General features: G+C 41.1%; 93 protein-coding genes and 2 tRNA genes. 42 read left to right on the top strand and 53 right to left on the bottom strand.

Translation table 11 applies throughout. The features are described from left to right. The first annotated feature begins 535 nt into the window (after positions 1-535). Positions 536-1,729, top strand: a complete 1,194-nt coding sequence (locus PSH41_RS17955; protein WP_273589776.1) for a hypothetical protein — start codon at positions 536-538, stop codon at positions 1,727-1,729. Beyond that, the gene (locus tag PSH41_RS17950) at positions 1,729-2,193 is read left to right on the top strand and encodes a hypothetical protein (RefSeq protein WP_054983735.1); all 465 of its coding nucleotides are present in this window, start codon (positions 1,729-1,731) and stop codon (positions 2,191-2,193) included. Before PSH41_RS17955 ends, PSH41_RS17950 begins: the two co-directional genes overlap by 1 nt. A gap of 25 nt (positions 2,194-2,218) precedes the next feature. Here PSH41_RS17950 and PSH41_RS17945 read toward each other — a convergent pair whose 3' ends face one another. After that, entirely contained in the window at positions 2,219-4,306 is a 2,088-nt protein-coding gene (locus PSH41_RS17945) for a putative bifunctional diguanylate cyclase/phosphodiesterase (RefSeq protein ID WP_273589775.1), read from the bottom strand. Between the two features lie 260 nt (positions 4,307-4,566). On the opposite strand from PSH41_RS17945, the gene PSH41_RS17940 reads away from it, so the two are divergent. The 8 genes from PSH41_RS17940 (at position 4,567) to PSH41_RS17905 (ending at position 10,587) form a co-directional block, all read left to right on the top strand. Beyond that, positions 4,567-5,499: a hypothetical protein gene (locus tag PSH41_RS17940; protein WP_004589136.1), complete on the top strand. Its 933-nt coding sequence runs from the start codon at positions 4,567-4,569 to the stop codon at positions 5,497-5,499. Between the two features lie 22 nt (positions 5,500-5,521). Next, entirely contained in the window at positions 5,522-6,421 is a 900-nt protein-coding gene (locus tag PSH41_RS17935; RefSeq protein WP_004589137.1) for a DUF350 domain-containing protein, read from the top strand. Positions 6,422-6,424: 3 nt separating this feature from the next. Next, positions 6,425-8,146 (top strand): polyamine aminopropyltransferase, encoded by a 1,722-nt coding sequence (locus PSH41_RS17930; RefSeq protein ID WP_138580014.1) that lies wholly within the window; start codon positions 6,425-6,427, stop codon positions 8,144-8,146. Positions 8,147-8,226: 80 nt separating this feature from the next. Then, positions 8,227-8,640 (top strand): YjfI family protein, encoded by a 414-nt coding sequence (locus PSH41_RS17925; protein ID WP_004589139.1) that lies wholly within the window; start codon positions 8,227-8,229, stop codon positions 8,638-8,640. A 24-nt stretch (positions 8,641-8,664) separates the two neighbouring features. Beyond that, positions 8,665-9,357, top strand: coding sequence for a PspA/IM30 family protein (locus tag PSH41_RS17920; RefSeq protein ID WP_029772224.1), 693 nt, complete (start codon positions 8,665-8,667; stop codon positions 9,355-9,357). A 73-nt stretch (positions 9,358-9,430) separates the two neighbouring features. After that, positions 9,431-10,069, top strand: a complete 639-nt coding sequence (locus PSH41_RS17915) for a DUF4178 domain-containing protein (protein ID WP_273589773.1) — start codon at positions 9,431-9,433, stop codon at positions 10,067-10,069. Further along, positions 10,066-10,386, top strand: a complete 321-nt coding sequence (locus PSH41_RS17910; RefSeq protein WP_004589142.1) for a hypothetical protein — start codon at positions 10,066-10,068, stop codon at positions 10,384-10,386. The genes PSH41_RS17915 and PSH41_RS17910 overlap by 4 nt, the downstream gene beginning before the upstream one ends. A gap of 15 nt (positions 10,387-10,401) precedes the next feature. After that, on the top strand, positions 10,402-10,587 hold the full coding sequence (locus PSH41_RS17905; protein ID WP_024032117.1) for a hypothetical protein: 186 nt from the start codon (positions 10,402-10,404) through the stop codon (positions 10,585-10,587). 20 nt (positions 10,588-10,607) lie between these two features. On the opposite strand, the gene PSH41_RS17900 is transcribed toward PSH41_RS17905, so the two are convergent. The 5 genes from PSH41_RS17900 to PSH41_RS17880 all read right to left on the bottom strand — a co-directional run bounded on the left by PSH41_RS17900 (position 10,608) and on the right by PSH41_RS17880 (position 13,694). Beyond that, the gene (locus PSH41_RS17900; protein WP_273589772.1) at positions 10,608-11,012 is read right to left on the bottom strand and encodes a hypothetical protein; all 405 of its coding nucleotides are present in this window, start codon (positions 11,010-11,012) and stop codon (positions 10,608-10,610) included. Between the two features lie 10 nt (positions 11,013-11,022). Further along, the gene (locus tag PSH41_RS17895; RefSeq protein WP_273589771.1) at positions 11,023-11,547 is read right to left on the bottom strand and encodes a hypothetical protein; all 525 of its coding nucleotides are present in this window, start codon (positions 11,545-11,547) and stop codon (positions 11,023-11,025) included. 107 nt (positions 11,548-11,654) lie between these two features. Beyond that, positions 11,655-13,031: a class II fumarate hydratase gene (locus PSH41_RS17890; RefSeq protein ID WP_248452126.1), complete on the bottom strand. Its 1,377-nt coding sequence runs from the start codon at positions 13,029-13,031 to the stop codon at positions 11,655-11,657. Between the two features lie 10 nt (positions 13,032-13,041). Continuing rightward, the gene (locus tag PSH41_RS17885; RefSeq protein WP_004589147.1) at positions 13,042-13,407 is read right to left on the bottom strand and encodes a hypothetical protein; all 366 of its coding nucleotides are present in this window, start codon (positions 13,405-13,407) and stop codon (positions 13,042-13,044) included. Positions 13,408-13,508: 101 nt separating this feature from the next. Beyond that, positions 13,509-13,694, bottom strand: coding sequence for a hypothetical protein (locus PSH41_RS17880; RefSeq protein WP_004589148.1), 186 nt, complete (start codon positions 13,692-13,694; stop codon positions 13,509-13,511). Between the two features lie 200 nt (positions 13,695-13,894). Here PSH41_RS17880 and PSH41_RS17875 point away from each other — a divergent pair, with 200 nt between their 5' ends. Next, positions 13,895-14,485, top strand: coding sequence for a DUF938 domain-containing protein (locus tag PSH41_RS17875; protein WP_273589770.1), 591 nt, complete (start codon positions 13,895-13,897; stop codon positions 14,483-14,485). Here the strand turns inward: PSH41_RS17875 and PSH41_RS17870 are convergent. The 6 genes from PSH41_RS17870 to PSH41_RS17845 form a co-directional block, all read right to left on the bottom strand. Then, entirely contained in the window at positions 14,462-15,601 is a 1,140-nt protein-coding gene (locus PSH41_RS17870; RefSeq protein WP_273589769.1) for a GNAT family N-acetyltransferase, read from the bottom strand. The genes PSH41_RS17875 and PSH41_RS17870 overlap by 24 nt on opposite strands. Positions 15,602-15,687: 86 nt before the next feature. Further along, positions 15,688-18,408: an ATP-binding protein gene (locus PSH41_RS17865; RefSeq protein WP_273589768.1), complete on the bottom strand. Its 2,721-nt coding sequence runs from the start codon at positions 18,406-18,408 to the stop codon at positions 15,688-15,690. Positions 18,409-18,539: 131 nt separating this feature from the next. Further along, the gene (locus PSH41_RS17860) at positions 18,540-19,028 is read right to left on the bottom strand and encodes an RNA-binding protein (RefSeq protein ID WP_273589767.1); all 489 of its coding nucleotides are present in this window, start codon (positions 19,026-19,028) and stop codon (positions 18,540-18,542) included. Positions 19,029-19,304: 276 nt separating this feature from the next. Next, positions 19,305-19,397: transfer RNA gene (locus PSH41_RS17855), tRNA-Ser, on the bottom strand. Positions 19,398-19,450: 53 nt separating this feature from the next. Then, positions 19,451-19,541 (bottom strand) — tRNA-Ser (locus tag PSH41_RS17850). A gap of 221 nt (positions 19,542-19,762) precedes the next feature. After that, the gene (locus PSH41_RS17845; protein ID WP_004589025.1) at positions 19,763-19,903 is read right to left on the bottom strand and encodes a hypothetical protein; all 141 of its coding nucleotides are present in this window, start codon (positions 19,901-19,903) and stop codon (positions 19,763-19,765) included. Positions 19,904-20,230: 327 nt separating this feature from the next. Here PSH41_RS17845 and PSH41_RS17840 point away from each other — a divergent pair, with 327 nt between their 5' ends. Beyond that, the gene (locus PSH41_RS17840) at positions 20,231-21,103 is read left to right on the top strand and encodes a diacylglycerol/lipid kinase family protein (RefSeq protein WP_273589766.1); all 873 of its coding nucleotides are present in this window, start codon (positions 20,231-20,233) and stop codon (positions 21,101-21,103) included. A 36-nt stretch (positions 21,104-21,139) separates the two neighbouring features. Here the strand turns inward: PSH41_RS17840 and PSH41_RS17835 are convergent, their stop codons facing one another. Further along, positions 21,140-22,069, bottom strand: coding sequence for a DMT family transporter (locus PSH41_RS17835; RefSeq protein WP_273589765.1), 930 nt, complete (start codon positions 22,067-22,069; stop codon positions 21,140-21,142). 105 nt (positions 22,070-22,174) lie between these two features. Between PSH41_RS17835 and PSH41_RS17830 the strand changes: the two genes are divergently transcribed. Then, on the top strand, positions 22,175-23,617 hold the full coding sequence (locus PSH41_RS17830) for an aminotransferase-like domain-containing protein (RefSeq protein WP_273589764.1): 1,443 nt from the start codon (positions 22,175-22,177) through the stop codon (positions 23,615-23,617). A 58-nt stretch (positions 23,618-23,675) separates the two neighbouring features. On the opposite strand, the gene PSH41_RS17825 is transcribed toward PSH41_RS17830, so the two are convergent. Next, a complete protein-coding gene (locus tag PSH41_RS17825; protein WP_273589763.1) occupies positions 23,676-24,470 on the bottom strand; it encodes a YggN family protein in 795 nt (264 codons plus the stop codon). 381 nt (positions 24,471-24,851) lie between these two features. Here PSH41_RS17825 and PSH41_RS17820 point away from each other — a divergent pair, with 381 nt between their 5' ends. Further along, a complete protein-coding gene (locus tag PSH41_RS17820) occupies positions 24,852-25,037 on the top strand; it encodes a PA3496 family putative envelope integrity protein (protein ID WP_004589020.1) in 186 nt (61 codons plus the stop codon). Positions 25,038-25,148: 111 nt separating this feature from the next. Here the strand turns inward: PSH41_RS17820 and PSH41_RS17815 are convergent, their stop codons facing one another. The 3 genes from PSH41_RS17815 to PSH41_RS17805 all read right to left on the bottom strand — a co-directional run bounded on the left by PSH41_RS17815 (position 25,149) and on the right by PSH41_RS17805 (position 27,026). Further along, positions 25,149-25,640 (bottom strand): glutathione peroxidase, encoded by a 492-nt coding sequence (locus PSH41_RS17815; protein ID WP_096040934.1) that lies wholly within the window; start codon positions 25,638-25,640, stop codon positions 25,149-25,151. A gap of 385 nt (positions 25,641-26,025) precedes the next feature. After that, on the bottom strand, positions 26,026-26,325 hold the full coding sequence (locus PSH41_RS17810) for an AzlD domain-containing protein (RefSeq protein ID WP_273589762.1): 300 nt from the start codon (positions 26,323-26,325) through the stop codon (positions 26,026-26,028). Next, positions 26,322-27,026 carry an AzlC family ABC transporter permease gene (locus PSH41_RS17805; protein ID WP_273589761.1) on the bottom strand — a complete coding sequence of 235 codons (705 nt, stop codon included), beginning with the start codon at positions 27,024-27,026 and terminating at the stop codon, positions 26,322-26,324. The genes PSH41_RS17810 and PSH41_RS17805 overlap by 4 nt, the downstream gene beginning before the upstream one ends. Before the next feature lie 149 nt (positions 27,027-27,175). Here PSH41_RS17805 and PSH41_RS17800 point away from each other — a divergent pair, with 149 nt between their 5' ends. Then, entirely contained in the window at positions 27,176-27,838 is a 663-nt protein-coding gene (locus PSH41_RS17800) for a cytochrome b/b6 domain-containing protein (protein ID WP_138685494.1), read from the top strand. A gap of 63 nt (positions 27,839-27,901) precedes the next feature. Here PSH41_RS17800 and PSH41_RS17795 read toward each other — a convergent pair whose 3' ends face one another. Continuing rightward, the gene (locus PSH41_RS17795) at positions 27,902-28,354 is read right to left on the bottom strand and encodes a c-type cytochrome (RefSeq protein ID WP_273589760.1); all 453 of its coding nucleotides are present in this window, start codon (positions 28,352-28,354) and stop codon (positions 27,902-27,904) included. A 214-nt stretch (positions 28,355-28,568) separates the two neighbouring features. Here PSH41_RS17795 and PSH41_RS17790 point away from each other — a divergent pair, with 214 nt between their 5' ends. Then, the gene (locus PSH41_RS17790; RefSeq protein WP_273589759.1) at positions 28,569-30,902 is read left to right on the top strand and encodes a S8 family serine peptidase; all 2,334 of its coding nucleotides are present in this window, start codon (positions 28,569-28,571) and stop codon (positions 30,900-30,902) included. A gap of 11 nt (positions 30,903-30,913) precedes the next feature. Then, positions 30,914-31,447 (top strand): S8 family serine peptidase, encoded by a 534-nt coding sequence (locus PSH41_RS17785; RefSeq protein ID WP_024032099.1) that lies wholly within the window; start codon positions 30,914-30,916, stop codon positions 31,445-31,447. 50 nt (positions 31,448-31,497) lie between these two features. Here PSH41_RS17785 and PSH41_RS17780 read toward each other — a convergent pair whose 3' ends face one another. Continuing rightward, complete coding sequence (locus PSH41_RS17780) at positions 31,498-31,962, bottom strand: DUF2721 domain-containing protein (protein ID WP_004589012.1); 465 nt, start codon at positions 31,960-31,962, stop codon at positions 31,498-31,500. 238 nt (positions 31,963-32,200) lie between these two features. On the opposite strand from PSH41_RS17780, the gene PSH41_RS17775 reads away from it, so the two are divergent. Next, on the top strand, positions 32,201-35,908 hold the full coding sequence (locus PSH41_RS17775; protein ID WP_273589758.1) for a S8 family serine peptidase: 3,708 nt from the start codon (positions 32,201-32,203) through the stop codon (positions 35,906-35,908). A 133-nt stretch (positions 35,909-36,041) separates the two neighbouring features. After that, complete coding sequence (locus PSH41_RS17770; RefSeq protein ID WP_273589757.1) at positions 36,042-38,228, top strand: S9 family peptidase; 2,187 nt, start codon at positions 36,042-36,044, stop codon at positions 38,226-38,228. A 42-nt stretch (positions 38,229-38,270) separates the two neighbouring features. Here the strand turns inward: PSH41_RS17770 and PSH41_RS17765 are convergent, their stop codons facing one another. From PSH41_RS17765 to PSH41_RS17750, 4 genes are read right to left on the bottom strand one after another with little or no spacing between them, the layout of a single operon-like run. Next, positions 38,271-39,755 (bottom strand): sensor histidine kinase, encoded by a 1,485-nt coding sequence (locus tag PSH41_RS17765; protein WP_273589756.1) that lies wholly within the window; start codon positions 39,753-39,755, stop codon positions 38,271-38,273. Between the two features lie 10 nt (positions 39,756-39,765). Then, positions 39,766-40,491, bottom strand: coding sequence for a response regulator transcription factor (locus PSH41_RS17760; RefSeq protein WP_004589008.1), 726 nt, complete (start codon positions 40,489-40,491; stop codon positions 39,766-39,768). Between the two features lie 58 nt (positions 40,492-40,549). After that, on the bottom strand, positions 40,550-41,284 hold the full coding sequence (locus tag PSH41_RS17755; protein WP_273589755.1) for a spondin domain-containing protein: 735 nt from the start codon (positions 41,282-41,284) through the stop codon (positions 40,550-40,552). Positions 41,285-41,295: 11 nt separating this feature from the next. Beyond that, positions 41,296-41,997: a spondin domain-containing protein gene (locus PSH41_RS17750; RefSeq protein WP_024032094.1), complete on the bottom strand. Its 702-nt coding sequence runs from the start codon at positions 41,995-41,997 to the stop codon at positions 41,296-41,298. Between the two features lie 181 nt (positions 41,998-42,178). On the opposite strand from PSH41_RS17750, the gene PSH41_RS17745 reads away from it, so the two are divergent. Both PSH41_RS17745 and PSH41_RS17740 read left to right on the top strand, forming a co-directional pair. After that, positions 42,179-42,544, top strand: a complete 366-nt coding sequence (locus tag PSH41_RS17745; RefSeq protein ID WP_024032093.1) for a DUF4870 domain-containing protein — start codon at positions 42,179-42,181, stop codon at positions 42,542-42,544. A 55-nt stretch (positions 42,545-42,599) separates the two neighbouring features. Continuing rightward, a complete protein-coding gene (locus tag PSH41_RS17740) occupies positions 42,600-43,034 on the top strand; it encodes a YqaA family protein (RefSeq protein ID WP_024032092.1) in 435 nt (144 codons plus the stop codon). Positions 43,035-43,036: 2 nt separating this feature from the next. Here the strand turns inward: PSH41_RS17740 and folX are convergent, their stop codons facing one another. The 7 genes from folX to ycaO form a co-directional block, all read right to left on the bottom strand. Continuing rightward, complete coding sequence (folX, locus tag PSH41_RS17735; RefSeq protein ID WP_024032091.1) at positions 43,037-43,393, bottom strand: dihydroneopterin triphosphate 2'-epimerase; 357 nt, start codon at positions 43,391-43,393, stop codon at positions 43,037-43,039. A 2-nt stretch (positions 43,394-43,395) separates the two neighbouring features. After that, positions 43,396-43,950 (bottom strand): GTP cyclohydrolase I FolE, encoded by a 555-nt coding sequence (gene folE, locus PSH41_RS17730; protein WP_004589001.1) that lies wholly within the window; start codon positions 43,948-43,950, stop codon positions 43,396-43,398. Between the two features lie 24 nt (positions 43,951-43,974). Next, positions 43,975-44,694: a dihydromonapterin reductase gene (folM, locus tag PSH41_RS17725; protein ID WP_096040946.1), complete on the bottom strand. Its 720-nt coding sequence runs from the start codon at positions 44,692-44,694 to the stop codon at positions 43,975-43,977. 117 nt (positions 44,695-44,811) lie between these two features. Continuing rightward, a complete protein-coding gene (gene nadE / locus PSH41_RS17720; protein WP_055255384.1) occupies positions 44,812-45,648 on the bottom strand; it encodes an ammonia-dependent NAD(+) synthetase in 837 nt (278 codons plus the stop codon). Between the two features lie 69 nt (positions 45,649-45,717). Further along, complete coding sequence (locus PSH41_RS17715; RefSeq protein ID WP_273589754.1) at positions 45,718-46,344, bottom strand: YceH family protein; 627 nt, start codon at positions 46,342-46,344, stop codon at positions 45,718-45,720. A 41-nt stretch (positions 46,345-46,385) separates the two neighbouring features. Further along, positions 46,386-49,748, bottom strand: coding sequence for an ATP-binding protein (locus tag PSH41_RS17710; RefSeq protein ID WP_273589753.1), 3,363 nt, complete (start codon positions 49,746-49,748; stop codon positions 46,386-46,388). 114 nt (positions 49,749-49,862) lie between these two features. Then, complete coding sequence (ycaO, locus tag PSH41_RS17705) at positions 49,863-51,623, bottom strand: 30S ribosomal protein S12 methylthiotransferase accessory factor YcaO (protein ID WP_024032086.1); 1,761 nt, start codon at positions 51,621-51,623, stop codon at positions 49,863-49,865. 146 nt (positions 51,624-51,769) lie between these two features. Between ycaO and PSH41_RS17700 the strand changes: the two genes are divergently transcribed. From PSH41_RS17700 to PSH41_RS17685, 4 genes are all read left to right on the top strand, one after another. Further along, the gene (locus tag PSH41_RS17700; protein WP_273589752.1) at positions 51,770-54,055 is read left to right on the top strand and encodes a penicillin acylase family protein; all 2,286 of its coding nucleotides are present in this window, start codon (positions 51,770-51,772) and stop codon (positions 54,053-54,055) included. A 58-nt stretch (positions 54,056-54,113) separates the two neighbouring features. Further along, a complete protein-coding gene (locus tag PSH41_RS17695; protein ID WP_273589751.1) occupies positions 54,114-54,962 on the top strand; it encodes an MBL fold metallo-hydrolase in 849 nt (282 codons plus the stop codon). A gap of 88 nt (positions 54,963-55,050) precedes the next feature. Further along, a complete protein-coding gene (locus PSH41_RS17690; RefSeq protein WP_029773759.1) occupies positions 55,051-56,583 on the top strand; it encodes a bifunctional GNAT family N-acetyltransferase/carbon-nitrogen hydrolase family protein in 1,533 nt (510 codons plus the stop codon). Continuing rightward, on the top strand, positions 56,583-56,900 hold the full coding sequence (locus tag PSH41_RS17685) for a DMT family transporter (RefSeq protein ID WP_004588993.1): 318 nt from the start codon (positions 56,583-56,585) through the stop codon (positions 56,898-56,900). Before PSH41_RS17690 ends, PSH41_RS17685 begins: the two co-directional genes overlap by 1 nt. An 81-nt stretch (positions 56,901-56,981) precedes the next feature. On the opposite strand, the gene PSH41_RS17680 is transcribed toward PSH41_RS17685, so the two are convergent. Beyond that, positions 56,982-57,860, bottom strand: a complete 879-nt coding sequence (locus PSH41_RS17680) for a DMT family transporter (protein ID WP_273589750.1) — start codon at positions 57,858-57,860, stop codon at positions 56,982-56,984. A 254-nt stretch (positions 57,861-58,114) separates the two neighbouring features. Here PSH41_RS17680 and PSH41_RS17675 point away from each other — a divergent pair, with 254 nt between their 5' ends. After that, entirely contained in the window at positions 58,115-58,498 is a 384-nt protein-coding gene (locus PSH41_RS17675) for an MAPEG family protein (protein ID WP_248452098.1), read from the top strand. A 73-nt stretch (positions 58,499-58,571) separates the two neighbouring features. Here PSH41_RS17675 and PSH41_RS17670 read toward each other — a convergent pair whose 3' ends face one another. The 3 genes from PSH41_RS17670 to PSH41_RS17660 all read right to left on the bottom strand — a co-directional run bounded on the left by PSH41_RS17670 (position 58,572) and on the right by PSH41_RS17660 (position 60,962). Continuing rightward, positions 58,572-59,783 (bottom strand): M56 family metallopeptidase, encoded by a 1,212-nt coding sequence (locus tag PSH41_RS17670; RefSeq protein ID WP_273589749.1) that lies wholly within the window; start codon positions 59,781-59,783, stop codon positions 58,572-58,574. A 9-nt stretch (positions 59,784-59,792) separates the two neighbouring features. Continuing rightward, positions 59,793-60,167: a BlaI/MecI/CopY family transcriptional regulator gene (locus PSH41_RS17665; RefSeq protein ID WP_004588989.1), complete on the bottom strand. Its 375-nt coding sequence runs from the start codon at positions 60,165-60,167 to the stop codon at positions 59,793-59,795. A gap of 102 nt (positions 60,168-60,269) precedes the next feature. Next, complete coding sequence (locus PSH41_RS17660) at positions 60,270-60,962, bottom strand: pseudouridine synthase (RefSeq protein ID WP_273589748.1); 693 nt, start codon at positions 60,960-60,962, stop codon at positions 60,270-60,272. Positions 60,963-61,052: 90 nt separating this feature from the next. Between PSH41_RS17660 and PSH41_RS17655 the strand changes: the two genes are divergently transcribed. Both PSH41_RS17655 and PSH41_RS17650 read left to right on the top strand, forming a co-directional pair. Beyond that, positions 61,053-61,358, top strand: coding sequence for a DUF6482 family protein (locus PSH41_RS17655; protein ID WP_004588987.1), 306 nt, complete (start codon positions 61,053-61,055; stop codon positions 61,356-61,358). 41 nt (positions 61,359-61,399) lie between these two features. After that, entirely contained in the window at positions 61,400-61,807 is a 408-nt protein-coding gene (locus PSH41_RS17650) for a GNAT family N-acetyltransferase (RefSeq protein ID WP_273589747.1), read from the top strand. A gap of 15 nt (positions 61,808-61,822) precedes the next feature. Here the strand turns inward: PSH41_RS17650 and PSH41_RS17645 are convergent, their stop codons facing one another. From PSH41_RS17645 to lptM, 9 genes are all read right to left on the bottom strand, one after another. Continuing rightward, complete coding sequence (locus tag PSH41_RS17645) at positions 61,823-62,179, bottom strand: HopJ type III effector protein (RefSeq protein WP_029773753.1); 357 nt, start codon at positions 62,177-62,179, stop codon at positions 61,823-61,825. Between the two features lie 37 nt (positions 62,180-62,216). Continuing rightward, positions 62,217-63,518, bottom strand: coding sequence for a hypothetical protein (locus PSH41_RS17640; protein ID WP_273589746.1), 1,302 nt, complete (start codon positions 63,516-63,518; stop codon positions 62,217-62,219). A gap of 24 nt (positions 63,519-63,542) precedes the next feature. Continuing rightward, positions 63,543-64,643 carry a retroviral-like aspartic protease family protein gene (locus PSH41_RS17635; RefSeq protein WP_273589745.1) on the bottom strand — a complete coding sequence of 367 codons (1,101 nt, stop codon included), beginning with the start codon at positions 64,641-64,643 and terminating at the stop codon, positions 63,543-63,545. Between the two features lie 24 nt (positions 64,644-64,667). Beyond that, entirely contained in the window at positions 64,668-65,375 is a 708-nt protein-coding gene (locus PSH41_RS17630; RefSeq protein ID WP_004588983.1) for an HAD-IA family hydrolase, read from the bottom strand. Between the two features lie 10 nt (positions 65,376-65,385). Beyond that, complete coding sequence (locus tag PSH41_RS17625; protein WP_273589744.1) at positions 65,386-66,330, bottom strand: tyrosine recombinase XerC; 945 nt, start codon at positions 66,328-66,330, stop codon at positions 65,386-65,388. After that, complete coding sequence (locus tag PSH41_RS17620; protein WP_024032071.1) at positions 66,327-66,938, bottom strand: DUF484 family protein; 612 nt, start codon at positions 66,936-66,938, stop codon at positions 66,327-66,329. The genes PSH41_RS17625 and PSH41_RS17620 overlap by 4 nt, the downstream gene beginning before the upstream one ends. Further along, positions 66,935-67,765, bottom strand: a complete 831-nt coding sequence (gene dapF / locus PSH41_RS17615) for a diaminopimelate epimerase (RefSeq protein WP_004588980.1) — start codon at positions 67,763-67,765, stop codon at positions 66,935-66,937. The genes PSH41_RS17620 and dapF overlap by 4 nt, the downstream gene beginning before the upstream one ends. A 64-nt stretch (positions 67,766-67,829) precedes the next feature. Continuing rightward, positions 67,830-69,083: a diaminopimelate decarboxylase gene (gene lysA / locus PSH41_RS17610; RefSeq protein WP_029773748.1), complete on the bottom strand. Its 1,254-nt coding sequence runs from the start codon at positions 69,081-69,083 to the stop codon at positions 67,830-67,832. Next, positions 69,084-69,275, bottom strand: coding sequence for an LPS translocon maturation chaperone LptM (lptM, locus tag PSH41_RS17605; protein ID WP_004588978.1), 192 nt, complete (start codon positions 69,273-69,275; stop codon positions 69,084-69,086). A 148-nt stretch (positions 69,276-69,423) separates the two neighbouring features. On the opposite strand from lptM, the gene cyaY reads away from it, so the two are divergent. The 8 genes from cyaY to add all read left to right on the top strand — a co-directional run bounded on the left by cyaY (position 69,424) and on the right by add (position 79,147). Then, complete coding sequence (gene cyaY, locus PSH41_RS17600) at positions 69,424-69,747, top strand: iron donor protein CyaY (protein ID WP_004588977.1); 324 nt, start codon at positions 69,424-69,426, stop codon at positions 69,745-69,747. Next, positions 69,744-70,400: an alpha/beta hydrolase gene (locus tag PSH41_RS17595; protein ID WP_273589743.1), complete on the top strand. Its 657-nt coding sequence runs from the start codon at positions 69,744-69,746 to the stop codon at positions 70,398-70,400. The genes cyaY and PSH41_RS17595 overlap by 4 nt, the downstream gene beginning before the upstream one ends. A gap of 21 nt (positions 70,401-70,421) precedes the next feature. Next, positions 70,422-71,357 (top strand): DUF2914 domain-containing protein, encoded by a 936-nt coding sequence (locus PSH41_RS17590; protein WP_273589742.1) that lies wholly within the window; start codon positions 70,422-70,424, stop codon positions 71,355-71,357. 35 nt (positions 71,358-71,392) lie between these two features. Further along, positions 71,393-72,331 (top strand): hydroxymethylbilane synthase, encoded by a 939-nt coding sequence (hemC, locus tag PSH41_RS17585; protein ID WP_029773745.1) that lies wholly within the window; start codon positions 71,393-71,395, stop codon positions 72,329-72,331. Beyond that, complete coding sequence (locus PSH41_RS17580) at positions 72,332-74,164, top strand: uroporphyrinogen-III synthase (RefSeq protein WP_273589741.1); 1,833 nt, start codon at positions 72,332-72,334, stop codon at positions 74,162-74,164. After that, positions 74,161-75,270, top strand: coding sequence for a heme biosynthesis HemY N-terminal domain-containing protein (locus PSH41_RS17575; RefSeq protein ID WP_273589740.1), 1,110 nt, complete (start codon positions 74,161-74,163; stop codon positions 75,268-75,270). Before PSH41_RS17580 ends, PSH41_RS17575 begins: the two co-directional genes overlap by 4 nt. Positions 75,271-75,316: 46 nt before the next feature. Next, a complete protein-coding gene (locus PSH41_RS17570; RefSeq protein ID WP_273589739.1) occupies positions 75,317-78,007 on the top strand; it encodes a CHASE domain-containing protein in 2,691 nt (896 codons plus the stop codon). A 138-nt stretch (positions 78,008-78,145) separates the two neighbouring features. After that, positions 78,146-79,147 carry an adenosine deaminase gene (add, locus tag PSH41_RS17565; RefSeq protein ID WP_273589738.1) on the top strand — a complete coding sequence of 334 codons (1,002 nt, stop codon included), beginning with the start codon at positions 78,146-78,148 and terminating at the stop codon, positions 79,145-79,147. Between the two features lie 46 nt (positions 79,148-79,193). Here add and PSH41_RS17560 read toward each other — a convergent pair whose 3' ends face one another. From PSH41_RS17560 to PSH41_RS17545, 4 genes are all read right to left on the bottom strand, one after another. Next, positions 79,194-79,610: a CBS domain-containing protein gene (locus PSH41_RS17560; RefSeq protein ID WP_004588969.1), complete on the bottom strand. Its 417-nt coding sequence runs from the start codon at positions 79,608-79,610 to the stop codon at positions 79,194-79,196. 162 nt (positions 79,611-79,772) lie between these two features. Beyond that, a complete protein-coding gene (gene fre, locus PSH41_RS17555) occupies positions 79,773-80,486 on the bottom strand; it encodes an NAD(P)H-flavin reductase (RefSeq protein ID WP_004588968.1) in 714 nt (237 codons plus the stop codon). A gap of 103 nt (positions 80,487-80,589) precedes the next feature. Further along, positions 80,590-82,056 (bottom strand): 4-hydroxy-3-polyprenylbenzoate decarboxylase, encoded by a 1,467-nt coding sequence (gene ubiD, locus PSH41_RS17550; RefSeq protein ID WP_273589737.1) that lies wholly within the window; start codon positions 82,054-82,056, stop codon positions 80,590-80,592. A gap of 146 nt (positions 82,057-82,202) precedes the next feature. Beyond that, complete coding sequence (locus PSH41_RS17545; protein WP_024032060.1) at positions 82,203-82,496, bottom strand: MliC family protein; 294 nt, start codon at positions 82,494-82,496, stop codon at positions 82,203-82,205. A 133-nt stretch (positions 82,497-82,629) separates the two neighbouring features. Here PSH41_RS17545 and PSH41_RS17540 point away from each other — a divergent pair, with 133 nt between their 5' ends. Next, positions 82,630-83,541, top strand: a complete 912-nt coding sequence (locus PSH41_RS17540; RefSeq protein WP_273589736.1) for a DUF808 domain-containing protein — start codon at positions 82,630-82,632, stop codon at positions 83,539-83,541. Between the two features lie 115 nt (positions 83,542-83,656). Continuing rightward, positions 83,657-85,615, top strand: coding sequence for a S9 family peptidase (locus PSH41_RS17535; protein WP_273589735.1), 1,959 nt, complete (start codon positions 83,657-83,659; stop codon positions 85,613-85,615). A gap of 49 nt (positions 85,616-85,664) precedes the next feature. Here the strand turns inward: PSH41_RS17535 and PSH41_RS17530 are convergent, their stop codons facing one another. The 3 genes from PSH41_RS17530 to PSH41_RS17520 form a co-directional block, all read right to left on the bottom strand. Further along, a complete protein-coding gene (locus tag PSH41_RS17530) occupies positions 85,665-86,606 on the bottom strand; it encodes a tetratricopeptide repeat protein (RefSeq protein ID WP_273589734.1) in 942 nt (313 codons plus the stop codon). A 93-nt stretch (positions 86,607-86,699) separates the two neighbouring features. Next, a complete protein-coding gene (locus PSH41_RS17525; protein ID WP_273589733.1) occupies positions 86,700-88,100 on the bottom strand; it encodes a M20/M25/M40 family metallo-hydrolase in 1,401 nt (466 codons plus the stop codon). A gap of 150 nt (positions 88,101-88,250) precedes the next feature. Then, entirely contained in the window at positions 88,251-90,329 is a 2,079-nt protein-coding gene (locus PSH41_RS17520) for a TonB-dependent siderophore receptor (protein ID WP_096738906.1), read from the bottom strand. A gap of 206 nt (positions 90,330-90,535) precedes the next feature. On the opposite strand from PSH41_RS17520, the gene dbpA reads away from it, so the two are divergent. Next, positions 90,536-91,924 (top strand): ATP-dependent RNA helicase DbpA, encoded by a 1,389-nt coding sequence (dbpA, locus tag PSH41_RS17515; RefSeq protein WP_054983733.1) that lies wholly within the window; start codon positions 90,536-90,538, stop codon positions 91,922-91,924. Here the strand turns inward: dbpA and PSH41_RS17510 are convergent, their stop codons facing one another. Next, on the bottom strand, positions 91,925-92,488 hold the full coding sequence (locus PSH41_RS17510; protein WP_273589732.1) for a DNA-J related domain-containing protein: 564 nt from the start codon (positions 92,486-92,488) through the stop codon (positions 91,925-91,927). A gap of 75 nt (positions 92,489-92,563) precedes the next feature. Here PSH41_RS17510 and PSH41_RS17505 point away from each other — a divergent pair, with 75 nt between their 5' ends. Then, positions 92,564-95,377 (top strand): tetratricopeptide repeat-containing hybrid sensor histidine kinase/response regulator, encoded by a 2,814-nt coding sequence (locus PSH41_RS17505; RefSeq protein ID WP_064384577.1) that lies wholly within the window; start codon positions 92,564-92,566, stop codon positions 95,375-95,377. Positions 95,378-95,600: 223 nt separating this feature from the next. Here PSH41_RS17505 and rho read toward each other — a convergent pair whose 3' ends face one another. Next, positions 95,601-96,860: a transcription termination factor Rho gene (gene rho / locus PSH41_RS17500; protein WP_004588958.1), complete on the bottom strand. Its 1,260-nt coding sequence runs from the start codon at positions 96,858-96,860 to the stop codon at positions 95,601-95,603. Between the two features lie 182 nt (positions 96,861-97,042). After that, entirely contained in the window at positions 97,043-97,369 is a 327-nt protein-coding gene (trxA, locus tag PSH41_RS17495; protein ID WP_004588957.1) for a thioredoxin TrxA, read from the bottom strand. A 91-nt stretch (positions 97,370-97,460) separates the two neighbouring features. On the opposite strand from trxA, the gene rhlB reads away from it, so the two are divergent. After that, on the top strand, positions 97,461-98,738 hold the full coding sequence (gene rhlB, locus PSH41_RS17490) for an ATP-dependent RNA helicase RhlB (RefSeq protein ID WP_054983731.1): 1,278 nt from the start codon (positions 97,461-97,463) through the stop codon (positions 98,736-98,738). Between the two features lie 44 nt (positions 98,739-98,782). Beyond that, entirely contained in the window at positions 98,783-100,276 is a 1,494-nt protein-coding gene (gene gppA, locus PSH41_RS17485; protein ID WP_096040975.1) for a guanosine-5'-triphosphate,3'-diphosphate diphosphatase, read from the top strand. The last annotated feature ends 314 nt before the right edge of the window (positions 100,277-100,590 follow it).

Below are 100,590 nucleotides of genomic sequence, written 5' to 3'. Positions count from 1 at the left end.
AAGGCCGACCAGACACAATGATAATGTAGTATTTGCTATGTGACTCTCTACCGCTGTGGGCACTACGACATTGCCAAACTTCAAATACAAGAAAGCCCGACTCGAAAGAGCCGGGCTTTTTTACGTCTGCAGAAAAGTAAAAATACATTCCAGATATTATTCGCACAGTCTAGCACCACCGTAGCGTGGGTTGAGTATCACGAAACCCGCGGATAAAACACAACACAGAGCTCAAACTCTTTGTAGTAATACTAATACGCAATAATACTTAATCATTTAGCCTAGCCATCAACACGTTTTTCCACCCTCAAATAGATCACTTAATTAAGCGAATTGCTATTACAGTACAAGCAAGTCTCTTAACTTAACTAATCTATTAAGATGTATAAAAATAATAGCTTATAGTTCAGACTATTTTGATCCACACTCTTTAACTTTGACTATAGTTATACCTCATAATAATTATTCTGCAGAATTATAAAATGTCGTTACTTTTTAATATTCAGCGCTTTTTTATCTAGGTTGCTGAGTGTCTATGCGAAATAAAATATTTCAGATAATCGTTTTAATCGTGAGCCTACACCATTTACCGGCTAAATCGGATGAGTTTGATTTTTCAGGCTACGCACGTGTTATTGGTGGTTATTTAGATGAAAAAGATGTCGAATATAGAGGCTACGATGACAGTCTTAACTTTTCACCATCAAGTTTAATAGGTCTTCAAGCTGAGTATCAGTTTAATACAAACTGGTCAGTGACAGCACAAGGGTTATTTAGATCCGATAGCACAACGGTATCTGGTGAGAGTGGACTTGAATGGCTGTATTTAACTTATACGCCCACAACAAAGCTACAGATAAAAATCGGTAAGCTGCGAACCCCATTTTTTACAATGAGCGACTTCTCTGATGTAGGGTTTGCATACCCATGGATCAATCCGCCACAACAAGTATACGACACGTACTTATTTAAAACATTTAATGGTATTGATGCTATTTACAAATTTGGCTCAGATGACTTTGATATCAGTATTGAAGGGTACTATGGAGAAGAGTCGGGAAGTATTGGCATAGGCCCTTTTAAAACAGGTTTTGAGGTGGATAATTTAGTGGGTGTGATAGGGAAGTTGAATATTGAAAATATAGAATTTAGGGCTTCAAGGTATAACGGTAACATAGCGTTAGATCTTAAATCGATTAACCAACTACAAGATGTTTTAGAGAATTTTAATTTTAGCCAAAGTGCAGCATCGCTGAAAACGCAGGGCAGTGCGCATGCAGATCAATTTGGTGTTATTTATGATAATTTAGATTATTTTTTTAGAGGTGAATGGGTAAAGATTAAAACACAGTTAGATATAATTCCGATTATACAGAGCTATTACTTAACCGTAGGCTATAACGATGCACCTTTTACTTATCATTTAACCTTTGCAGACAGCGATGTAGAAATTAATGCCAATCAGAATGAAATCCCTATTGGTGCTAATGTAGAGCTTGATCAGCTGGCACAGGCTTATAACAGCGTGTTTGCAGAGTCTGCGCCCGACTCACTAAAAACATGGACACTCGGTATACGATGGGATGTGCTACCTAATCTGGCATTAAAGGCGGAAGTATCTGCTTTAGAGGGCGATGAGGTTAGTAATTCTTTTTTTGTGATCCCTGAGGATGTTAGCTTTAATAGAAAAACGAATCTTTACCTTATTGGCTTAGATTGGGTATTTTGATGATGTACTCTAAGTTAACTTACGTGATTAGACATATAATACTGCTGTGTATTTTTACTTGGTCATTATTGTTTATTAGCGTACAAGCCTACGCGGATAATAGCCACACCACTAAAGTGATCATTGTTGTTAATACGGCCAATAAAAACTTAGCTTTGAGTAAGCAGCAAATTCGCCATATTTATATGGGCGGCGCGATGAGTCGTCAATTTAAAGCAGTAAATTTACCCGCCGGAAACCCGTTACGAATCGACTTTAATACGAAATTGGTTGGTTTAACCGAATCGAGAATTCAGGCTTATTGGGCTCAGATGAGATTTACAGGGCGTAGCAAGCCACCTGTAGAATTTAGCTCGACTAAAGAAATTATTGCGTATTTATTGAAAGAAGAAAATGCAGTTGCTTATTTACCTGCTGATACAAAAATTCCGGACGAGCTAACTGTTGTAACGCTAACGCCTTAATTTATGGTTAACTAGTAGCGCTGACTTATTTTAAAATTAGCGCTTTAAATGCCTCTTTTGCTTGGGCTTTAGCTGCTGGAATGTGTGCTATGGCTACAGGCTTTGCAAAATAATACCCTTGCATTTCATCACTGCCATTTTTAATTAGGTAGTTAGCCTGGCAGGCTGTTTCTATACCCTCACTACATACTTTTAAACCTAGGCGTTTACTTAAATCGAGTATGGCCTTTAATACTGCCGCATCCTTTTCTGAGCTGTCAAATTGATTAACGAACATACGGTCAATTTTGATGGTATCGATATCTATTTTTGTAAGGTAGCTTAGCGATGAATAACCCGTTCCAAAATCATCAAGGGCTATAGACCCACCCATTTGTTTTATTTGGTTAAAGAATTCATTGGAGTTTTCAAAATTATCGAGATAGCTTGATTCGGTTATTTCAAACTGGATATTTGCAATGTCGACGTTGTATTTAACCAATTTATTTTTTACAACATCAATAAAGTGATTATCTTTAAGATCATGGCTCGATAGGTTTAAAGAAACGAGTACATGGTTACCTATAGTTTGCTTTAGTGTGGGTAAATCTTGAAATACCCTGGAGACAACCCACTGCGTGATTGCTTTTATTTTACCTGCTTGCTCTGCAATGGGTATAAATTCGCCTGGTGAAATGAAGCCAAGCTCTTCACTTTGCCATCTAATAAGGGCTTCAAGGCCATTAGCCTCACCATTGGCAGCTATTTTTAACTGATACACAACTTCAAACTCATTTTGCGCAATTGCATGACTAATTAAATTAGCCACTTGAGCCATTCGCTTGCTGTTTTCTAACATTTTTCTATGGAAAACAGTGTACGACCCTTTACCTTTTTCTTTTGAGGCATACATTGCGATGTCTGCATTACTAATTAACGTATTAATATCAAACTCGGCCTCTTTAGCGTGGGCAATACCAATACTTACCCCAGTAGGTATATCCCACTGGTTAATAGTAAAAGGCGTTTGCATTGAGCTGATAATTTGCTCCGCGATATTAATAACGTCGGTGTAATTATTTATATTACGCAGCATTATTAAAAACTCATCACCCCCTAAGCGTGCAATAACATCGTTTTCGCGTAAGTGCTTTTTAATATTACTAGCGACCGCCTTTAAAAGTAGGTCGCCCGTTTCATGGCCAAGTGTATCGTTAACACCTTTAAAGCTATCTACGTCAAAAAACATAATTGCTATATCTTGATGATTATTTTTACAGCGCGTTAATTCTTCTTTTAGTAAGCCCATAATAAACATGCGATTAGGTAAGCCAGTTAATATATCGAAGTTAGCTAAGTGCTCCATTGATTGCTTTTGCTTTAATAGTTGTGCGGTGTTTTTTTGATTAGTGAGCACTTGGGCATTAATAGTGTTAAGTAAGTTATTAATATCTTTGCCAAGTTGCGATACTTCGTCGTTGCCTGAGCCCTGGTATTGGAGTTGATAGTTAGTTGTTTTTTCTACTTTTTGTGTGAATTTAGAAAGTTTTAATAGCGGGCTTAATAAATGTTGGTATATCCAAAAAGAGATGAGGATGGTGATCACGATACTAAAAATAACGATAGGGGCTGCACTATAAAATAAGCTCGCTTTGCTTTCATTGAGGGGCTTATTAAAATCCTGAACAATTAATAGGTAGCCTATAGGGAGCTGCTCCTCACCAATTGTTTTTAAGGCAACTAAGCCTTGGTTAGTAACACTGACGGTACGGGGCAAACTTTGTGGTTTGATCCCTTGTAACTGTGGAGAAAAATCCTCGAACTTTAAGTAATTAGGGTGCACGTAGGACTGTATTAGCTGCCAATTACTATCAAATACATTTACAAACTTTATGTGCTCGTACCTATCTAACCCCAAAAGCTCAGTTGTAATAGAAAATAAATCTATCTCTTGCGACATAACACGTAACAAATTATCTGAAATATTTGATGACATAGCATCGAGGTTTTCTTCAACTGATTGGCGGTATAAATCCTCGTGCTCATTAATAGCTAAATAAAAAACAAAGCTAGCGCTTAGTACAATTAAACAAGTCGTAATAATAATAAATTTGTTACGAATACTATGAAACATTTAGCCAAATCCCTTCTTACTGTCATGCTCTTTCACTAAAAGAGTTATTACTTATTGTTGTTATTTATTAATAGAAGGCTTACGCGTAGCGCTGATGTTACTTACTAAATTTGTAAGTAAAAGAATGTGTTTAAATTCATAGAGTAACTATAGCTGGTTATTTTATTTTAGGCAGACTTACTTTGTTGCAATTTCATTCTTGGCTTAATAAGTGACCTGTGTAAGACTAATGCGGTTATTTATTAAATCAGGTGACATGAATGTCGAATATAAAAGCTTGGAAACTTATGAGCCTGTTTTGTTTGTTTGCAGTGCTTATGGGTTGTCAATCTAAAGAAGAGCAACTACAACAAACAATTCAAGAGTCTATTAAAAAGGCAGATGTTGAGCTTGCACAGCTTGGTACCGCGCTTGATAATGGAACTATACGTAATGCTGTATTGCTTAAAGAATATGGCAAACTCCTTAAACAGCAACAGCCAGAACTTAGTCAGGTTGTTGATGTAATTACCCTTGATGCTACAAGGCAGGGTGCCCTTTACAGTGGTTTAACACAACGACTTAAAGATATTAAAGGCACTTATTTAATCCCTCCTTACGAAGATACGCTACACAGTATTGATTTACTGCGTGAGGCGGCTAAGCCTACGCTGTTTTCTGATGCGTTAACTGACCCGATTAATATGCTAGCGGATATGTCTAAGGGCAGCCTTGCGCGCGTTGGTGCTATTAGTAAAGAAGCGGAGGGCGCAGGCGAGGGTAATCAATTGGTGGGCAACCCTAATTACGGTAACTGGCAAACTAATAGTAATGGTATTAGCTTTTGGCAGTGGTATGGCATGTACCGTATTTTAGGCGATGTATTTGACCGTGTTGAATACGGACGTTGGAGCAGCCGCCGTAAATATAGCTATTACAACGATTACGGCCGCTATCGTTACTCAAGCCCTAAACAAATTAAAACGCAAAGTGCTTTAGAAACGCGTACGCGTCAATCGTACCAACGCCAAGGCAAACAGTTTACTAGCCCTTATGCGAGCAAAAAAACGGGTGCCTCGGGTTTAAGCCGCAGTAGTTATACACCGCCTAAAAGCCGCAGTAGTTACTCGCGTTCGAGTAGTTATAGCAACAGCTCTGGATCGGTACGCAATAGCGGTAGCAGAACCTCTCGTGGCGTGAGCCGTGGTAAGTAAAGAATAAGTTGGAGTTAGAAATATGTACGAATTTAATGGAATAACTACGTGGTCGCTACAAGCTTTGGCGATTGATTTTGCAATTATCGTGTTGTTATTTGTAAGCCTAAAATACATTAAGGGCTGGGTTTCAAACCTTCATGCAAATGACGAAATAACAGAACGCGATAACTTTGCTTTTGGTATTAGCTTTGCGGCAGGCTTAGTTGCACTTGCCATTGTATTAACGGGTGTGAGTAGTGGCGCCTTTGCTGCGTCGTTACAACAAGAAGCCCTGCAAATGCTAGGCTATGGTGTATTAGCCATTGTACTGATTAAATTAGGCCACTTTTTTCAAGATAAGGTCGCGCTTCGCAAAGTCAGCCTGCACGACGAAATTGTAAAAGGTAACGTAACGGCCTCTATTATCGACTTTGGTCATGTAGTGAGTGTGGCTATTGTGATTCGCTCTGCACTTTTATGGGTAGCAACAGAGGGTTGGCACGGGCTGCCTATCGTTATTGCTGCCTTTATTATTGGCAGTGTTGCACTACTGCTTGTAAGCCAATACCGCGTACAATTATTTAAGCGTACCAATAAAAGCGGTGATTGTTTACAACAAGCCATTATTGATGGCAATTTAGCTGTAGGTATACGCTACGCAGGCTTTTTAGTAGGAAGTGCCTTAGCTATTACTGCGGCATCAGGTATTGCACCGTATGCGGCCGATAACATTAATGCTAGCCTGCTTTATTGGGCTATTAGCGCGATTGTAAGTTTAGTGGCATTCATCATTTTGCATTTAATCACCATCAAAATAATTTTATCAGGTTGTGATATTTCAGATGAAGTTAACCGTCAGAAAAATGTAGGTGTAGGTGCTATTTCTGCTGCAGTGTCGTTTGCTGTCGGTATTACTATGGCTACCTTACTAGGCGCATAATCAGTGTCATCAACTACAACTAGCCCAAGTAAATCACGTTTACTTGGGCACGATATTTTACTAATAACTGTTATGGCCGTACTCGCTGGGTGCGGCCTTATTTATGAATACTTACTTTCGCATTACGCAGGGCGGGTACTGGGCTCTGTAGAGAGTGCTATCTATGCCATGATTGGCACAATGATAGTTGCCATGGGCTTAGGCGCATTTTTAGCCCGTTGGTTTAAAGATGCCTTTACCGCCTTTGCTTGGCTTGAAAGTATTATTGCCCTGGTTGGCATGGGCTGTATTTTGGCAATAGCCGGTGTAATTGCTGTAAGTTATTCACTTCCTCATTTGTTTTCTAGTATTTTTAATTTACCTCCAGATGTTGTGCTCAATGGCTATGTATTTCAAAAGCTGCAAGAGTGGTCACGCTTTTTACCTTATGTGTTTGGTTTAGTACTGGGTTTATTTATTGGTATGGAAATACCGCTTATTGCACGTATTCGCCAACATGTGTACGGGCGTTTTTTAGAAAACAATGCAGGCACTATTTATGGTGCCGATTATATTGGCGCGGGTATTGGTGCGGCTATTTGGGTAAGCATTATGCTGGCGATGCCTATAATGCAAGCTGCAGCGTGGACAGCTCTTTTTAATATACTGGCAGGGCTCGCCTTTTTATGGCGCTACCATGCTCATGTGCGCTTTGCTAAGGCACTTCTAGTTTGCCATATAGTGTTACTGGCACTGTTTGGGTTTATTTTAGTGATGGGAAGTAGCTGGATGAACAGCTTAAGTAATGTACTTTATAAAGATAAAGTTATTTACTCACAAGCAACTAAATACCAGCATGTAGTATTAACCGAGCGCTTAAGTAAAAACCAGCCAGCGCCTATTACCGACTTGTATTTGAATGGGCGTTTACAGTTCTCGAGTATTGATGAGCAAATATATCATTCAATGCTGGTGTATCCGGCAATGCTCGCATCAAACCGGCACGATAGCGTATTAATTATTGGTGGTGGCGACGGGCTTGCCCTTAGAGATGTTTTAAAGTGGCCAGTGAACGACGTAACGTTAATTGATTTAGATGCACAGCTGCTTAATTTATTTGGCCATAAAGACGGTGATTTTACAGCGCCTGAGTCTATAAGTAAGCGGTTATTAGCGCTAAATAAGCAATCGATGTTAGACCCGCGCGCCAATATTATTGTGGGAGATGCGTTTTTAGAGGTTGAAAGGCTCCTTGATCAAGGTAAGCAATTTGACACTATTTTAATTGACTTACCGGACCCTAATCATCCCGATTTAAACAAAATGTACAGCGACTATTTTTATAACCATGTACGTCAATTGTTAGCTCCCGATGGCGCAATGGCTGTGCAGTCTACCTCGCCTTATCATGCCAAAAAAGCATTTTTAAGTATTGCTAAAACGGTAAAAGCGGCGGGTTTTGATTATGTTGAGCAGTACCAGCAAAATATTCCTTCGTTTGGGCAATGGGGGTGGACAATAGCCACTAAAATGGGTCAACCAGCCAGTGGGCGAATTAAAAATATAAGCGCTATGCCGGTGCCATCAAGGTGGGTAAGTAAAGAATATTTATTAGCCAGCTTTGTATTTCCTAACCAGTATTTTGAACAAGTTAAAAGTATTGAGGTCAATAGGTTAGGTTCGGGCCAGCTATATGATTACTACCGTAATGCGTGGCAGATAGAAAGCGAATTGTATAAAAATTAATAAAACATGGTTGACATAATATGTCGGCCGTGCGAATCTTAACTCAGACATAATATGTCAAACAGCAAAAAGGCAGAGACATGGAATTAAATGAACTTTCAATAAAATTAGCTTCTTTTGAAACAGAAGGCGCTAACTTTGAGTCTTTCTTGATTGCCAACCCTGGTGAGCAAGATGTTTTACAAGTCATAGTTGATGGAAACGATGAGCTTCCAATTTTTGTTACGCAAACACAAGAGCAGTTGTTATGTATTAGCTACTTGTTTGGCGAAGATGAAGTAAAAAGTGAATTACGCAACGAGTTAAACGAAACACTACTACGTTTAAACGTGCCAATTCCACTGAGTGCATTTGCTAAAATCGATAACAAATACGCGATTTTTGGTGCACTGTCGGTAAATTCATCATTAGATGATATTACCCACGAACTAGTGACACTAGCTGACAACGCTATTGACGCACTAGAAGCCGTGACCTTGTATTTAAACGATTAGTAACTAGTTAGTGGAGTTAAGATTATGAGTATATTAAAAAAATTATTTACAGCAGTACGTGGCGGCGCGCGTGAAGCGGGCGAAGCAATTGTAGATGCAAACGGCATTCGTATTTTTGAACAAGAAATAGCAGATGCGCAAAATGCACTTAATCGTGCTAAAAAGAGCCTTACAGAAGTAATGGCTAAAGAAATGCAAACTAAGCGTAAAATTAGCGCAGTTGATGCATCAATTGCTGAGCACGAAGCATATGCAGGCCAAGCACTTGAAAAAGGTAACGAAGCCTTAGCATTAGAAATTGCCGAAAAAATTGGCGACTTTGAAGCTGAAAAAGCTGAAAACGAGCAAGTATTAGCAGGTTTTAGCAATCATATTGTAGCGCTTAAACAACAAGTTAAAGACGCTGAAAAGTCGATTAAAGAAAATCAACGTCAGCTTACTATGGTTAAAACCACAGAAAGCGTACAGCAAGCTACTATGGCTGTTAACAGCACGCTTAATACTAATAGCTCGTCTATGACATCGGCTCGTCAGTCGCTTGAGCGTATTAAACAGCGCCAGCAAGATCGTAGTGACCAGTTAGGCGCTGCTAAGCAACTTGAGTCAGATACAAATGGCGACGATTTAAAAGCAAAAATGGCTGAAGCCGGTATTGGCGATACAAGCCCAAAAAGTGCTGATATTTTAGCGCGCATTAAAGCCAAGCAAAACGGCTAATAGTTCGTACATTTATAATAAAAGGTAATTAAGCGTGGCTTAGTTACCTTTTTTGCTTAAGGGATGCCTCATTATGTTTAATTTTTTCAAATCTAAAAAAGAGCCAGAACGTCAGCTTAACCATGCAAGTGAGCTTAAAAAAGGTGACATGTTTAGCGTTATCGATTCATTTGCATATCCGTCGTGGTTAAAAGGGCAAACGCTGCGTGTTATTGATATTCAAACCTATCAATATCAGCACAGTAGTGATACTGAGTTTGTGCTTGAGACGAACAGCGGACAGGTGGTATTTTTACAAATTGAGCAAGATGATGGCGAGCAGTGGGCTAATTTTTCAATCAAAATTCAGCGTGACGACGTAGAGCAAATATTTGGGCTAGACGAATTTGCACGTATTTTTGATGAAGAGTCGTTAACCCATATACAGGTGCAAAATACGCCAGAGCAGTTTATGCAATTTTTAGCTAAAAGCTATCAGCAAGGTGAATCGCCTTATGTGTGCTATTTCCATAACAAAGATTTTCGTGGCCAGTCATTACCGCGCTATGAGCAAGAGGGTGGCGAACCTTGTGAAATGATTTGCTTAGCATCGCCAGACGAAGGGCATGGCTTAAATATTGAAATATGGGATGGCGGTGAGACCGAAGTGTCACTAACGCTAACACGCCCAATTACCGATATAGTCGACTTGTTTCCAGGAGATGCGAAGTGAGTGATGCTAAAGACAAGTGGTTACGTCAAGAGCAAGCCGTGCGTGCCACACAAATGGCATTTGATTTAAGCAGCGAAGTACAAAAGTCGATAAAAAAGCAGGCCATTGACCAAGAGCTTACGCCCTCAGATATGATCCGTAAAATTTTAGGCTTAGATGTGAAATCTAAAAAAACACGTCAGCGCCTATCGTTTAATTTAAACGATGATGAAATAGCCCAACTAGCAACGCGGTTTAATGTCCAAAGTGATGATAAGCGAGCCGTAAAGCAACAAGTAGCAGAGTTATTAATTGCTCATACTAAAAACACTAAGTAGTTAATTTAGATTTATATGAATATTATTTTAATTGCTTACTTAATTATTTTTGCTTTATTTGGCACAGCTGCAAGTTACTTTGTGCGATTTATTTATGCGTACTGGGTAAAAAAAGAAATGCCAATGAAATACATTGTTAAAGCAGGAATTAGTGTGGTGCTGGTGGTGGTTATTTCAGCGTTAATACCTTTTATAGGTTAACGCTGAAATTGGCGTTTGCGCTATTTTATATCAAATGCCTGGCATTGCTGATTAATACACAGGGTTTGTACCTCAAGTACCGGTGAGCAATCGGTTAAACCTTGCGCTTTGTTTTGCGCTTTTTGTTGTTGTGTAATTTTTTGGGCAACTTCTTCGGCGTGCTCTTGAGAGGTATTAAGCGTTGAATACACAACATACTTACTTGGCCCACCACATGCTCGTGCACCTAATTCGAGTACCTTACATTGAAAGCTCGCGGTGCAACTATTATCACTAACAATGTTATTAAGATCGTAGTTCAAGTCAGACAAATTCTGATTTTGCTCAGTACTTGATGATGTGCTTGCACAGCCGCTAAGTAATAGCATAGCGCTGGTGGCAACACTCACAATTGATAATTTAATTGCTGATGGTAAACAACTCATAACCTTGTCCTTAAAATACACTTACCGCTGAACCTTCAAGTTTAACACATTTATTTTCAACACACTGCGTGCTTGGCGAAGTTAAATGTTGGCACGTGCTCATCATTTCATTTTGTGTGTTGTAGGCTTTTTCAAGCGTTGTTATTTGCTTTGCAAGCGAACTGACTTGCCCCTCTTTAGCTGATTTTGTTGAGTAAACAACATAATCACTTGGTCCGCCGCAAGCTATGCTGCCTACAGGCATAACCTTACATTGTGCAGAGGTATCGCACTGTGTATTGGCAATTAACGTATTAAGCTCGCTTTTTGCGGCTTTAATGTCGTTAAGTGATACTTCTTTTAAAGCGGTTTTTATGGGTTGTGATGCATCAGTAGGGGTTTTGTGCTTGTTTTCACTGCTGGTTTGTTGAGGTACTTCTTTATGCGGTACTTCTTTAAGCTCGTTCACCGAGTTAGTTGGTGCATCTTGCGATGTTGTTTCGAGGCATGCAGTTAAACAAAGTGGTAAAAGTAGGGCTAACAGTGGAGTACGCATAACAAACCTTGATAGTGATGAATTATTCATCACTATCATACACGGTGCATTTTTAACGGCAATAAAAACTATATTATCAAGTAATTAAAGCCGTTTTAGATTTACCTTTATAAACCGCCTTGGGTAAGTTTAGTGGGGTTAAGCAGTGTTTCTAATTCACTGCGTGGAAGGTCGGTTTCTTGCTCTGCGACATCAATAATTGGGCGGGCTTCTTTGTAGGCTTGCTTAGCTATTTTGGCTGCTTTTTCGTAACCGATCACCGGATTAAGCGCAGTCACTAAAATAGGATTTTTGGCCAGTGCTTTATCAATATTGGGCTGGTTTACTTTAAAACTCGCAATGGCTTTATCTGCCAATGCTTGGGCGCTATTAGCAAGTAGCTCAATGCTTTGTAAAATATTGTGCGCAATAACAGGTAGCATTACGTTTAGCTCAAAATTACCCGCTTGGCCTGCCACAGTGATGGTTGCATCGTTACCTATAACTTGAGCGCTTACCATGGCTGCCGCTTCTGGGATCACCGGGTTTACTTTACCCGGCATAATCGACGAGCCTGGTTGCAGTGCTTCAAGCTCTATTTCGCCAAGCCCGGCAAGTGGGCCTGAGTTCATCCAGCGTAAGTCATTGGCTATTTTCATTTGTGCTACAGCGAGTACTTTTAACTGACCTGAGAGCGCTACAATGGCATCTTGCGAGCCAATATTGTAAAAAAAGTTACTGCTTGGCTTAAAGCTTATGCCCACATTTGCGCTTAAGTTTTTAGCAAACTTTGAGGCAAATTCGCCATCAGCATTAATGCCCGTGCCAACAGCTGTCCCGCCTTGGGCAAGCTCACATACTCGCTCTAAGCTATGGCGAATACCGGAGGCTGCATTATTTACTTGTGATTGCCAGGCGCTTAGCGTTTGCTCAAACGTAACGGGCATGGCATCCATTAAATGCGTACGGCCAGTTTTAACTATTTTGCCAACGTCTGCCTTTTTTTGCTCTAAACTCTGCGATAGTTTTTCAAGAGATGGCAGTAATTCATAAACCACGTTAATAGCACTACTTAGTGCAATGGCTGTAGGCACTACATCGTTAGAGCTTTGCCCCATATTTACATCATCGTTGGGGTGAACTGGCTCATTACCAATGCGGGTTGCAAGCGTTGCGATAACTTCATTAGCGTTCATGTTCGAGCTGGTGCCTGAGCCAGTTTGGAAAATATCAACCGGGAAGTGCTCGTAATGCTCGCCATCAATAATTTGTTGGCATGCTTGCTCAATAGCGTTGGCTTTACTTTTACTTAAGTGATTTAGCTCAAAGTTACTTTGTGCTGCAGCTTGCTTAATGTATGCAAGCGCTGTTACAAACTGTTTTGGCATAGTTAAACCGCTAATAGCAAAGTTGTTAACTGCACGCTGGGTTTGCGCTTGGTATAGCGCATCACTAGGGACCTGTAATTCACCCATGCTGTCGGATTCGGTTCTAAAATTGCTCATAAGTCGCTCCTTAAAAAGGGTTAAATTCGTGACTGAGTACGCGAGCTTCGCGCTCAAGTTTTAAAAATTTTTCAGTATCGTTATGTGCATAGTAAAAGCGTTTTAATGCCAATAAGGGTTTATATAATTGCTCAAGGCACTGCTTACGAATGGCATTGTGTATTAGAGGGTCGCACATTTTATTGATAATTTCATGGTGAGTGCGTAATAAATATAACTCTTGTAGTAAGGGGTTACGCTGTTTTTCAAAGCTTTTAGCAACGTTTAAAGCGGTTTCTATGTAGTGAGCTACCACCATAGGCGCATGTAAGCCCGGGCGTAAGCAGTTACAAGCAAGTTCATGATGATAAGGCTGTAATGCCTGAAAGGGAGACATAAAAAAACCGATTTAAGTTAACGATAATAGTTATCATTACATTTAATCGGTTTCAGTGTAAACAGTTATTATAAAAATTATTTGCAGCGTTTAATTGAGTATCAATTATAGCCAAGAATGAATATTTGGTCTGTTTCATGTTTTTTTAGCGCCTGTTGATTTTGGTTACAGTGAGAAAGTAAGTCGATTACAGTGGCTCTACTATCACAGGTGCTACTTGGTTTTTCGGTGCTTTTTTCTGTCACTGAGACCACAGCGTCTACAGCGGTGTAAGGGGGAGTATGCATAATTTTATCCTCGTATTTAATATTGGTAATACACCCTACTTAGGGTTGATTTAATTAAAGCATAATACATACCATCGCCTTATTTTTATTTTAGTGCCATGAATTAACTCACTTTTATAAATTATCTATAAAACTTTAATTGTTCAGTGCCATTTTTTTGCGTTAATGTTGTGCAATAAGTTTCAATATTGGTGCAGGTCATGATCAAACCTTTCTCACAAGCGTGTGAAAACAATAAGGGTCCTATTTTAGAAGTGCTTAAAACGGCTTTTAATAAGACAAAATCGGTACTCGAAGTAGGCTCGGGTACGGGGCAGCATAGTGTGTTTTTTGCTGAGCAATTACCGCATTTACAGTGGTATGCAAGTGATCGCCATATTAACCATGAGGGCATAAATTTATGGCATAAGGAGGCAAATTTAACTAATTTACACGGCCCTCTTGAGCTTGATTTAAATTATGCATGGCCGGTAAATAATGTAGATGCCATTTACACAGCAAATACGTTTCATATTGTAAGTTGGCAGTTGGTTGAGCAATTTTTTAAAGGGGTTACAACACACTTAGTAAGCCAAGGTGTAGTGTGTATTTATGGCCCTTTCAAATACCAAGGGCAGTTTACAAGTGCAAGTAATGAAGAGTTCGATCGCTTTTTAACACAGCGTGACCCATTTAGCGGTATTCGTGATTTTGAGGCCATAGAGCAATTAGCAAGGCATGCTGGCCTTACACTCATAAGTGATACAGCTATGCCAGCGAACAATCAGTTATTGGTTTTTAAACGGCAGTAAATCAGCGCACTGCGTTTTATAAATTGTCATATGCTGGCGTTCTCGCTTTAGGTAGTCGTTTATTGCTGCTCTGAAGTCGGGTTCAACAATATAGTGGCTAGAGTAGGTAAAAACAGGCTCAAACCCACGAGGTATTTTATGCTCACCTTGAGCGCCTGAGTGAAAGCAATGTAAGTTATGCTTAATCGCAAATTCAATCCCTTGGTAGTAACACAGCTCAAAATGAAGGGAGTCAATTTCTTCGCTAGCGCCCCAATAGCGGCCATACAAGGTGTTTTTACCTTGCAAGCTTAGCGTTGCTGCCACTATTTTGTTGTCTTTTTTGGCGAGCATAACAATTAGCTGATCGCCCATTAGCGCCTGTAATAAAGTAAAAAACTCAATATTTAAATACCCTAAATGCCCAGAACGTTTTAAATAAGTACGCTGATAAAACTCACAAAATAGCTGCATTGTTTCAGGGCTTAGGTGCGAGCCTTGCAGCCATTCAATGGTAATATTTTGCTGTGCTATTTTAGCTCGCTCTTTTTTTAGCGTTTTTCGTTTGCGTGCGGTGAGTGTATTTAAAAAATCGTCAAAGGTTTTAAAGCCTTTATTAAACCATTGAAACTGCACGCCTACGCGCTGCATTATATCGTCAGTACACAGGGCTTGAACTTGAACCTTTGGGCAAAAGTTAACATGCCAGCCAGACCAACCTTGCTCCACACTGGTTAAATTTAATTGCTTTTTTATGTACTCGTATACGCTTTGTGTATTCGTATGTGCAATGGCAATACGCTGGCCTTCAATAGGGCTAAAAGGTACACCGCTTAGCCATTTAGGGTAATAGGCTAATCCGTGTTGCTCGTAGGCTTCTGCCCATGCCCAATCAAAAACATACTCTCCGTAAGAGTGGCTTTTTAAATACCCAGGAGCGAGTGCGACTAGTTTATCAGCTTCATAAACAGCTAAGTGCTGAGGCTGCCAGCCTGTCTCTTTGTTCACACACTGGCTTTGCTCTAATGCATATAAAAATGCATGGCGGGTAAAAGGTTCATTACCGAATAAACGAGTCCATTCGTGTACGTCTATCTGGTTAATATCACTAAACCATTGGTGGGTAAAAGTGGCCATTACTGCTTACCTTGGGCTGCTTTATAGTGGGTGGTGGCGTTTTAAACTAAGTTAACACAAGTGCATTTATTTAGCGCATTATTGTATTAGGGCTCTTCAATTTCGGCGTATTGGGCTAAGCACGCGGTTAGCTTAACCAGTTCTAGCGGTTTTGCAAGATGCTGATTAAAACCAACAGCTTGAGCGTGGGCTTTATCCTCAGGCATAACATCGGCGGTCAGCGCAATAATGGGCAGCTCTACCTCACTCTTAAATTGCCTAATTAGGGCGGTGGCTCTGTAACCATCCATTATTGGCATTTGGCAGTCCATTAAAATTAAGTCAAAGTGCTGCTCTTTTGCTATATCTACTGCCGCTTCGCCATTTTCGACAATATGGGCAACAATACCTAATGAGCCTAGCATGGCTTTAATTACCATTTGGTTTACGGGGTTATCTTCTGCTACTAGCACTTTTAAGGCCGCCAATTTAGTACCCGAGTATACAAGCTCGGCTTGCTCTTGTACTGGGCTGGTGCGAAGCTCAACGTCAAATTTAAACGTAGAGCCAACGTTTGGTTCGCTCTGTAATGTGACGTTACCGCCCATTAATTTACTGAGCTCTTTTACGACTGTTAAGCCCAGGCCTGTGCCACCGTATCGCCTTGATGTTGAGTCGTCGGCTTGGGTAAAGGCACTAAATAGCTTGGACTGCTGGGTAGGCTCTATGCCAATACCCGTATCTATAACGGTTACTGTTATTTTAACTTTGTCAGTACTGATAAACTCTCCGCCAAAGTCTACATTTACTTTGCCTTGCTCTGTAAATTTTATCGCGTTGCTGCAAAGGTTCAGCACTACTTGCTCAAAGCGTAAAGGGTCGCCTACATACCAAGTATCTACCGGAAGATGACTGCTAACCTGCCAGCCAATGCCTTTATTGGCTGCACTGGCTTCAAACATTGTGTTAATACGCTTTATAATTGCATGAAGGTCAAACGCTGTGCTTTCTAGCTTAAGCTTATGTGATTCAATTTTTGAAATATCAAGTATGTCGTTAATCAGGTTTAGTAAGCTTTTAGATGAAGAGTTTATTTTGTCTAAGTAACCAATAAGAGTGTGTGCGTTGTCTTCTTTGCGCGCTAATGATGAAAAGCCAATCACAGCATTTAATGGTGTGCGTATTTCATGGCTCATATTGGCTAAAAATCGGCTTTTAGCCTGATTAGCTAAGTCAGATTGCTTTTTAGCTTGCGCAAGCGAATGGGTGCGCTCTGCGACTTTTCGGGTAAGGGCAATTTGTTGCTGATTAAAAAGCAGTAAAACAATTAAAATTAAAGCGCATACCACCAATTGTAAGGCCATTAAAAACAGTGTTAATTGGTTATTATGGGGGGCAAGGTATTTTTCTTTTAAGGCTAAATGTGCATTCCATGTTTGCCCACCAAAGCTGAGCTTTAGTTTCATAACACGGCTGCCCTGAGCGATATTTAAACTTTTGCCGTAGTTACTATAAAATGCGGGCTTATTTACATCTTCATAGAGCGCAATAGAAAACATCTCTGATTGTTGCTCGTTAATCGCTTGCTCAATAATATTACGCACTAAAAACACACCTGTTGCGTACCCCTTTATAATAGCTTTTTGCTGTTGTTGTTCGTACACGGGGGCAAATAGCAGATAGGCAGGCTCAGGCTCAGCTGTTTGCACTAACTGAATAATTTTAGTGCTGACTGGCTGATACCTAATTGCAGGGTTTACTAGCGATGCTTTTCTGTCTGGGTTTGAGTACACATTAAAACCAACCGCTTTTTGGTTGCCATTAAAAGGGGCAATGTATTTAACGATGACCATAGGATCGTCTGGCTCAAGGGGCTCGCCGACAATTTCAAAGTCTAGATGGTATATATCGGCAACTTCTTGGGTAAACGAAGCTCGCTCACTTTGCGCTATTTTTTGATTCCACGAAAGCGCTTTAATAAACGAATGCTGCGTCAGTAACTCGCTGGCGTAGGCGTAAAAGTCTTGTTGGTTTAAATCTGGGTTAGATTGTACTTGGCTGGCTAAGCTTTGCACCGCTATTAAACTTTGGTTGATGTAGCGATATAAGCTATTTTCAATAATGTGAGCTTCTCGCTCGGCGACTTTAACGGTATTTTGTCTGTTTTCTTGGTTATAAAGCTGAGTAGTTACTGCAACAGATACAAATAAAATACTACATACCGCTAACGTAGGCAGCGGCGATATAGGCCTATTTTGCCCCTTAAACTGAGTAAGCACCAATAGCAGAGGAGTGGCAATAATTACGCCTAATGAGTCTCCTAGCCACCAAAATAACACATTTTGCCAATGATCTTTAATATCGTATGCGGAGTTAAATTGGCTCAGCGCAAAAACCCCAAAATTTGCTGAAATTAAACTAACCGCAATGCCCACAACAAAAATAAAATAAATGATACTTGCGCGTTTTTTAAAATACAGCGGGTGTCCAAGCCAATATTTAAGTAAACCAGCCCCCACCATTGCCTGCAATACAATGCCAATAGCAATATACATGGCTTGGCTGAAGGTATTGCCAACTAACACCATATCGTGAGCTGTGCTGTCAAAAATATTAAAGTTAAAAGCAAAGGCTGCTATAAAAAGCGCTGGAATGAAGCGCCACCACCACATATAGCATCCAACTAAGGCAATGCCTGCAGGCAACCATACCGGGATAATTTGAGTATTAAAGGCGAGTTTAGTGAGTGAAATACCAATTAAAAAGTACGCTAATGAAAAAATTATGTAAAAGATAACTGAATGATATTTTGAGTTAAAATTTTTCACATAGCTCCCTGACTTTTTAAAAGTACTTAATTTTAAATATCAGTATAGCGAACAGTATGTTATTTGCGGTATTTTTTAATATATGTTGTAAAAGTGTACCTTGCGCAACCTGTAAACTGCTTATTTAGCAGTTAAGGTTGTTTGCTCAGCTGCTGTTTTTGCTGCTGTAAAATAGAGATTTGTTGCTCTACAGCGCTAATTAATGCGTTATAGCGGTTTTGAATCGCTGAAGTTTTAGTGGCTATCGCATCGGCTATTGATTCGGCGCCCATTCTATTAGCTTGATCTTGAGTAACATAGCTGGCTTGTTGTTTGGCGTCGGCTAAGTCTTCTTTATAGTTTTTGATAGTAAGCTGGTGGCGTTTAATTTCACGATCAATTTTTTTAATCTCAATGTAGTTATCTACAGAGGCACCGGGCATTGCGGGTGAGTTTGCATTATTGCCGTACTTATCGGCAACTAGTGGCTGTTTTAGCTTAATAACTTCTACATTGTCAGCACAGGGTGTTTGGCTAAATGTAGCGACTCCTTTAATTGTGCATTTATAAACCGTAATGTCTTGGGCTGCGTGTGTACTTAAAGCCACAAGGCCTATTAAAGGTGCAATTAAACGAAACATAATTAAACTTACGTTAGTGGAGTTGTTATTAATAATGCCGTAACTACCCAGTGTATTCAATGTGTTTTGATTCACCTATTTTAATAAGAAATGGTGGAGAAGGAGGGATTAGCTTAATTACATCCATGTAATTAATTGCTTCGCAACGCCTGCGGCGGCTTAAAGTGTTCCAGACATTTTATCGAACCCTAGCGAGGATTCTCACCCTACTTGGATACATTGGCTGTTAAATTTCAGGCACAAAAAAACCGCAACTAAGCGGTTTTTAATAAGAAATGGTGGAGAAGGAGGGATTCGAACCCTCGATAGAGCTACAAACTCTATACTCCCTTAGCAGGGGAGCTCCTTCGGCCACTCGGACACCTCTCCAACGCATAACAGATTGTATTAACGGTAGTTTATTCATACCATTAATTAAATAGTGGTGGAGAGATAGGGATTTGAACCCTAGATAGGCTACAAACCTATGCCGGTTTTCAAGACCGGTGCATTCGACCACTCTGCCATCTCTCCGTGACGCAGAATAATACTTAGGTGATACCGTCGTGTAAATAGCAAATAAACTGTTTGCTTAAAAAGTAGGCGTAATTACGTTTTTTTTTTGTAAATAGAGGGAAATTAGAAGGATTTAAACTAAAAATTAAAGGGTGGCAGCAAACTAAGGGAGCTAAAGAAGCGCTTTCAATAGTGGTTAGTTGTTTACTGCCCCTGCTTAATAATCATCACAAGATTGATTATTTGTATTGCGCGGCGCTGTTTAATGCTAACTTTTTGCCCATACGGTTTAATTTAGCAAGCATTTTAGCTTTACGGTTAGTTGGTTTTACGCCAACGTGGGCTGCTGCATTTTGGTTTAGGGTGTTTATTGGGTTCATGTCTTTGCTCCAAGGTGTATGTGTTTAAATCGCGAGCATTTTGACTCTTTTTTGTTTAAAAATACAACAATATAAACTAAGGCTTGGCTATTAGTTATTTTTATCTGAATTTGCATTGTTTTGTTTTTAATTAAAACTACTAAGTGCCCATTTTGCATAGTTATTTAACCAGGGGAAAAAGCTTTTAATTTGTTTTATAAGTGTTTTTTGTGTTTTTTAATATTTTTAGTAAATTTTTACGCACTTTTATGATTAATTATTCAGATAAATTAATTTTAACTTAATTCTTATTTATGCTGGCGTACTGGCTAATAGGAGGTAAATTACTTGCAGTTGTTAATAATAGTTAAACCGAGCGTAAAAAGTGTGGTGTTAGATCACCTCGATTGGCTTAAAAAAACATGCCAGAAGAAAAATATTCTCTATATTACGGTTAAAACGACAGGCAATTTTGAGTACGACTTAGCAAACGTTAAATTGAATGCACAAGAAAGCCAAATAGCAGTGGCTATTGGTGGCGATGGCACGCTTAATTTGGCACTTAATGGCGTGATTAACAGTGCATGTAGTTTGGCAATATTACCTTGTGGTACGGGCAACGATTTTGCGCGTCGCTTTCATTGCACAGCTAAACAGTGGCAAAACGCTATTTTTAATGCCCCCACACACTTAATTGATGTAGGTAAAATTAATACTCGTTACTTTATTAATGTGGCTGGTGTTGGTTTTGATGCTCATGTAATTAAGCAGTTGGGTCATTTACAAAGCATGTCAGCTTGGCGCTATAAGTGGACGAGTTTTAAATCGCTCTTTACTTACAAAGCAAGCACACTAAATGGAGCATTTTTAAATAAGCAATGTAGCTATCAAAATTTAATAACTGTATTTGCGAACTCTCAGTATTTTGGTGGCGGCATTAAAATAGCCCCTAGGGCTAAAATTGATGATGGACTGCTTGATTGCTACCAAATGCAAGCGGGTAGGCTTGTTGATCATTTATATAGCTTTATTAAATTAATTTTTAAGCGCCACCATACTTTAAAAAAGCTTACTTATAGCCAACTCAAACAGGCGCGTATTAATACTAAAAACTTATTAATTGAGGCCGATGGCGAGCTAGTAGGTGTTACGCCCGCGGTTATTGCTATTCATGAGCAGGCTGTTAATTTTCATATACCAATAAAAAAGCGCCTACAGTAGGGTAGGCGCTTTTGTGTTAGTGCGTTAAAAACGCCTCTAACTGGGGACGGAGCCATTTTTAGCAACGCAGCGGCTTGCTAAAAAGGCGTTAATTCTTTTTGTGGGGGTAAGTACAATTGCATTACCCAGTAGTACTAAACTAAAGCCGGCAAAGGTGTTTGCATGCCATTCAAAGCCTTCAAAAAAGCTGCTTAATGCAACGGCCACTAACGGAAACAGCACTATGGCGTAGCTTGCTTTTTCGGGGCCAATGTTTTTTAACAAGGCAAAATAGCAGCCAAACGCAATCACAGTGCCAAAAACAGATAAATACAATAGCGACAACCAATAGCTGGTAGGGGCACTAAAACTGACCGTTATACCATTTATTAATACATAAACGGCTAAACCTACTGCGCTATATAACATGCCCCATGCGTTACCCTGCAGCACACCTATTTGACGATTAGAATTACGTACACTAATCATATTGCCCAATGAAGCCACAAAGGTACCCCCAAGGGCAAGTAGTAACCCGACCAACGCCCCATTACTCAAGTCGAATTGCTGTAAATGCGGCCAAAACAGACAAATAATACCCACCACGCCGATTAGCGCGCCGCAGTAAATACGTTTGGCAATGGGCTTTGCAAAAAATAAACGGGTGTTGACTATGTTCATTATTAGCAACATTGAAAATGCAATAGAGGCCATTGCCGATGAGAGGTAGTTTTGTGCCCAATACAAAAGCAAATAATTTAAGCCAAAGTTAGAAATGGCCAATAAAGCAAAAAAGCCATGATCGATTAACGAAAATCGCATATTAGGCTTTTTGTAGGCCACAAATAGCCACATACATGCAGCTGCTATGGCAAAGCGATAAAACAAAGAAAGCTCCACAGCAATATCGCCTAGCTGAAACGAAATCGCGAGCCACGTAGAGCCCCAAATTAACACTGTTGTGAGATATAGCGCTGCGCTTTTCATGGCAAACCTCTAAAAAACCGATTGAGTGGTTATTTTAGAGTCTATCTGTATACTTACCATATACAGAAAAGTATAAATGTAACCTATACAGATTTGAGGCGAGATATGCAGCCAGCTGCCAATAAGCAAAAAGCCGAGTTTTTATACCAACAAGTTATTGAACTAATTAAAGACATGCAAGCGCAAAAGGTGTTACTACCTGGGGAAAAGCTTCCTTCGCTTCGTAAAATGGCCAGTAACTTAAATATTAGCATTCCGACGGTTAAGCAAGCGTATCAAGCGTTAGAAGATCAAGGGTTAGTAGAGGCACGTGAAAAATCGGGCTACTTTTTAACGGTGCTTAATACAGTTTACAGTTTGCCAAAGCGTGTAAAACTAAGCCGTGAGCCTGTCACTGTAAATAAACAAGCATTAATAGAGCAGGTATACAGCGCTATTCATCAACCTAATATAATTGCCTTTGGTATTGCCAATCCCGTTGCTGCCGCGCCTACCGATAAAGCTTTAGCCCGTACCATGCGCCGGGTTATGACAATTGCTGGGGCGAGTGTTATTAATTATGGCCCTATTGATGGTTTTGCTGCGCTTAAAAAGCAATTAGTGCATAGATACTTAGGCTTTGGTATTGGTGTAAATATAGATGAACTGGTGATCACCAATGGCGCGCAAGAGGCGCTGGCTATCGCACTTAAGTGTGTTACTAAGCCCGGCGATGTGGTTGCAATTGAAACCCCCTGTTATCACGGCATTATTGAACTAATAGAGAGCTTAGGTTTAAAGGCGCTTGAAATTCCGCTATGCCCCGACAATGGTATTTGGCTTAACGACCTAGCTCAAGCGCTTGAGCAACATGATATAAAAGCATGCTTGTTTTCGACCGCCATAAATAACCCGGTTGGCAGCTTTATGAGCGATGAAAGCCGTAAGCAAATGGTGGGCTTAATAGAGTCACATAATGTTGTTCTTATAGAAGATGATGTGTACGGTGATCTGCACTTTACTGCCAAGCGTGGCACGCCCGCTTTAGCGTATTCAAAAAAGGGGCTTGTGATCAGTTGCGCCTCGTTTTCAAAAACGGCTGCGCCAAGTTATCGAGTTGGTTGGTTAATAGCAGGCAAGTTTGCTGGACAAGCGCGCCGGCATAAGCGTGCATTAAGTTGCTCTGCCTCACTTATAAATCAGTGGACGCTTTCTGAGTTTATAGCCAGTGGTGAATATGACCGTAATTTAAAAGTACTTAGGCAGCGCTTACGTAATAACAAAGAGCGCATGCGGTGGTGCTTATTAAACGCGATGCCTAAAAATACGCGTATTAGTGACCCTAAAGGTGGGTGTGTTATTTGGCTTGATTTAGGCCAAGGGGTAGACAGTCAAAAGTTATTTTTACTGGCGCTAGAAGCTGGTATTAGCATAACCCCTGGACTTATTTTTTCAGCAAGTAATAAGTATAAAAGCTGTATTAGGCTAAGTTATGGGGTGCAGTGGAGCGAAAAAATAGAGCAGGCTATTAGCACGTTAGGTGCGCTGGCTCACACGCTAAAAGAATAAAAAAGCAGCACCTAATATACAAGTGCTGCTAAAGGGATGTTAAATACGGTGCGGTGTATTAATTTTGTTTAATGGTAAATAACTCGTAGCCTTTTAGCTGCGGTAACTGCGCTACTAATTGCTCTTCTTGCTGTGCAATGTTGGCAAAGCTGTCGCATAAAGAGTTGGCACGCTTTTCAAGCGAACTGGCATGCAGCTCTACTTTTTCTTCTATTTGCGCGCCCATATTTTCCATGCGTTGCTCAAATGCATCCATATCTCCACCCGAACCAAGCAGCTCAGAGCCTAAAGCAACTAAAATACTGCCCATTGATTGCATAACGGCAGACTCAACCACGGTTTCTATTTGCTCCTCAAATTGGTGTTCAAAGTTTTCACCAAATTGATTAAAGCTTTGTTGGCCCATTACAAACGTACCTTGTTGATAAAAGGTGTTTTCTACTTCAAGTCTTATATCGTCCATCAGGCCAGATAAGTCATCAAGGCCATCAATATTAAATGCGTTGGCTACTTCCTCTAATGCTACACCGGCTATTTTTACTCCGTCTAGGGCAATATTAGCGACCTCAGGTAGCTGCGTACGTAAGTTGTCAGAATACTGGGTAAGCGCTTGGCGCTGTTCGCTGTTAATGGATACTTGTTCACCATTTATAGTTAAGTTGCCATTGCTGTTAAAGCGCATGAATTGATTAGATGCGGTAAAAATTTCTAATTCGCTAGGTTTAATGCGTACATCGTTTTTAAACTCTACATTGCACTGCTCATTGCTAAACGAAATACCCGCATTGTTATCGTTATGTGCCATTGCAGCGGGTGTACAAATTAAAGCGCTTACTAATAGTAAATTTTTCATGTTTATTCTCTAATAATTGTTGATGACAGCTAAGTATTAACAAGTTTGGTGCCATTATTTATTTTTATTTTAAAACAGTAGGTTATGAAATTTGTGTGTTTTTAATGATTTTTAATTTTGATAAATAAACTACTTTTTAGTCAAAAACACTAAAAATAAATAAATGATAAATTTTATTTGTCGAAACGATAAAAAACTCTCACTTTCCACTTTCTTAATTTAGCGCTATTTATTCACAATATTGACATGAAGGCTATTTACGATAGTCACGTGGCTTTATTTTGGTGCTAATTTGTTCGTATTTTAGCGCTAAACATTTTTTTAATTTACCAAGTGCAGGAATAAACCTGAGTTGGTCTCAAACACTTTATGGAGTGGGTTGTGGGTAAGACATTTAGTTACGATGCGCTAGATGATGATTTTGTTGAAGACGAGTACGAAATGGTCGGGCGTAATCAGCATGACAAAAAAAAGCAAAAGGTGAAAAAGAAGTTGGAAGATTACCTTGAGCAAAAACGTTTGCGAAAAAATCTAGGTGAAGACGACTTAAACGATTACATAGACTAAATTGTGCTAGTTAAAATAATGCGCCTTTTTATTAGGGTTTGAATGTGCGTTTACGCATGTTTAAAGGCTAAACATTGGCAATAAAGAGGCTTTATGCCTCTTTATTACTTATTATGTACTTAATTTAGCGAGTGCTTGTTGAATAGTGGTTTCTAGCTTTTCTGGTTTTGTAAAAGGCGCATAGCGCTTGATAGGTGTGCCATCGGGCGCTATCAAAAACTTGGTGAAGTTCCACTTTATTTTTCGTGTTAAAAAGCCGGGTAAGGCCGATTTTAAATACCTAAATACAGGGTGGGCGTGACGACCGTTTACATCCACTTTAGCGGCCATTAAAAAGCTTACCCCGTAATTAATTAAACAGCCTTGTTGTATTTGCGTCGCGTCGCCTGGCTCTTGCTGACCAAATTGATTACATGGAAAACCAATAATAACCAATCCGCTTTTCGCGTACTTACTATGAAGAGTTTGTAGCGACTCGTACTGCTTAGTAAAACCACACTCACTTGCGGTATTAACAATAAGCACAACCTTGCCTTCAAAGTCGCTAAAATTAATTGTTTTACCGTCTAACGCAGTAGCCGTTAATTGATGAAATTCATGCATGATGGATGCTTTTTTATTGTTGTTAGCTACATTCTACCCGCTGTAGCGCGTTACTAAAAGTATAAAATTTAGGCTTGTTAATACCGCGCTTAACTATGCGCTAATGGGTTGGCTGTTATTTAGGGCGTGTTGAACTTTGCGGATTGAAATTTGTTCAACCTAGGGGCGATCAAATCGCGGCGCGAGGTTTGTAACCTAGTGGGCTAAGTAAAAACCGAGCAACAAAGAGTTTATCGCCCCTAGGCAGAACCCAAAGGGCAGCGCATGTTTGGCATTTATGCTACGTTATCGCCTATTTATGGGGAATAACCACACTTCACAGGCTCTGCCTTGCCTAAAAACCAAACATACTGCTGCAAATTCAAACGCCAAAGGTCAACACGCCCTAGTTTAAAATTAAAAATAACCCCATACTGGCAAGCGTTGTGTAATAAATATTATGTGTTTTATAGGCAGCAATAATGGCAACGATGGCTGCGCTTAAATAAGGGTTGTGCCAGTTTAGGTTGAGCCCGTCTTCATTTATAAAAATAATGGGTACCCAAATAGCGGTTAGTACAGCGGGTGCGCTAAAGCTTAAAAACTGCTGCATTTTAGGGCCCACTTTAAAACCAAGGCGTTGATGTAAAAATAAGTAACGAGTAAAAAAGGTAATACACGCCATTAATAATATAGTGAGCATCATAATGGGCTGTCCTTTTTTTGTGTAAGCCTTGCAGTAAAGTAGCCTGCACTCATTGCAAGTAGAGCAGCACAAACCAACCACAACTCAAACCCCGTGCTTTTTAAAACTGTGGCGCTAATACCCGCAACAATCATAGTAACCAGCGAGGCTAAATTTTTTATGCCCGGTACCACAAGCGCAATAAATGTAGCTGCAATAGCAAAGTCGAGCCCTAAATTTGTTAAATCAGGGAGCACACTTCCTGCAACTATGCCTATGAGTGTCCAAAGGTTCCATGCAATATAAAAACTAAAACCCGCGCTTAAAGCGTATATTAGGCGCGCTTTTGTTTTATAGGCTTTGCGGTGATGCGAAAAGGCAAACAGCTCGTCGGTTAGTACAAAACTTATTGGTAAGCGCCACCGAAATGGCTGTGAAATAACTTTATGGCGTACGGCTAAACCGTATAAAAAATGCCGAGAGCTAATAATAAATGTGGTAAATAAAATAGTCAGTAAAGGGGTGTTACCGGCCATTAGTTCAATTGCAACTAATTGTGCAGAACCCGCGAATACAAGTAATGACATTGCTTGTGTTTCAAAGGCACTAAAGCCATTTTGAATCGCTAAAGAGCCACATAATATTCCCCAAGGAACGACCGCCAGGCAAAGCGGGAGCATATCAAAAAAACCTTTTAATACTGCGCGTTTAGTTATATTCATTAATACAAGTAAGTAATAAGTTTGTGCGTTTAGTGTGCCATAAATAGTGCTTTATGTAATATCATTAATGCAGCGGTAGTAAAACTTTGGAATAATGGCTTTAGTATCAAAATAATGTGCCAGAGCCTGGCAACAAGTTGAGGATTTATATGCAAAGTATAAAAGTATGGGATGGCTTTATAAGAAGCTTTCATTGGTTATTAGTGATTAATATTGCTGTGCTTTACTTTAGCATTGACGAGGGCATGATTGAGCTTCATTTTGTGGCTGGCTTTTTCGCAATAGCATTAATAGTGACCCGTTTAGTTTGGGGGCTGGTGGGCAGTAAAACGGCAAAGTTAAGCGCGTTACTGCACTCGCCAATAGCAGTATTTAAAGAGTTTAAAAACCCCAGTAAAGGGGTGGGTCATTCGGCGCCAGGTAGCTACATGGTTTTGTTGTTTTTTGTACTTATTATAGTGCAGTTAGTGACCGGGCTAATGAGCAGTGATGGCATTTTGACTGATGGGCCTTTGGTTGAGTATGTGTCGAGCTCAACGGTTGATTTTGCAAATTGGCTGCACCGCCTTAATTTCGATATTTTATTTTATGCCATTTGCCTGCATGTTACTGCCATTGTTGTGTATAAAATAAAAGGAAAACCACTTGTCAAAGCAATGATCACCGGTAAACAGGCTAACAGCGAGCAAGCCACTCAAACTAATATAGATAACACGAAAGCTCCTTGGTTGGCGTGGGCTATTTTTGTTGGGTTGTTAGTGCTACTGGCTGTTACGTGGGGCAAAGAACCACTTAGTTATTTGTTAAGTTAATAGCTAACAAAAAACAAAACGGCGCATAAAGCGCCGTTTTAGTGTGTATTGTTTTAATTGTAATTAGTCTTTAAATTGCTTGTGGCAATCTTTACAGCCTTTGGCCCATGCGCCAAATGCCTTACCAATTACCGCCTTATCGCCAGATTGAGCTGCTAAAGCTAGCTGATCTGCATTGGCAGCAAAGGCATTGGCTTTTTTAACAAAGGTTGCATTATCAGACCATACATCAGCTAATGCTGCGGTATCACCTTTATCAGTGCCTTCGTAAAACGCTTCCCATGGCATTTTAGAAAGGGCTGCTGCGTTATTAGCGCGCATTTTAAATTGCTCTGCATCAAAAGGAATTTTACCTTTTAGCATCGCGCCCATATCGCTAATTTGCACTGAAATCATAGAAAACGCAGCTTGACGGTATTCAATAGCATCACTTGGCTCTTTAAATGCAGTATTTGCAGATACGCTAAGTGTACACGTTGCTAAAGCAACCCCTGCTAAAAATTGTTTTAATTTCATGTTTTGCCCCTGTAAGAAATTATATCTACTAATTAGACATCTTGAATCGATTGCTTATTTTATTCAAGTGAAACTTTAATGTCCCATAGCTTGTTTTCTGAATATATCATTACAGCTTGTCAGTTTATTGTTAACAACTGTAAACAGCGCGTTGTTATTAAGTGCCCTGTTGTGTACCTTGAGTCATCATAAAAATAATTAACGAAGGAAGTTTATGAAGCATAATATTTTTAAAATGTCGGCACTTTCTGCCGCAGTAGTTATGACGCTAGCAGGGTGTGGTGGCAGCGACAATGACAATAATAGCCAAGTTGCTGTAGTAACTGATGTTGCACCAAAAGCAAGCGATGTCGCCGTTGCTGGTTTAAAGCAATGGGTACCTGTAACTGCTGAGTTTAATGCAAGTGATAACGATGGCGATGCACTTAGTTATACATTTACTGAAAATGGTGAAGCGGTTGAAGCGCAGGATGGCGTATATACTTTTAGCCATGGCTTACTAACTGTTGAAGGCGATACCTTTACTTACGTTCCTGTTTCAGGCGAAGACGCAGTAATTGATTACACCGCTAATGCAAATGGTAAATCGGCGTCTGCGCAATTAACGATTAGTGATATTGCGTCAGATCCTTTGGCTAATCAGCAATGGCACCTGCGTAACACAGGTCAAAAGTCGTACGCTCTAAGCGATGAAATGAAGCAAGGTTTAGTAGATTTTTACGTTAATCGAGATGGCGATACTGAGGAAGAAGCGCAAGAAAGAGTTAATGCTAGTTTTGCAGAGTCTGAGGCAGAAGAATTGGTTGCTGGCGAAGATATGAACGTAGCAGCTGCGTACACTCAAGGTGTTACAGGTGCTGGCGTAACGGCCGTTGTTGTTGACTCTGGTATGGAAATTCGCCACGAAGACTTAGTTGATAACGTATTACCAAATCGTTCTTTAAATTTAGATGCAGATACACTTGACCGTACCGATCCTACTAGCCTGTCAAATAGCGGCGACCACGGTACCAGTGTAGCAGGCTTAATTGCAGCGAAAGGCTGGAATGGTAAGGGCGGGCGCGGTGTTGCACCAGATGCTGGTCTAATTGGCATGAACTACCTAGGTGGCGATAAAATTGAGCAAACTGATTTACTGGCGCATGGTTTCCCAGGTAGCGGTATTAGCACATCAGAAAATATTTCTGCGTTTAACCGCAGCTACGGTATTACCTTCCCAACGTTTATTGGCTACTCAGAGCTAGATGAAGCTATCGAGTCATACCCTAACCTTAACCTTCGTGATGGTAAAGGTGCCCTAAACATGAAATCGAGCGGTAACTCGTTTGTTGATGGTAGCGGTGAAGGGTCATTATGTGCAGATAACGGCGCAAATGAGCTAGGTCTTACTTGTTATAACGGCGCGTTTGAGCCAAGCCAAGGTCATCCATATTACTTAAGCGTTGCAGCTGTAAATGCTGATGGTACGCATACAAGCTACTCAAGCGGTGGTGCTAACTTAATGGTTTCAGCCCCTGCGGGTGAATACGGGCGCTGGGCACCTGCCATGGTAACAACTGACCAGATGACCTGTATTAACGGGTACTCAGGCTTTAATGGTAGCTCGATTACGGCATGGGCTGCAGCATATGGCGAAGACTTTGCGGCATCGCAATACTCATTCAACTACCCAGGCCATGAAGATAACGCTAGCTGTAACTATACCTCTACGTTTAATGGTACTTCTTCGGCAGCACCTAATGCGTCAGGTGTAGTATCACTGATTTTATCAGCTAATTCAGAGCTAACATGGCGTGATGTTCGTCATATCTTAGCTACTACAAGCACAGTTAACGATGCAGAAGATGAAGTTGTAACGCTTAGCGTTGGTGAAGGTGAATTTGTAGCGCATGACGGCTGGGTTGAAAATGCAGCAGGTTATAACTTTAATAACTTATACGGTTTTGGACGTGTAGATGCTGGTGCTGCAGTTGCGATGGCAAAAGAGTACGACGTAGCATTAGGTGAGCAAGTTATTACAGATTGGAGTGGTGTTGGCTCTGTTGTTGAAGAAGATGCGCTTACGCTAGAAATCCCAGATAACAGTGCCGCGGGTGTTACACAGCAAATCACTGTTGAAGAAGAGCTAAACATTGAAGCAATGCAGTTTAAGTTTGATGTGAGCAATACTGAAATGGGCTTTGGTTTAGCGGATGGTACGCAAACATCTGCTGGTACCGATTTAGCAATTGAAGTGACGTCTCCGTCAGGCACGCGCAGTGTATTACTAGCGTCTAAGCAAGCTCTATTTTACCCAGCTTATAGCTTTACTAACGGTTGGAACACAGGCTATGTTTTAAAGGATGCGGTACTACTGTCTAATGCTTTCTATGGCGAGACAACAAAAGGTACTTGGACTATTCGTGTTCTTGATGCTGCAGCAGATAGCTTTGCATTCAGCGATGGCGGGAATAACGGACTAGGTGCAGTAGGTATTTCAAATAACCGTGCCGCAAGCGTTTTAGAAGGCGTTTCGTTGAGAGCATTTGGTCACGCAGGTCAAGAGTAAGGAATATAGATATGAAAATGAATAAATTAGTTATTTTAGGTGCTGCTGCGTGTATTTCTCTAAGTGCAACAGCGAGTTCAGTAGCGGATAAAGAGCTGCAACTTCCAAAAAAGCCGGTAAATAGTGTGAAATACAGCAAAACCGACTTTGGCTCTTACGTTGTAGAAAAAAACTTACGTTTAGTACCAACAAGTGTTGCTGCTGATGAGTATGTTGTTTCTACTAAAGGTGAGATGGCGGTTGTTGAGTCTTCTGAGGCTTCATCGTTAGTAACAAAAGGTACACTGGTACGTAATGTCCTAACAAACAACTTAACGTCGCTTTCTGGCAATATTACTGTTTTGCTTAAAGATGGCATGAACGCAACAGAGGTAGCTCAGCTGTCTGGCTTAAAGGTAGTGTCTGTTTTCCCAGGTACTAAAATAGCGGTTTTAGCTGTTAATGATGGCCAAGATATTTTAGCTGCTGCAGAGCAGTTAAAGTCATCTGATTATACTAAAGAAGCGCGAATTGAAGTGCTAGAGACTATTTATACTGCACAATAAAATTAAAATGTTGTGATAAAAGCCCGAGAAAATCTCGGGCTTTTTTATTGCTAATCGTTAATATCAGCAAATATCATCCCTCGGCGCATACTACGTGTGGCCAAAAATACCTCGCCAAGTAGCGACATAAACCCACATATTAATAAGGCCATTGCAGCCACAAAACAGCTGGCAATTGTTACCCCTAAATTAATAGACTGAATGTGTGATAAAAACAACAGCATAACCACAGCACATACTAGCAAGGCGCTTAGCACGCTCATACTAAAAGCAATGTGAATACATCGAGAGCGCTTTAACAGGGCTCGCAGCTCTGTGGCTAGGGTTTTATTAAAGTCTTCATCGGTGCTTACCTTGAGTTTTCGCTCAAGTTGTCGCGCACGGTCAGTAATGCGGGCTAAGCGATTAGATAAAACCCCGAGCGTGGCAGCAATACCCGTAATTAAAAAGACTGGGGCGACGGCTGTCTGAATTACTTTAGCCATGGTTAAAATATTTATAACGTCGTTACTCATTCATTTTCCATAGAGAAGTTAGGTTTTGTTTACAGTGATTTACAAATTACAGAAATGGAAAAACTTATTTAAAATTAGTTTGTTGTGATGTTTTTGGGATGCTGTTCCTGCATTTTTGTAATCCACTTGTAATTGAGTTGTTGCTAGCTTGAGGGCTGTAGTTCTATATTAAAATCACAATTCTAATCACATTGAATTGAGTAAATACAATAATATAAAACTCACTCCAGGGGAAATAATGTCTAATATAACACTGAAAAGAACCGCTATTTCATCAGCTATAGGTTTAGCTATGATGTCATACGGTGCAGCCGCCGCACCTGATTTATCTAAAGGATATGTCCCAGAAACATCAAGTGTAAAAACATACTCTCAAGATAAAACCATTTCTACTAAAGCACGCTATATTATCCAGCTTGAAGACGAGCCGCTAGCAACCTACAAAGGCGGCATTGCAGGGCTTGAAGCAACCTCTGCAGCAGTAACTGGGGATAGTAAAGTTAATCTATCTTCAGCACCTGCGTTAAAGTACAGCAGCTACTTAAAAGCAAAACAAAAAAGTGTAGCGCAAGTAGCCGCATCTGTTAGCGGTGGCTCAGTTTCACATTCATTTAGTACGTTATTCAACGGTATTGTGGTAGAAGGTGAGCAAGGTCAACGTGAAAAGCTCGCTAAACTTGCGGGTGTAAAAAAAGTATTTTTAGATACTGAGTACCACACATTAATGGATGCTTCTATTGATGTGATTAGAGGCGTTGAGGCATGGCAGGCGCTTGGTGGTCAATCTGAAGCTGGTAAAGGCGTTAAAGTTGCTATTATTGACTCGGGTATTCGCCCAGAAAACCCTATGTTTTCAGATGTGGGTTTTGCAGCTGCAGAGTTTAGTGAAGAAGAAGCGGCTTACATCGCAGAAAACCCCGATTACTGTCGTATAGAGGGTGGTGAAGCCGATTTTTGTAATAATAAATTAATTGTGGCGCGTGCATTTGGTCCAACACCAAGTGATGTTCACCCTGATGAATATATTGGTTCTCCACTCGGTTACGACGGTCACGGAACGCATGTTGCGGGTACTGCTGTAGGTAACCCAATTGAAATTACTTACCAAGACAATAACGTGTCAATTTCAGGTGTTGCACCAGCGGCACAGTTAATGGCTTATAAAGCGCTTTGGCACACAGCCGATGGACGAGGCAGCGGTACTACCGTTGCACTAATGGGGGCATTAGAAGCGGCCATTAAAGATGGCGCAGACGTAATTAATAACTCGTGGGGCGGTGGTGCAGGTGGTAATCCATCAAGCAGTGCATACAGTGATTTATTCACAGCTGCAGAAGAAGCGGGTGTAGTGGTTGTAACCGCAGCAGGTAACGATGGTAACGGCGCACAAACTATTGGTTGTCCTAGCTGTATTGAGTCTGGTTTAACAGTTGCTAATACACAAACAGGGCGTTTCTTCTCTCAGCAAATTGAAGTAGCAGGCGAAACCTATTTAAGTATTGAAGGAAGCAATGGTTTATTAACAGACCCTATTTCACTTCCTATTATTTCGGCGCAAGTGATTGCTCCTGATAATTTTGAAGGGTGTGAAGAGTTTGCTGAAGATATCTCATTTGCAGACTCTGTAGCATTAATCTCTCGTGGTAGCTGTGCGTTTTTAGCTAAAGCTGCAAATGCTGAAAAAGCAGGTGCGACGGCGGTTATAATTCATAACAATGTTGCTGGCGGTGCAATGGGCATGTCTATGGATGACGCCACAATTCCAGCCTCAGCGATTAGCCAAGAAGATGGTTTAAGCTTGGTTGAGCTGTTAACTGCAGCTGAAGAGCCGGTTATTGCTTCACTCGACCCTAGTGTTAAAAGAACAATTCAAGAGAAATTTACTGATGCAGTAAACTCTTCAAGTTCGCGTGGTCCTAATGGTGAGCCTAGCTTCTTAAAACCTGATATTGCAGCGCCAGGTACAGATATTTTATCTGCGTACTCGCCAGATGAAGGTAATGGTATTACCTTTAATGCGATTACAGGCACAAGTATGGCAAGCCCTCATGTTGCTGGTGCAGCAGCATTGATGAAGCAAGCTCACCCAGAGTGGAATGCGGTACAAATCAAAACGGCACTTATGAGCTCATCTAAAATGGATGGCCTACATAAAGAAGACTTAGTTACCAAAGCTGATGCATTTGATGTAGGTGCCGGTCGATTAGATATGCCTAATGCGCTAGAGGCAGCACTTACATTTGATCATGGCTCTTACGCCGATCCAAGTTGTTTAAGCGTTTGTAGCTTCTCAAATACCGTGCAAAATATGACTGATGTTGCTGGTGAGTGGACTGCAAAAGTAGTAACCGATATGCAAGGCGCTGAAATTACGGTTTCTCCTAGCACCGTTATGCTTGGCGCGCACGGTTCTACCTCTACAGATTCTGAAGGTGCAGAAACAAGCACTGACATGGCTGAATTTAACTTAGATATTGATTCAACATTTAACGATGTAAAAGGTTGGAACTTTGGCCACGTAGTGTGGACTCATACTGAGACAGGTCAAATCGCTCACTTACCATTTGCTATTTACGATAACGAAGCAACAAATAGCAGTGTGTTTAGTGCAACAGTCGATGCCGATTCTTTAAATTCTTCTACTCCAGCAAAAGTGGGTGTGCAATTTAATAATACTCTGTTCACTGACGAGCTATCAGTAAATGTAAAACTTGACGAAAATGCAGAACTTCTTAAAGGTGCTGCCCCTGTTGTTGAAGTGACTAATGGTGCAGGTGAAGTAACATTAAGTGAAGACAATAAAGAGCTAACCTGGACGGGTACATTGGGACCAAAAGAATTTGCTATTAACAGCAGTGATTTCTTAGGTACCTTCTCATTGGCTGATGAAGGCATTGAACCACAAGCGTGTCCTGACGGGTGTGATGAGATAACCATTACGGTTGAAGCTGACTTTATTTTTGATGGGAAAGAGTACTCAGCATTTACTATCTCAGATAACGGCTTTATTGCTGTTGGTGCAGATGTAAATACAACTAACTCTTGGAGCCCTCAAGCAATGCCTAATGCACGTACACCTAATGGTGTTATTGCGCCGCTTTGGGCTGACTTTGATTTAGCTGGTGGCACGAGCGGTGGCGGTGATCTTTATGTGGCTAAATTTGATAGCGGCTATGTAGTTGTAGAATGGCATGACGTTGAGCTTTGGGGTAGTTCTTTAGGTGATAAGTACACGTTCCAAGTGATCTTAAAAGAAGGCACTGATGAAGTTCGTATGAACTACATTGATGTGCCTGCTTTACCTGCACCTTACTCAGCGGGTGTAGAGTCTGCTGATGGCAACGTAGGTGCAATGCTGGACACAGTTCCAACGGGTAATGCTATTGGTAGTGGCTACTTAGTCGATCAAATCAAAGGCGGTGTTGTTGATATTCAATATCAAGCCTTTGCAAAAGATCGCAGCCATTACACAGCTGCAGATGCAGTAGAAGTTGATGAAGAACAAACAGTGACTATTGATGTATTAGCTAATGACATGGCTGAGTCGCGTTTTGTATTTGACGCAGTAGCCTCTTCAGAAACAGAAAATGCAGAGTTCTCTGCCCATAAAGGTGTAAGGATTAAAGGCAGCTTAGTGGCATCAACTGTTGAAGTGGTTTCAGCACCAGCAAATGGCTCTACAACCGTGAATGAAGATGGCACGATTGATTATACGCCAAATGCACAGTTCTCTGGTGAAGATAGCTTTACATACACAGTGCGTGAAGCATCAGGCACTAGCGCCGAAGAAACTATGGTATCAATCGTTGTTAACGATACCATTGCAGACCCTCAGCCAGTGACGCCAACACCAGAGCCTGAAAGCAATGGTTCATCGGGCTCACTAGCTTGGTTAACATTACTTGCTGCGCCGTTTGCATTTATGCGTCGTCGTAAACAAAAGTAATTTTATAACTAGCACGCTATTTTAAAGGGAGCCTCGGCTCCCTTTTTACATAGCTTCACAAACTAAATTACACCACGCTTTATTATTAGGTATATTTAATAGCACCAATAATAAAAACCATAGAGATTTCATAATGATTCGTTCTTCATTCACGCTAGCCGCGTTATCACTAGCTGTGCTAGCCGGGTGCGATAATGCGCCAAAAAGTACACCTTCAGATACAGCAACTACTATGCAAACACAACAAACAGAAAAACCAGTGAGCGCCGTGGCGCCAATTGCTAAAAAAGTACCTCATGAAATGACGATTCATGGCGATACGCGTATTGATGATTACTACTGGTTGCGTGATGACGAGCGTAAAGCGCCAGACGTTATAAGTTACTTAAATGCTGAAAACGCTTATACCGAGGCAATGCTTGCGCATACTCAAACATTGCAAGATAAGTTATTTGAAGAGTTAAAAGGGCGTATTAAAAAAGACGATGACTCGGTGCCTGTTAAAAAAGGCGACTATTTTTATTCATCGCAAACGCGTGGCGAAAACGAATACCCTACCTATGTTCGCAGTAGCGATTTTAAAGGCACTGATCTGCAAGTTATTTTAGATGTAAATGCGTTGGCCAAAGATCACGACTACTTTGCTGTTAGTGGCTTATCTGTAAGTACTAACGGAAATTTAATGGCGTACGGGGAAGACACCGTTAGCCGTAGAATTTACACCATAAAGGTAAAAGATTTAACCACAGGCCAATTACTCGAAGACACGCTTGAGGGAACAAACGGCGGCGTTATTTGGGCAAACGATAATAAAACCTTTTACTACATTAAAAAAGATGCACAAACCTTACTTGGCTATCAAGTTTTTCGCCATACGTTAGGTACACCGCAAAGCGATGATGAACTTATTTACGAGGAAGCTGATACAAGTTATTACACGGGTATTAGTAAGAGCAAAGATGGCTCAGAAATATATATTTGGCACAGCAGCACCAATGCCTCTGGTATGTCGGTACTCAGCGCAGATGATAATAAAGCAAAACCTAAGCGCTTAATTGAGCGTGAGGACGACCTAGAATACAGTATTTCAAAGCTTGGCAATACGTATTACATCGTCACTAACTTAAATGCGGTTAACTTTCAGCTTATGAAGGTGGATGTAGATAAAGCGCATGATAAAGCAAATTGGCAAACGGTAATTGCGCCGCGCGATGATATTAAGCTAGAAGGCGTTGATTTATTTAAAGACTACCTTGTATATCAAGAGCGAGAGTTGGGTCAGTCGCGCCTTATTGTACGCCATTTATCGACTGGAGATGAGCACACGCTAAGCTTTAACGACAGTGCCTATACCATTGCAAGCTATGGCAACAACGATATAAACAGCGACAAATTACGTGTTTATTATACCAGTATGACGACACCGGTTTCGTCGTACGATATTGACCTTAAATCAGGTGATAAAACCCTACTTAAACAGCAAGCCGTGTTAGGTGATTTTAACGCAGATAACTATGCCTCGGAGCGTATTTTTGTAGGTGCGCGCGATGGTATAAAAGTGCCGGTAAGCTTAGTGTACCGTAAAGATGCATTTAAAAAGGATGGCACAAACCCATTACTGCAATATGGTTATGGCTCGTACGGCGCCACCATGGACCCTACTTTTTCAAGCTCACGTTTAAGCTTATTAGACCGTGGCTTTGTGTTTGCTATAGCGCATGTGCGTGGTTCGCAAATGCTAGGACGCCCATGGTATGAAGACGGAAAGTTATTAACTAAAAAGAACACTTTTAACGACTTTGTTGATGTAACCAAATCATTAGTGGCACAAGGTTATGGCGCAAAAGACGAAATATTTGCCTACGGTGGTAGTGCTGGTGGTTTATTAATGGGCGCGGTGGTTAACCAAGCACCAGAGCTATATAAAGGGGTGGTTGCAGCAGTGCCTTTTGTTGATGTAGTTACCACCATGCTTGATGCAAGCATACCTCTTACCACCAATGAGTATGGTGAGTGGGGTAACCCAAATGAAAAAGAATATTACGATTACATGCTGTCGTACTCGCCGTATGATCAAGTCTCAAAGCAAGCGTATCCTAATATGTTAGTGACTACCGGTTTACATGACTCACAAGTTCAATATTTTGAGCCAGCTAAGTGGGTTGCAAAGCTGCGTGACTATAAAACAGATGATAATAAACTGCTGTTTAAAATAGATATGGAAGCCGGCCATGGCGGGGCGTCTGGTCGCTTTAAACGCCTAGAAGATACTGCGCTAAACTATGCATTTATGCTTGATTTAGCTGGTATTAAAAAATAAGTTAATCAAAATTAAGTAATGTTCTAAAGGTATAGCCGTTGGCTATACCTTTATTTTTTGCGGCAAGTTAAAGCTAAACATAGTGCCTTTGCCCAGCTCACTTTGTACATTTATTTCACTGTCCATAAGTTTTAGTAACCCCTTACAAATAGCCAACCCTAAGCCACCTTGTTGGCGCCCTTCGTTATTTGAATTTGAAGCCTGGTAATGCGGATTAAAAATCGCGTTTAGCTCATCATGCTTAATACCCACGCCGGTATCAGAAACCTGCACAAATAATTGCTTTTCATCAATACGCTTAACGTTTACAGCTATGCTGCCGCCTTTAGGTGTGTGCCTTATTGCGTTATCGATTAAATTACTTAAAACACGCTCAAGTTTTGCAATATCGGCTACAACAGGAAAATCGCAAATTGCGGGCTCTACCGTTAAGTTAAGGCCTTTTTTCTCGGCGGTTAGAGAAAACTTAGCAATGCAATCGTAAATAAGCTCACCTAAATTAAAGGTTTCTTTGTGAATGCTTATTTCGCCGTTTTCTAAATGGGCTAATTCAAAAATTTGTTCAATAAGCTGTTTAAGCTGCGCGCAGTTATTAAGGGATACATGTAAGTACTCACGTTGTTCTTGAGCACTTAATTGCGCCCCCGACTGATTAAGCACCTCTAAAAACCCCTGCAAAGAGGCAAGGGGGGTTCTTAAATCGTGAGATAAGTGAGTAAGCAACTCCTTGCGCTGTTTATCGCTTTGCTCAAGTGCTTTAAATTGCTCGTCAATCCGGGTAACCATGGCTTGAATGTTACGGCCTAAACTGTGCACTTCGTTACTTTTTTGGGTTGAATAGTTGCTGAGTTTGGTATCGGTAAGGCTGTAATTAGCTGCTTCAATATTGCTTACATCACGGGCTAATCGCTGAATAGGGTTGGTAAAAAAGCGCAGTAAAATAAGCATCGCAATCAGTAAAAATGCAAGTGCAGCTCCAAGCCATAATGCGGCAAGCCATAGTTTGTCATTATTTTTAATTGTGTTTAAAGAGGTATCGTAGGCTTCACCGCCAATAATTACATACAAGTACCCTTGCAGCTTATCGTTATTAAAAACAGGCGCTACAGAGAATATTTTTTGCTGCGCTTTATTTCTTGGATCATCACCATAAATTGGCGCTGCAGCTGGGTTGTTAATCAGCTTTTTTAAGGGGGGTAAATTAATATGAGTGCGTTTAACTTTACCAGGCTCTGCTGAGTAAGTGAGGATTTTTCCGTTTTCATCTACAAAATAAAACTCAAATGCGGGGCCTAATAACATTAAGGTATGAAATAGGTTTTCTAGAGCTGCGTAGTCGTATACACCCTCTTTTATTAATGGGTTATCTTGTACTAAATGCTCAGCAAGGGCTAAGTGCAGGTTTTGCTCGCCATGATGTTTTGAGGTGAGCTCTAGTTGTTTACTCCAGCTGTAAACGAGTGCACAAATAAAGCAAAATATAACCACCAACGACACCGCTAATTTTTGATACAAAGATAGGTTCATAATAAGGCTCTTAAGTAAGTTGGCTTGGATTTAGTTTGTAGCCAACGCCCCAAACGGTTTCGATAATAGGCGCTTGATGATGTAGCTCAAGTTTGGCGCGTAACCTATTTATATGTGAGTTAACGGTATGCTCGTACCCGCTGTGCTGATACCCCCATACTTTGTCGAGCAATTGCTGGCGGCTAAAAACATGGTTTGGGTGGCGAGCAAAATATACCAGTAAATCAAATTCAGTGGCGGTGAGGTTAAGTGCTTGTTCGTCTAAATAAACTTGATGTGAGCTAAATTCAATATTGAGTGAGCCGATATTTAGCGTTTGTTCGTTGCACGGGCTGTCGTTTTCGTTATTTTGTATCGCTAGAAGTTGTGAGCGGTGGCGTAATTGTGTTTTAACGCGGGCTTGTAATTCACGAGCAAAAAAGGGTTTGCAAATATAGTCATCAGCACCCATTTCAAGACCAATTACACGATCCATATCGCTACTGAGCGCGGTAAGTAAAATAACGGAAATGGTAGGGTAGTGCTCTTTAATTTTACGGCATAAACTCAAGCCATCCATTTGTGGCAGGTTTATATCCAGTAAAATAAGCCCGTAAGGTTGTTTTGCTATTTTTTTAAGTGCGAGCTCAGCGCTTACAACATGGTCAACATGCAAATTTAACGCAGCAAGTTGAGTTGTTATTAATTGCCCTATTTCTCTGTCGTCTTCTACTACCAGTATTTTTTCGTGCCGCATGGTTAACCTCGTAAAAAAGGGACATCCGTGTCGCCTCACATCCCCATTACAAGCTATTTTACTGTGTACGAGTGATCACGATTTTTGATACTGGGTTATCAAACTTATGTTCAGCACCTAGTGCAGAGTTTGATAAGCCATCTTGATTAGACACAACACCTGGGTGCATTGTGATTATATCGGCAATATCGTCGCGTATTTCGTTAAACCCTTCGCCGCCAGCAGCGGGACCAGGCACAGTGTCAGCTGTTTCTGTATTCGCTTCCGTACCTGCATCGTAAACGGGCGTCGTTCGTGATATTGAACCGCCTACTTCCAATGTTGATACATCTACAGAACTAAGACCGGTAAAAGCGTCATTTGTATTCCCAAGCATGGCAGCAAAAGATAAATTAAGAACATCTTGTGCATCAACTAAAAGGGTTACAGAGGTTGTTTCGCCAGGGCCAATACCGCCTTCAGCCGAGACTGAAGCAAGTGCATTTTCATCGCTAAGGTACTCTTCATTAGCGCCGCTTTCTGCAATCATTTCTAAAGCAACAGAAGCCGTCTCACCAAATTTCCATGGTGGGGTTTCATCAAATGCAATGACCGAGAGTGGTGATAGTGGTTGTCCAGCCGTTAAGTTACTAAAATTGATAGTAAACTCATAAACAACAGGTTCAGGCTCTACAACAACCACAGGTTCTTGATCTTCAATAGAGTCGTTATTATCGTTATCGCCACATGCGGCTATTGAGCTGGCTAACAGTAAAATAAGCGCACTTTTTTTAAAATTAGAAAGAGATGACATAATTAACTCTCCTATTTAACCGTCACAGTTAATTTTGCAACGGGGTTTAACCATCTGTGTACAGTGTTATTCAAATCACTGTTTCCACCTTCTAGGTCATCATCGCCAAGGGCCCCCGGGTGAATGTGCACCATCGTATTTGTATCGCCAGTTGTAATACCTGTACCGTTAGTGCCTGCTTGGCCGCCCGGCGCAGCAGGGATACCTAATACACCAGGTGCACCCGAGCCTTCTACTACAAGTTCGTTATTTGCTTCTGTACCTGCATCATAACCATTGAGGTAAACAGTGTAGGTGCCTGCTTCTGTTGGAACTTTCCAGCTATCAAGGCCTACAAAGCCATCATTGGTTGGCAGTAACATAGCCGCTACAGATAGGTATTCGTTACCATCGGTAGTTGTGAGCTCTGCTGTTGCAGATGCCGCGGGTGCTAAAAGGCCTGCCGCTGGGTTTTCTGCAATATCGCTGCTCGATGCTGACGCTTGAGTAACAAGTGCTGATATATCGCCGCCTTCAGCCATTGCTTGTAGTGCAGCAGAGGCTTCGGTTGCGACTTCAAAAAGTTTATCTTCGCTATCGTGTGCTGTTATTAGTACCGGTGTAAAGTAAAGGCCTTTAGTAAGGTTAGTAATTTCTACTTCTAGCTCTGCTGCCAATGTTGATTGGCTAGCTACTGCTAAAAGGGTTGCAACTGTAAATGCTGAAGCTTTCATTATTATTTCCTGTAAGTGATGATTCAGGCTAAGTATTGAATAACCACCTCAAGAAACTCTCACAAAGTTATCACTTTTTTATCACAGCGGGTTAGGGCGTGTTATTTAACAATATAGCTACCTCTATATAGACACCTGCTCAATAAAAAGGCAGTATGTATTAACTAATAAGGAGAGCGTAATGGAAGAAAATCAACAGCTTGAGCCGTTATCAAAAGACGAAAAAACATGGGCTATGCTTTGCCATTTAAGCGCTGTAGCCGGTTTTGTTATTCCGTTTGGCTCTATACTTGGGCCATTAGTGGTATGGCTTATTAAAAAAGATGAAATGCCAATTGTCGATTTACACGGTAAAAAATCGCTTAATTTTCAAATTACTATGGCTATAGCTTACTTTGTATGTTTTTTACTGGTATTTGCCGTAATCGGCCTCGTTTTGCTGCCTTTAGTGGCTATTTTTTCTTTTATCATGGTGGTTTTAGCCAGTATTAAAGCCAACGAAGGGAAAGAGTTTAATTACCCACTGAGTCTAAATTTGATAAAATAAATGACGACCCTTTAATAAACCCAGCTGTATGCTGGGTTTTTACTTTAAGTACTTAATGCTTTATATCACTTTATTTTTTAGTGCGTTTGTGTCCGCTACTTTATTACCAAGTTCTTCAGAAGTGGTACTTGTTACCATGATAAGCCAAGCAAAAGCTAATCTGTGGCTGCTGTGGTTAGCCGCTACTTCAGGTAATGTATTAGGAAGTTGTGTTAATTATTGGTTGGGAACTCATGTGCTGCGTTTTAAGCACAAAAAGTGGTTTCCGGTATCAGCCAAGGGACTTGAAAAAGCGCAATCTCAATTTAAAAAATATGGGGTATATAGCTTACTGTTTGCTTGGCTGCCGATTGTTGGCGACCCACTAACGGTAATTGGCGGCATATTTAAAGTGCGTTTTAGTCTGTTTTTATTATTAGTAAGCATTGGCAAAGGCGCGCGGTATTTAGCCGTTATTGCCCTTGCCAGTGGTGCACAAGCGGTTTTGTAAAGTTACTTTGACCAATCAAGCGTGAGCGAAACTGAGTCGGCAAAGCGCAGTGCATGCGGTTTATCTACTCTGGCTTTTGCGTAATGCACGCTTGGATGTGTATGGCATACTGCAAGTATTTCGGCAACCAGCTTTTCAAGCAACAAAAAGTGCCCTTGCTCTACTAGGTTTATCACCTCTTTGGTGATCACTTTATAGTTAAGCGCTTGGTCCACTTCGTCTGTTTTACAGGCGTCATCAGCAGGGTAGTGAATTTCTAAATTAATCACTACATCTTGCTTTTTTTCCCGTTCTTCTGGGTTAAAACCAATAAATGTACGTAAGCGTAAGTTGGTTACGTTAATAATTGCGTTGGCCATAATTAACCCTTAATAAGCTGTAAAAACTCGTTACGCGTTTTAGAGTCACTTCTAAAGTTACCTAGCATTACAGAGGTACGCATGCTTGAGTTTTGCTTTTCTACACCGCGCATCATCATACACATGTGTTTAGCTTCAACAATAACGCCCACGCCTTTTGCGCCGGTTACTTCTTCAACGGCTTTAGCAATTTGATGAGTAAGTTGCTCTTGTATCTGAAAGCGGCGCGCAAACATATCAACAATACGCGCAAATTTAGATAAGCCTAGTACTTTGCCATCGGGAATGTAAGCAATATGGCAACGACCAATAAATGGCAATAAATGATGCTCACACATAGAGTAAAGCTCTATATCTTGGACAAGTACCATATCGTCAGCGTCTGAGCTAAATACCGCATTATTGGTAATTTCATCAAGCGTTTGACGATACCCTTTGGTTAAATACTCCATGGCTTTTGCTGCACGTTTTGGTGTATCGAGAAGACCTTCTCGGCCTGCATCTTCACCCACAGCGGTAATAATGTTTTGGTAGCTTTGCTTTAAATCGTCATGCATAAATTTCTCAGTTTAATGTGTGTTCTACTTTAAATGGCGGCCGCCATCCACAGGCAAAGCGCGGCCTGTGATGTAGTGGCTGCGCAGTAATAAATCAATACTATTAATAATTTCTTGGCAACCTGGTTCTATACCCATAAGAGATTTTTTAAGGGTTTTAGCACGGTAAGCCTCGTCATCGTGCTGATTAAAAATAATCAACGATGGCGCAACCGAATTCACCTTTATATTTGGTGCGTACTTAGCGCTAAACGACTTGGTTAAGTTATCAAGTGCAGCCTTACTTGCGGCATAGGCAATGTGCTTTGGGCTACCTGTTTCAACAACGTAATCGGTAAGATGAATAATGTCAGCCGGTGTGCAAGCATCAGCTTGGTATGCCATTAATAGCTGTGCACAGGCATTATTAATTAAATACGGTGTTTTGGCATGAATGCGCATCATGTTATCAAACAAACTCGAAAAATCAGGGTTACTGGCTTCGCAGTCCCAGCTAGAGGCATTGTGCACAATGGCACGTAAAGAGTGAGTTTGCTGTTTTAGTGTTTCAATAAAGCTAGCTATACCGGCGTCGCTGCTAAAGTCGGCGTGTATACATACGGCGCCTTGTTGTTCTAAGTCGTCGACTGCATCGTGGCGCGTACGATAGGTAATAATAATAGCTTGGCCTTGCGATAAAAAGTGCTTAGCAAGCGCAAGGCCAATACGTTGACCAGCGCCTGTTATTAAAATAGGAGATGTCATGTAATGCAGTTTTCTCTTTGGCAGGCGTTAAAATTAACTATAAATCAGTTTTTTGTTTTACGTAACAATACGGCGAATAGATCAGCTAGTGCATACGCAGCACTAGCTGTTTAGCCGTTATAAATCATCGTAAATAGTCGGAATGGGTTGGCGCTTATGCTGAGTGCGAACATAAATATCAGTTAGTTTTTGCTCAACCTCTGCAGCCACCGGCTTGCCTTCTAAAAAGTCGTCAATTTGATCATAGCTCAGTCCTAATGCTTCTTCATCGGTGAGGCCTGGGCGGTCACTTTCTAAATCAGCTGTTGGGGCTTTTGTTACTAATAGCTCTGGCGCACCTAAGGCAGTTGCAAGTGCGCGAACTTGACGTTTTGATAAGCCAAATAATGGGGCTAAATCGCATGCGCCATCACCAAATTTGGTGTAAAAACCAGTAATGTTTTCAGCGCTGTGATCGGTACCTACAACGAGGCCTTGGCAAAAACCAGCTATTTCGTATTGCGCTACCATGCGTTGGCGTGCTTTTACATTACCTTTTACAAAGTCAATTTTAGCTTGCTCAGGTAGCTCTTCACCACTGCCTACTACTGCCGCCATAGCTTGCTCGTGTAATGCATCGGCAGCAGGTTTTACGTTGACGGTCATGCGTTTACTTGGCTTGATAAAATCAACGGCCATTTGCGCTTCGTCTTCATCTGCTTGTACACCGTATGGCAAACGAACCGCAATAAATTGGTACTTATTAGTGTTTTGCTCTGCGTTTAGTTCATCTACGGCTAATTGGCACAAGCGCCCGCAGGTCGATGAGTCAACACCGCCGCTAATTCCAAGCACTAGCGATACACTATGGGCTGCCACTAAACGTGCTTTTATAAAGTTAACTCGACGGGTAATTTCGGCGTTTACATCAATAGTTGGCTGAACTTTCATTTCAGCCATAATTTCGGCGCGCATGGCCAGCTCCTCGTTATTTAATAAGTTGTTTTTAAATAGGCTTACATTATCTGGTTTAGTGGTTATTAATTAAAGTCCTAAATGTGCTTTTATACGGCTAAGCTCGGCTTTTAGTTCCTCAATTTCTGCAAGTAACTCGTTAATTTCATCGTTTTTAACTTCTGCGACTTCTGTAGCTGGCACTGGGCTTGGCGCTACTGCTGGGTCAGCAAAAAGGTGCATGTAGCGACTTTCTCGTTTGCCAGGCTCACGCTCAAGCTTTGTTACGTAGTCATCTTTTGCTAACGCGCTCAGGGCGGTTTCTACTTCGCTAACGTTTGTAAAGTCAGCTAGGCGAGCGCTGCGCGTTCTTAGCTCACCGGGTGTTTGTGCGCCGCGTAACAGCAGTAAACATATAATTGCCCGCTGCTGCGCGCTCAACTGTAAGCTACTAAATTCTGTATTACAAAAACGGTGATCGTATTTATTAACTCGTCCCGAAAGCCCTTCGTCTAGCGTTACAAGGCGCTGACTTATAAGCTCATCAAGTGTTTGTTGCACCTCACTTTCGCTCAAGTTTACAACCGGGTCTCGATTTGATTTTTGATTACACGCATTCGTCAGTGCGTTCAACGACAGTGGATAATGCTCGGGTGTAGTGCTTTGTTTTTCTAAAAGGCAGCCAATAACGCGCTGCTGATTTGCTGATAAATGCATGGCTTTTCTTTATTAGTAAACAGTATTTTTAGCTTACACCTTTATTGTGTACCAAGCCATTGTTGTAATTTAGGCTCTAGTGCTGCGGAATCTAAAGGTTTGGTTAAATAATCGTTCATTCCTGCATCGAGGCACTTCTCTTTGTCGCCCTGCATTGCGTTTGCCGTTAACGCAATGATTGTAATATGTTTATTATGCTTGCCCGCTTTGCCTTCGCGTATAGCTTGCGTGGCTTGGTAGCCATCCATTACGGGCATTTGGCAGTCCATTAAAACTAACTGGTATTTTTTGTCTTGGCTGCTGTTTAGCTTATCTAGTGCATCTTGGCCGTTTTGTGCAATATCAAAGGTAAGCCCAACTTGTTTTAACAACGCTGAGGCCACCACCTGATTTACTTTGTTATCTTCGACTAAAAGCACTTGCGCGTGCGCTGATATTTCTTTGGGCTTTTCGGTTAACTCATTTTGCAGTTGTGCTTGGCGCTGTTGTTGCTCAATGTATTTATCGTTAGTGAGTGAATCAAATAAATCTGACGGAGTAAGCGGTTTAAATATCAGGCAGTCTATATTTATGCCAATGTTGTTATGCTCTTGCGAATAACTCATCGGTGCCATAACAACGAGCTTGCTTTGCTTGGTGGTTACTCGGTTTTTTAATGTATTTATTTGCGGGTGCGCAGCTTGCTCAAAAAAATGATAATCGACTAGCAATGCGTCTGGCTGGGTATCGCAGTTATCAAAATAATTAATGATGCCGCTATAGTCATTTAAAATATTAACGTGTGCGCCCCATACGCGTAATTGTTTGGCGGCAATATTGGCGTTAAGTGTGCAGGCATCAATAATTAAAATATGTTTGTTATTAATTAAGTGGCTGGGTAAATCTTGCGCTTTAGTTAAACGTGGCTGTATTTTTATAGAAAACGAAAAAGTACTGCCTTCATTTAGCATGCTGGTTACGCTTACTTCGCCTTCCATGAGTTCACAAAGCTGCTTAACAATAGCTAGGCCAAGGCCTGTGCCGCCAAACTGGCGGGTGGTTGAGGCATCGGCCTGAGTGAATGAGTCGAATAAAGTTTTTTGTTTTTCTGCGTCTATTCCTATGCCGGTATCAATAATAGAGCAATGTAAAAAACTGCCATTGGTGGTTTCATCTATCTGCGCGGTCACCAGAATTTGCCCATCAATAGTAAACTTAACGGCATTGCCAATCAGGTTATTTAAAATTTGACGCAACCTATTCGGATCGCTAATTATTTCGCTGATAGTAATTTGGGTGGCATCTAAAATGAGATTGGTATTATTTTGCTCCACTTTAAGCGCAAACGACTCAACAACTTCACCAAGTAATTTAGGTAAGTTAAATTGCACATTTTCTATATCAAGTTTGCCTGCTTCAATTTTAGAAAAGTCTAAAATGTCGTTAATTATATTTAACAGCGACTGAGCTGAAGATTGTGCAAGCTCAATATGATGCTCCTGCTGTTGGTTGAGCTGAGTGCGCTTGATAATATTTAGCATGCCCAGTACGCCGTTCATGGGGGTTCTTATTTCGTGGCTCATGCTGGCTAAAAATTCACTTTTAGCCATTACCGCTTGCTCTGCAGCTTCTTTGGCGGTGACTAGCTGTTGCTCTGTTTCAATACGTTGCTGACTTGAATGCAAGCTGCCCACGAGGGCGGCTACAGCAATTAAAAAGCTTTCTTCGTTACGTGACCACGGGCGCATTGAAGCACATTGCTCAGCGCATACTATGCCAATGGAGCCACTTCCCGCCGGTATGATTGCGCACAGCATGGCATTAATATTGAGCGGCGCAAAGTAATGCGCTTTAAGGGGTTTTAGTAGAGGGTGATTTTGGGCATCACTGGTGCTAAACACAGCGTGTTTTTCTATGGCTTCAAAAAAATCAGGCGCCTCTTTTTTAAGCCATACCGCATTATTATTACCCATTCTGTTTTCAATATTATGGGCTGCTATAGGACTCAATGAGGTTTTTGAGCTATTAAAAAACCAAATACTGGCTTGCTCAATGTTTAAAGCATGGCAAATAGATTCAGTAATAACTTGTTTAGATTGGCTTAATTGGCCACTTAAAATAAGGTCGTTGGCTGTAAGCGACGCTAAAATTTCGTTATGTAGGGCAATTTTGCTGTTTTCAAGCTCAATACGCTTACGGGTATCAATATTTTGCAATGAGCCAAATATTCTTACACAGCGCTCGTTTTTGCGCTCAGCTTCACCATGAATAAGCACCCACATTTCGCGCCCTTCAGAGTCAATAACTTCAAGTTCGGCTTCGTAACTTTTGCCTTCTTTAATTGCAGATTCAACCAGTTGAGTGATACGTTCTCTGCTTTCACCGGCTTTAAAGTAATTTAAGTTTGTAGGCCAGGTAGGCTCTTTATTTAGCGGGTACTTAAATATTTTTTTGGTCATATCTGACCAATACACTTGTTTGGTTTCTAAATTAAATGACCACGCCCCAATTTGGGCAAGGTCGCTCATTGCCTCCAGCATTTTTTCGTTTTGTTGCTGGCGGTTTAGCATTTTTAAAAAGAATAAGAACGCCCATATTAGTAATCCGCAAATAATTATAATGGCGATTCTAAGCGGCCATATAGTTGAAGGTGCAGGGCTCCAACCTTCTTTAGGGGCTACGTATAATTGCCAGCTTCCCCCTTGAAAATTAAGCGTAAAATCAAGCGGCTCTTGTGTGGTTATATTGTTATTGCCATAAAAAAACTCGCCTTTTTTGCCTAAACCATGACGCCCTTGAATAGCAATGTTGTAGTTTTTTTCAAGCTCTTTTATGCCTGAGTTTTTGTATACTTTTTCAATGTCGAGCACCACCGATAACAACCCCCAAAAGCGGTTTTCGGGCGGAATATAAACAGGCACTCTGGCAATGAGGGCAATGTCGCCTTGAACCAGTTTTAGTGGCCCTGCCATAACAATAGTATTGGTATCACGGGCTCTAATGGCATCTAGGCGTTGGTTTTTGTTTTCTAAAAAGTTTAAGCCAATGGCTTTTTCGTTACCTTTTAGTGGGTAAGACATACGAATTATCATGTCGGGTGCACCACCAATATGGCGCAGCTCACTGGAGGTTTTAAACAAAGGCGCGGCAATTTGTTCAAACCGTGCTTGTTGTAACTCAGGTTCAGCTGATACAGCAACCGCTAATCCACGAACTAGCTGAATGTTTGATACCAAGGTGGCCTCTAGTTGTGCACGGTATGTACTTACTTGAGATAAAATTTGTAGGCGGTGGGCGTCTTTTGCGCGATTGTAGTTAATTCTATCTAACACAATGCTCACTAATATTATTAGCGTAAGCGATAACCAAAAGGTCAGCTTATAGTTGCTAATAGTGTTTTTTTTGTTGTTATTTTTTGGCGGCATTGGCTAAGTCATGCTGTTATTTTAGGCAATTTAACTATAGCTAATTTATTGTATAAATAAAAACGGCGCTGATAAATTAGCGCCGTTTTATTTTTATAATTAGTAGTTTAACTATTAAGCGTCGGTTACTTCACGTGCCCAATGGTTTTGCTTAGCGACATGTAACTTACGGTAACCATCAAGTAGTGCTGCATGCTTTTTAAAGCCTTCAAGCGATAAACCAGGGAAGGTTAAACCATTAAATAATTTACGGCCTTCTGCTATTTCAATAGCCAGCGTTACGTTATCGCTGCCAAACATTAAACCCAGTGCATCTTGGTAGTCGGCGTAGTCGCGCTCGTCATCGTATTTAATTTCAAGAATGGCTTTTAAACAGCGGAAGTGACGCATTGCATCTTCGTTTACTTGGCCTGTGTGTAGTATCCAGTCTACCCAATCAATGGCTTCTTCGTTGCCTGCGGCTAAACATAAGTGCGCTTTAAGCTCACCAATACGCAGTGTATGCCATGGTGTATCGGCATCGGTGGCAAGGCCAATAAATTCAGCAGCACGGATAATATCGCTGTGGCCTGCTTCTTCTAGGCTGTCGTAAATGTCCATCCACTGCTGCGCATCGTACTGATCAAGCGATAGGAATGCTTCACGGAATTTAGCGCCTTCGTTGTTGTTACGCCAAATTAGTTCATCTACTGGGTAAATGTCTGACATACCTGGTACTAAAATACGACATGCATACACGTTTAAGTGTGTGTAATCCATAATGTAAATGTCGTGGCCCATGCTGTGAATTAAGTCAGTACAGAAGTTGTATTCTTGCTCTGTTGTACCGCTAAAGTCCCAATGAACAAAGTCAAAGTCAGCGTCAGCACGGAAAAAGTCATGCGAGATTAAACCGCTTGAGTCGATAAAGTGCAGCTCAATGTTTTCAGGCGTTGCAACTTCATCGTTATCAAAAGTAGCTGGTTGGAACACATCAAGTTGATCAAGGCGACGACCTTGTAGTAACTCAGTAACCGTACGCTCAAGTGCAACTTCAAATGATGGGTGAGCACCAAATGAGGCAAACACAGAGCCATCAACAGGATTAATAAGCGTTACGCTCATTACAGGGTATTTACCGCCAAGTGATGCATCGGCAATACGTAAATGAAAACCATGGCTGCGTAGCTCTTCACACGCTTCGTGAATTTTAGGGTATTGCTTTACAACCTCTTCAGGGACGATAGGTAAACAAATACCTTCTGCGATAATACGGTTTTTAATGGCGCGCTCAAATACTTCTGATAGCCCTTGTACACGTGCTTCAAACTTAGTATTACCAGCGCTCATGCCGTTAGAAACAAAAATATTACCAATTACGTTTACCGGAATGTATACGTCTTGGTTATCGCGTTGGCGCGTGTATGGCAATGTACAAATGCCGCGCTCGTTATTACCTGAGTTAAAGTCAAAAAGGTGTGAGGCATTAAGCTCACGCTCTGGGTCAAAGTAATCCCAAAGGCTTTCGTCCATTATGCCTTCTGGCACTTCATTGCCTTCAACTTTAAACCATTTCTCATTTGGATAATGAGTAAAGTCGCTGTTTGCAAATTCTTCACCTAAGTAAAAGTCGGCAAAAAAGTAATTACAGCTTAATCGTTCAAAGTATTCACCTAACGCAGAGGCGATAGATGCTTTATCGGTTGCGCCTTTACCATTGGTAAACATTACACCGCAGTCGCTGTCTTTTATATGAACTGAATAACAGTTAGCTACAGGGTTAAGCCAAAGTGCTTCTTCAACATTGATGTTTAGCGCTTTTAACTTGTTTTGCATGGTAGAGATAGACGATTCTAGGTCGCGGTCTTTACCTTTGATAAATGTTTTTTCAGTCATATGAGTCTCAACTAGATCTGCACAAAATGTGGAATGGCTATTATCGTGGATTTTGATGTTTATTTCACCCTTTGCGAGTAAGAACATTATTATTTAATAAAACTATGGTTATTATATGTGCAACAAATGGTGCAAAGGACAAATTAATGTTTAAAGTAATCAAATGGCTAGTGTTACTCGTTGTGGTTTTAGGGTTAGCTGGTACAGCGCTTGTGTATGGCGTATTAAGTTTAAGTATGCCCACACTTGATGGTAAAGGCCAAAGTACAGCAATTAATAAGCCGGTTACTATTTCGCGTGATGCACTAGGGCAGGCGGTTATAAAGGCAGAAAACCGCAATAGCGCCGCATACGGGTTAGGCTATGCGCATGGGCAAGACCGTTTTTTTCAAATGGACTTATTAAGACGTAACGCCGCCGGTGAGCTTAGTGAGTTATTTGGTAAAGCGGCCCTTGGCCTTGATAAAAAAATGCGCTTTCATCAATTGCGAAAACGCAGCCGCGCTATATTAAACACCTTACCCGAAAGCGATAAACAGCTATTAAACAGCTACGCCCAAGGTGTAAACGAAGGGCTGGCACAAGTTGGCTTTGCAAGCTTTGAGTATTTACTTACAGGCGGAGCGCAAAAACCATGGCAAAGTGAAGATAGCCTATTAGTTATATTTAGCATGTACCTTGACTTGCAAAGTGCCACCTTTGAGCGAGATGAAGCTCTCATACATATTGAGCAAGCATACGGACAACACATGGTTGATTTTTTAACACAACCTAGCCAATACCAAGCGGCGCTTGATGGCAGTAAACTTGCCCCGTTTACAGGCACCATTCCTCAACTTCCAGAGCAAGCACGGCAAACGGTTAAAAATATTCAGGCAAACCAAGAGCGCGGTAGCAATAACTGGGCAGTAACCGGTGCGCATACCCAAACGGGAGCAGCCATGCTCTCTGACGATATGCATTTATCTATGGCGGTGCCGGTTATTTGGTACAGGGCGCAGCTTAATTACACACAAAATGGCGAGCAAGCTCAGGTAACTGGCGTATCGCTACCCGGCGCCCCTGCTATTGTGGTGGGTACAAATAATAAAATTGCCTGGGGCTTTACTAACGGCTACATAGACACGGCCGATTGGGTTACTTTAAGTAAAGATAATAAAACATGGCAAGTCAATGAGCCTATCGCACTGCCTAATGGCGAGGTGGACGATTACTCATTAACCATGAGCGAATACGGCCCAGTAAAATATATAAATAAACAGCCTTATGCACTTAGCTGGGCTGCACACCAACTTTATGCTGTAAACATGGATCTGCTAAAACTAGAGCAAGCCACTAGTGTAGATGATGCGCTAGATGTGGCAAGCGATGTGGGTATTCCGGTACAAAATTTAATGGTGGTAGATAGCCAAGGCAGTGCCGCATGGCAACATATTGGCGCTATACCGGCGCGTAAAACACCGAGTGAGCTAAGTGTTAATGCAAACGAATACTCACCCGACTGGCAGCAAAATGAGCATCAGCGCCCTTATGTTAAAAACCCACAAAATGGGCGATTATGGACAGGTAATTCGCGCGTTGTGTCGGCCACTGATAATGCACGCTTTGGTAACGGTGGTTATGCACTAGGCGCTCGCTCGAGCCAAATTCGTGATAGGTTATTTGAAAAACAAAGCTTTGCAGAGAGCGACTTTTACGCGCTACAGCTTGATAACCAAGCCCGCTTTTTAACGCCATGGCACACATTGCTACTTAATCAGCTTAAAAAAGACAAAGCCAAAAACGCACAGTACATAAGTGCACTTGAAAACTGGCAGCAATGCGCATGTGCAAGCTCGGTAGGTTACACCTTAGTTAAACACTACCGCAGCACATTAATTAATACTGTATTTGCAAGCATGGAGAACAAACTTAATGAGCAAGACGCCACGCTTAGATATGTAAAACGCGATCTAGAACCAGCTATATGGCAGCTTATTAAAGATAGGCCGGGCTCATGGGTAAACCCTGAGTATAAAAATTGGGACGAGCAGTTATTAGGTGCATTTAGCCGAACAGTGACAGCACTTGGGGCTGAGTATGGGGATAACTTACAAAATTGGCAGTGGGGTAAAGTTAATGCGCTTAATATTGAGCACCCGTTTGCTAAACAAATGCCCATACTGGCTAAGCTTTTAAATATGCCTGTAGCGCCAGCTTTTGGCGATAGCTACATGCCCGCCGTACAAGGCAAAAGCTTTGGTGCATCGCAGCGCTTTATTGCCCAACCTGGGCATTTAGAAAACGCCATTATGGCAGTGCCCGGTGGGCAGTCGGGGCATCCGCTATCCGCGTTTTATCGTGCAGGCTTTAGTGACTACATTGAAGGTAAGCACACGCCTTTATTGCCACAAACGCTAATACATCAAATAGTGATAGAGCCAGCACGATGAACTAAATTACAGTTAATCACGTTCTATATAATCATTAATAAATCAACAGAGAACTAAAATGAAAAAAATACTACCCGCATTAATAACAGGCTTATTACTTAGCAGTGCAACACATGCAGATGAAAATCCGGTAACGGCAGAAAAACTAAGCGACAGTGTGTATGTACTGTTTGGCCAAGGCGGTAACATTGCCGCAAGTGTAGGGGAAGATGGCATTTACATTATTGATGATCAATTTGCTAAGCTTTCAAACGACATTAAAAAAACCATTAGTGACTTAAAACCCGGTAGTGCAGAGTTTGTAATTAATACGCATCATCATGGCGACCACACTGGCGGCAACGAAAACTTTGCCAAAGCCGGTGCGCATGTCATTGCGCACGACAACGTACATAAGCGATTAGAAGAAAAACACGGTGCAAACTCAGATTATTTGCCACGCATTAGCTTTGGCCACGATTTAAAGCTGCATTTTAACAACGAACATGCCCATGTAGTGCACTACGCCCATGCACATACCGACGGTGATTCGGTGATATTTTTTAATAACGATAACATAGTGCACATGGGCGATATTTACTTTAACTTTGGCAGTTTACCGTTTGTTGATGTAGATAGCGGCGGCAGTGTTGATGGAATATTAGCAGCCGTAAATGACGTTATTAAGCAAATAGACGAGCGCACCATAGTGATACCCGGGCATGGGCCGGTAAGTGACCGTTCAGGGCTGGTAACGTATGCTAAACTTGTTAAAAAAGCCAAAGATTTAATGCTAAAAGCAATGCAAAATAACGCAAGCTTAGAGCAAGTAATTAAAGCCGATCCATTGGCAGAGCTTGGCCTTGAATACGCAGGCTGGTTGCCAAAAGAGAAAGTGACTACACTTTTTTATCGCAGCTTAAAGTAGTACGCGTAACGTAAAAAACATGATACAAAGCTGAGTGTACTTTAGCGTACATTCGGCTTTTATTTTATTATGCCCAAAGGAGTTGTGTATGTCGGCAGAAAAAACCCACCTAGAAATTTGTAACTTAACAAAAGAGCAGTATCCGCAAATTAAAACTTTGATGGATCAGGCTTATCCCGATTTAGGTGGCGCGTGGCCAAGCCATACTATTTTTAGATTGATAGATCAGTTCCCTGAAGGGCAAATAGGTATTGTAGATGATGGCGTGCTGGTGGGCTTAGCACTAAGCGTGCAAGTAGACTACGCGCGTTTTTCAAATCCTCACACTTACGAAGACATAGCCGATGGGCACGACCGTGTATTTAGTGACTCCGACGGCGATGCGCTATACGGTTTAGATGTAGCAATTAGCGAAACCCACCGAGGCATGCGCTTAGGGCGCAGATTATACGATGCCCGTAAAGAGTTGTGCCGCCAATATAACTTGCGCGCTATTTTAGCCGGTGGCCGTATTCCGCGTTATTACAATCACAGCAGTGAAATGACGCCAATGGAATACATTGAAAAGGTTGACCAAAAAGAGCTTTACGACCCAATTTTAAGTTTTCAGCTTTCTAACGACTTTCAGGTAAAACGGTTACTTAAAAAGTACCTGCCGGAGGATCAAGAGTCTGTAGGTTACGCCACCTTGCTTGAGTGGAATAACATAATGTACGAGCCAACCGACACCGTGCTCGAATCAACTAAATCGATAGTGCGTATAGGTGCGGTGCAATGGCAAATGCGCTGTGTAGAGTCGGTTGACGAAATGCTAAAGCAGGTAGAATACTTTGTAGATACGGTATCTGACTACAAAAGCGACTTTATATTATTTCCGGAATTTTTTAACGCGCCACTTATGGGTTTAGGCGATCAGAATAATCAAACCGAAGCTATCCGCTATTTAGCAGAATATACAGAGACGTTTAAAAACGCGATGTCGCGTATGGCAATAGAATATAACGCCAATATTATTACCGGCTCTATGCCACTTGCCGAAGACGATAAAATTTATAACGTAAGTTACTTATGCCACCGTAGCGGTAAAATAGACGAGCAGCGAAAAATACACATAACCCCGCATGAACAAAATGATTGGGTGATTCAAGGCGGCGACAAAATTGCCGTGTTTGATACCGATGCTGGGCGTGTAGGTATTCAAATTTGTTACGATGTAGAGTTCCCAGAGCTTTCGCGTATATTAGCCAAGCAGGGGCTTGATATACTGTTTGTGCCGTTTTGGACCGATACTAAAAATAGTTATTTACGGGTTCGTCACTGTGCGCAAGCGCGCGCAATCGAAAACGAATGTTATGTGGTTATTGCAGGCTCAGTGGGTAACTTACCTGAGGTAGAAAGCCTAGACGTACAGTACTCGCAATCGGCAGTATTGACCCCGTCTGACTTTTCTTTTCCGCACGATGCAACATTAAATGAAGCCACACCTAATACTGAAATGTTACTATTTAGCGACCTTGATATGGATAAGCTAAAAATTCTTCATAGCGAAGGTACGGTGCGCAATTTAAAAGATCGCCGCGAAGATTTATACGACGTAATTTTGAAAAAGAGAGATGTTTAATGGCATGGGTTTATTTAGTCATTGCCGGCTTGCTTGAAATAGGCTGGCCAATTGGTTTAAAAATTTCACAAAACCCCGACACACGCTGGCAGGGTATAGTAATGGCAATTGCATTTTTAACAGCCAGTGGTTTTATGTTGTGGCTTGCACAAAAGCAAATATCAATGGGGACGTCCTACGCCGTATGGACCGGAATAGGTGCTGCGGGTACGTTTTTAGTGGGTATATTACTTTACGGTGATGCAGCCACGTTTGGCCGTATTGCTGGTGTACTCATGATTATTTGCGGTGTGATAACGCTAAAAATTAGCTCTTAAAAAGAGCGCTTAATACTCGCTTTAAACGTTATTAGCAGCCTATAGTAGCGCAGGTTTAAAAGCCTGCGCTTTTTTATGTTCTCAATTTGGCAGCATTACTAAAATAGCGGCAATGGCTATAAGTATTAAGCCCGCAGTATCTTGCTTTTTAAGTGGCTGTTTGAGCCAAAGTACAGCAATTAGTATGGTAAAAAATACCTCCACCTGACCAAGCGTTTTAACATACGCTACGTGCTGTAAACTCATCGCGCTAAACCAGCCAATAGAGCCTACACAGCTAAAAGTACTAATTGCGGCAGTGGTGCCTTTATATTGCCAAAGTTTGCCAATAGTGCGTGGCTCTTTTAGTAATAAATAGCCAAGTAATATAAGCGTTTGTAGGCTTATTACAAACAGTAAAACCCATGCAGCTGAGTGTGGAAACAATAACCCTGAATTTAAGCTCGCTTCACGCACCCACAGCGATGTAAGGGCAAAGCTGGTACCACAGGCAAGGCCAAGTAACGCTGTTTTAGCATCAAAGTGTTTTACGCTGGTTATACCGCTAAGTAAAAGCACCGCAATAGCACCTAAAAATACACCCAGCCAACCAAGAAGGCTAAGCGCAGAGCCAAAAAATAATACCCCTAAAATAGCCGCTACTAACGCCTCACTTTTAGCAAGCCCTGCACCTATGGCGTAATTATTCATTTTAAACAGCTTTACCATTAAGCCGGTGGCGAGTATTTGCATAACACTTGCGCCAATAATAAACCCCCAAAAGGCATTATTAAAGGTAGGCATGGCTGTGTCTTTATATTGATAAAGACCATACAAATACACTGCAGCAATAGGGCCGGCTAAAATAAAGCGCGAGAGGGTTACGCCAGCCACACTTGCATGTGCGCTTAATTTACTTTGTAGGGCATTTCGCCATGCTTGCATAAAGGCGGCAAAAAAAGTGAAAAAGATCCAGGTCATAGGGGTCGTCGGTAAAAAATAAGGTCTATAAGTTAACAATCTTTAGTTATTAATGCGATGCATTAAGGGTGATAGTGAATATTCATCACCTGCGACATTATGCCGCACTGCTTTATAGGTAAACTTAGCTATAGTAAGTATGATGTTATTGTTTAGCCGCCTGCGTATGTCATAAAACGTGTTGGCGGCTTTTTTGTGTATGTGTGTTATATGTATTGGTTAAATAACTAGGTTTTAAAATAAGAGAATAAATTATGACAACATTAGTAGTATGCGCATTACTTGCTGTATTAATGCCTTATTTTGCAAAAATACCAGTGGCCATTGCAATGGCAAAGCTTGGCCAATACGACAATAAACACCCGCGTTCTCAACAAGCAAAATTAACGGGCTTTGGTGAGCGTGCGCTCGCTGCTCATCAAAATTGTTTTGAATCACTTGCAGTGTTTGCCGTTGCTATTGCGGTGGTACTGGGAACTAACTCGGTAAATGCAGTAACCGAAACCTTAGCGGTTACTCATATAGTTTCGCGTACTTTGTATTGCATTTTTTATTGGTTGAACTTAGATATTATACGTTCGCTTGTATGGTTTATTGGCTTAGGCACTGCCATTGCCATGATTGTAGTGAGTATTTAATTTTATTGTTAAAACCACAAAGCAAGCGGCCTAAAAGGGCGCTTGCTTTGTGCTCTTGCATCACTCATTAGCTTTAATGCGATACTTTAATTCGCTCTATTAAGTCGGTATTAGCAACCTCGCTGTTTATAGCAAAATCGAGCTGTACAAGTACATCATTAAAGCCTGCCTCAGAGATTTTATACTCCCATTTTGCCAGCGCTTCTTTAGCTGATTTATCAAAAACGTCTGACGGCTTAGATTGAATGACACTAATGTTTTTTGTTCTGCCATTGGCGGCTATATCGTACTTTAATACAACCGAGCCGCTAATGCCTTGCTTAGCGGCTTGGGCTGGGTAGACAGGTTCAATGCGTATTGTTGGTGAAATATGATCCTCTTTCGTTATTTCAGTTTGGTGCTGTTTTGCTATGGCTAAACCGCTAAGCATGCTTGTTGCTATTAGTAGTAAGCCAACTTTGGCAAGGCGAGAGTGGCTGCCACTGTGCTTTATATTGGTAAGTCGTTGTAACATGGTTTTTTTATCTCCGTAGTGTGAATAAGCCATTAGGCCTGCGGGCGTTGCTGCCGCGCAGTTAACTAAGGCTTTGCTGTATAAAATGTGTTGCTGTATGGTTTTATTGGCAAGTACCCGCTGATCACAAGTTAGCTCCTGCAAGCGTCTAAAGCTTGCGTAAGCCATCCAAGCGAGCGGGTTAAACCATATTAAAATAGTAGTCAGTAACAGCAGGGCATTTATTAGGTTATCTTTGCGTTTTATGTGCACAGCCTCATGCTCTAAAATAAGTGCCAAAGTGGCTTTATCAAACTGGGTTTTGTAATTACTAGGCAGTATGAGCTTACTTTGTAAAATACCCACCACCATTGGCGATGCAATATGATTACTGGTATAGGTTTTAATGTGTGAGGTTAGAGTGTGTTCGCTATTAATTAAATAATTGAGCTGCAGATTTTTTATAAAGCGAATATGCACAACAAACGCTATGCTAAACAGCGCTAGGCTAACCACTACATAAAGCACGGCCCAATTTAGGCCTAAGTTATTAATAAGGGGCTGGTTAGGCGTTATTAAATAATGGCTAATGGCGCTATTTTGTAGTGGCTTAATGTTACTTGGTAAATTTGCAACCAGTAACGACACGGGGATTAGGCATACTAATTTATACACAAAGCTTGGGCCAAGCAGCTTTAAACTAAAACGCTCACATATAATAAACCCGCCAAGCATTATGCTGAGTAATAATTGCTGCTCTAGTAACCAGTTAAACAGGGTTTGAATATCCATAGCCACTCCTTACTTTTGGTTTTTTTCCCAGTCATCAATGACCTTTTTTAGCTCGTTTATATCTTGCTGCGAAAGCTGCTCTGATTTAGCAAACCCGCTTACCAGCGGCGCTATACGGCCACTAAAAAAACGCTCAATAAAGTTTTTGCTTTCTTTTAATGTGTAGTCGGCGCGCTCCATACAAGGGGTATAAATATATTGGCGGCCGTCTTTTTCAAAGGTCAGTGCGCCTTTTTTAACTAATCGACCCAGTAGGGTTTTAATGGTTTTTTCGTGCCATTGTTTGTCATCGCTTAAGCGCTCAATAATTTGGCTGGCGGTTGCTGGGTAATTAATCCAAAGCGCATCAAGCACGTCGAATTCTGCTTTTGATAATTCAATCATTTCATTGCCTACAAGTGTAATCTTTAAATTAAGACTACACCTGTAATCTATTTTTGCAAGGTTATTTTTTAACTTTTTATGGTGTAATTAAGTGACTTGGTATTAGATTTTTGAAATATCTGTTTTATTAATTTGTATATAGTGGTTTTCAGGTAGGTTTAGTCTTGAAAGAGCAAGTTCGCTAAATTGTGCCCGATATAAATCAATTACTTTAAAGCCGCAGTACTGCGCCATTTTACGTATTTGTCTGTTAAGCCCTTGCTTTAAAATAATACTAAACTGGTTGTCAGCTATTTTTGTTACTTCACACGGTAAGGTTACTTGTTTATCTACGGGGATTCCTGCGGCCATTTTTTCGCAAAACGCGTTATTAATAGGTTTATCTACCGTGACTAAATAACGTTTGGGCTGGTGGAAGTCAGGGTGAATAAGTTGATTACAAAAATCTCCGTCGTTGGTCAAAATAAGTAAGCCCCGAGAGTCTTTATCTAATCGGCCAATGGGGTAAACCCGAGTGAGGGTAGGTAAATGGTGAATAAGGCTCGTAGGGTCACTTTCATTTAATTTGCAGTCAATACCTATAGGCTTATGGTACGCAAAATAAACCAAATCGGCAGCTCCTTTAACTGCTTGGCCATTAACTATTACGTCGTCTTGCTCATTAACGTGATCAATATGATTAGCAGGGCGATTATTTACCGTTACTCTCCCTTCATCTATTAAGCGCGATGCTTGTTTTCGTGAGCACACACCAGCGTGAGCAATGTATTTAGCGAGTCGAATTTTATTGCTCATAAGCTTAAAAGGCAGTGATGTAATAATTTGATCGCGATTATAGCAAAGGTGCGTATCTATAAAGTTACTTTTTATTAAAAGGCGATTGTTATGGGTATGAAATTTTCTGAGTTAAAAAAGCACGAACCATTACAAAAAGTGGTCGCGCACTCCCTTGAAATGGCGCTCTATCAGGTGTCTGTCATTATAAATAACGTAGAGTATTACGTTACTGAAGAAAATGGCGAGTTTGTTAAAGCGCTCAGCCCGCTGCATATTCAAAAACGTTTTGAAAAAATAGCCTACGCCGAAATGGTACTGCGACATACTAGCGCTTACGATGAAATGTGCGGCCAACCCGAAAAAACAAGCAGCAATTTGCTAGAAGTACCTTATGGAAAAAATAACCTTTTTTAATTAAGTTTGTTTGCTAGTATCTGCTTCTTTAAGGGCGGTACATGTATCAATTAAAAGCAGATAATACCGATGCGTTAAACTCAGCGCTTCGCACTAAAATAGTTGAATTTAACGCGCAGCACTTTGATGCGCAAAGAGTGCTATTAGGCTATAAATTTGTTGATGAGCAAGGTGAGCTTGTTGCAGGTATTAGTGGGTGTGTGTTTGGAAATTGGCTGATGATTAGTTGGCTTTGGTGTAGCGATGTAGCGCGAGGTCAAGGGCTTGCAGATAAGTTACTAACGGCACTTGAACAATCAGCTGCTAAACTAGGTGCAACGACCGCTCAGCTCGATACACTCGATTTTCAGGCCAAGCCTTTTTATGAAAAGCGCGGATACTTGGTTAAGTATCAGCTTAACAACTATCCGCGATCTGGTACGCGTTACTTTATGGAAAAAACGCTTTAATTTAGTAGCTTAATGTTATTTCTCTTTTAGTGGCTCACCATCAAAGCTCAGGCCTAAAAATGGAGTCGCTTCTGGCGCTAACATAAACGTGCGAATGTTCATGTGATCATCGCCTTTAGGGTTTTGTAGTACGTCTTCGCGGTAAAACTTACCAAAGCAATCCAATGTATTTTGCTTGCTTAAATCGTTTAATTTAGCAAACGCAAAAATTTTACACGAGCCATTGTTCTCGCTTGCAGAGCTAAGTAAGCCGTGGTTATTAAATCCACACGCGGTAAAATCGTAATTAGCTTCTATTACCGCCATGGTATCGCTAAATTGTATGCTTTTAGGGTTGTCTGCAAGTTGCTGTAAAAAATCGTTTAATAACATGTTTGTCCTTTTCTAACAGAAGATTCAAAGAGAAAAATTAATAGTCGTTGCTTGTAAGCTCTGCGCTTAAAAGCTTTCCGTCATAAATATAAAAATAGCCATCCCAGTGTTGAGAAGTAAATTCTGCTGAGTCAAAGAACTCGTCGTAATCGCCTAACTTAGCAAGGCTTGCAACGGGGTCGTTGTATTTTACACCTGATAAGTTCCACTGTGTACTTTGGTTAATATAGCCAGCTAATGCAGCGAGCTTAATTTTAGCGGTTGAAAAGGGCTCCAGAAGCTTTAATTTAGAAATGTAGCCGTTGCCTTCATATATAAACTCATAACAAGGAGTAATGATTATATTGTCATGATTTTCATTAACTACTTTAAGCGTTTTACTATTTTTGTGTTTTTTTAAGTATTCATCGGCCAATATTGTGCCGTTATAGCATTGAGTGTTGCTCTTTATATGTTCAACTAATTCACCGTGCGATATACCAACAACTCTTTGCTCTGACTTGTTAATGGATACTTTATAAGATGCGGTTTCCACTTCATCAAAACTGTTTTTTAATTTATTAATTGCTGGTTGGGTTAAATCTGTATCTAAGAAAATAGCCTGATCTGTACCGGTGCTTATTTGTAATTTTTCATTTGCCAAAGAAAGCTCATTATTTATCACCATAGGTAGTAGCGTTTCATGGAACTGATAACCTATAAATACATTGTTTTTAAAGTGAAAAGCATGATTTCTTCCATATACAAGTATTGCGTTATTGCTATCGCTTAGCGATAAACTAGCAAGTCCGAGAGACGTTAATACCTGCTCATAGCTACTGCCAAATTGGAGTCCAAAAAAGTTAGTGGGGGTGATGAGGGGGTTGTTAAATTGAGTAAACTTAGAGGAACTGTTTATGTCTAAAGTGACATCAATTGCATTCCCCTCAATGGTATTTGAGAAGCTGTGCTTGTGCATTCCAGAAATAAATAGCTCGCTAGTCATAGCGACTTGTTGATTGCAGTTTTTTGAAGGGGTGAGCTTAATAAGGTAATGTAATTTTTTTTGGGCTCTGCTTATTGTAGGAGTTTCAGCAGAGTGGCTGCTATTTGTAGTAAAGCGTTCCTCTACATATAGTTGCTCATGCTGTTGATTGTACTGTTCGCTATACTTATTCAGCGCTTTTTTTCTAAGGTTTTGTCTTTTTCTTTGATGATTATCTAAATCTCTCAGTGTAGCGCTAAGGCTTATTTCTATTTCGGGTGAAATAGCCTCACAACTTTTGTCTTTTACAAAATAATTTGTTGCCTGAGCAGTACATTGCCAAAAACAAAGTAGTGTAAATAGTAGAGTACGCATAAACTTCCTTTTATTATTTTTTGTTTATTTAGCACTCAACTCTAACTCATCTGTTTGTTGATTTATATTAAATTTATATCTAGATAAAAAGTTCATTCCTAACAAACCTTGGCCGCGGGTGTTTTCAATACTGAGCACTTCAAAACCGTAAATAGTTTGCACCCCTACTTTAAACGACTCAATTTGGTAGCGTTTTACTCTAATTTGCCCATTCGCCGTGTTTACGGTTACATCGCCTAAATACAGTGGTCTGGGTGAAAGTTGGTTAAGCACGTCACTCGAAAGAGAAGTAATACTTGCGCCGGTATCTATCATTAGCTCTGTTTTAATTGAGCTATTTAGCTCGGTGCTAATTAAGTAATGTGCGCCGTAGGGGGTAAGCGCAATAAAGTCATCTTGCGATTGAGCTTTCTCTATCATTGCGTATAAGGCAGTTACTTCGGCTTGTAGTGGGTGGTTTGATGGCATGCGCTCAATAGTTGTTAAGGCGCTAATAAAGTCCTCTAGTTGATAATAAGCATGCGCGAGTGCGTATAAAAAATGGCTATTGTCGTTTTGATAGTCCAGCCAAATTTGAGTTTGTTCACTAATTGTTTGCCAATTTTGCTGCTCACTCAAACTATGCAGTTCGTTAGTCGTTAAATGCACAAGGCGCCTATCTACAGGGCCTTGTTGGTGCTTGTTTAATAATGGGTAGAGCTCAAATAGCGCAATAATTGCGTTTTGCCGTTGCCCGCTTTTTACTAGGTAATCAACGTGTAAAGTGAGTAATTCGGTATTGTAAGGGTCTTTATTTAAAAGTGCATTTAACAATGACTCGCTAAGCGGTAGGTTTGTGTTTAGCCATTGCTTTAGTTGTGCTACCCACGAAGCGTATAAAGTATGTGCTTTTTTTGGAGCGCTTAGATTTAGTTGCTGATACGTATTTAGAGCATCATCAAATTTGTGTTGTGTAAATTGCTGTTGAGCTTGGCTGAGCAGGTTACTTTTTGGCGCTTTGATGCTCTTGCCGCTGTGGATTTTTTGTGTGCCAACTACAGGCTGTTTTTGTGGCCACAATAAGTAAGCGTTTAGGCTAAGCGAGCCTATTAATAGCAAGGTAATTAGCTTGGTATAATGGCTCATTGCAACCTCTTCGTTCTATTTAGGCTATTTGATAAAGTGCGCTAAGGCATGAATATTCGCAATTTCAACATCGGCAAGGCCTTTGTAGTGATAAGCCGCACCTTGGTCGTTTAACCAAACCGATTGGCAGCCTGCATTATTAGCGCCTTGTACGTCGGTATCTAGGCTATCGCCAATGTGTAAAATTTCACTTTTAGCCACGTTTAAGTGCGCGGCAGCTTTATCAAACAGTGTACCGTGGGGCTTGGCTTTACCGTGCATACCAGCTTGCAATACTAGCGCAAATTTATCGCGTAAGTTAAAGCGCTCAATTTCAACATTGCCATTGGTTATTGCAACCAGCGTAAAGTGCTGGGCTAAGTTATCTAGCAGCTTTAGTACGTCGTCGGTTACCACTATTTTACTGCGCGCATCGGCAAAAGCGTTATAGGCAGCATCGGCATGATGCTCTACCTCTTGCTCATTTAAATCTAGCTTTGAAAGGGCTAAGCGAAGCGTATGTTGGCGCCATTTAGTTACATTATCAGCAAGCTCTGGTAACTGTAATACAGCCTCGTTGCGGCATTGTTGCCAGTATTTTGGGCCTTGTTGTAAGTAGCTGGGTAGCGCGTTTAAATAATCTTGCTGGGCTTTAACCGCGGCTTTTATTATAGGGTGGTTGTTATACAGGGTGTCGTCTAAATCAAAGCTCATAACTGAAAAAGGGCGAGGAGCACGATTAAATCGGATCATAATTACATTCCTAATCGGTTTGTTTTTTAGCACGCGGATGAGTGTTGTCGTACACTTTTGCTAAATGCTGAAAATCTAAATGCGTATATACTTGCGTAGCCGATAAACTACTGTGCCCTAATAATTCTTGCACAGCGCGTAAATCGCCAGATGATTCTAAAATATGAGAGGCAAACGAGTGGCGAAGTTTATGCGGGTGCACTTGTGAGCTAATGCCTTGTTTTATTCCCCACTCTTGCATGCGTAAGCGAACTTGGCGAACCGAAATACGATTTTTTTTACTGCTTAAAAACACCGCCATTTCGTCAGGCTTTGCAAATTGCCCCCGTATGTTGAGCCAATTTTTTAACGCTGTGAGCGCTTTGCGACCCACGGGAATGAGGCGCTCTTTGTTACCTTTACCTTTGACTAATATTTCGCCGCTTGCAGCGTTTATATCTAGTAAGTTAGTGCCAACTAACTCGCTAATACGCAGCCCAGATGAATACATAAGCTCCATCATAGCTTTGTCTCGTATGGCTAATGGGTTGTCATCGTTAATCTCTAATAGGCTTGCCATCTGATCTACATCGAGATTTTTAGGTAAAGGCTTAGAAAATTTAGGCCCTTTAATGCCTTGTGCTGGGTTATGATAATGCGCGTGCTGAGCAATGTTTTTGGCTTTTAAAAATTTATACAAACTACGAATGCAGCTTAATTTTAAACTAATGGTGCGTCCGCTTAATTGCTTTGAACGAAGCGCCATGCTGTAGCGGCGAATATGCTCGCCTTGTACGCCAAACCAGTCATCACATAATTTACTAAAATACAGGGCGGCAAAGTTTAGTTGGCTAACATACTGATTTACAGTGTGCTCTGAGTACTGTCTTTCGTACTTTAAATAGTCACTAAATAAATGAATGGGTGTACGCCAATGCTCACTTAATTGCTCAGTGTTAGGCGTCTCGTCGCTCATGCCAATTCCAACAGCCTAAGTTGCAATGCATGAACAAAATCAAGCACGAATAGGTTATCTTGTGCGGGTTCAAAATGGTTTTCATCATGGCTGCCAAAGGCCAATATAGCGACGGGTTTTTCAGCGCAACCAATAAGATAAATAGCAGATGATTGCGTGTTTTCGCAAAATAATAGCTCACGCTCTTGTTGATTAACGCGTCCTAAGTAGTGCCCAAATTGGCTAAGGCGGTGCTCAATAAGCCCATCTAAAGTGTTGTTGTATTTAACCAACCTACACTCGCTAATGTGTGGGCTGGTACAAATAATATTGCGCAAATTTGCGGCAAGCGTATTAAAGTCGTAGTTTGTCCACAGTTGGCGGTGGCATTGGCTAAACAAGCGATACACTAGCTCATTTTGCGTAGCGTGTTCGCTCATACTGTGTATTTGATTTTTTAACTGAGTATTGTGCTCGCGCAATTGGCGCTGTTGTATGTGCACAAGCGAGGTGGCGCCTTGCGTTTTGTGATGTAACTCAAGTTGTGCAAGCAGCTCTGGCTGCTCTATTAAAAAATCAGGGTGGCGCGCTAAATACTCAGCGACTTGCTCTTTTGTTAGCTCGCTCATAAGGCAACTTGCCCATCAAATACATGCTCGGCTGGGCCGGTCATGCGGACAGGGTGGCCTTCGCCGCTCCAACGTACTTGTAATGTGCCGCCGGGTAAATCAACTTGTACCGTGGTGTTAAGTTTGCTTTGAATGTGGCCAATTACCATTGCTGCGCAGGCACCCGTGCCACACGCTAGGGTTTCACTAACGCCGCGTTCCCACACTCTAAGTTTAATATGATCTTGCGAGACCACCTGCATAAAGCCAATATTGGCACGATTTGGAAAACGTTCGTGGTTTTCAAGCAGCGGGCCAAGCACCTCAACTTGTGCGGTAGCTATATCGTCAACTTCTAACACGCAATGCGGATTACCCATAGACACAGCGCCACTAAATACAGTGTGCTCTTGAGCTCTTATTATATAAGTAAGTTCTCGCTTGCTGGCTTTAAGCGGGATTTTAGCAGGCTCAAAATTAGGATGGCCCATGTTTACCGTCACTTGGCCGTCTTTTTCTATATATAGCGTGAGGTTGCCCGACTTAGTCGAGACACTAATTTTGTGCTTGTTAGTTAAGCCTTTCATGCGCACAAAGCGGGCAAAACAGCGTGCGCCATTTCCGCATTGTTCTACTTCATTGCCATCGGCATTAAATATACGGTAATGGAAGTCGAGATCAGGGGAGTAAGGGGCTTCAACCATAAGTAATTGGTCAAAGCCAATACCAAAGTGGCGATCAGCCAGTTTTTTGATTTGATCGCGAGACAAAAATACATTTTGTGTAATGTTATCAATTACAACAAAGTCGTTGCCTAAGCCGTGCATTTTGGAAAAATTAACTAACATAGCGCTCTAATTCGGGTTTGCTCTGCGCTAATCATGCCACAGAGCAGCGCCTTAACAAAAACGTTTATGGTAAAATTTTCTCACCTTGATAAAGGCTCTCGATGGTTTCGCGTTGGCGAATAAGGTGGTGTTGCTCACCATCTACCATTATTTCGGCCACGCGTGGGCGAGAGTTGTAGTTTGAACTCATTGTAAAACCATAGGCACCAGCACTTCGCTGCGCCAATAAGTCGCCTTGTTTAAGGGCTAGCTCGCGGTCTTTTCCTAAAAAGTCGCCGGTTTCGCACACTGGGCCCACAATATCAAAGTTATGTGTTGGTGTGTCGTCATCGCGCACCGATACAGGAATGATTTTTTGCCATGCCTGATAAAGCGAAGGGCGAAGCATGTCGTTCATACCCGCATCGACAATGGCAAAAAATTTATCCTGGTTTTGCTTAATAAACTCAACCTGCGTTACTAAAATTCCAGCATTAGCGGCTATAGCGCGTCCTGGCTCAAAAATAAGCTCAAGGTGTTTGTAATTGGCTAAGCGTTCGGTAACTTGCGCAGCATATTCACTTGGGTGAGGTGGCTGTTCATCATTGTAAGGAACGCCTAACCCGCCGCCAATATCTAAATGAGTAAGCTCAATACCATTTGCTTTAAGTTCATCTATTAATGCCATTAGCTTATCAAGCGCTTCTAAAAAAGGTTTAACCTCAGTTAATTGCGAGCCTATGTGGCAATCTACACCTGTTACTTTTAGACCTGGTAAAGACGCCGCATGCTGATAAACGCTCACAGCCGTTTGAATATCGATACCAAACTTGTTTTCTTTTAAACCAGTAGAAATATACGGGTGTGTTTTGGCATCTATATCAGGGTTTACACGAATAGAAATAGGGGCTTCTAAATTTAACTCGCACGCTACCTCAGAAATACGCTCAAGCTCAGAGGCCGATTCAACGTTAAAACATTTAATGCCTAACTTTAGTGCATAAGCAATTTCGTCGGCGGTTTTAGCCACACCTGAAAACACCACTTTACTGGCATCGCCGCCGGCTTTTATTACACGCGCCAGCTCACCTTTAGACACTATGTCAAACCCTGAGCCTAAACGCGCTAATATATTTAATACTGCAATATTAGAATTAGCTTTAACTGCGTAGCACACCAAGCTTTTATGATTTTTAGTGGCATTTGCAAAGGCTAAATAATGGCGCTCAAAAGTAGCACGCGAGTACACATAACACGGCGTACCATAGTGCTGAGCAATTGTGGCAATACTGACATCTTCGGCAAATAATTGATTGTTTTGATAGTTAAAATAATCCATTTATTGCTCCTGCACTTGCTCGGTGTTGGTTTTTTTTACGGGCGTTGGCTGTGCCGTATTAGGGGGTGTGTTTTGCTCAGCCTGTTGCTCTGGTAAATACAAAGGCCCGCTTTGGCCGCAGCCAGCTAATGCACTTAGCAGTAAAGTACTTATATATAGTCGTTTTAATTGTAAGGTATGTGTCGCTTTCATTAGATTAATACGGTTGCTGGCTTTATAATCGCAGAGTAACAGAATATCTAAAAAATGCAGCTATTCGCGGATGATTTTATTCCTGTTACACTAGCTGTATATAAACCGTACCCAATATTAGGCAGCTCGCCTGCAAAGGAAAATTACAATGACTGAACACGAATATCACCAATTAGCCGAAGCTCTTATGTTCACAATTGAAGAGCAAGTTGATGATTGCGAAGCAGATTTAGACTACGAATCGGCAGAGGGTATTTTAGAAATAATTTTCCCTGATAAAAGTAAAATTGTAATTAACAAACAAGCGCCTTTGCATCAAGTGTGGGTTGCGACTAAATTTAATGGCCACCATTTTGAAATGCGTGACGGCCAGTGGATTGATAACCGCTCTGGCGCAGAGTTTTGGGAGTTTATGAACCAAGCGTCTACTCGCCAAGCTGGCCAAGAAATTAAGTGGCAATCAAGCTTATGAGTTTAGAGTTTGCACAATACCCAGCGCAAGGTGAGCACAAAGCCACTGTTATTTGGTTACATGGTTTAGGCGACTCTGGCGATGGCTTTGCACCGGTTGCGCCGCAACTTAACTTACCTAGTGAGCTTGGTATACGATTTGTTTTTCCGCATGCGCCTATTCAACCGGTCACCATAAATGGTGGCATGGAAATGCGCTCGTGGTACGACATTAAATCTATAGAATTAGACAAACGTGCCGATGAACAAGGCGTGAGAGATTCAGCCGAAAAAGTGCAAGCCCTGATCAATCAAGAAATTGAAAATGGTATACCTGCCGATAAAATTATTTTGGCGGGCTTTTCGCAAGGGGGCGTGGTGTCTTTACATCTAGCGCCGCGATTTGAGCACAAACTTGCAGGTGTTATGGCGCTGTCTACTTATATGTGCGTGCCTGAAAAGCTAGCGCAAGAAGCAAAGCATACTGATTTAAATGTATTTATGGCTCATGGTAGCCAAGATAATGTAGTACCGCATAGCGCGGGTAGAAGTGCGTTTGAAGTATTAACAGCACATAACATGGATGTAAGCTGGCAAGAATACCCTATGGCTCATCAGGTTTGCGCAGAAGAACTGCAAGCTATTCGCCAATGGTTAATTGCCCGTTTAAGCTAATTTGGAGCCGCTGAGGTCAATATGAGTCAAAAAATAGTTATTAAAGCAAATGTAAAACGCGAACCACAAAATAGTGTACCTAATGTAAGCTACGAGTGGCATTGGCGTCGTATTGCGAGTGTTTCTATGTTGGTAGCAATGACCTCGGCAGCGGTTGTGTATGGCTTAACTAGCTCGGTAAATGCCGAGCAGGGCGAGCAACCTAATGAGCAATCGCCATATTTACATTTAAGCGACAACACAGCAGATAATGTTGAGCCCACGGTGAGTGTAAATGACGAGCAAGCGCGCCCAAATGAGCTTACAAATGATATAGCAGATGTTGCGCCAGCGGTGCTTGAGGATGAAAGCGTTAATAATACTACGTTAGCGCAAAGCAATAATGAGCAAACGGATATAGAACCAATTGCTAACGTTCAAAGCAATCAAATTTCTGTTATTGAGCAATCAGATACTGAACTCGCTGAGCCTATCGCTAATCAGCCGCTTACAAGCACGCAGTTAAGCGCATCACCCAATGAACAGTTCACAGATATTGAAAACGACGACGGCTCGCTAACTAGCAGTGAAGGTTTTTCATCTAATGCGCACATTGCCAGTGTTGCGTTAGGCGCACAAATTGATACAGGTAAAATTAGCCGTGCAGTGCTTACTCGCAAAGTAAGTAAGCGCGAGCCCACGAATGTATTTGCTGCAGATATCCGCTTAAATCAGTTTGAAGAGGCACTTTCGTTTTTTAGTGAGCTTAAAAACCTACAAGGCCAACAAGTAAAGCATGTATGGTCTTATGAGGGTGAAACCATGGCTGAGATTTCACTTAATGTTACCTCGCCGCGCTACAGAACGTACTCAACCAAAAATATTATGAATACACAAACAGGCCATTGGCGTGTAGATGTTGTTGATGAGCAAGGTAATTTAATTGCTCAAAAAGAATTTAGAATTTTAGCTAATTAAGCTTGGCTATTAGCTGTAACTATTTGGATACCCCTATGACAGAAAAAACAAAGTTAGTACGCATTGCAACCCGTAAAAGTGCTTTAGCGCTTTGGCAGGCTGAATTTGTAAAAGCACAGCTTGAGCATTTTCATGCTGATGTACGCGTAGAATTAGTCCCTATGTCTACTCAAGGGGATATTATTTTAGATACACCGCTTGCTAAAATTGGTGGTAAAGGCTTGTTTGTTAAAGAGCTTGAGCAAGCAATGTTAGATGGCCGCGCGGATATTGCTGTGCATTCAATGAAAGATGTACCCGTAGAATTTCCAGAAGGCTTAGCACTGCACACAATTTGTGAGCGTGAAGACCCGCGCGATGCGTTTGTATCAAATAACTTTGCCAATTTAAGCGAATTACCACAAGGCGCTGTAGTCGGTACTTCTAGCCTTCGTCGTCAGTGCCAAATTAGAGCTTTGCGCCCTGATTTAGTCATTAAAGACTTACGTGGTAATGTTAATACCCGTTTAGCTAAGCTAGATGATGGCCAGTACGATGCGATTATTTTAGCCGCAGCCGGACTGCTACGTTTAAAAATGGACGAGCGTATTGCTGATTATATCGAGCCTGAGGTATCTCTACCTGCTAACGGCCAAGGTGCTGTCGGCATTGAATGTCGCATTGATGATGAAGTAACAAAAGCCTTATTGGCCCCACTTGAGCATACCCAAACACGCATTCGTGTAAATGCAGAGCGTGCTATGAATCGTCATTTAGAAGGTGGCTGCCAAGTACCAATTGGTGCCTACGCATTAGTTGATGGCGAGCAAGTGCATTTACGCGGCTTAGTGGGTGCGGTAGATGGTAGTGAAATTTTACATGACGAAGTAACCGGTCATATAAATGATGCAGAAGCTATCGGTGTGCAGCTTGCTAAAAAATTATTAGCGCAAGGCGCCGACAAAATATTAGCAGAAGTATATAGAGACGCATAAATGACACATATCCTGATAACTCGGCCCGAAGGAAAAGGCGCAGCCCTTGCTCAGCAACTTGAGCAAGCGGGTTATCAGGCGTCATTATTTCCTGTTTTAAAAATATCCTACCTTACGCCTTCTACTACCGAGCTAAGCCCGCTAATTAATGCCGATAAAATTATTTTTATCTCTCAAGATGCCGTTACTGCCCTTGCGCAATTAAAGCCAACAATAAATACCAAAGCGCAATTTTACGCAGTAGGGCAGCAAACTGCAGATACTATTTACGCGTTATTTGGCGTGCGCGCAGCAGTGCCTAAACTACATGATTCTGAAGGGTTATTGGCGCTAAACTCGTTAGCTGAGGTTGATGGTAGCAATATTGTATTAGTAAAAGGCCAAGCGGGGCGTCCTGATATTGCCAAAACCTTAAAGGCGCGTGGGGCATTTTTAAATAACTGTGTGGTATACAAGCGCGAGCCAATAAGCGCTGAAAAAACCAACTGGACAGACCACTGGCAAAGCCTGAAAGTACAAGGTATAGTCATAACCAGTAATGCAGCAGTTGATGCAATATTTAATAACCTGACTGAACAACAGTTACAGTGGTTACAACAGTGCCGATTTTATGTTGCTAGCGAGCGTATAGCCGCTTATTTACAACAGCAACAGGTAAGCTCGGCTAATATACACATTGCCGCAGGGGCAAGCGATACCGCTATGTTTTCCTGCATAAAACAGCAAGGTAGCAAGATGAGCGAACAGTCAAAGCCAGTAACGGCAGATAACACACCAACCACTAAGGCAGCGGCCTCTGCACAAAAAAAAGAGGCAGCTAAAGCACACAGTAAACCACATAAAGATAAGCAAAAAATAAGTAAATTAGCGGTATTAGCGCTGATCATTTCGCTTATTGTTGCCTGTGGTGTGGGGTATGAGTTTTACCAAAAACTCAATGCAGGTAAAGCCCAAAATGTAGCTGTTAATGAACTAAAAGAAGAAAACGCGTTATTGTCACAAGAGTTACAGGCGCTCAAGTCGGCGCAATCTAATCTTCAGCAAGCATTGTTCAATAGTGAGCAAAAAGTGGCAGCTGCGCTTAATGAAAGTGCAGAGAGTAACCAGCAACAATTAAAAGCAGCATTGCAACAAGCTCAGCAGCAAGGCGCTTCACTAAACCCGCAAGAAGTAACCAGCTTACAACGTATGGCTGAGTTTAAACTGTGGGCTGAAAAAGATTACCAAGGTGCCAGCGCTGTACTTAAACGCTTAGATGCCTTATTGAGTGAACACCCAGGTACTGTTGCAGTTCGCCAAGCAATAACACAAGACATTCAAACACTAGATAGCTTAAAACCTATCCCAACAGAAGCCATTTACTTAAAACTTAATAGTGTGTTATCAAACATAGATAAGCTTGCATTTAATGCCGTTAACATACCGCAAGAAGCAGCAGAAATTGAAAAAAATGCCTTGAGTGAAGATGTAAGCGATTGGCAGCAAAACCTAAGTAATAGCTGGAACAAGCTAGTTGATAGCTTTATTACTATTCGCCAGCACGAAGGGGTTGCTATAGAGCCACTGCTAACCGATCAGGAGCGCCACTTAATTAATCAACGTATTAAATTAAATGTGACGCAAGCTCAAGATGCATTAATGAGCAAACAAGCGAGCATTTATTTTAGTGCCATAAGTGAGGCAAAGCGTCTTGTTAATGAGTACTTTAAACAAGATGACGAGGCGACAAAAGTGGTTATAAATGCACTAACTAGCCTAGAAAAAGAGCCATTAAACTTTAACCCTGAAGTAAACCTACAAAGTACGCAGCAGGTTAAGGAGTGGGCGCAATGATAGGGCTTATAGTATTAATTGTTGCGATTGTTTTAGTATTAGCGATTACGCCATTTGTACTGGATGAAAAAGGCTATGTGCTGATCTCGTTTAACCACACCACGATTGAAGGCACGATTGTATCGTTTTGTATTATGGCGGTAATTAGTGCAACAATTTTGTTTTTAACTTACAAATTAGTGCGCTATTTATTGTCGATTTATCATAATACTAAACATGGTTTTTTTGCGCGTAGCGAAGAGCGAAAGCAAGCAGCTATAGAGCAAGCCTTATGGAGTGCGATAAACGATGATTACGAGCTTGTAGAGCAAACGTTATCAGGTAATAGTGTACCCAGTAAGTTTGAAGATATACGCTTAGCGTTATTAGCAAAAGCAGCGCTTGCTAATAACCAAACCGACAAAGCACTAGAGCGTTTATTTGAAATTAGCCCAGAGCAGCAACTTAACGTTGCTAAACTTTGGATAGCCAGTGGCGATAGCAGCGCAATAGAATCGCAAATGCGTGCTAACAGCGATTCAAAAAAAGCGACACCACTTGAGCTTAAGCTATACGCCGAAATACTTGTACAGCAACAGCACTTTAGTGCACTTGAAGACTTTTTACCGCGTTTACTTCGTAAAAAAGTCCTTAACGATGCGCAGTGGACGCAGCTGTTTAATGCCTATTTTAATGCACAAGCTAGCGATAAAATCACTGAAAAATATAAACAACTTCCTAAAAAGCTACAAGCTCATGCTAATACAGCTTACTTAATGCAAATGGCTAAAGTGGGTCAGTTAAGTGCGATTGAAAGTGACTTAATTAAAATGGTGAAGTACGACGAGCAACATGCTCAGCTGGCCAATATATTAAGTAACGCCACCTCGGCAGAGGCTGTAAAGCTTCAAAGTAGTATTCAAGAGCGCCTGAAAAAAGATGATGCAAACAACGCATTATTACTCTCGCTTGCGTGTTTAGCTAATGCTCAAGGCGATTATGAGTTAGCCGCAAAGGTTTTTGATAAAGCCTTGAATATCGAAAACAAAAAGCAATTTGCTCAGCAAGCAGCGCTTAGCTATAAAAATACCGCACAAGCCGATAAAGCACTCGTTTTGTATCAATAAAGGCTACACTTATACTTTTGCAGCTTTGATATTCGGGAGCATTGGGTTGAAACACTTTTTCATTGTCACTGTAAGTTTAGCGTGCGCTTACTTTTTTACCGGATATTTCAGTAATTTACTATTAGCGATAGATGGCTACGCAGTGGCTGTGTGGCCGCCTTCAGGGATTGCGCTTGCTGGCTTTTTAATTTGGGGCAGAAAGAGCTTACTAGGTATTGTTTTAGGGGCTTTTTTTACTAACCTCATTCATTTAGAAAGCGCCTCAGCGATATTTCAATTAAGTGTATTTATGCATGCTGCGGCTGTTACCTTTGCTGCTACTTTACAAGCATGGGTAGGTAGCCAGTTGGTCACTAAAGTGATTAAAGCACCACTCGACTTATCTTCTTTAAAGCACTGTATTCAAAGCCTCGTTGTTGCCGGCCCATTGTGCTGTGTTATAGCTGCAGGGGTAGGCACCAGCTTATTAATTTTTAATGGCGTTATTGTGTCTCAAGCCGGTTGGGATACGTTTATAGCGTGGTGGATAGGCGACAGTATTGGAGTGCTTGTTTTTACTCCGCTTATGCTAGCGGCATTTAACTATTCACAGGTAAATTATCGCCTACAAGTTATACTGCCCTCACTGTTAATTTATATGGTTATAAGTATTAGCTTTTATGGCGCGGCCAGTGTAAAAAAAGAAAAAAACATTCAAAAAGAAGAGCTGAAAATACTAGCCACTCAAGATGCTATCAACAATAAAATTAACGAAATAACAGCACACCTCGCCTTACTGGCGACCTTTTTTTCTAGTAGTGACGATGTGAGCTTTACTGAATTTAAGCAGTTTACTTCTAAGCAGCTTAGTTACAGCGAAGAAATTTTAGCATTTGAGTGGGTGCCCTACTTACCAAGTGAAAACCTAGCTCAGTATATAGAGGCTAATAACAACACAGAGCTGGCTAAATATAGCTTAAAAGAAAGAGCAAAAGATGGCAGTTGGCAGGCCGCACCCCCACGAGATTTTTACTACCCCGTACAATACGCACATCCTTTGTCGGGAAATGAAGACGTAATTGGCTTTGATCTTGCCTCAAATGAGGTAAGGCGATCTGCATTAATAAAAGCAAAAGTGTTAAATGAGTTGGTGATCAGTGAGCCAATAAATTTAGTACAAAACGAAGCTGAGCGCGGCGTGCTGTTTTTTCATCCGGTGTTTGGCAACAATATTACCGAAGACGATTTTAAAGGTTTTGTGGTAGCCGTTGTTAGTTTAGAAAGACTATCAAACGCGGTGTTATTTGATCAAAACAACGGCGTTGCAGTGAGCTTTACAGACACCACAACAGAGAATAATGCACAGCCTATTTTTATTGCCGATCATCAACAACTATTGCCGTTAAAAGACTATAAGTTATTGGTAGGTAAGCGGGTGTGGCAGGTGGAGCTGCATCAGCCAATGCAACGAGAGTCATGGTTAGTTTACTGGCTTGCACAAATAGCAGGCATGTTATTTGTTTGGCTGCTTATTACCTTTTTAATATCGGTAACGGGTACCAATATTCGTATACGTGAGCAGGTAGCAAAACAAACAAAAATTTTACGCTTAGAAAAGCAAAAGGCCGATGAAGCCAATGAAATAAAAAGCCAGTTTTTAGCAAATATGAGCCACGAAGTTCGCACGCCTATTAATGGTATTAAAGGGCTGCATTATTTAGCCCTACAGCAAAACGATTGGCAGCAAGCTCGCAGTTATATTGAACAAGCGGATGGGGCACTGGGCGTATTGCTAAGAGTATTAAATGATGTGCTCGATTTTTCTAAAATGGAAGCAGGCAAACTTGATTTAATTCAAGAGCCAATTGATGTAGGCACACTCAGTGAAGAAGTGGCCAATTTACTGCAGTTTGATATAGAAGCAAAGTCGCTAGAATTTAAGCTTGATTACGATAAATCAAGTAACTTGGTTATTAACACCGACCCAATACGCTTAAAACAAGTGTTGCTAAACCTAATCAATAATGCCATTAAGTTTACAGCCAAAGGCAGCATCACGCTTAAAGTGTGGCAATCTAAAAAAATGACTTACTTTAGCGTTAACGATACCGGTATTGGTATTAGTAAAGAGGCACAAAAACAGCTATTTAAACCGTTTGCACAAGCAGATAGCTCTACCTCGCGTCAATATGGCGGCACGGGCTTGGGTTTAAGTATATGCAAAAAGCTTGTAGAGTTGATGGGTGGAGAAATTGATTTAATAAGCCACGAAGGGCACGGTTCTACGTTTACCTTCAGCTTACCAATTTATTCGCCGCTACCAAAGGCTGAGCAAATAAAGCAACAATATGATGAGATAGATGTTAGTACGCTTTCTTTTGCAGATTATAAATTATTACTTGTTGAAGATAACCCATTAAATCAGCACGTCGCGAGCGCTATTTTAAAAACCAAAGGGTGCGTTGCTGATATTGCTAATGATGGTTTTGAGGCGATTGAAAAGCTGACAGAGCATACCTACGACATTGTGCTTATGGATATACAAATGCCAAAAATGGATGGCCTTGAAGCCACGCGAGTTATTCGTAATGAACTTGGTTTGTTTGACCTACCTATTATTGGCTTATCTGCTAATGCCCACGATGATGATGTTAAAAAAGCAGTTGCCAGCGGTATGGATAATTATATTACTAAACCCATTGAAGCAAATACCTTATTTAAAACACTCTGGCATCATTTAGCTCATCAAAATAAGTGAACAAAAACCTAATTTTGTTCACTTTTTGAGTAAAAAGCAGACATATGACCGCTAATATTTACTTTAACTGCTCTACACTTGAAAAATAACTGTACCTGCGTATCATGCGCGCAATTTTAACCTAACCGAGTCGCTATTATGATAAATAAAAAATTACCTCTGCTAGATATTCATCGTCATTTAGATGGCAATGTACGTGCGCAAACCATACTAGAGCTTGGTCGACAGTTTAATATTACGCTACCTGCTGATAACGTAGAGGCGCTTATCCCTCATGTGCAAGTTATTGATCCTGAGCCTGATTTAATGGCGTTTTTGCAAAAGCTCGACTGGGGTGTAACGGTACTGGGCGATTACGACGCCTGTAGACGCATTGCCGTTGAAAACATAGAAGACGCTCAAGCGCAGGGACTTGATTATGTAGAGCTTCGCTTTAGCCCGTATTATATGGCAAAAAGCCAAGGCTTACACACGCAAGGGGTGGTTGAGGCCGTGGTTGATGGTATTAAATCGGCTACTCAAGGCGCCAATATTAAAGCAAACTTAATTGGTATTATGTCGCGTACTTATGGTGTTAAAACCTGCCAGCAGGAGCTTGACGCATTACTTGCCTTTAAAAATGATTTAGTGGCGATTGATTTAGCCGGAGATGAAATTGGTTTTCCGGGAAAACTTTTTATCGAACAATTTAAGCAAGTAAGAGACGCTTATCTGGCCGCTACCATTCATGCCGGTGAAGCGCTGGGCGCAGCGAGTATTTGGCAAGCCATTAATGAATTAGGTGCAAGCCGTATAGGCCATGGGGTAAAAGCAATTGAAGACCCTAAACTAATGGACTACCTGCGCGATAACCGCATTGGTATTGAGTCGTGCTTAACCAGTAATATTCAAACCAGTACCGTAAACGATTTAGCTAAACACCCCCTTAAACAGTTTTTAGATCACGGTATTTTAGCGTGTATTAATACCGACGATCCGGCTGTAGAGGGCATTGAAATTGAGCATGAATATTTAGTGGCTGCGCCAAAGGCGGGTTTAACACAAGCCGATATGCATAAGGCGCAAGCTAATGCCTTAGAGATTGCATTTTTAAGCGACAGCGATAAAAGCGCATTAACTGCGCTTGCTGCAGCACGTTAAACACGCTTAATACAAAAAATGCCGCTTATTAGCGGCATTTTTTATGTTAGCTTACTTTTGTTTGGCAGCTCACGTAATTATCAAACAGTGCTTTTAATACATCGCTTCGGCCAATCAGCCCTATCACGGTATCACCCTCAACAACGGGGTAGTTTTTTGGCTTTCCTGTTTTCATTTGCTCTGCAAGCTCGATAATGTTGGTATCGGCATTAACGGTTACAACTTCGGTTTGCATAAGCTGCGAAACTTTTACAACGCCATCGCAAAAATAGCTGCTTCGCATTAATGGTTTTAACAGCTCTTGCTCAGATATAAAACCAACCAGCGATTTATTGTCATCAAATACTGGTGCACCTAATAAGTTAAACTTTTGCAGCTCACTAATGGCGGTGGTCATTTCGGTATTTGGGGTAATGTGTGGCAACTTACGTTGCATAAAATCTTTTACTTTTGTATTTAACATTTGGGTCTCTCCCGCTGATGTTCTATACAAAGTATGGTTTATAGATAGGAATTTAGGAAATTGTTTATACTGATTAAAGCAATAGGTTATACCAATTAATAGCTTTAATTTGATAGAAATAACAAAGGCGCCGTGGGGCGCCTTTGTATTATAAATAAAAATTTATTTTATAAACGCAAATGCGTCAGCGTACATGTTTTCGCGAACAGCGCCGTGAGCAATAAAGTCATCACGGACAATGCCTATCATGTCAAAGCGACCAGCCATATAAATGTCGTAAGGTTCTAACGATACAATATCTTGCATTACTGCTTTGTGTACAAACCCGGTGTGGCCTTGCCAATTAGCAGATGGATTTTCTACAACAGGAATAAATTTAAAGTGCTCGTTACTCTCTGCCCATGCTTGCATTTCGCTGTGAGCATACAATGCAGACTCTTCTTTAACACCCCAGTAAAATAATACCGGGCGGTCGCAGTTAATTTCAGCTAAGTGATCAGCCATTGATTTTGCATAAGAAAAACCAGTGCCGCCAGCCAATAAAATAATAGGGCGCTCGCATTGTAGACGTAGTTGCGATACACCAAGGCCAGCTTCTATATCTACCGGTGTATTATTTTGATGCGCATTACGCAAATGCTCAAGCGATTGCATTGCGTATGAATCGGCTTTAGATGCGCCAATATGAAGCTCTATTTCATCACATTGCGATGGACGACTTGCAATCGAAAATGCGCGCTTGTCTTTTTCGCCAAGTACAAGTTGCATGTATTGGCCAGCTTCAAACGTAACAGGTTGTTGAGGCTTTAAAATTACTTTATGAACAAATTCTGTAAGTGGGCTGATGGCAACAACTTCAGCTTTTAATGTTTGCATTTTTTACCTTTTAGCAGCGTTTACGCAGATATGCAGTTAAGTGGAGCAATATTAACATATCTGCGGGGTTATTTTATAGCCTGTTTATATTCACTAAGCGTGCTTAAAGTATATCGAGGCTTTGCCAAATTTCGTCAACACGATCTTTTGTCGCTTTATCCATGACAATTGGCTCGCCCCATTCGCGGTCGGTTTCACCTGGCCACTTATTTGTTGCATCCATGCCCATTTTTGAGCCAAGCCCAGATACCGGCGATGCAAAATCGAGGTAATCTATTGGCGTGTTTTCAATTAATGTGGTGTCGCGCGCAGGGTCCATACGGGTAGTGATGGCCCAAATAACATCGTTCCAGTCACGGGCATTTACATCATCATCGCAAACAATAACAAACTTAGTGTACATAAACTGACGTAAAAACGACCATACGCCCATCATTACGCGCTTAGCATGGCCTGGGTATTGTTTTTTCATGGTTACCACGGCCATACGGTAAGAGCAGCCTTCGGGTGGCAAGTAAAAGTCGACGATTTCTGGAAACTGCTTTTGCAAAATAGGCACAAACACCTCGTTTAATGCCACACCTAAAATAGCTGGCTCATCAGGTGGACGGCCGGTAAATGTACTGTGGTAAATTGGGTTTTTACGGTGTGTTAAATGGGTCACTGTCATCACAGGAAAATCATCAACTTCATTGTAATAACCAGTGTGGTCGCCATACGGCCCCTCGGGAGCCATTTCGCCAGGCATAATATAGCCTTCAAGTACTATTTCGGCACTGGCAGGGACTTGTAAGTCATTTGAAATTGACTTAACCACTTCTGTTTTACTACCGCGCAGTAAGCCAGCAAAGGCATATTCGCTTAACGTGTCTGGCACAGGTGTCACCGCACCTAAAATAGTGGCAGGATCAGCTCCTAATGCAACCGAAACCGGGTAAGGCTCACCGGGGTTTTCTTTACACCATTCTTGAAAATCGAGTGCGCCACCGCGATGCGATAACCAACGCATAATTATTTTATTTTTACCTAATAGCTGCTGGCGGTAAATACCCAAATTTTGGCGCTTTTTATAAGGCCCTTTGGTAACAGTTAAACCCCAAGTAATCAGGGGGGCGGCATCTCCAGGCCAGCAGTGCTGTATTGGTAACTTAGTTAAATCTACCTCGTCACCTTCTAGAACAACCTGTTGGCACGGTGCTTTTTTAACTTCTTTAGCCGGCATATTGAGTACTTGTTTAAATACCGGAATTTGCCCTAGTGCTTCTTTAATCCCTTTTGGTGGCTCCGGCTCTTTTAGAAAAGCGAGTAGCTTGCCAACTTCACGCAGCTCGCTTACATTTTCTTGGCCCATGCCCATAGCAACGCGCCTAGGTGTACCAAATAAGTTTGCAAGCACAGGCATACTGTGACCTTTTGGGTTTTCGAACAATAATGCGGGGCCTTTAGCACGTAATGTACGGTCGGCTATTTCGGTCATTTCAAGATACGGGTCGATTTCTTGAGTAATACGTTTAAGTTCGCCTTTTTTTTCAAGCAAATCGATAAAATCACGTAAATCTTTATATTTCATGGTAGGCCGCTACTAAGCAAAAAGTGAAAGTATTATACCCAACTAAACAACAAATGCATGTGCAGTTGTTAAGTCAGTGATAACGTAAAAACAGGCTATTTATTACGATGAGAAAAAAGAAAAAGTTTAAATCGCGAAAGACAAAATTATAAGGCGTCTGCTTGTTGAAGTTGGCAATGGTATTTATTACCTGAAACAATCAGCATCGCTTCATCGGCTTTAGACCAAAATAGCACTCGCTCATTAATATACTTTACTCCTGATGCGCTCGGCTCTTTATTAAGCGTATATGTTTGCTCATTTAAAGTAAGTGTTGCCCCCGCTCCTTGGTGTGCTAATTCTACTACGCGCTCGTTGCATAAGTAGTGGGTACTTTTAGACTCATTACTACAGGCTGATAAAACCAGCATGCTTGTAAAAATAACCACCAATGCTTTCATTAATATCCCCTAAGTAAGTTTGCCATTGATAAAAATCAGTGCGTTTAATCAGCATAACAAAGCAAAATTAACCGTTGGTGAAAATTACGGATTACGCTATGTTGATAGCATTATTTTTTAGCTAGGAAGCAACATGGCAGGCATTAACCTTTTAACATTACTTGATGATATAACCACCTTACTTGATGACATTGCCACAATGAGTAAAGTCGCCACTAAAAAAACAGCCGGTGTACTTGGTGACGACTTAGCACTTAATGCTCAGCAAGTTACAGGGGTTACAGCCGACCGCGAATTACCCGTAGTTTGGGCTGTGGCAAAGGGCTCATTTTTAAATAAAGCCATTTTGGTGCCTGGTGCATTGCTCATAAGTATATGGCTGCCTTGGTTAATAACCCCGCTGCTAATAATCGGTGGCTTATTTTTATGTTTTGAAGGCGCTGAGAAAGTATTTGCTCGGTTTTTACCTCACCCCGAAAAAGAGGTTGATGAGTCGCAGCAATTAGACCCAGCTGAGTATGAAAAGCAAAAAGTAAAAGGAGCCATACGCACCGACTTTATTCTCTCAGCCGAAATTATAGTGATCACCTTAGGAACGGTTGCAGGTGCCACACTTGTAAATCAGGCGCTTGTACTATGTGTTATAGCCGTATTAATGACCATAGGTGTATACGGCCTTGTAGCCGGTATTGTAAAGCTTGATGACGCGGGGTTGTATTTGCTTAATCAATCAAAGGTGTCGGCTAATAAATTTAAAGAGATGCTTGGTAAGGGGTTATTAGCTGCAGCGCCAAGGCTTATGCAATTTTTAGCCTTTGCCGGCACAGTAGCCATGTTTTTAGTCGGTGGCGGCATTTTATCCCACGGTATTGAGCTACTACATCATTGGCAATTAGAAGTAATAACCATAGGTAAGTCGTTATTAAATGGCACCGGCGAAACATTAGCCCCCCTTATATTTGACGGATTACTAGGGGTAGTAGCGGGGCTATGCATTGTTATTCTGCATTTAGTTTGGAGTAAGCTTACTAACCCTAAGGATTAGATTTATAACCCTATTAATTTACGCCTGTTTACATTAAGGGAAGAAGTATGGTGTATATTTTTGTTAAAAGTATGTAACATAAAAGCTCAATCAAAAATAAATAAAAGGAACTTTAATGAATAAGTTTTTGGCTTGTCTGTCTTTATTACTGGCCAGTATTTTTAGCTCACATACTACAGCAAGTAACGACTTGGTACCGATAGAAAGCTTTAGTAAAGATATAGAGTTTGCAGGTGTGAAAATTTCACCTGATGGAAAATACTTAGCTGTAATTACTCGCCCTGAAGGAAAAAATGTATTAATGGTGCTAAGCACTGATACATTTAAAGTAAGTCATGCAATTAGGTTTCCTAATAATGCCCAAGTTGGCAATTATTACTGGGTAAACAATGAAAGAATTGTATTGGCTAAAGAGTACATTAAAGGCTGGAAAGATCATCCCGAATTTCATGGTGAGCTTTTTGGTGTAAATGCTGATGGTAGCCGAGGCAAATATTTAGTGGGTTACCAAGGTGAAATGCAAACAGGAACCCGTATAAAAAAAGCGACACCCATACTAGGTACTTCTTATGTACTAGACCCGCTTATTCATGATAGGCGTAAAATGCTGATTCTGACCTACCCATGGAGCGCTTCAAATGAGCCGCATACAATAGTTTATGAAGTTGATATTTACAGCGGAAAGCGAAAAAGAGTTGCTCGCTCACCATCAAAAATGGCAGGCTTTTTAACAGACCATGATGGTAATGTGCGTGTTGCTGTTTCAAACGATGATTATATTAATCAAAAAATTTATACCCGTGAGAAGTCAGGTGGTGAATGGCAACAGCTTGATTTAGGAGAGTTAAAATACACTGATATTAGCCTCCATGCGTTTGATAGTACCGGTGCTTCTGTTTATGTGACAGCGTCAGAAAATGGCGAAGCAAAGGGGCTTTATAAACTAAATTTAGAGAGCAAAAAGTTTGAGCTTTTGCATAAAGAACCACAGGTCTCTCCAAAAAAAGTGTGGGTAGATGAAGTTTCTAAAGAATTATTCGCAATTGAAAATGAGCTTGGCTATCCTGCCTATTCTTTTATAAATAATTCACATAAAAGTGTGCGCTTAAAAGCATTAATACAGTCGCTTCAAGGGCAGCAAGTTCAGCTTGTTAGTAGTACTGAAGATGGTGAGAAGAGTATTATTTTTGCGTCAAGCGATACTAACCCTGGCAGTTACTACTTGTTCGATGCCAAAAAGAATAGCCTACGCTTTTTGTTTGCGACTAAAAGCTGGATCAAGCCAAGTGAAATGGCTATAACCAAACCTGTAAATTTTAAAGCGCGTGATGGCTTAACAATATACGGATATTTAACCATCCCTAATAATACTGATGAGAAAAACTTACCTTTAGTTGTTATGCCTCACGGTGGGCCTCATGGACCAAGAGATTGGTGGGGCTATGAGAGCGAAGCTCAGCTATTAGCCAGTAGAGGCATTGCAGTACTAAAAGTTAACTTTAGAGGCTCTGGTGGCTTTGGCCGTAACTTTGAACATGCTGGACATAAAAAATGGGGTGCCGAAATACAATACGACATTATTGACGGTGTAAAATACTTAATAGAGCAAGGCACTGTAAATAAAGATAATATTTGTATAATGGGCGCTAGTTTTGGCGGCTATTCGGCACTACAAAGTGCAATTTTAGAACCTGATATGTTTCAGTGTGCTATTGGTGTAGTTGGGGTGTACGATTTACCGCTAATGTTTGAAGAAGGCGATATCTCTGAACGTGACCGTGGACAGCGCTATCTTAAAAGCGCGCTTGGTACTGATGAGGCACTGTTAAAGCGTTTTTCACCTAGCTACAACATAGACAAGCTTAAAGCGCCAGTTTTAATTGTACATGGTGGGCAGGATGAAAGAGCACCAATTGAGCAAGCTGAGTCTTTAGTTGCAGCGCTAAAAAAAGAAAACCATCCTTACATATACGAGTTACTTGAAGATGAAGGGCATGGCTTTTATAAAGCAGAGCACAGAACGCGCTACTACAAGCAAGTACTTAACTTTTTAGATGAGCATATGACTTTCTAATTATAAGTATGAATGAAGATTGAAAATGGCCAGTTAAACTGGCCATTTTTTATTTGCAGTTTGCTTTATCGCACATTTCCTCTAATTCTATTTTAGCTTTGCTATTACCTTGCGCTATTGCCTGCTCATACCAATGTTTTGCTGTTTGTACATTTTGAGTCACGCCTTGTCCATCTCGGTACATTTGCGCAAGATTGAGCTGCGCCCATTGCGAGTCGGCATTTGCGGCTAGAGTAAAACTCTCAAGCGCATCGCTATACTGTCCGTTTTTAAAATACGTAATGCCCTGTTGGTTATTTTTGTCGAGCTTTAAGCCTTTATATAGCGGTTTTGGTTTTGGCGGAAACATTACAAAACCACCATATAAACTGTTTGCTGAGGGGCGCAGTACGTCGTAAATCACCCCGTCGCTGTAAAGTCTTTTTACTTCGCTACGAGGCAAAGTAATTTTGTCATCTGAGAAGTAACCTCTTTGTACTAATAAGCTGGTACGCATTGCAGTAGTAATGCCTTTGTTGCGCTTATAGCTGTAGTTACTTACTTGAAACGTAATAAACTGCTCGTCAAAACTTAAAACTTGCGCAACTTTTAAGTTGGTGAGTGTCCATGGCTCATGAGTAAATTTATCAGCGTGTACTAAATACGTATCGTAGGCTTTAGGGTTAGTTAAGTAGCTTTGCTTTTGCGCTTGCGCTGCAGCGTGTTGTTGGTAAAAAAATAGCCCCACCCATAACGCTAAAAATACCCCTATAAAGTATTTAGGTAGAGTGAAAATTTCAAACATCGGTAACTGCTTTAATTTTACAGGCGCATTATGGCCGCATTGATAGCATTCGTATTTATAGTTTAGTGCTAAAGGTAGAACAGGAATAACCGTAAAGCGTAAAAAACGACTTTGGTTTATTAGATGATAGGCGCGGCTATGGCAGTTAGGGCAGCACTGTATTTGTGCAAAATGAGGAAACGACTGACTCGTATTGAAAAGCAACATGCCCGCACACTCCTTGTTTTATTTAATTTATATAAAGGTAAAACAAGGAGTGCGTTTATTAAAGCTACAAACTGTAAGTAAGTATGTCAGTTATTAGTTAGTCTGCGCTTTCGGTTGAATTGTTGTTTTGGCATCTGCTGCCATTAACGCAAATACAGCATACGCAGCGGTATTTTGGCGCAGTTTAGCAGGCGTTACTTTATCGAGTGTGTCATCAGCTGTGTGATGGTAATCAAAGTAATCAGTGCCATCTTGGGCCAACTCAAATATAGGTGCCGACACCGCTTTTTTTAAGGGGATTAAATCTGGCCCGCCGTTAGCCTGGTTTTTACCAATGTACTCAATGTTTAACGCAGCCAGCTCTTTTGCTATGGCACGCACTACTGGCAGAGAAGCCGCATTAACATTTGACTCAAAACCATATACTACATCGGCGCCAAAGTCCGACTCAGCAGCTGCAACTATATTGTGTAAGTCACTTTTGTGTTGTGCAAAGTAAGCTTTTGCACCCCAAAGCCCAAGCTCTTCTGCTGCAAACAGTACAACACGAATACTGCGCTTAGGGCGTTTAACATCGCTAATGTGTTTAGCCGCAGCCATTGTTAGCGCAACACCTGCACCATCATCTAATGCGCCAGTGCCTAAATCCCACGAGTCTAGGTGGCCGCCAATTAACACATATTGTTCTGGGTTTTCGGTGCCATTAAATTGGCCTATAACGTTATAGCTTGTGCCTTCTCCTAGGCTTTGTGTTTGTACATTTATATTAACCGTTACCTTTTTGTTTAAGGCCACTAAGCGCGCTATTTGATCCGCATCCGGGTTGGCAATAGTTACGTTAGGTATTTTTTTAACCCCTTCTTTATAGTAACTACCACCAGTGTGAGCAAAGCGATGGTGAGCTGTGCTCACTGAGCGCATCATGTAAGCAACCGCGCCTTTTTTTGCAGCTTCAATTGCGCCTGTGGCACGTGCTTTTACTGCGGGGCCGTATCCGTTGCCGTCTATGTCGCGGTTCATGCGGTAATTAATATAGGCAATTTTACCTTCTAAGCTATTTGCTGGTGCTGCAATTAGCTCATCCAATGTTTCAAACAACACAACCGGTGCACTAATGCCATCATCAGGTGTGCTTACACTGTTACCCAGCGCAGTTAAATGCAGAGGTTGCTCACTTGGGGTGAGTATTTTTCCGCTTTCGCTATAACGGCGCCATTTTGGAAATGTTGCTTCTTCAAGCCATACTTTATCAAAACCAAGTTCGTTAAATTTTGCTTTAGCCCATGCTACTGCTTTTTTATCGTTTTCAGTGCCGGGTAAGCGAGGGCCAACTTCTGTTGTGAGTGACTCGAGTAGCTCGTAGCTTAAATGGCTTTTAAGTGCAGCAGTGCGCACCTCATCAACCTGTTGTAATTGCGTTGTGGTGAATTCTGCATTGTTTGCGCTAACGCTGAGGCTGCTAGTCATTAGTAGCGCTGTAATAATTTTTTTCATATAGAGTAAGCCTTTTTATAATTAAGTGTATTAGAGCACTTTTTAAAGGCTTTAAAAAATAGATGAGATGAATGCAGTGGTGTTTTTAATAGGCAGTAAAAAGCCCGCACAATTATTATTGTGCAGGCTTTATAAGTATAAGTTTATAACTTAAAAGCTAAATTGAGCTGCTAGGCGTACATTTGTGCCTTCGCCCACGGTAACGTTGTTTAAGCCACCGCCGCCTAAGTAGTTTTCGTCTAATAGGTTTTCAATGTTTAAACGAAGGTTTACATCGGTTTTACTTACTTTAAGTTTGTAAGTTGCACCTACATCTACTCGTGTGTAAGCATCTTTTACTACTGTGTTTGCACTATCGGCAAAGCGCTCACCTTCATAAAATGCACCGGCATTAAATGCAATGGTGTCGTTTAACTCATAGCGTGTCCAAAGTGATGCAGACCATTTAGGAGCATCAGTAGGGCGTTTACCTTGTAGGTCTTCGTCACGCTCAAAATTTGCATCTAAGTACATAGTTGATGCCATAACAAATAAGCGATCGGTAGCTGCACCTTGCGCGCTTAGCTCAAGCCCTTTATGGCGCTGCTCGCCTACTTGGTTTGTTTCAGAGGTAAATTCGCCCACTGGCACTTCAAGTGCTTCGGTTACTAAGGTGCCTTTTTTGCTAATATCAAATACAGCACCGCTTAACATTAGGCGGTCATCAAATAGTTGCCATTTAACACCAATCTCTTTTTGCTCAGAGGTAACAGCATCAAGCTTCATACCGTTGTTGATGTCAGTTTCGCTTACTAATGTATCGCTACCTTGTGGCTCAAAACCTTCTGAGTAGCTAGCATAAATAGTCGCAGAAGGGTTAGGGTGATAAAGCACACCTACTTTTGGTACGAACGACTCGTTATCTGCGCCTTCTCTATTTTGCTCATCGTAACGACCACCTAATGATACTTGCCACTGTGGCGAGAAAGTAATTAAGTCTTGAACGTAAATACCGTAGTAGTCGTATTCAGTTTCGCTAATAGTATCATCTGATTTATAGCTTACTGTTGGGCGGCTTGGCTCGTTTTGGCCAGCGGCAAAATCAAAATACTCTGCTGATGTACGGCGTTGTCCGTAATAGTAATCTAGCGAGTTTGCACCAATTAAAAACTGATGTTGTAAACTACCGGTTTTAAATTCGCCAACAAAATCAATAAATGCGGTTTTAAACTGCCAATCGTCAAAACGGTCGTAAGGGCGTGACTCATAGCTATCGCCTTCTACGAATGTGCTTGGCTTACGAGGTGCAGACTCAAAACGCTGGCGCTCAAATGTTTGCTCGTTGTAACCAAGCTTAACTTGCCAGTGATCGTTTAAGTACACTTCAAAATCTACGCCTAAGTTTTCTACTGTTATGTCGGTAAATGCCCAAGACATATCGCGAATGGTTTTGTCATCGCCAATCACATTGGCGTTGTCATCTATCCATGCACCTGTATCTAGGCCTGCTTCGTCGTCTGTGCGGTCGTAATGTACACGTACTAATGCGTTGTCGCTTAAATCGTAATCAACAATTACAGCACCTAAAAAACGGTCGCGTTCACGGTTTTCGCCGTTTTGGTATTCGCGCCAGTAATCAACATCTTGTTTTACTAAAATACCGCGTGCACGTAAATCTTCAGCGTCGGTAAGTGCACCAGCTGCGTCTAGCATAAAGCGGGTAGAGCCGTGTTGGTCTACATCTGCGCTGGCGTTAAATAATGTGGTTGCTGTAGGCTTTTTTGTCACCATGTTTATCAAGCCACCTGGGCCTGATTGTCCGTATAAAATACTTGATGGACCTTTAATAACTTCTACTTGTTGTAGAATTTCAATCGGTTGCTGGTAGTGAGACCAATGTTGGTGTCCGTCACGTAAGTAGCCTGTTGAAGAGCTAAGTTCAAAGCCGCGTAAGTTAAATACTTCACGGTTACGTTGTTGAGAGCCGGCAGTTAAACTTGCATCGTTAGTAAGTACTTCGCCAAGGGTCGTTGCTAATTGCTCGCTAATTATTGTATCGCTAATAACAGTTACTGATTGCGCTGTTTCTAACAATGACGCTGATGTTCTCATTGCTCCGTTGGCGTTGTCGACTTTGTAGTCGTTAAAATAACTACCTTTAACTTCAATTCGCTCTAAGTCAGTAGGGGCGGCAAAGGCGCTTGTGCTAATGGCACCAACAAGTGCTACGTACAGTGAGTTTAGTTTCATCAATTACATCCAGTGTTAGGGTGTTAAAATTTTTCGAGGATCTTAATGAAAACTAGTATCATTTGCAACTTTTTTATTAACAAGGATTAACGCATCGTAAAATAATGCACATCGGGTATTAATGGTTGCCTAACCCGAATTCTGCTATTATAGAGCCATATTTTGGGGCTAAGCCCTGTGTTGTTTTTATTATTTTGGAATTTATTGTGACTTCTACTGCATTTTCATCTTTGGCTTTACCTGCTGGTTTAGTTGATAATTTATCAACACTTGGCTACTCGCAAATGACGCCTGTACAAGCGCAAAGCCTGCCACCTGTACTTGAAGGTAAAGACATTATTGCACAGGCAAAAACCGGTTCAGGTAAAACTGCTGCTTTTAGTTTAGGTGTGTTAGCTAAATTAAATGTAAAACGTTTTCGTATTCAATCGCTTGTACTTTGTCCAACGCGCGAACTGGCCGAGCAAGTGGCAGTAGAAATGCGTAAACTTGCCCGCGGTATTCACAATATTAAAATATTAACGCTATGTGGTGGTGTGTCAATTGGCCCACAAATAGGCTCGCTTGAGCATGGCGCGCACATTATTGTGGGTACACCTGGGCGAGTGGACGATCATATTCGCAAAGGTACACTGCGTTTAGACGATGTTGAAACGTTAGTACTTGATGAAGCAGATCAAATGCTTGATATGGGCTTTCAAGATACCCTTGATGCAATTATTGAGTGTATACCGCAAAATCGTCAAACGTTGTTATTTAGTGCTACCTTTCCGCGTGCAATTGAAGCTATTGCAAAGCGCGTATTAAAAAATCCAGAGATGATAAAAGTAGAAGAAGAGCAAGAAAAAAGCACAATAAAGCAATACTTTTACAAAATGGATAACAACAAACAGCGTTACTCAACACTTAAATTATTACTGCTTAAATTTACACCTCAAAGCTGTGTTGTTTTTTGTAATACCAAGGTAGAAACACAACAAGTTTGTGATGATTTAGCAAGTGAAGGCTTTAGCGCAGTGGCGTTGCACGGTGATTTAGAGCAGCGTGATCGCGAACGTACGTTAATTCATTTTGCTAATAAAAGTGCCTCGATATTAGTTGCTACCGATGTTGCCGCGCGTGGCTTAGATATTGACGACATGGACATGGTAATAAATTACCATTTAGCACACGACCCACAAACCCATGTGCACCGTGTAGGGCGTACAGGCCGAGCGGGTAAAAAAGGTATTGCGTGTTCTATTTACGGTGAGGCTGAGCAGTTTAAAGTGGCGCAAATAGGCGACCATTACGAACGAGACTTTTTGCCAGAGCCAATGCCTGCTTTTAGTTTATTAGAAAAGCCGCCTTACAAGCCTGAAATGGTTACCCTAATGATTGACTCGGGCAAAAAGCAAAAAGTGCGCGCTGGTGATATTTTAGGTGCACTTACTGGCAAAGATGGTGTTGCAGGACGCCAAGTAGGTAAAATAAATGTACTCGATAACGTTGCCTTTGTAGCCGTTGAGCGTAATGCATCAAAACCTGCACTACGTAAATTAACCGAGGGCAATATTAAAGGGCGTAAAATTCGTGCCCGTCGCCTTACCCGTTAATTACCTGTTTTGAGCAGCTAGCTTTAGCTGCTCATACTCGGCTCTTATTTGTCTAAATTTACATGCACTCCCAGTTTGCTTATCGGGATGATGTTTTAATGCCAATTGCCGCCAGCGCTTTTGTAGCATAGCCAGGCTAAAGTTTGGCGGTAATTGCCAAGCCTTAAGTAATGGCTCAATTTGCCCAACTGGCTGCTTTATTAGTGGGTTAAATTGCTGCCAAAAACTATCTAATAATGCCTCTATGTCTTTGGCACTGGTGTCGTAGTTTTCCCAGTTTAAATAGTAACCTTTTAAATGGGATTGCGTTGCTACATTGCTACTTGGCTCTGTAAGTTCAATATGTAATGACGATATAATTAAGTGCTTGGGTAATAGCTGTGTTTGTAGCTCAAATAAAGCATTCATAATTAAAAAATTCTTTTTAAATAAATTTTGCTCAGGGTTTGCATCTAAAGGTGGTAACACCCCTTGTTGAGCGAGCGTTGCAGCTAAGGTATGAACTTTCCAAACACGCTGAGTTAAAAGTAGCTCAAAAATCTCATCAATCAGGGGGTTAAGCATTGTTTGCACTCGTTTTGTTGTGTATCTTCAATAAAGATTACACTGACTAAAGCTAAAGTTTGAAGGAATAATATTATGCAAGGCAAATTGAAGTGCCTTTTATTTGTTTTATGTTGTGTGTTCATACTGCCAAGCTTTGCTCAAAATAGTGTATCTTTATTTGATGAATTTAAAAAAGAGCAGCAGTGGGACGTAAAACTCACGCTAGGTAATGCACTGCTTGAAGCAAAAAATATTACAGAATCCCAAAAGGTCAGTGTGTATTCTGAACTTGCCGATTTAGCCTTCTCCTCAGATGATTTTGAAAATGCCCTGTTGTATTTTAAAAAATTAGAACAGCACACCTCCTTAAACTACCTACCAGATATGCACTTTAGAGCCATTAAAATGCAAGGCGTTGTGTTTTATTTTCAGGGGTATTTTCAGCAAGCTATTGTTGAATATAGCCGCGCCATGGTGATTGTTGAAAAAAACAATAAGCAAGTAGAGCTTGCAAACCTGCTAAGTAATATTGGTTTAGCGTACTTCGAAATGAATAATATGGAGCTAACGCTCGAATATTATTTAAAAGCAAAAGAGATTTATGAGAAAAAGGGCAGTGCTCAAGACCAAGCTGATATTTTGCTAAATATAGCAGGGGTGTACATTAGGTTATCACGTTACGAAAGCGCCATTTTATTTTATAAAGAAGTACTTAAAGTTTATCAAAAATTAGCTGATACCAGCGGTATAGCGCAAGTTAACAATAATTTAGGGGTTGCTTACTACGAAAGTTCGCAATTTGATTTAGCGCTGCATTATTATCAAATGGCACTGCGCTATTATATTTCTACCAATGATTATAATAAGTTATCTACCCAATATACTAATTTAGCAAACATCAATTTAATTCTTAATAACGTGGATGTTGCCTACGAGCAAGCTAAATTGGGGGTACAAAATGCCCTTAAAATTGCTAATCACAGTTTAGAGCTCAACGCCTTACATGCACTGGCTAAAATACAATTTGTGAGAGGTGAGCTTGCTGATTCGCAAAAAAGCTTAGATAAAGCAACCGATTTGGCCACACAATATAATAGTGTGCGTATAAAGCGCGATGCTTTTGGTACACGCTCGCTCCTAGAGGCAAGCAAAGGCAACTACGCTGAGGCATTAACTCTGCACGAAAAGTTTGTAGCAGAGCAGCGCGGTATAAATAGCGAAACAATTACCAGCGCCTTAGCTGTATTACAAAATCAATTTAAAGCTACTCAGTTAAATCAAGAAATTCAAAAACTGAAGCAAGAACGAAAAGTACAAAAGTTAAAAATGAGCCAACGCTCGCAGCTTACGGTTTTTATTTTTGTTTTATTATTTTTAGTAATTGTAACGGGCACCGCGCTTTATCGTCGGGGCGCCGAAAAGCGTGCTAAGCAGTTATTAAAAGAACAAGTCGCGCAGCGTACAGCAGAGCTACAAGCTATTGCCCAAGAGCTACGAGAAGCAAATGATGTTAAAAGCCAGTTTTTGGCAAATATTAGCCATGAAATTAGAACCCCGCTCACCGCTATTTTAGGCCAAACAGATGATTTAATTAATGGTTTGTACGAGCCTGAAAACCTACAAGACGAATTAAAAATAATTCAACGACATAGCGATCACTTAAAAAGTTTAATTAATGACGTACTCGATTTAAGTAAAATAGAAGCAAACAGATTAGAGCTTAATATTTCGTGCTTTGACATAGTGCAGCTTGTTAGCGATGTACATGCCATGTTTATTACGCAGGCTAAGGCAAAGCATTTACAAATTCGTTTTGATAACCATGTAGGCAATGCGTTTTATACCAAGCTCGATTTAATGCGGGTGAAGCAAATACTCATTAATTTATGTGCTAATGCCGTTAAGTTTACGCAGGCGGGGCAGGTTGTTGTGTCTTTAAACAAAACCGAGCAAGGGCTTGTTTTTATAGTGAAAGACACCGGTATTGGCATGAATTCATCACAGCTAAAACAAATATTTGAATGCTTTAGCCAAGCCGATAACAGTATTAGTCGCCGCTTTGGTGGCACCGGGTTAGGGCTTAGTTTGTCTCAACAGTTAGCCTCTATGATGGGCGGCTACATTAGCGTACAAAGTGAGTTTAAACGCGGAAGTCAGTTTTCGCTGTTTTTACCCTGTGTAGAAGTTGAAAAAGAGCTAGATGAGTACGAACATGTAAGCGCCGCTGAACAGGTTAAGCAGTTAACCGGGCGCGTAGTTTTGGCTGAGGATCATCCCGACAATCGCAGACTCATAAGTCGTTATTTACGTTCAATGGGGCTTGAAGTTATTGCGGTAGAAAATGGTGAGCAAGCGGTTGAGAAGTGCCTACAAATATACCCTGACCTCGTGCTGCTTGATATACAAATGCCTATTATGGACGGGCGTGCTGCGTTTTCGTTGTTGCAACAGTGCGGCTTTCAAGCGCCTATTTTTGCTTTAACGGCCAATGCAATGAGCCATGAAGTTGATGATTATCTTGCCCTAGGGTTTACAGGGTATTTAGGTAAGCCATTAGATAAAAACGCGTTTTATAACACCCTTGCCCAGCATTTAGGTGAAGCAAAACAAGAGGCAGCCTATACAGCTAAGATAGACATGAGCGACTTAGTAACAAGTTTTAAGCAAAGCTTCACGTTTGAAAGCGAAACCATAAGTCAGCACCATAATAGTAATGACCTAGAGGCACTACAAAAAGACAGCCATCGTATTTTAGGTGCTGCGCAAATGTTTGCGTTAGACGATATTGCCAAGGCCGCTAAAAATCTCGATATGGCTTTACTCAATAAACAAAGCCAAAGTAAAGAGCACATTCAAAAGCTTGTAGATGAATTACAGCGTGTACTTAAAAAATATAACGAGAGTTAATTATACCAATCGTGTTAGGTTATTAGACATTTATAGCGACAGATAAATAGAGTGGTCATAAGGCATAAGTTTTGACACCTAGTTGTTCTACATAAGAAATTTATAACGCCATTAACGCTTTATTTAGTATGCTAGAAAGGCTAAATATCTAAGCCGATTGGTATTAGTCGTTTAAACATAAAAAAAGCGCCCTAGGCGCTTTTTTTATATAATGAAAACGCGCTTATTGGCGTTTCATCGAATCGAAGAATTCATCGTTCGTTTTGCTCATAGAAAGCTTATCAATTAAGAATTCCATTGCATCAATCTCTGACATTTCATGAACAATCTTACGTAAAATCCACAGCTTTTGTAGCTCATCTGGCTTAGTAAGTAGTTCTTCACGACGCGTACCAGAGCGGTTAAAGTCGATGGCAGGGAATACACGCTTTTCAGCAATCTTACGATTTAAATGTAGTTCCATGTTACCGGTACCTTTAAACTCTTCGTAGATAACTTCATCCATTTTAGAGCCCGTGTCGATAAGTGCTGTAGCTATAATCGTTAAGCTACCGCCTTCTTCAACATTACGTGCAGCACCAAAGAAGCGCTTAGGCTTGTGCAGTGCGTTAGCATCAACACCACCGGTAAGTACTTTACCTGATGAAGGAATAACGGTGTTGTAAGCACGCGCTAAACGGGTGATTGAATCAAGCAAGATAACCACATCTTTTTTGTGCTCAACTAAACGTTTTGCTTTTTCAATAACCATTTCTGCAACTTGTACGTGGCGAGAAGCTGGCTCATCAAACGTTGATGCAATAACTTCACCTTTAACGAGGCGTTGCATCTCGGTTACTTCCTCCGGACGCTCATCAATAAGTAAAACCATTAATGTAACATCTGGGTGATTGTGAGTAATTGATTGTGCAATGTTTTGCAGTAGCATTGTTTTACCCGCTTTAGGCGGTGCTACTAACAAACCACGTTGGCCACGGCCAATTGGAGATGCTAAATCAAGTACACGAGCGGTAATGTCTTCTTTACTGCCGTTACCGCGTTCCATACGAAAACGTTCGTTTGCATGTAGTGGGGTAAGGTTTTCAAAAAGAATTTTAGTGCGAGAGTTTTCAGGTTTATCGAAGTTAACTTCATTTACTTTTAATAAAGCAAAGTAGCGTTCGCCATCTTTAGGTGGACGAATAAGCCCTGAAATAGAATCGCCAGTACGCATGCTGAAACGGCGAATTTGGCTTGGAGATACATAAATATCATCTGGGCCAGCTAAGTAAGATGCTTCTGATGATCTTAAAAAACCAAAACCATCTTGTAAAATCTCTAGTACACCGCCACCGAAGATGTTCTCTCCGCCTTTGGCGTGTGCTTTAAGAATGGCAAAAATGATATCTTGCTTTCTTAAGCGGGCTACGTTTTCGAGCCCCATGGACTCAGCTAAGTTTACAAGTTCTTTTATAGACTTGTCTTTTAATTCGCGTAAATGCATATTGGTGGGTTCTTTATTACAATTGTCATACTCAAAATCGCTTTGATAGTTGAGTGAGGTTTGTTGAATATAACTAAGGATTAGTTGGCTTTATAAACTAGCAGTTCACTGGCATAGCGTCCAGTCTTTATACAAAATAAACACAAAAAAAGGGCAAAAACGCCCTTTTTTTTAATTTTTACTTAGATATTGTTTTCTAAGAACTCAATAAGTTGAGTTTTAGAAAGCGCACCAACTTTCGTTGCAGCTACTTGGCCGTCTTTAAAAAGAAGCAGAGTAGGAATACCACGAATACCAAATTTAGGCGGTGTACCCGCGTTTTGGTCGATGTTTAATTTAGCAACTGTTACACGGCTTTCGTATTCATCAGCTACTTCATTAAGGATAGGGGCGATCATTTTACAAGGTCCGCACCACTCAGCCCAAAAATCTACTAGTACAGGCTTGTCTGATTGTAATACGTCAGCTTCAAAGCTATCGTCAGTAATTTGGATTATTTTCTCGCTCATTGCGCTCTCCGATTTAGTTAGGCGAAATATTTAGTGCGTATTTAAACACTCTTGTTTCTTATTGCAAGTTTAAACGTTATGCTTAAACGCTATGACTAAGACACATTTGACCGATAAAAAGTTTTCAGACTTTGCTATCGCACCGGAAGTGGTTGCCGGTTTAACCGAAAGTGGGTTTGAATATTGCACACCCATTCAAGCAAAATGCCTACCTTTTATTTGTGACGGACGCGATATCGCGGGCCAAGCACAAACAGGTACGGGCAAAACGTTGGCGTTTTTAACTGCCACGTGCCATCGGTTATTACAATCTAGCAAAGCACCTAGTAAACATCCAAGAGCCCTGATCATGGCCCCGACTCGGGAGCTTGCGATTCAGATACACAAAGATGCTAAAATTTTAGCGCCGCACTGTAATCTTAACTTAGGTTTAGTATATGGTGGCGAAGATTACGAAAAACAACGTGCACAATTAGAAAAAGGCGTTGATATTTTAATTGGTACTACAGGTCGCCTAATCGATTTGTACAAGCAAGGCTGTTACACCCTTAATGAAATTGAGGTAGTTGTGCTTGATGAAGCCGATCGTATGTTCGATTTAGGCTTTATAAAAGACATTCGTTACATGTTCCGCCGTATGCCAGATACAGCAGATAGATTAAATCTATTATTTTCTGCCACGCTTTCTTATCGCGTGCAAGAACTTGCCTTTGAACATATGACCAACCCTGAGCACGTTCAAATCGAGCCAGACGTTAAAACAGGTAAGCGAATTAAAGAAGAGCTATTTCATCCTTCTCAAGAAGATAAAATTAAGCTGCTATTAACTTTAATTGAGGAAGAATGGCCAGACAAAGCCATTGTGTTTGCCAATACGAAGCACAGCTGTGAAACAGTGTATGCCTGGTTAAAAGCCGATGGCCACCGAGTAGGTATGCTCACTGGCGATGTAAACCAGAAAAAACGCCAATCTATATTAGCGCAATTCACCAAAGGCGAATTAGACTTTTTAGTGGCAACCGATGTGGCAGCACGTGGGCTACATATCCCTGAGGTAAGTCATGTATTTAACTTTGACCTGCCAGATGATTGTGAAGATTACGTTCACCGTATAGGCCGTACAGGTCGTGCGGGCGCATCAGGTCATGCAATTAGCTTTGCATGTGAGCAGTACGCTTATAACCTGCATGAAATAGAAGAGTATATAGAGCACAGCATTCCTTTATCACATTATGATAAAACCGCATTGCTAGATGATTTAACAAAGCCTACTATTCAAAGAAAGCGCAACTATTCTACAGGCCCACGTAATCGTAGTAATAATAACGGACGTCGCCCAAATAATAGTTACCAAAAAGGACGGTCGTAACTCGGCCGTTACTGTACGTAGTAGTAACTAGAGGTTTTTGAACGGTGGGGCAATTTAAACCGCAAAAAAATGTGTATGCAGTCATTGATTTAGGCTCAAATAGCTTTCATATGCTAATTGCTAAATCAATTGCTGGCGGCCTACAAACTATAGGCCGCGTTAAACGCAAAGTAAGATTAGCCGCAGGGCTTGATAAAGATAACGTATTAAGCACTGAGGCAATGCAGCGAGGCTGGGAGTGCCTTGCACTTTTTGCTGAGCGCCTACAAGACATTCCAAAACAAAATATAACCATAGTAGCAACGGCCACTTTACGTCTTGCGACGAATGCCGATGTTTTTAAAGCACAAGCCGAAAAAATCTTAGGCCACACTATTAATGTAATAAGTGGTGAGCTAGAAGCACGCACTATTTATAAAGGCGTAGCACACACTTCATCATGCACTGGCAAGCAGCTAGTTATTGATATTGGTGGTGCAAGTACCGAGGTCGTTATAGGTAAGGGCTTTGAGGCACTGCACTATAAAAGCTTAAATATGGGGTGCGTTACTTATTTAGAGCGCTATTTTAAAGATTGCCAATTAAGTGAAGCAAACTTTAACGCTGCCATCAAAGCTGCCCACGAAGTTATTGATGAAATTGCCCCTGAGTATAAACAAGCAGGTTGGCAAATTGCATCGGGTGCTTCTGGCACGGTGCAAGCCATTCAAGAAATAATGGTTGCGCAACACTTAGATGAACTACTCACTCTAGAAAAGCTAAATAAAATAAAAGAGCAATCAATAACGTTTAGCACTATCGCTGCACTAGACTTACCTGGTCTAAGCGAAGAGCGTAGATTAGTTTTTGTATCTGGTCTAGCTATCTTAATTGCGCTATTTGAATCGCTTGAAATTGAAAAAATGGGATTAGCTGGCGGTGCACTTCGCGAAGGTGTGCTTTACAGTATGGTGCCCGAGCTTCATAACAACGACATTCGTAAACGCACCGTTGATGGGTTTATGGACCGTTACCATGTTGATCAAAAGCAAGCTAATCGAGTATCGAGCTTAGTTATTCAACTGGCAGAGCAAGTAGGTGAAAGCTGGCCGCTTGTTAGTGAAAATGCGTTGCCGCTTTTAAAAGCCGCAGCACAACTACACGAAATTGGTTTATTAATAGAGTACAAGCAATATCACAAGCACACAGCCTACATTATAGAAAACACCGATATGCCAGGTTTTTCACAATCTGAACATAAAGTGATTGCAGCTGTTGCCAATGCACATCGCTCCGATATTCAAAAAGGCAGCTTCGACGTTCTAGGCGCACATAGTACACTTACCCAATACTTAGTTAGGTTATTAAGAATTGCCGTAATATTATCGATGCGCCGACAAGACGACGTACTTCCTAAAATAGAGTTATCTGTAGAAAAAGACACCTTAGACTTAAAGTTTGCCAATAACTGGTTAAAAGAACACCCTCTTATGGCTAGTGAGCTACAACAAGAGTCTAAATTGCAAAGTAAACTCGGTTGGAAACTCATCGTAAACTAATATAAAAGGCCCGTAAGGGCCTTTTTAGTGTTTAAAGTAACCACTTTGCTTCAATTTCACGCGAACAGTCATTTATTTCAAGTTTTCTTCAAAAAAGGGTTGATCTGTTTTCGGATCTCCCTATAATGCGACCCCACTGAGACGGCAGAGCGCAACGCTTAGCGAGGCAAGAGTCAATCAGTGAGTTGAGTAAAACTTAGTTTTAAAAACTTTCAAGTTTAACAAAATTAAGTGTTGACAAAAAAATAGGAAAGCGTAAGATGCGCAGCCCTAGCGAGATAAAGTTTAACGCTTTAATCGCAACGTTCTTTAAC

The organism is Pseudoalteromonas sp. CST2, assembly GCF_028599385.1.
GTDB classification, from domain to species: Bacteria; Pseudomonadota; Gammaproteobacteria; order Enterobacterales; family Alteromonadaceae; genus Pseudoalteromonas; species Pseudoalteromonas atlantica.
This window is presented reverse-complemented; position numbering and strand designations above follow the sequence as displayed.

Coding starts and splice junctions, on each gene's coding strand:
- folM (WP_096040946.1), bottom strand. CDS start 44,694: ATGACATCTCCTATTTTAATAACAGGCGCTGGTCAACGTATTGGCCTT.
- lptM (WP_004588978.1), bottom strand. CDS start 69,275: ATGAAAGCGACACATACCTTACAATTAAAACGACTATATATAAGTACT.
- PSH41_RS17770 (WP_273589757.1), top strand. CDS start 36,042: ATGATTCGTTCTTCATTCACGCTAGCCGCGTTATCACTAGCTGTGCTA.
- PSH41_RS17950 (WP_054983735.1), top strand. CDS start 1,729: ATGATGTACTCTAAGTTAACTTACGTGATTAGACATATAATACTGCTG.
- PSH41_RS17635 (WP_273589745.1), bottom strand. CDS start 64,643: ATGAGCCATTATACCAAGCTAATTACCTTGCTATTAATAGGCTCGCTT.
- PSH41_RS17640 (WP_273589746.1), bottom strand. CDS start 63,518: ATGCGTACTCTACTATTTACACTACTTTGTTTTTGGCAATGTACTGCT.
- dapF (WP_004588980.1), bottom strand. CDS start 67,765: ATGTTAGTTAATTTTTCCAAAATGCACGGCTTAGGCAACGACTTTGTT.
- fre (WP_004588968.1), bottom strand. CDS start 80,486: ATGCAAACATTAAAAGCTGAAGTTGTTGCCATCAGCCCACTTACAGAA.
- PSH41_RS17690 (WP_029773759.1), top strand. CDS start 55,051: ATGTCGGCAGAAAAAACCCACCTAGAAATTTGTAACTTAACAAAAGAG.
- trxA (WP_004588957.1), bottom strand. CDS start 97,369: ATGAGCGAGAAAATAATCCAAATTACTGACGATAGCTTTGAAGCTGAC.
- PSH41_RS17860 (WP_273589767.1), bottom strand. CDS start 19,028: ATGTTTCGTTTAATTGCACCTTTAATAGGCCTTGTGGCTTTAAGTACA.
- PSH41_RS17580 (WP_273589741.1), top strand. CDS start 72,332: ATGACACATATCCTGATAACTCGGCCCGAAGGAAAAGGCGCAGCCCTT.
- PSH41_RS17740 (WP_024032092.1), top strand. CDS start 42,600: ATGCTTTATATCACTTTATTTTTTAGTGCGTTTGTGTCCGCTACTTTA.
- PSH41_RS17830 (WP_273589764.1), top strand. CDS start 22,175: ATGCAGCCAGCTGCCAATAAGCAAAAAGCCGAGTTTTTATACCAACAA.
- PSH41_RS17925 (WP_004589139.1), top strand. CDS start 8,227: ATGGAATTAAATGAACTTTCAATAAAATTAGCTTCTTTTGAAACAGAA.
- PSH41_RS17560 (WP_004588969.1), bottom strand. CDS start 79,610: ATGTTAAATACAAAAGTAAAAGATTTTATGCAACGTAAGTTGCCACAC.
- PSH41_RS17835 (WP_273589765.1), bottom strand. CDS start 22,069: ATGAAAAGCGCAGCGCTATATCTCACAACAGTGTTAATTTGGGGCTCT.
- PSH41_RS17685 (WP_004588993.1), top strand. CDS start 56,583: ATGGCATGGGTTTATTTAGTCATTGCCGGCTTGCTTGAAATAGGCTGG.
- PSH41_RS17520 (WP_096738906.1), bottom strand. CDS start 90,329: ATGAAACTAAACTCACTGTACGTAGCACTTGTTGGTGCCATTAGCACA.
- PSH41_RS17760 (WP_004589008.1), bottom strand. CDS start 40,491: ATGCGGCACGAAAAAATACTGGTAGTAGAAGACGACAGAGAAATAGGG.
- PSH41_RS17545 (WP_024032060.1), bottom strand. CDS start 82,496: ATGAAAGCATTGGTGGTTATTTTTACAAGCATGCTGGTTTTATCAGCC.
- ubiD (WP_273589737.1), bottom strand. CDS start 82,056: ATGAAATATAAAGATTTACGTGATTTTATCGATTTGCTTGAAAAAAAA.
- PSH41_RS17660 (WP_273589748.1), bottom strand. CDS start 60,962: ATGAGCAATAAAATTCGACTCGCTAAATACATTGCTCACGCTGGTGTG.
- PSH41_RS17505 (WP_064384577.1), top strand. CDS start 92,564: ATGCAAGGCAAATTGAAGTGCCTTTTATTTGTTTTATGTTGTGTGTTC.
- PSH41_RS17900 (WP_273589772.1), bottom strand. CDS start 11,012: ATGAGTTGTTTACCATCAGCAATTAAATTATCAATTGTGAGTGTTGCC.
- PSH41_RS17715 (WP_273589754.1), bottom strand. CDS start 46,344: ATGCATTTATCAGCAAATCAGCAGCGCGTTATTGGCTGCCTTTTAGAA.
- nadE (WP_055255384.1), bottom strand. CDS start 45,648: ATGCGCGCCGAAATTATGGCTGAAATGAAAGTTCAGCCAACTATTGAT.
- PSH41_RS17800 (WP_138685494.1), top strand. CDS start 27,176: ATGCAAAGTATAAAAGTATGGGATGGCTTTATAAGAAGCTTTCATTGG.
- ycaO (WP_024032086.1), bottom strand. CDS start 51,623: ATGACTGAAAAAACATTTATCAAAGGTAAAGACCGCGACCTAGAATCG.
- PSH41_RS17905 (WP_024032117.1), top strand. CDS start 10,402: ATGAATATTATTTTAATTGCTTACTTAATTATTTTTGCTTTATTTGGC.
- PSH41_RS17590 (WP_273589742.1), top strand. CDS start 70,422: ATGAGTCAAAAAATAGTTATTAAAGCAAATGTAAAACGCGAACCACAA.
- cyaY (WP_004588977.1), top strand. CDS start 69,424: ATGACTGAACACGAATATCACCAATTAGCCGAAGCTCTTATGTTCACA.
- PSH41_RS17710 (WP_273589753.1), bottom strand. CDS start 49,748: ATGCCGCCAAAAAATAACAACAAAAAAAACACTATTAGCAACTATAAG.
- PSH41_RS17955 (WP_273589776.1), top strand. CDS start 536: ATGCGAAATAAAATATTTCAGATAATCGTTTTAATCGTGAGCCTACAC.
- PSH41_RS17700 (WP_273589752.1), top strand. CDS start 51,770: ATGTTTAAAGTAATCAAATGGCTAGTGTTACTCGTTGTGGTTTTAGGG.
- PSH41_RS17670 (WP_273589749.1), bottom strand. CDS start 59,783: ATGGATATTCAAACCCTGTTTAACTGGTTACTAGAGCAGCAATTATTA.
- PSH41_RS17795 (WP_273589760.1), bottom strand. CDS start 28,354: ATGAAATTAAAACAATTTTTAGCAGGGGTTGCTTTAGCAACGTGTACA.
- PSH41_RS17675 (WP_248452098.1), top strand. CDS start 58,115: ATGACAACATTAGTAGTATGCGCATTACTTGCTGTATTAATGCCTTAT.
- PSH41_RS17805 (WP_273589761.1), bottom strand. CDS start 27,026: ATGAATATAACTAAACGCGCAGTATTAAAAGGTTTTTTTGATATGCTC.
- PSH41_RS17650 (WP_273589747.1), top strand. CDS start 61,400: ATGTATCAATTAAAAGCAGATAATACCGATGCGTTAAACTCAGCGCTT.
- PSH41_RS17945 (WP_273589775.1), bottom strand. CDS start 4,306: ATGTTTCATAGTATTCGTAACAAATTTATTATTATTACGACTTGTTTA.
- PSH41_RS17815 (WP_096040934.1), bottom strand. CDS start 25,640: ATGCATGAATTTCATCAATTAACGGCTACTGCGTTAGACGGTAAAACA.
- PSH41_RS17680 (WP_273589750.1), bottom strand. CDS start 57,860: ATGACCTGGATCTTTTTCACTTTTTTTGCCGCCTTTATGCAAGCATGG.
- PSH41_RS17845 (WP_004589025.1), bottom strand. CDS start 19,903: ATGAACCCAATAAACACCCTAAACCAAAATGCAGCAGCCCACGTTGGC.
- PSH41_RS17920 (WP_029772224.1), top strand. CDS start 8,665: ATGAGTATATTAAAAAAATTATTTACAGCAGTACGTGGCGGCGCGCGT.
- PSH41_RS17625 (WP_273589744.1), bottom strand. CDS start 66,330: ATGAGCGACGAGACGCCTAACACTGAGCAATTAAGTGAGCATTGGCGT.
- PSH41_RS17645 (WP_029773753.1), bottom strand. CDS start 62,179: ATGTTATTAAACGATTTTTTACAGCAACTTGCAGACAACCCTAAAAGC.
- PSH41_RS17780 (WP_004589012.1), bottom strand. CDS start 31,962: ATGAGTAACGACGTTATAAATATTTTAACCATGGCTAAAGTAATTCAG.
- PSH41_RS17935 (WP_004589137.1), top strand. CDS start 5,522: ATGTACGAATTTAATGGAATAACTACGTGGTCGCTACAAGCTTTGGCG.
- PSH41_RS17890 (WP_248452126.1), bottom strand. CDS start 13,031: ATGAGCAATTTTAGAACCGAATCCGACAGCATGGGTGAATTACAGGTC.
- PSH41_RS17530 (WP_273589734.1), bottom strand. CDS start 86,606: ATGTTGCTTTTCAATACGAGTCAGTCGTTTCCTCATTTTGCACAAATA.
- PSH41_RS17785 (WP_024032099.1), top strand. CDS start 30,914: ATGAAAATGAATAAATTAGTTATTTTAGGTGCTGCTGCGTGTATTTCT.
- PSH41_RS17745 (WP_024032093.1), top strand. CDS start 42,179: ATGGAAGAAAATCAACAGCTTGAGCCGTTATCAAAAGACGAAAAAACA.
- PSH41_RS17915 (WP_273589773.1), top strand. CDS start 9,431: ATGTTTAATTTTTTCAAATCTAAAAAAGAGCCAGAACGTCAGCTTAAC.
- PSH41_RS17885 (WP_004589147.1), bottom strand. CDS start 13,407: ATGTCTCCCTTTCAGGCATTACAGCCTTATCATCATGAACTTGCTTGT.
- rhlB (WP_054983731.1), top strand. CDS start 97,461: ATGACTAAGACACATTTGACCGATAAAAAGTTTTCAGACTTTGCTATC.
- PSH41_RS17525 (WP_273589733.1), bottom strand. CDS start 88,100: ATGAAAAAAATTATTACAGCGCTACTAATGACTAGCAGCCTCAGCGTT.
- PSH41_RS17575 (WP_273589740.1), top strand. CDS start 74,161: ATGATAGGGCTTATAGTATTAATTGTTGCGATTGTTTTAGTATTAGCG.
- PSH41_RS17775 (WP_273589758.1), top strand. CDS start 32,201: ATGTCTAATATAACACTGAAAAGAACCGCTATTTCATCAGCTATAGGT.
- PSH41_RS17620 (WP_024032071.1), bottom strand. CDS start 66,938: ATGAGCGAGCTAACAAAAGAGCAAGTCGCTGAGTATTTAGCGCGCCAC.
- PSH41_RS17895 (WP_273589771.1), bottom strand. CDS start 11,547: ATGCGTACTCCACTGTTAGCCCTACTTTTACCACTTTGTTTAACTGCA.
- PSH41_RS17825 (WP_273589763.1), bottom strand. CDS start 24,470: ATGAAAAATTTACTATTAGTAAGCGCTTTAATTTGTACACCCGCTGCA.
- PSH41_RS17875 (WP_273589770.1), top strand. CDS start 13,895: ATGATCAAACCTTTCTCACAAGCGTGTGAAAACAATAAGGGTCCTATT.
- PSH41_RS17630 (WP_004588983.1), bottom strand. CDS start 65,375: ATGATCCGATTTAATCGTGCTCCTCGCCCTTTTTCAGTTATGAGCTTT.
- PSH41_RS17790 (WP_273589759.1), top strand. CDS start 28,569: ATGAAGCATAATATTTTTAAAATGTCGGCACTTTCTGCCGCAGTAGTT.
- PSH41_RS17535 (WP_273589735.1), top strand. CDS start 83,657: ATGAATAAGTTTTTGGCTTGTCTGTCTTTATTACTGGCCAGTATTTTT.
- lysA (WP_029773748.1), bottom strand. CDS start 69,083: ATGGATTATTTTAACTATCAAAACAATCAATTATTTGCCGAAGATGTC.
- PSH41_RS17765 (WP_273589756.1), bottom strand. CDS start 39,755: ATGAACCTATCTTTGTATCAAAAATTAGCGGTGTCGTTGGTGGTTATA.
- add (WP_273589738.1), top strand. CDS start 78,146: ATGATAAATAAAAAATTACCTCTGCTAGATATTCATCGTCATTTAGAT.
- PSH41_RS17655 (WP_004588987.1), top strand. CDS start 61,053: ATGGGTATGAAATTTTCTGAGTTAAAAAAGCACGAACCATTACAAAAA.
- PSH41_RS17755 (WP_273589755.1), bottom strand. CDS start 41,284: ATGTCATCTCTTTCTAATTTTAAAAAAAGTGCGCTTATTTTACTGTTA.
- PSH41_RS17695 (WP_273589751.1), top strand. CDS start 54,114: ATGAAAAAAATACTACCCGCATTAATAACAGGCTTATTACTTAGCAGT.
- PSH41_RS17665 (WP_004588989.1), bottom strand. CDS start 60,167: ATGATTGAATTATCAAAAGCAGAATTCGACGTGCTTGATGCGCTTTGG.
- PSH41_RS17595 (WP_273589743.1), top strand. CDS start 69,744: ATGAGTTTAGAGTTTGCACAATACCCAGCGCAAGGTGAGCACAAAGCC.
- folE (WP_004589001.1), bottom strand. CDS start 43,950: ATGCATGACGATTTAAAGCAAAGCTACCAAAACATTATTACCGCTGTG.
- PSH41_RS17810 (WP_273589762.1), bottom strand. CDS start 26,325: ATGATGCTCACTATATTATTAATGGCGTGTATTACCTTTTTTACTCGT.
- folX (WP_024032091.1), bottom strand. CDS start 43,393: ATGGCCAACGCAATTATTAACGTAACCAACTTACGCTTACGTACATTT.
- PSH41_RS17510 (WP_273589732.1), bottom strand. CDS start 92,488: ATGCTTAACCCCCTGATTGATGAGATTTTTGAGCTACTTTTAACTCAG.
- PSH41_RS17940 (WP_004589136.1), top strand. CDS start 4,567: ATGTCGAATATAAAAGCTTGGAAACTTATGAGCCTGTTTTGTTTGTTT.
- PSH41_RS17870 (WP_273589769.1), bottom strand. CDS start 15,601: ATGGCCACTTTTACCCACCAATGGTTTAGTGATATTAACCAGATAGAC.
- PSH41_RS17750 (WP_024032094.1), bottom strand. CDS start 41,997: ATGAAAGCTTCAGCATTTACAGTTGCAACCCTTTTAGCAGTAGCTAGC.
- PSH41_RS17540 (WP_273589736.1), top strand. CDS start 82,630: ATGGCAGGCATTAACCTTTTAACATTACTTGATGATATAACCACCTTA.
- PSH41_RS17880 (WP_004589148.1), bottom strand. CDS start 13,694: ATGCATACTCCCCCTTACACCGCTGTAGACGCTGTGGTCTCAGTGACA.
- hemC (WP_029773745.1), top strand. CDS start 71,393: ATGACAGAAAAAACAAAGTTAGTACGCATTGCAACCCGTAAAAGTGCT.
- rho (WP_004588958.1), bottom strand. CDS start 96,860: ATGCATTTACGCGAATTAAAAGACAAGTCTATAAAAGAACTTGTAAAC.